We start from the raw sequence: 115,343 nt of genomic DNA on the forward strand, positions 1-115,343 counted from the left end.
AAGCCGGTCCGGTTGTGGGACGTCCGCAGCCCCAACCGTCCCCAGCAGCTCGCCACGTTCAAGGGCCATAGAGCCTGGGTCTGGGGCGCGGCCTTCAGCCCTGACGGAACCACCCTCGCCACACCGGCGGCGATAACATCGTCCGGCTATGGCGCGCCACCGAAGGTGGGTAACGGTGGTCGCGGATTGGCGGTTCTGGTCATAGCGGCCATGCAGCCAAGTTGGGAGCTTGAGGCACATGAGTGACTGGTCGTTGGCGATTGACTTCGGTACGTGTTATACCTGCGCGACAATCATGGTTGATGACCAGGCCGAGGTTCTTGAGGTCGACGGCAGTAGATGCCTGCCGTCCTTGGTGTACCGCGATGAGAACGGCGACCTGCTGACCGGGCGGCTTGCCACCAGCGAAGCAGCCGTCTCAGCGGCGAACGTCGCCCGGACCCCCAAACGCGCCCTCGCCCAGGGGGCGCCGATGCTGCTCGGCGGTACGCCGGTGGAGGCGGAAGACTTGGTCGCCGCCGTCCTGTCCAGGATGGCCGTCGAGGCATCCCGGAGGGCAGGTGACGCGCCGCCCGAACAGGTCGTACTCACCCACCCCGCCGCCTGGGACGGCCAGCAAATCGCCACCCTCGGCGAAGCCGCCAAACGGGCGAAACTGGCTCCGGTGCAATTCGTTCCCGAACCGGTCGCCGCCGCCGCCTTCTACGCCCAGAGTGAGGACATTCCAGCCGGGGCCCCCGTCGCCGTCTACGACCTCGGCGGCGGAACCTTCGACGTCGCCGTGCTCCGCCGTACGGCCACCGGCTTCGACGTCGTCGCCCAAGGCGGCGGCGACCACATCGGCGGCGAAGACTTCGACGAGGCCCTCTACGAACTGATCGCCGACCACGCCATGACGCGCGACCCCAGCACGTGGGAGGAACTCGCCCTCGGCACCACCGAACGAGCCACCCGCGACCGGGCGATCCTGCACCGGGACATCATTGAGGCCAAGGAACTGCTATCCGAAACCACCATCTGCAAGGTCATGGCCGGAAACCTGCCGATCAGCATCACACGTGCGGAGTTCGAAACCGCCATCAGCGACGACCTGCGCGCGACCATCACCACCTTCCAGGACGTGGTGACCGGTGCAGGCCTGGCCATCGACGAACTCGCAGCGGTCTACCTCACCGGCGGCTCCAGCCGCATCCCCCTCGTCAGCGACCTGCTCAGCCAACTCCTCAACCGCGCACCCGACCTGGCCGGCGACCCCAAAGCCGTCGTCGCCCACGGCGCCCTTATGCAACCGCGGATGGAATCCCTGATAGGGCGTCTGGTCCGAACGCTGTTCGGGTAGACGGGAAAGATCTCTCGCCAAAGTCCCACACTTGCACGGGTCGGCTTGGTAGGCGTCGGCGGCATCCCACCGTCGCCCGTATCGCACCGACCTGTCTGACGCCCGCTGGGCGCTGATCGAACCGATCACTACCGCCTGGCGGACCGCCCATACCGACCTGGGCATCAGCCCACCCATCCATGCGCTGCACGAAATCGTCAACGCAATCTTGTACGTGAACCGAACCGGAATCGCCTGGGAGTGCCTGCCCACGACTTCCCGCACTACAAGACGGTCTACGACTACTTCGCCAAATGGCAAAAAGACGGCACAACCGAGCGCGGCTGAACGCCGGGAAGTCCACTCCGGTCAACGTGGTACTCGACCGGTTGGTACGCCGGCACGGCGGCGGGTACCCGACATTCGGGCCGATCCCGGCCCCGACGCTGTCGTAGTGATAGTCGTCCGACAAATAGTCCACCGCGAGCCTCTTGATGGACGGCAGCCGATGAGTTCACATATTGGACGGCCCCCGAGCCCGGAATGTTTCACCGTGCCCACCGACCGGGCCCAACCGGTGAAGGAGGTGCCGAAGTCGATGGCGGCGGTCTAAGCGCTCATCGCGTCACACCCCGTCCGTGCTGAGCCGGCGAAGAAGGTCGCCGAGCTCAGTGCGACGACGGGCGAGGCGTTCCCGCTGTGCGATGACCTCTGCACGCGGTGCCTCGCGTTCGATTTCAGCGATCTCGCGGTCGCGCTCGGATCTCGCCAGCGCTTCCTCCAACTCGGCCTGCCGGACGGAGATCCGTTCCATGATGGCCGCCTCCACCTCCGCAACAACCTCTCGCAATATCTCCTGGAGCGCGGGAGGCAGCGCCTCACGGGCCCGGCGCAGCTTGTCGTCGGTCAGCCGGCGCAGTTCCTCTTTCGTCTTGGCGTCCCGGCCGAAGGCCCACACCGCGGCCCCCGCGCCGACGGCGACGACGACGCTCAGTCCGACGCTGAGCTTGCCGTACTTGGACAGCTTCAGAAACCCGTCGCCAGCGCGTTTGAGGAGGCCGACGGCGACGCTGCTGACATCACCGACGGCGGAGCCGATTTCGATGAGCTTCTCCCTGATCTGTTCCACCGACAGAATTCCTCGGGCGGCTCCGTCGACCGGCCCAGGCCAGTCGATGGGCTCGCCGAGACCTGCCTCCTGGCGCACTGCCTTATTCCACTGGTCAAGCAAGATCCCCACCCGCGGGACGTGGACACCGTGGACGCCAAAGCCGTCTCCGAGCTTTCCGACGAGCTCCTCGATACCCGAGTGGACGGTGTTCTGCAGGTCGAGGACGAGGCCGCGGATCCCGTCTTCCAGGCTGCGCGGCACCTCTTTGAATGCTTCCCGGCCACCTGAGTCGATCGCCTGCCGGGCCTGGTCGCCGAGCCGCCGAAGCCCCTCGTCCAGTTCGCGCCGGAGCGTCGACTCCAGCCGGCGGAAACCGGCGCTCAGTTCTGTTCGCCACTTGGCGCCTTTGCCCCGTAGCTCGGCTAGCTCGGCCTGGCGTGCACGCACCGAGGCGGCCAACCCGGAGTCGAGCTCCAGCGAGCGCAGGCGCATCTCCAGTTGCTGGTCGAGCGTGGTGATGACGGTGTCGGCGGTGCCGAGCACCGCCTTCAGCCGATCCGACGTGATGCGCAGCACCACGTTGTCACGCAGCTCGGCCAGCAGCGGCGCGAACCCGCTGCGCTCCATCAGGTCCGCCGCACGTGCCTCCCGGCCCTGCTCTGCGGCTCGGTCGGCCTCCTGCTTGTAGCGGCTGCTCACCGCGTACCACGGCGCCGTCGCAAACCGCGACCCGCGCACGCGCAGCAGGCGGTGGTTCTCCTCGAGCGCGGCACGCCACCCGTCGTGAGCTTTGTCGATCCCGGTCAGAACGAACAGGACCGTCTGAATGCGCTCGGTCGCGCGGTCCAGGAACGCGAGTTCCGATGCGTGCAGCTCGCCGGCGCCGTTCACCACGAAGAGCAGCGCGTCGGCACGGTTGAGTGTGGCAAGCGTGATGTCGCTGTGCCCGGCGATGAGCCCGCCCACGCCGGGCGTGTCAACCAGCACCAGCCCTTCAGACAGCAGCGACGACGCTACGCCCAGCTCGACCCGCTCCACGTCCGGATGCCGGTCCACCCCCGTCTTCGGGTCAACCGCGGCGGTCTCGTCGACGTACTCCGGTAGCTCGGCCGACTTGATCTCTTTCTTGCCGTCCTCAAAGGCGCTGCCGTACACAACGGCCTGGTCCTCGTCGGCATAGGACACCGCGACGTGTACCCGAGTGGAGACGTCCGTATCGATGGGCAGGAGCTGTCGGCGCCCCACCAGGGCGTTGATCAGCGAACTCTTCCCTCGGTTCTTCTCGCCGACCACCACGACCGTTGAACCTGGCATCAGCGCCAGGCTGCATTCCTGAGCGAGAATCGTCGCGCTGTCGGTGTCTCCCACTTGCCGGGCCGTGTCGGCGACAGCCGCCACCGCCAAGATGACCTCGTCTGCGAGTGGATGCCGAGACATCTGAACTATTTCTCCTTCTGCCGCTGATCAGCCCTTAGAGGACGCGCCGGGGAGGGATGTTCCTTACAAGAGGGAGAAGTAAAGTGCCTCGAACATCTCGCGTACCACTGTGGCGTGCAGCCTGGCCCTTCGCGGAAGCGAAGCCTCCAGCATCTTCCATTCGTCGACGAGTTCGCCGATCCTCCTCCGCAGTTCCTCCGGCGAAGCGTCCTCAGGCAGCCCGACGCGCTGGGCGTCCGTCACACCGGCCATCAGCATGTGCAGCTGACCGGAGTTCTGGTCGGGCAGCGGTAACATTCCGGCCGCCTGCGCCTGGGCGGCCTCCGCCAGCTCCACCCGGCGCATGGCGGGGTGCCGCCCGAGCTCCCGCAACAGGCCACGCAGGCGACCCGCGACCTCTTGCTCCGCCGCACCGGCGAGCTCAGCCGCCGTCCGAAGCGCGGCCATGGCGGCGTCGGCGCGCAGCGCGTCAGCGCCCGTGACGAGCCGTTGCTGAACACGCTCCAGCAACCGGTTGATGCCCGATCTCTCACACAGCGCGTCGCGGAGCGCCGACAGGTCCCGCGCGCCACCGTCGATGGCGTCGACCGCCTGGCGGATTCCGTAGATGGCGAGCAGATCGAGCAGTTCCTTCCGCATACCGGGGTCGACCGGGACGGTGTCCGGGGCCACCGACAGGAAATCCTCGTGATCGAAGAGCATGTCCTCGAGCGTGTCGCGGTCTGCGGCGGCGAGGATGCCCAGCGCGTAAAGGTGCTGCTCGGTCAGCCGCTCACAGCGGGCGGTCTCCGCCAGCTTCGTGGCGACTGGGATCACCTCGGCCACCAGACCGGTCATCCGGTCGGCGGAACGGCCCGCGACCTTGTCCGCCTCTCTCCGCACCTCCTCCAGGTCGGTGTCCTCGGAAATCTGGTCGATCCTGGTGAGCACGCCCAGCACGTTCGCCGCCGACAGGCGCGACCCGCGCATCGTCTCCTGGAACTCCCTGAGCGCAGCTGCGTCGCCCTCGCCCGGCTGGGGCATGGCGAGGATGAGCGCGTCGGCCTTGCGGATTGATGCCATCGAGTAGTCGTCAAGTGCGCTCACGGCATCCCTGCCTGGCGTATCCATCAGGGCGAAGGCTCGGTCGATCGATTTGTTGGCCGCTTCGACGACGAGGTGGCTGACCTCGGAGTGGTCGTACTGCAGCGACTGCGGAACGCCGCCACCCACGCGAGACGGGATCGATGCGGGAGAGCGGCCATCGTTGAAATGCACCCATACGCGGTTCATGTGGTAGCTCCTGAACCACGCGGAGACCAAGGTCGTCTCAGTTCCGCCGGTGGGCGCGAGGCGCTGACCGAGCAGGGCGTTCACCAGCGTCGACTTTCCGGCATTCAGCCGTCCCCCGACGGCGACCACGAGGGTGTCGCCGGCGAGCCGTTCTGCCACAGCACCGACCGCATCCGCGAACGGGCCCGGCCGGAGTGCCGTCAACGCCTCCGCGCACATGCTGCGGACACGATGGCACAAGCCATATGTCACTTCCTCCACACCAGCCTCCTCGGGCCGCTCGTCTCAGGGGGACGGCTCGCCCGGCACGGATTGTTCCTTCCATCGCCTAGGTCTTCAAGGTCGTCTCGCGGGTCGTCGCGCACCGACCGCAGGGAACATTCGCGACCCTCGTCCACCGTGTAGGTCAATCACTGTCGCGGCCGATCAGCCCATTTGCCGCCGCCACCCGGGAGCGCGGCTCACATGGAATACGCCTGTCATGAGTGAGACATGGTCACGATCCGGCATAACCCCTTGGCAGCGGGTCCTGCCGAGTTCGGTGGGCGGCCAGGGCTACGACCCTGAGGGACGCCTCGTGCGATTCGCCACCGACGCTGTCACATCCCCACTCTGGCCGTGGGCATGGCCGCGCCTGCCGCGTCAGTCCGACCCCGCCCCATGCAACGTAGATTCGGGCTCTTCCTTTCAACGCGGCCTGCCGGCGATATCGGAATGCATGCCAGCACCACAGATCACCGCGCTAGCTAAGGACCATTCAAGAGACCCTCAACACTGCCAGGTTGAAGCTCTGACGGCCGCAAGATCCCCAACCACCCGGCCTGATCCCTGTGCCGGAGCCAGCGCCTTTACGTTGTAGATTCCTAACGAGCCCAATTCATTTGAACACTCGCGGCGAGAGCCTCGGCGCCTGGCCGGAGCACACGACAACCTGCGGCAACGTCGGGCAGGCAACTGTCGGCAACTGACGTCTCGTCCGAGCAACAAATAAGCAACGAGAAGCGGAAAAGCCGTGATCGCTTACTCGCGATCACGGCTCCGACCTGCCGAAACAGAGTCGGGACGACAGGATTTGAACCTGCGACCCCTTGACCCCCAGTCAAGTGCGCTACCAAGCTGCGCTACGTCCCGCTTGCCCGTTCGGGCTTCACCAACCTTAGCGCAGTTTGAGGGCACGTGCGTACAGGCTTACCCCGCCACACCTAGGCTTTGGATCATGGGTAGGAAACCTCGCATCGATCAAGACGAGCTCCGCCGCCTGGCCGCGGAGGGCTGGTCGAATGCTCAGCTCGCCGCGCACTTCGGGGTGACCGATTCCGGCATTTTGCAGGCGAAGCGTGCCGCGGGCCTGTCCAAGCCGATGACCGACCACAGCCGGGCGCTGCCCTGGAAACTGAGCCGTGAGCACAGCCAGAGCGGACCGGCCACCAACCTTCGCAACCTGTCCGCCGTCATCCAGGGCCGGACGATCCCCAAGGAGAAGCTCAACACCGCCCTCCGCTGGGCCACGCGCCTGGTCGACAACGATCTCGACATCGCCTACGACCCCGACCAGGGCTTCCTGGAGGTCCCCGTCCACGGGTCCTCGCACATCGCCGCAGTCCTCTCGGAAGCGCGGCAGGCCGTCCACCCTGCCGCCGAGGGCCTCCCCCGCGAAAACCGCGCCGAATGAGCCCATCCCACGACAAGCCCCCTTACAAGATCGGCCAAGACGACGAGCCGTCGCGTAACCTTTCCGCCGCCCGACGCCACTACTGAGATGTGAACCCATCCGACGGCGAGCTCGTCGCCCGCGCCGCGACCGGCGACGCCGAGGCCTTCCACGAGTTGGTCCGCCGCCACCGGCCGATGGCCCGCGGCCTCGCCGGGCACCTCGCCCGCGGTCCGGACGCCGCCGACGACCTCGTCCAGGAGGGCTTCCTCCAGGCCTGGACGTCGCTCCCCAGCCTCAACGACGGCGACCGATTCGGCAGCTGGCTCCACGGGATCCTGCTCAACCTCAGCCGCCGGTGGAGCCTGCCGCGCGAATCCCCGCTCGACCCGTACGCCGACGGCGACGCGGTCGATCCGTTCGAGGCGATCGAGGCCCGCTGGCTGGTCCGCGACGCCGTCCGCGATCTCCCTGCGGGGAGCCGTGAGGTCGTCCTGCTCTTCTACTACGACGATCTCAGCGTGGACCAGGTGGCCCGGGCCCTCGACCTCTCGCCCTCTGCCGTCAAGGTGCGCCTGTATCGCGGCCGCCGTCGGCTCCGGGAAACGCTTGCCGGTGAATTCCCCCGATCTCCGAGGAGGACGTCCATGATTCCCGTCCGCATCGCCATGATCGTCCCTGCCGCTCCGCGGCTGCTGCTGATGCTCCACGACGAACCGGGCGAACGCGTCCTGCCGCTCTGGCTGGAGGCCCCGGAGATGCTCGGCAGATCCACCCGGCTGGCGGGCCACATCCTCACCAGCACGGGCGCCGCCCTCGAGGCGGTCGAGCTGACGTCCGGCGGCGAAGCCCGCCTGCGCCTGCGGGTCCCGTCGGGCGACCAGGTCCTCGACGTACGGGCGGCGGAAGGGCTGGCTCTCGCCCACCGCCAGAGATGCCCGATCCTCGTGCCCGACGACGGTCTCGTCCCGCTCACCGGGTCCATGACCGTCGAGCAGGCCGCGGAGGAGGCCGTCCGCCACGCGGGGGTGCCTGCCGCGTCGGCCGCCCTCCGCCGCGGGGAACGTGTCGAGGAGCCGCGCAACCTCGACTTCTCCGACGGCCTGCGCTTCTGGGACCTGCGGGGAGGCTTCCTCCACGACCCGAGCGGCGCCCACTGGCGCGACTACACGTGCGGCGCGCGCGACGGCGTGGCGTGGCTGGCGTCGGCGGTCGACCGCCCGCTCGGCTTCGCGGATCTGCGCCAGGCCGTGGTCGCCGGGTCCCGTCAGGGCTCCCGCGTACGGCTGACCGCCGAGGTCCGATACACACGGCACACCAGCCACGACGCCGGCAGCGAGGCCGCGCTCTACCTGCGGGTCGTCGACCCAGACCGGTCACGAGGAGCCGAGGACCATCAGCACATGGCCGTCATCGCGCCCGGCGACGAATGGCGGCCGCTCAACGTGAAGGCCCGAATACCCGACGACGCCGTTTTGCTTTTGTTCGGAGTGACGCTCTCCGGACCCGGCACCATCGAAATGCGCCGGGTCGGCCTCACTGCGGATTAAACGCCCTCGCGCTTGATGGGGGTCGTCGACTGCTCCTCGACGTACACGTGTCGCTCGCTCGGCCGCACCGTCGGCTCGACCTGGGTCTCGCGCACCGGCTCCGGTACGACATGCGGCTGGGCCGGCGGGTCCACGGTGTACATCACGTCGGGTTCGATGGTCTCGACGGTGTCCTCCGCGTGGGGACGGCGCGTGTAGAGGCCGGTGAGCAGCGCGCCGACCGCGCCGACGGCCATGAGAATCCAGCCGATCATCTGCAGGTCGATTCCAGGGACGTCCCATTTCACGGCGAAGGCCAGCACCGCGCCGATCGCGAGGAAAGCGAGACTGGCTCCGAAGCCCATGATTACCTCCTCAGACGGTAATCGGTGCCTCTACCCCCCAAATCCCGCATTACGCAATGCGTGAAGGCGACTTTCCAGGGCAGTGCGAACGAACAACGCACAATCACCCTGGAGGCAGATATGTCCGCCATTGCATGGGTGGCCGTCGTCGTAGTCGCGGTGGTCGTGATCCTGGTGGCCGGCTACCTCGTTTCCGGCCAGAGCCGCCGTCGCCACCTGCGGAACCGATTCGGACCGGAATATGACAGGACTCTCGAGGAGAGCGAGAGCCGCAAGGACGCCGAGCAGGACCTGATCGCCCGCGAGGAGCGCCACGCCACGCTCGACATCAGGCCGCTCGACCCCGCGACCCGGCAGTCCTACGACGAGAAGTGGACAGAGGTCCAGGAGCGCTTCGTCGACGCGCCCGGCTTCGCCGTCACCGAGGCGGACGCCCTGGTCACCTCCGTCATGGCCGACCGCGGATATCCGACCGACGAGTTCGAGCAGCGGCTGAGCGACCTGTCGGTCCAGCACGCGTCCACGCTCGACCACTACCGATCGGCGCACGACATCAGCAGCCGCGCCGCCCGGCAGGAAGCCTCAACCGAGGAGCTCCGCCAGGCGATGGTCCACTACCGCGCGCTCTTCCAGGAGCTGCTCGCGGACTCCGCCGATATCCCCACGAACGGCCGTCACGCCGCACGCTCCAACGCCGAGGAGGCTGACCTGTGATGCAGAGCAACCCTTACGAAAGCCGGTACGGCACGCCGGAGCGGCCGGTTCCCGAGCCTTCCGACCCCCTCGAGGAGGAGGCACGGAAGGAGGCGGCGCTCGCGGACGAGCGGCGTGACGAGCACGACGGCCCCGGCCCCGTGTACTCCCCCGAAGGGGCGGATGACCCGACGGCGGACGAGACCCGGCGGGTCCACGTGCTCGGCTCCGGTGCCACCGACACAGGCACCGGCACCGGCGACGTTCCCCCGGACTCCGGTGAGACCCGCGACACCGTGTACGGCGACACCGTGTACGGCGACGCCGTACCGGTCGCCGCGGACACCGGCCGAGCGGACACCGGCCGAGCGGACACCGGCCTGACGGACACCGGCCATGCCGGCACCGCGGACCCGGACGATGACGACCCACTGGACCGGCACGGCTCAGAGAACGCGGACTCCCGGGAGACCTCGGAGACCGACGACGTCCTGGCGCCCGAGCCCGTCCGGTCCGGCGACGGGGGCACGCCCCCCGTGGCCGACGACTCCGACGTCCTCGTGGCGGGTCCCGCTGCCAGGGAACGCGGCGCCGGCGACGAGACCGAGCCGGTGGACGACGTCGACTTCGAGCGCAGCTGGCGCGAGATCAAGGCCGGCTTCGTCGACGACCCCCGCGGCTCGGTGGAACAGGCCGATGGGCTGGTCGAGGCGGCCGTGGCCGTGTTCACCGGCCGCCGTCAGTCGTTGCTCGACAAGTGGAAGAACAGCGATCAGGCCGACACGGAGGCGCTGCGTCTGGCCCTGCGCGAATATCACGCCCTCCTCGCCCAACTGACCGGAAAGTGAGACAACCATGCTGGCCATCGTCGCGGCGATCGTCTTCGCCATCGCCTTCCTCCTCGACCTCCTCAACGCCAACATCGGCATCGGCCTCACCGCGCTGATCGCCCTTGGACTGTGCCTGCTGGCCCTGCACCAGGCCGGCATCGGAACGGCCAGCGTGGGCTCCTACCGCGGCAACTGGCGCCGCGCCCGCCGCTGAGCCGCACGACGCTGACGCACCCCCACGGGAACCGAATGTGCCGCGTGACCCCGGGTCACGCGGCACATTCGGTTCCCGGCGACAGGCCTCAGGTCCGGGCCGCGAACTTGAACTCCTCGTGCGGCCGCTGGAGCGCGCCGAGCGAGACGATCTCCCGGGGGAAGAGCAGCCCGAGGGTCCAGTCCATCAGGATGCGCGACTTCTTGTTGAAGGTGGGCATTCTCATCAGGTGGTACGTCCGGTGCATGGCCCACGCGGGGAACCCGCGCATCTGCCGGCCGTAGACCTGCGCCACGCCCTGGTAGAGCCCGAGGCTCGCCACCGAGCCCGCGTTCTTGTGCCGGTACGGCGTGCAGGTCTGGCCTCTGATGGTCGCCAGCAGGTTGTCGGCGAGCCGGCGCCCCTGCCGTACGGCGTGCTGGGCGTTGGGCGGGCAGAACATGCCCGGCCTGGTGAGGTCGGGCACGGCGGCGGCGTCGCCGGCGGTGAAGGCGAAGTCGGTGCCCTTGATCCGCAGGTAGGCGGTGGCCTTGACCCGGCCCTTCTCGTCGAGGGGCAGGTCTCCGGCCGCGACGACCGGGTTCGGCTTGACCCCGGCCGTCCAGACGAGGGTCTCGGCGTCGAACTCCTGACCGTCGTCCAGCACGATGTGGCCGTTCTCCGCGGACGTGAGCAGGGTCCGCGTCCGGACCTCGATGCCGCGCCTGCGCAGTTCCTGCACCGTCCAGCGGGCCATGTCCTCGCCGACCTCGGGCAGGATCCGGTCGGTGGCCTCGACGAGGATCCAGCGCATGTCCCCTCTGCTGATCCCCTCGAAGTACCGCGAGGCGTCCGCGGCCATGTCCTCCAGCTCGCCGAGCGCCTCGACCCCGGCGTAGCCGCCGCCGACGAAGACGAAGGTGAGCGCGCGCCGCCGTACCCGCTCGTCCGGCGTCGACGCCGCGAGATCGAGCTTGCCGAGGACGTGGTTGCGCAGGTGGATGGCCTCTTCGACGGTCTTGAAGCCGATGCCGTGGTCGGCGAGCCCGGGGATGGGCAGCAGCCGGGCGATCGAGCCGGGGGCGACGACCACGTAGTCGTATCCGAGCGTGACGGGCGGGCCCTCGTGCGGCTGGAACCGCGCCGTGCGGTCCGCCAGGCTGATCGACTCGATGCTCCCGCTGAGGATCTCGCACGAGCGCAGGACCCGCCGGAGCGGGACGACGACGTGCCGGGGCTCGATGTTCCCCGCGGCCGCCTCGGGCAGGAAGGGCTGGTAGGTCATGTAGGAGTCGAGGTCCGCCACCGTGACGTGGGCCTCGCCGTGCCTGAGCCTGCGTTGAAGGCGCAACGCCGTGTACATGCCGACGTATCCGCCGCCGACGATCAGAATCCTCGGGACAGCCATGCGGGTCCCGTACCCGCTACGCAGCCGCTAGACCAGGAAACGCATCGAAACGGTCGTCCCGTTTACCCCGGTACGGACAACAATTTCATGGCTCAGCATCCGAGCGACCCAGAGCCCCATCCCGCTGGTCGCGTTCTCTGGGGGCGCCGTGAGACCGGGCCGGCCCTCCGGATGCCACAGACGGCCGTCGTCGTGGACGTCGACCATGAGCGACGAGCCGTCCGTCCACAGCCGCAGCCGCGCCTTGGACGAGCCGTGGGTCACCGCGTTGGTGGCCACTTCGTTGAGGGCCACGAGGAAGTCGCCGACGGCGTCCGGGGCCATTCCGCGGTCCTGCGCCTGGGCAGCGGCGAACTCCCGGACGTCGGGCAGGTCGGCCAAGGAGAACGTGAGCTCTTTGGCCGTCTGCGCGACGGACGGAGGAACGCCGTCTTCGTTCACCCGGTACCGCCTCCCACCGGACCTGACTCGACCGTACGACCTGGTGAGCCCTGGCATACGGACGAAGATACCCCGGGATATCGCCGCGTCGGCGACGATATCCCGGGTCCGCCCGTTCCTCGCGGGGTCACAGTCAGCCCGCGACGAGCTCGGAACGCAGCTGGTCGAGCGTCTTGCGGAGGATCCGCGAGACGTGCATCTGGGATATGTCGAACTCCGCCGCGATCTCGGCCTGGGTCATGTTGCCGTAGAAGCGCAGCAGGAGGATGTTCTTGTCACGCTCGGGGAGGTGGTCGATGAGGGGCATGACGGCCTCTCTGTCCACGAACGCGGACAGGGCGTCGTCCTGCTCGGGGATGACGTCGCCCAGCGCGGCGGAGTCGCCGTCCCCGCCCATCGGCGCGTCGAGGGAGAGGGTGCTGTAGGCCGCGGAAGCGTCCATGGTCAGCAGCATGTCCTCCTCGGAGATGCCCATCTTCTCGGCGAGCTCGGCGACCGTGGGGAACCGCCCGAGCTGCTGGGTCATGTCGGCGACGTGCCGGTTCAGCTCCGAGCGCCGCTCCTGGTAGAGGCGGGGGACCCGGACGGCCCAGGTGCGGTCGCGGAAGTGCCGCTTGACCTCACCCGTCATGGTCACCATGGCGTAGCCCCGGAAGCTGTGCCCGAGGTCGGGGTCGAAGCCGTTGATCGCCTTCATGAGCCCCACGTACGCGGCCTGGAGGAGGTCCTCCAGCGGCTCGCCGCGGTTCAGGTATCTGCGGGCGATGTCCCTCGCCATCGGGCGGTGCATCTCGACGATGATCTCTCGGAGGCGCTCCCGCCGCTGCTCGGACACGTCGTCGCGAGTCAGCTCTATGAGGAGCTCCTCAGCGGTCGGTTCGCTGATGGTCGCTACTCGGATATCGGCAGCCATCTGCGTATATCCCCTCGTATGTCTTGCGAGGGCTACGCCGGCGCGGAAGTCATCCGTGCAGAAGGCGCGCCTCGCTACAGTTTCGAGACGAGGCCCTCTGCTGGACCTCTGACGCAGTATATTGCCCGAAATTCGGGAGTTTCACCACCCCTTCGGCACCAGTAATGTTGCGCTCGAGGAGGTGTGACGTGTCCAACAACGGTCTGTTGTCCCTGCGATCCACCATGGCCGGCACGATCGTGGTGGTCCACGTCGACGGCATTCTCGATGCCACGACACGCGACCAGTTCGCCGACCGCCTGGACACCGAGGCCGAGGACCACGGCCCGGACCTGATCCTCGACCTGGGCGGCGTCACCTTCATGGACTCCCGGGCGCTCGGCCTCATCGTCCACCACTGGCAGCGGTCGACGGCCGCCGGCGGCAACTTCGCCCTCGTGGCGGTGCAGTATCCGAGCTCCAAGGTCATGTGGGTGACGGGGCTGTCCCAGCGGCTGCCCCTCTTCGACACCCTCGACGAGGCCCTCGCGGCCTTCGCCGCCGAGCCCCGCCCCTGACTCCGCGCCGCCGGCCTCCGCGCCCCTGACCCCGTCGCGCGGGGTCTCGGGTGCATGGTCCCGGCGGCGGTCAGGGCGTGGCTCCCCCGTGCTTTTGCTGGTGCTCGGTGACCAGCAGCCTCGCCAGGTCGGCGACCTTGACCTGGTGGTGCTGGGACACCCTTCTGAGCTCGTCGAACGCCGCCTCCGCCGAGCAGCCGCTCTTCGACATGATGATGCCCTTGGCCTGGTCGATGACCGAGCGTCCCGCGAGCGCCTCCTGCATCTGGGCGGCTCCGGTGAGGACGTCGTCGAACTCCCACACGTTGGCGAGCGCCACCGTCACCTGCTCCTTGAGCAGGGACATCAGCGCCTCCTCGTCGGCGTGCGCGCCGGTCCGGACGCCGTACAGGCCGATGATGACGACGGCGTTCTCGACCTCGATCGGCAGGATCAGCACCGACCGGATGCCGTGCCGTACGGCCGTCGCCGCGTAGCGGGGCCAGCGGGGGTCGCGCATGACGTCCGCGACGATGACCGGCCGTCCCGAGGTCAGCGCCTCTCTCGACGGGCCCTCCCGCAGCTCGCTCTCCCGGTCCGTCAAGGTGATCAGCTCGCTGTGCGAGGCGGCGAGCATGACCCGCCCCTCCATCCACAGCTCGGCCGTTCCGCCGGCGCATCCGGGCACCCCACGGGCGATGGCCTCGGTGATTCCGCGAAGGACGCTCTCCGCCGACGCGCCCTCCGTCACGCGGCCGAGAGCGGCGAGATCACGGGCGAGGATGGACGATGTCTCCATGGTAGAAAGACCATTCCCATAGTTCCGGTGTTAATCCAGGCTGCATCGATTAGATCGGCTGTCTGGCGTAGCGTCTAATCTCTAGAGAGGGGGCAGCGTTGGCCGACATCGCCGAGCTCGAGCGCTCGCTCAGCGGGCTCGCCGACCGCATCGCCACGCTCCGGGACGACCCCGGGTCCGGCGCGGCGCTGCGCGAGCTGGAGAACGCCGAGGAACTGCTCAGGGACGCGCTGGGCGAGCTGGCCAGGAGCCGCAGGCGCAAGGACGGCGGCAACCAGCGCGAGCAGAAGCTGCTCCGCCAGATCTTCCGGGCACTGCCCGTACCTGTGATCATCATGGACACGGGCGCGACGGTGCGCCGCATCAACAACGAGACCACCCGGCTGCTCGGCAGCCCCGCCGGCTACCTCATCGGCCGGGCCTTCCCGCTGCTCATCGACGTCTCAGGCCGCGCGGCCTTCCGCTCCCGCCTGACCTCCGTACTGCGCGGCGAGGAGAGCGCCGCCTTCCAGACCCGCCTGGCCCACCAGGGCCGGACGCACACGGTCAGGCTGGTCCTCAGCGCGCTCCGCATGCCCGGCGAGCCGCAGGAGATGATCGCCGCGGTCGTCCTGCCCACCGAGGTCCAGCTACCCGAGACCCCGGATTCGACCGCCGAGCCGAGCGACCCGGTGATCATGGCCGCCGCTCGCCGTCACGAACTGCTGTCCCACCTGACCCGGCTGCTGCTCGACGAGGAGAGCCTGCGCGAGCCGGTCGCGCTCATCCGGGCCGCCCGCCTGTTCGCGGCCGAGACGGCCGACTGGGTGATCGCCGACGTCATCAGGGACGGCCGCCTGCACCGGGCCGCCGTCGTCGGCCCCGCCGACCAGCCGCCCGGCCGGCTCCAGCGGGATCTCGAGGGGATGGATCCGGCCGCCGTGCCGATCGTCACCCAGGTCCTGACCACCCAGAGCGGGATCGTGAACGAGATGCTGGCCGACGACACGCTGCTCGGCGACGGCGTGCTCGAGGCGATGGAGGCCGGCTCCCTGCTGAGCGTGCCGATCACGACCGAGGACCAGGTCGGCGGCGTACTCACGCTCGTGCGCCTGCGCGACCGGCCCCCGTTCGGACTGGCCGACCTCGGGCTGCTGGAGGAGATCGGCCTCCACCTCGGCCTCGCCATGCGGGCCCAGCGCAGCTTCCAGCGCAGGTCGCTCGCCGCGGACACCCTGCAGACGGGCGTGCTCCCGCGGAATCTGCCGGACCTGCCCGGCTTCGAGACGGCCGCTGTCTACCACCCGGGGTCGGGCCTGCACGCGATCGGCGGCGAGTTCTACGACGTGTTCCCCGTCAAGAACGGCTGGGGCTTCGTCATCGGCAGCGCGGTCGGCAAGGGTGAGGAGGCGGCCGCCGTCACCGCGATGGTCCGCAACGGCATGCGCGTGCTCAGCGTGTGGGAGGACGACCCCGCCCACGCCCTGCGCAAGGTCAACGACGCGCTCGTCCAGCAGAACACCGGCCTGTTCGTCATGGCCGCCGCCGGGTTCGTACGCGGCCGCAAGGTACGGCTGGCCTCGGCCGGGCACCACCCCGCGGCTTTGCTCCAGACCGACGGCCAGGTCAGGTTCTCCGAGGGCGGCGGGGTCCCGCTCGGCTTCGAGGAGGGCGCAGAGGCCGCCACGGAGCAGCTGACCCTGTCGGCCGGCGAGACCCTGGTGCTCTACTCGGACGGCCTGGTGGGCTCTCAGAGCGACGAGGGCGCCGTCTACGGGGAGGGGCGCCTCACCGAGGTCCTCGCCCGCTGCGTGGGCCAGCCGCCCGGCACGGTGGTCAAGGCCCTCGAAGATGATCACCAGGCGTTCTGCGGAAGCCACGTCATCGACGAGATCACCTTGCTCGTGCTCAGGAAGTCACGGTGATCCACCGAGCCGGCCGGGACTGAGGAGGTCCGACGTGCGCATGGGACCAGGAGAGCACCGGTCGGTGGCCTTCTCCGACGAGGCCGAACTCGAGCCAGTGCTGGCGCCGTTCATCTCCGATGGGCTCGCCGGCCGGGACAAGGTGCTGTACGTCACCGACGTCACGCATCCCGCCGTGGCCGTCGGCCTGCTGCGCGGCTGGGGAATCGACCCCGACGGGCACGGCGGGCGGCTGGAGGTGCGCGAGCTGGGCACACCCGACCCCGACGTGATGGTCGCCGAACTCACCGAGGCCGCGCACCGGGCCCGCGCCGAGGGTTACCGCGCTCTGCGCTTCACCGGCGAGATGAGCTGGGCCGTACGCGAGGGAACCGACAGCCTCACGGCCTTCGAGACCAAGGTCCAGGCCGTGTTCGACTCCGGTCTCGCGATGGGGATCTGCCAATATGACCGGAGGGTGTTCCCGCCCGTCACCCTGTCGGAACTGCAACGCCTGCACAGTGGAGCAGACGTGGATCTGGAGTTCGACGGCGCCCTGCTGCGGATCCGCCGCAGCGCCCGGCCGCCGGGGCTCGAACTGGACGGCGAGATCGACGCCAACGGAGTCGACGAGCTGGCCAGAGCGTTGTCGGCGGCCGTTCTGCGGGAGAGCGGCGACGTGCACGTGGACATGGGCCGGATCTCGTTCATCGACCTGTCCGGCCTCAGAGTCCTGGTGGACACGGCGACGGCCCTGACCGGGGGCAGGTCCCTCGTGCTGAACCATGTCCCGGAGCACGTCGTGCAGCTGATCGGCCTGATCGGCTGGGACCGGGCGCCCGGGCTGCGCGTGCGAGGAGGGGACGCCTGATGGAGCCCATGATTCATCAGGCGTGCCTGTACGGCTCGGACCAGGAGTTCCTCGAGATGGCCGTGCCGTTCGTGCGGGACGGCCTGGCCGACGGCGAGCCCGTCCTGGTGACCACGACGTCGGGCAACCTCGAACTGCTCGGCGAGGCCCTGGGCGGCGACGCCGCGCAGGTCGACCACGCGGAGACCGCCTACTACGGCCGCAGGACGGCCCAGCGCGCCACGGCGTTCACGCGGTACTGGCGGCGCAACAGCCGTCACCGGCGGGTCCGGATCCTCGCCGAGCCCGTCTGGCAGGGCAGATCGGCGCGCGACGTGCTGGCCTGGAAGCGGATGGAGTCGGGTCTCAACCTCCTGCTCGACGACACGGGGATCTGGATGATCTGCCCCTATGACCTGCGGTCGGTCGGCGCGGGCATCGCGGAGGACGCGCTGCGCACCCACCCGTCGGTGTGCGCCGACGGCAGGACGGGACGGCCTTCCGGCTCCTACGCCGACCCCCTCGACTTCATCGGCGGGTGCGACGCCGCGCCGCTGCCCGCGCCGCCGCCGGACGCGACGAGCGCCCCCATCGACGAGATCAACGACGTGCGCCGGTTCGTGACCGATGAGGCGTATCGCCGGGGCCTCGCCGGAGAACACGCCTCGATGCTGGCCGTCGCGGCCCACGAGGCCGCCCGCTATCTCGGCATGCCGCTGACGGCCGGCGTGTGGGCGGGCTTCGGGGCGCTGATCTGCGACCTGCGCCGGCCCGGCAAGGCGGTCTCCGACCCGCTCGCCGGATTCCGGCCGCCCGGTCCCATCGAACGGTCCGAGGACGGGCTCTGGCTGGCCAGGCAGATCTGTGACCACGTGGACGTCCGGGCCGACGCCGCGGGCTCCACGATCAGGCTCCAGGCGGCGGGGCCCCGGCTGCAGACGGGATGATTTTCCCGATTAGGCGTTTAGCTCGATCCGGGCTATGGTAAACACGCTTACATAGATCGTGCCTAAGACGCAGGCACACCTTTTCAAGCGCCTTTCTGCCTTGAGGTGTGCCATGGATATCGCGATCGTTTCCGCTCACGAGCTCACTCTCGACACCCCCGCCATCGCCCGCGAACTGGCACGCGGCCACCGGGTCACGGTCTACACGCGGTCCAGGGCGAAGGGCGCCGGGGTGGAGCACGTACCGGCCGGGCCCGATGTGGAGCTCTCCGAGAGCGACCTGCTTCCCTACATCTCCGATTTCAGCAACGGGCTGCGGCGGCGGTGGAGCAAGAGCCGCCCCGACATCATCCACGCCCACTCCTGGTCCAGCGGGCTCGCCGCCATCGCGGGCTCAGAAGGGCTCGGCGTTCCTGTCACCCAGACGTTCCACGGCCCCGGCGGCAGCGGGACGCCCGCGACCGTGCGCCGGCTGGAGTGCGCGATCGGCCGGCGTGCTCGCGCCGTCATCGCCGCGTGCGCGGACGAGGAGTCGGAGCTCATCCGGATGGGTGTCCCCCGGCGCAACATCTCCGTCGTGCCCCACGGGGTCGACACGCAGCGATTCCGCCGCCAGGGCCCGGCGTTCCCGCGCGGGAACAGGCCGCGCCTGCTCCACGTCGGGCACTGCGGGGCCGACAGCGCGGTCCACGCGCTGGCCGCCGTCCCGGACGCCGAGCTTGTGATCGCGGGGGGCGACGACCCCAGCGTCGAAAGCCTGCGCGTCCTCGCCCGCGAGTCCGGCGTGGCCGACCGGGTGGAGTTGCTGGGCGTGGTTCCGCACACCGCGATGCCGAAGCTCATGCGCAGCGCCGACCTGATCCTCTCGCTGCCGTCGACCGTGCCCACGGGCACGGCTGCCCTCGAGGCCATGGCCTGCGGGATTCCGGTGATCGCCTCCGCCGCCGGCGCCCACCTCGACTCGGTCGTCGACGGCGTGACCGGCTTCCTGATCCGCCCGGACCACCCGGCCGAGGTGGCGGGCCGGATCCGCCAGCTGCTGGGCGACCCGACCCTGCGGACGGCGATCGGCTACGCGGCCTCCGACCGGGCGCGCTCGCGGTACTCGGTCGAGCGGATCAGCATGGAGCTGCTGCGGGTCTACGAACGGACCTGCGCCTAGCTCCGGCCCGGCACCCGGCCTCCCCCGGCCGGCCGTACGAAGGACAGCCGTACGAAAAGGGGGCCCGCCACATGGCCACCACGCACATGGACACCCGCACGGCGGGGCCCGCCCGCGGTGCGCAACGGGTCATCGAGACGGTCCAGGCCCACGGCGTGCCGTACATCTTCGGCGTGCCGGGGGCGAAGGTCGACCAGGTCTACGACGTCCTGGTCGACGGGGGCCCGGAGCTGGTGGTCTGCCGGCACGAGCAGAACGCGGCGTTCATGGCCGCCGCGGTGGGCCGGTTGACCGGCAGGCCGGGCACCGTCCTGGTCACCTCGGGCCCGGGGACGAGCAATCTGGTGACCGGCCTGCTCACGGCCAACACCGAAGGCGACCCGGTGGTCGCCCTGTGCGGCGCGGCGCCGAGGGAGCAGCGGCTCAAGCGCACCCACCAGTCCATGGACGCGGCGGCGCTGCTCGGCGTCGTCACCAAGTCGGCCGGCGAGGTCAACGATCCGGACAACGTGCCCGAGGCGGTGGCCAACGCGTTCAGGATCGCCGCCACCGAACCGCGGGGCGCGGCCGGCGTGATCCTCCCCGCCGACGTGATGGCCGCCCCGACCCTCGCGAGCATCACCGAGCCGCTGCCGGTGCCGCGGCTCGGCCCCGCCCCGGCGGAGGAGATCGCACGGGCGGCCGGCCTCATCCGTGCGGCACGGCGCCCGGTGCTGCTGGTGGGCGTCCGGGGAGCCGACGTGGAGGCCTGCGCGGCCGTCAGGGCCCTGCTGGCGGAGACCGGCCTTCCCGTCGTCGAGACCTTCCAGGCCGCCAGTGTCGTCTCCCGGGCCCTGGAGGACCACTATCTGGGCCGGGTGGGGTTGTTCCGCAACCAGCCCGGCGACGTGGCGATCGCGCACGCCGACGTGGTGGTCACGATCGGTTACGACCCGGTGGAATACGACCCCGGGCTCTGGAACCCGGCCCCGGGCACGGAAGAGTCCGAGGCGGCGGGCGCGGGGGCCTCGCACACGATCGTGCACATCGACTCGGTCCCCGCGCAGATCGACAATCACTACAGGCCCGCTCTGGAGTTGCGCGGAGACGTGGCCGCGACCGTCTTCGCGCTCGTGCGGCCCCTGGCCGGGCCGGCCCCGGACGCCGAGGCCGCCGCCGAGGCCGGCAGGCTGCGCCGTACGCTCGCCGAGATCGACGAGACCGCCCGGGCCGCCCCGCACGGCCGGCAGGGGCTCAACCCCGTCCGCGTCATTCTGACGCTGCGCGAGCACCTGGCCGACGACGCGACGATCGCCTGCGACGGCGGCTCGCACTACATCTACGTGGCCCGTCATCTGCGCGTGTACGAGCCGCGGCATCTGCTGTTCTCCAACGGCCAGCAGACCCTGGGCGTGGCGCTGCCCTGGGCGATCGCGGCGAGCCTGCTGCGGCCCCGGACGCACGTCGTGTCGATCTCCGGCGACGGCGGGTTCCTCTTCTCCTCCATGGAGCTGGAGACGGCGGTCCGCGTCGGCGCGACGTTCACCCACGTCATCATGCGTGACAACAGCTACAACATGGTCGCCTTCCAACAGATGCTGAAATATGGCCGTACGTCCGGAGTCGACCTGGGCGACTACGACATCGTGCGCTACGCCGCGTCGTTCGGCGCGCACGGTCACCGGGCCGACTCCGAGCCGTCGCTGGCCGCGGCGCTGCGACGGTCCCTCGCCGAGCCGGGGCCGTCCATCATCGATGTCCCGGTGGACTCCAGCCACAACACCGACCTGTTCGCCCAGCTGCCCGGCGACCTGTTCGAGTGAGGGAGGAGCCGTGACGGGCGACCAGGCGGACCGTCGGCCGCCGGAACCCCGGGACCGGCCGCGCGGCCGGGCGGCCGATCCGGCGCGGGACCGTTTCCTGCGCTGGGCGAGGACCCTGCTGTCCCACCACCACGGCGAACACGGCGTGCACCAGGACGCCGATCTCGCGCGCACGGTCTACCAGACCTCGACGATGAGCGCGCTGCTCGACGGCGTCTACGACGGCGACGTCACCATCGCCGACCTGCTGACCCACGGCGACTTCGGCCTGGGGACGTTCAACCACCTCGACGGCGAGATGGTCATCCTCGACGGCGTCTGCTACCACCTGCGCGCCGACGGCACCGCCGGGGTCGCGGCCCCGGCGGACCGCACGCCGTTCGCCGTGGTCACCCGGTTCGTCCCGGACGTCATCGTGCGCGTCGGCGCGCCGGCCACGAGAGGAGACCTCGTCGCGCTGATCGACGAATCCGTCACGAGCACGAACCTGATCCACGCCATCCGGATCAGCGGCGTCTTCGCCAAGGTGCGCACGCGCACCGTGATGGCACAGAAGCCGCCCTATCCACCGCTGACGGAGGCCACCGCGCACGAGCCCGTGACCGAATCCACCGGCCTCACGGGCACCCTGGCCGGATTCCGCACGCCGGACTACGAGCAGGGGATCTCCGTGGCCGGCCATCACCTGCACTTCATCGACGACGAGCACGCCCACGGCGGCCATCTGCTCGACTGCGAGCTGGCGCACGGGACGATCGAGGTCAGCAGCTCGGCCGACCTGCACCTGAGCCTGCCGACGACGGACGCGTTCCTCGCCGCGAACCTGTCCCCCACGGACGTGGCCGCCCAGATCCGCCGTTCCGAGGGGGGCTGACCACACCCGCCGCCCCAGGGCTGCTTGTTCGGGCGCGCCCATGAGAGCCACGGGGTCCACGAGGACTACGGGGTTCTGGGGGCTCCGGGGTTCTGGGGGCTACGGAGTTCGGGGGGCGCCCACGAGGGCCGCCGCCTTGAGGGACAGATGGAGGAGCAGTCGGTCCTCACCGTCGTCGAGTGCCAGGCCCGTGAGCCGCTCGGCCTTGCGGAGCCGGTAGTAGAGCGTCTGGCGGTGCACGCCGAGCCGCTCGGCGGTCTCCGCCGCGTGGCCGGACCTGTCCAGGTACTCCTCGACCGTCCCTGCCAGCTGCCCCCCTGCCGTCGCCAGAGCCGCGGACTCGGTCGCCAGCTCGGCGAGCTCCCGGTGGGCGAGCCTCGCCAGCAGGCGGTAGACCCCCAGATCGTCCCAGGTCGCGACGGGTGAGTGCCGCTCCACATGCTCGGCCACCCGCAGCGCGACGACGGCCTCCCGCCAGCTCTCCCACGCCTCCTCCGCGTCGTCCCGGACGCCACCGACCCCGGCGGCGGTGCCGTACATCTCCTGGAGCCGCCGGGCGACCTCGCCGGCCTGCGACGCCGGCGCGAGCACCGCGAGGAGCGCCTCGTCCGGAGCCGCCTCGGTGAGCACGCCGCGCGGGAGGGTCCACAGCGCCGCCGTCCGGTCGGGCGAGGTCCGTACGGCTATCGCCGCCACCGGCCCCTCCGTCTCCACTCCCGCGGCGGCCCGGGTGGCGGAGTCGGCGGAGAAGAAGTCCCTGAGCCTGGCCCGCCTGCCCCGGGCCTCGTGGGCGAGGAGCGCGGCGGCGCGGTCCACGAGCGGCGCGACCGAGGCCAGCCGCTCGTCGGTCAGGGCTCCCGAGTCGAGCAGCCACAGGTATCCGTAGTTCACCCCGCCGTGCCGCAGCGGCACACAGACCCGGCCGAGCATGCCGGGAAGGCCGGGGATCCGGACCGGCCCCGCCGCGGTGGCGATGCCGTACGCCTCGAAGTGCGCGCGGACCTGGTCGGTGGCGCGCCGGCGCAGGATCGACTCCTGGCGGACCGTGTCGATGTCCCCGCTCTGCGCGCCGTAGGCCAGAAGGTTGAACGAGCGGTCCTCCAGGGTCACCGACGCGTCGAGGATCCGGGCGATCTCATCGGCGATGTCTTGCATGGGTCCATTGTTGTCCATCTGTATGAAAACGCTGTGGCGGATGTCCGTGGACCACCCGTGAACTGCGGATTTACGCTGCTGCCATGTTCGGTTCGCTGCTTCTGGCAGGCTCACGCAGCCCGCTCGCCCGGCGGGCGGTGTCGAGCCTCCCGCTGACCCGCAAGGTCGTCGACCGTTTCGTCGCCGGCGTGTCCGCCGACGACGCCGTCGCCGCCACCCGGCGCCTCACGGAGGCCGGGCTCTCGGTGACGATCGACCACCTCGGCGAGGAGGTCCGCGACACGGGCGCGGCGATCGACGCGGTGAAGGCCTACGTGACCCTGCTCGGCGCGCTCCGGCCGCTGGATCTCGGCCGCCGGGCCGAGGTCTCGGTGAAGCTTTCGGCGCTCGGGCAGGCGCTCGACACGTCGATGGCGCTCGATCACGCCCGCCAGATCTGCGCGGCCGCCAGTGACTGCGGCTCCACGGTGACGCTCGACATGGAGGATCACACCACCGTCGACTCGACGCTGGACATCCTGCGCACCCTGCGCGAGGACTTCCCCGACACCGGCGTCGCCATCCAGGCCTACCTGTTCCGCAGCGAGGCCGACTGCCGTGATCTGGCCGGGTCGCGGGTACGCCTGGTCAAGGGCGCCTATCGTGAGCCCGCCTCGGTCGCGTACCAGAAGAAGAACGAGGTGGACCTGGCCTACGTGCGCTGCCTGCGGATCCTCATGGCGGGCACGGGTTATCCGATGGTGGCCACGCACGACGACCGGCTCATCGCCATCACCGAGTTGCTGGCCGACCAGAACGACCGGACCCGCGATAGCTTCGAATATCAGATGCTCTACGGCATCCGGACCGACAAGCAGCAGGCGCTCGTCGGCGCTGGGTCGCAGACCCGGGTCTACGTTCCCTACGGCGACGACTGGTACGGCTATTTCATGCGCCGTCTCGCCGAGCGTCCGGCCAACGTCGCCTTCTTCCTCCGCTCCCTGAGCGGCAAGTAGTTCTCTGATCGGCGAAATAGAGGGGTCAGCCATGGATGCGATCACCAGCGTTCCGGTACCGGCCAACGAGCCGGTGCGCGGTTACGCGCCCGGCAGCGCGGGGCGCGGCGAACTGGAGAACCGGATCAAGGAGCTCGCGGGTGCGCGGCTCGACCTCACGATGACGATCGGCGGCGAGCGGCGTCTCGCCGGGGGCGCTCCGATCGACGCGGTCCAGCCGCACAACCACGCCTCGGTCCTCGGCACCATGGCCGACGCGACGGCCGCCGACGTCCGGGCGGCGATCGAGGCCGCGGCCCAGGCGGCGCCCGCGTGGCGGGCCATGCCGTTCGAGGAGCGGGCCGCGATCTTCCTGAAGGCCGCCGACCTGCTCAGCGGGCCGTGGCGCGCGACGCTGAACGCCGCGACGATGCTCGGGCAGTCGAAGTCGGCCCACCAGGCGGAGATCGACGCGGCCTGCGAGCTGATCGACTTCTTCCGGTTCAACGTGTCGTACGCCCGGCAACTGCTGACCGAGCAGCCGCTGTCGTCGCCCGGCGTGTGGAACAGGATGGAGTACCGCCCGCTCGAGGGCTTCGTTCTCGCGATCACTCCGTTCAACTTCACCTCCATCGCCGCGAATCTGCCTGCTTCTGCGGCTTTGATGGGAAATGTCGTCGTATGGAAGCCGTCGCCGACGCAGCAGTTCTCCGCGCACTTCCTGATGCGGCTGTTCGAGGCCGCGGGCCTGCCCCCCGGCGTGATCAACATGGTGACCGGCAACGGCGCCGCGGTCTCCGAGGTCGCGCTGTCGCACCCCGACCTGGCCGGCATCCACTTCACCGGCTCCACCGCGACCTTCCAGCACCTGTGGCGCACGGTCGGTGAGGGCATCACGGGTTACCGCAGCTACCCCCGGCTCGTCGGCGAGACCGGCGGCAAGGACTTCGTCGTGGCCCACCCGTCCGCGTCGGCCGACGTGCTGTCGACCGCGCTGATCCGGGGCGCGTTCGAGTACCAGGGCCAGAAGTGCTCGGCGGCCTCCCGGGCGTACGTGCCGCGGTCGGTCTGGTCGCGCATGCGCGACGACCTGGTCTCCGCGGCCGAGTCGCTCACGATCGGCGACGTGGCCGGCGACCTGTCGACGTTCATGGGCGCGGTCATCGACGGGCGGGCGTTCGCCAAGCACAAGGACGCCATCGACCGGGCGCGCGCGACCGGCTCGATCGACGTGCTCACCGGGTCGTACGACGACTCCACGGGCTACTTCGTGAAGCCCACCATCCTGGAGTGCTCCGACCCCACGGACGAGATCTTCGTCAAGGAGTACTTCGGCCCGATCCTGGCGGTCCACGTCTACGACGACTCGTCGTACGACACCGTGGTCGACCAGATGGAGAGCGCGGCGCCGTACGCGCTGACCGGGTCGATCATCGCGCAGGACCGGCAGGCGATCACCGACGCCACGGAGCGGCTGCGCTTCGCCGCGGGCAACTTCTACATCAACGACAAGCCGACGGGCGCGGTCGTCGGCCAGCAGCCGTTCGGCGGCGCGCGGGCCTCCGGCACCAACGACAAGGCCGGCTCGATCTTCAACCTGATCAGGTGGGTCAACGCCCGCACGATCAAGGAGGCGTTCGTGCCTCCGGTCGTCGAGGGGCCGTTCCGGGGCGACGTGCCGCAGGGCGGCTCGCCGCAGCCCGACCTCGGTACCCTCGGCTACCCGAACGGCGCCACCGGATGACGGCCGAATGATGGCCGGACGGCACTGCGGGACACCGGCCGGTTGACGGCCACCGGAAAGGGCCGTCCTTTCACTCGCGAGCCGCCCGGTCAACGGAGCCCGGGCGGCTCGCGCTGTTGTGGGGCCGCTTTTCGGCCCGTCTCCATCGATCGATACCTCCGGACCTTCTTCTCGGCCTGCGTATTCTCGACTTGCGTACGGCGTGTCGCTCATGGGCGCGCCCTGTCCGCGCCGGAGCCGAGAGGAGACCGACCGTGGACGACCTGGCGGCGGTCGCCGAACTCGCCGAAGCCGAGTCGCTGTTCGCGCTCATCGCCCAGGCGCCCGAACCCGCGCGGTCCGTCCTGGGGATCGCGTCCGCCCGCATCGGCGGGGGCGTCGTGGTGTCGATGCGGCACGACTCCACCGGCTACTGGAGCAAGGCGCTCGGATTCGGGTTCGAGGAGCCGGTCAGCCACAAGCTGATCGCCGAAGTCTGCGACTTCTACCGGGACCAGGCCAGCCCGGGCGCCGTTCTGCAGATCGCCCCGATGTGCCTGCCGCCCGAGTGGCCCGGCATCTGCGCCGCGCAGAACATCTCCGCCGGATCGACCTGGGTCAAACTCGTCCGTGCGGCGGACACCGCGGCGTTCCCTCCGATCCGGACGGACCTGCGGGTGGCCGCCGTGGACGGGGACGCGGTCGCGGAATGGGCCTCGGTACTGCTGCGCGGCTTCGGCATGCCCGTGGAGGCGATGGGGCCGGTGCTGGTCCACGGCGTGGCCCGCGGCGGATTCCGCCCCTACGCCGCCTGGCGCGGTGACTCCATGGTCGGCGCCGCCAATCTGCGCATCCACGGGGACACCGCCTCGTTCTCCGGCGCGTCCACGTTGCCGGGGCATCGTCTCAGCGGCGCGCAATCGGCCCTGCTGGCCGTACGGGCCCGCGACGCGGCCGCGGCAGGTTGCCGGTGGCTTGTCGCGGAGACGTGGAAACCAGCCCCCAACAGGCGGAACTCGTCACTGAACAACATGCTGAGGGCCGGCTTCTCCGTCATCCATCCCCGGCGGAACTGGCTCTGGAAACCGGACGGCCTCCCGTCCTGACCCCGGAGGCCGGCGGCTCATCCGGGCGCCGATCGAAGGGGTCGATCGGGGGTTTCATCCGTGGGGTTTCATCCGTGGGGGTTCATCCGTGGAGACCCATCCGTGGGCTCATTCGCGGCTCATCGTGGGGCTCAGAGGCCGGAGACCGCCGGGATGACCCGGGCTCCGATCGTCTCGAGCGGCTCGAGGAGGTGGACCTCCTTGACGCGGCCGATCGCGTGGCTGAAGCCCATTTCCGCGAACCCGCCGAGGTCGTCGATGATCCGCTGGACGTTCTCACCGCCGTCTCCAACGTCGTAGCCGTAGTAGACGGTCTTCTCGATCTCGTCGTAGTCGCGGCCCTCGGACTCGCAGTGAGCCCGCAGCACGTCCAGTTTCCGCGCCAGGTCGGGCCCGGGGAACAGATTGCAGGCCTGGGCGTACCTGGCCACCAGGCGGAGGGTCTTCTTCTCCCCTCCTCCGCCGATGAGGATGGGCGGGTGCGGCCGGGTCAGCGCCTGCGGCGAGTTGAGCGGCCGTTCCAGCTGGTAGTGCCTGCCGTGGTAGGGCTTCTCGTCACCCGTCCACATCTGCAGGCAGATCTGGATCGCCTCTTCCAGCCGCTCGAACCGCTCACGCGTCTCGGGGAAGGAGAAGCCCAGGCCGCGGGACTCCTCGTCGTTCCACGCCGCGCCGATTCCCAGCCAGGCACGGCCGCCGGACAACACGTCGAGGGTTGTGACGATCTTGGCCAGGAGACCGGGCTCGCGATAGATGGTGCCGGTGACGAGGGTGAACAGCTCGGCCCTGGACGTGTGGGCGGCCAGGTAGCCGAGGGTGGTGTAGGCCTCCAGCATCTCGTTCTCGCTGGGACCGACGCTGCGGATCTGGAAGAAGTGGTCCATCACGGCGATGGAGGCGAACCCGGCGTCGTCCGCGGTCTTCGCGATCGCCGCCAAATCCGCACCAAGGGTGGTGGGGCCTCCGGGGTAGGTGAAGTCGGGGATCTGCAAGCCAATCTTCATTTGTTCCTCCTATTACTTGCTTACACCTCCTCCCTGGGGCACAGGAAGCCCCATCTTTCGCCAGATTCCCGGCGCCCAGCCACCGCCACGGCGACGCGGGATCAGAGACCGCCGCCGCGAATCAGTCGGCCATGTCCCGGATCGCGATGACGCGGCCGATCCGCAGCCGCACGAGCAACTCGCCCGGCACGCCGTTGCGCTCGCCGAACTCCTTCGCCCGGTCCTCGCCCATGTAGCGGCCGCCGATCACGGACGCCCATTTGATCAGGTCGTCGAGGTCGGACTCGATCGTCGCCTCGCCTTCGATCATGACGAACGCGTACGGGGCCCGGTCGTCGTCGACGCACAGGGTCGCCCGGGGGTCACGCCGGAGCGCCTTGCCCTTCACGCCGGTCTCACTGGTGTTGAACACCACGTCGTCACCGTCGAGGACGAACCAGACCGGGGTCACGTGGGGCCGTCCGTCCGCACGGGTGACGGCCAGTTTCCCGGTCCGCGTACCCGTCATCACGAACTCACGCCATTCGGCATCCGCCATGACTTCCATACCCCCCAAGCTACCCCCACCCCCCTTCCGCGTGATCATGCACAGGTTCGACCCCCTTGGCGTGATCATGCCCAGGTTCGACCCCCTTGGCGTGATCATGCACAGGTTCGGTGCTCAGCCCACCGACCAGCGCCGACCCAAGCCGTGATCATGCAGGACTTCGCTGCGACGGCGCCTGACGTGCGGAAATCCAAACCGTGATCATGCACGGATTCGAGGAAACGTAGCCCGACAAGCATGGATTCCGTTCGTGATCATGCATGAGTGGAGGCGGGAGTAGCCCAACAAGTCACCTGCGTGATCACGAATGCCATCACGCCAGGTCAGCACCTTAGACACGGAACCTGTGCATGATCACGGAAGGCATGGCCCCTGCTCAGCGGCATGATCGGCGAATCCGTGCATGATCACGGCTTGGGTCGGCGCAGGTGGGCGGGCTGAGCACCGAACCTGTGCATGATCACGGGCCCGGGCGGGGTCAGTGGCCGCGGAAGGCTTCTTCCAGCCACCACGCGGGCTTGCCGGCCGCCACCTTGGCGTGGACCACCAGAGGCTTGTCCCTCGGTCCCTTGAGCCACTCGGCGACGTCCCCCAGATCGGCCCTGTCCTGTACGGTCACCGCCTCGCAGCCGAATCCCCTCGCGATTTCCGCGATGTCCACCGCCGGGAACGTGACCGTGTCGAGCGGGAACCCGTCCGGCCCGAAATGGTGCACCTCGGCCCCATAGCCCTGGTCGTCGTAGACCACGACCACCATGGGGATGCCCAGCCGTACGACCGTCTCGAGCTCTGCCACGCTCATCAGTAGACCCCCGTCGCCCAGCGCGGCGACGGGCAGACGGTCGGGCCGGGCGAGCGCGGCGCCGATGGCGGTCGCCAGGCCGAGCCCGATCGACTGGAACGCCTGGGTGAAGCAGAAACCGCTGCCGTCGGGCACCGACATGAACATCGTCGGGTACCCCATGAAGTTGCCCGAGTCGATGGACACGACCCTTTCCTCGGGCAGGAGGTCGTCAAGCTCGATCGACAACGTCCGGGGGTCGATCCGGCCGTCCCCGCTCAAATCCTCGTACGGAACGTCCCGCCAGCGGACCTCACGGGAGATGCGCCCGGCGAGCTCGGGGCTGCGATACCCGGCCCCCCGTCCCACGGCCGCGGGGCGCTCCGCCAGCAGAGCTCCCACCGTGCGCGCGGTCTCCCGTACGTCTCCGACGATGCCCAGGTCGACCGGGCGATTCACGCCGATGGCGTCGGGGTTGATGTCGACCTGAACGACCTTGGCGTCCGGGCCGATGAGCGTGCCGTGCCGCGTGGTCCACATCGTGAACGAGCAGCCCCATCCGACGACGAGGTCCGCCGCGCCGATGAGCTCGGCCGTCAGCGGGGAGGAGAACCCGCCGCTCACGTCGAGATCCCACGGGCTGCCGTGGAAATGTCCCTTCGCGACCGCCGAGGTCGCGAACAGCGCGCCGACCCGCTCTCCCAGCGCCTCGAGTTCCATGCGGGAGCCGCGCGCGCCGCGTCCCGCCACGAACACGGGACGCTTCGCGGCCGCCAGCAGGCCCGCCAGTTGGGCCAGGACTCCGGACGTTCCGGTCTCCTCGGCCGGTGCCGGGGACCCGATCGACTCCTCGGCGTCGGACTCCCCCATGGTCGGGAAGGTCAGGCCCCACGGCGGGGGCACGAGGCCCGCCGCGTCCTGACGCCTGCTCCCCCGTCCCGCGCGCAGTTCCTGTACGGCGTGGACGGCTTCGTCGGGCAACTCCTCGGCCTGGACGTCGAGGGGCAGGTTGAGCAGCACCGTGCGGCGGCCGAGCAGAGCGGCGAGATAGGCCATGACCGTGTCGTCGACCACGGTCTCCGCCGATCCGATCCTGGCCCCGTGCGCGCCGACGGCGGCGGCGAGCGCGGCCTGGTCGATCCGGAAGTTCGAGCGCGGCGAGGTGGCCTCCGCGGCCAGGACCAGCAGGGGCGTACGGCTCTTGGCCGCCTCGGTTATGCCGGTCAGGGCGTTGGTGAGCCCGGGCCCCTGGTGAACGGTGAGCACGGCGACCGTGCCGCTCATCCGCGAGTAGGCGTCGGCCATGGTGGCGGCGCCGCCCTCGTGCCGGGCCGCGACGTAGCGGACGCCCTGCTCCGTCAGGGCGTTGGTCACGTGGAAGTTGCCGCTTCCGACGACGCCGAAGGCCGCGCGGACGCCCAAGGAGGCGAGCACCGCGCCGACGGCCTCCGCGACGTTCATCTCTCCACCAGGGCGAGGACGCGCGTCGGGCTGCCCGAACCCCCGACGATCGGAAGCGGTCCCGCGATCACGACCGCGCCGGTGGTGGGCAGCCGGTCGAGGTTGCGCAACTGGGTAAGGCCGTACTTGCCGGCTCCGAGCAGGAACGAGTGGCAGGGGAAGGCGGGGTCGAACGAGTGCGCGGCTCCGGCGTCGGTGCCGACGGTCTCCACGCCGAGTCCCGCGATCGGGGTCTCCTCGGCGAGGTAGCGCGCGCACTCGACCGAGATGCCCGGTGTATGGGGCCCGGTCTCGTTGGCGTTCAGGAACTCGGCCTGGTCGTGCGCGCGGGTGTCCCAGCCCGTCCGGTAGAGGAGCCAGCCACCGTCGGGCAGCGGGCCGTGCTCCTCCTCCCATTGTTTGACGTGGTCGATCTCGAGGAGGAAGTCGGGATCGCGCTGCGCCTGGGCGACGAAGTCGAGCACCACGGCGGGGGCGATGAGCTTGGAGACGGCGACCTGAGAGATGTCCTCTCCGTCCCTGGCCGTCACCCAGTGATTCGGGGCGTCGAAGTGCGTCCCGACGTGTTCGCCGGTCGTGAAGTTGTTCCAGTACCAGGCCGGGCCTCGGTCGTCGTACCGGCTGATCTCATGGAGCGTGAAGGGCACCGTCTGCCCGAACGGCTCCGGCAGCAGGAGGATCGGCGTCGTCCCGCTCAGCGGCGCTGTCAGGTCGAGCACCTCGATCCCACCGGTCCGAATGCTCTCCACCAGTTCGCGCAGCACCGACATGCCGACTCCCATCTGTCAGGATGGGAAGATCCTCCTACACCGCACTCCCGAGCGCCAGATCAGAAATCGGCCGCCTCTCCGCCCGATGTCCGTCGCTCTGAATCGGCTTCCATATGTGGCGAACTTACGTCCACATCACACAGCAAGCATCAATAATTCGGACTTATTGGCATAAATAGACATTGGGCATAGCATCGGAAAACCTGGTCCACCCAGACGACGGCACCGGCGTTCCGAGCCCGCAGAGGGCCCGGACAGGGTTTCGTCCGGGCTCGGCACACCTCACGCCGCGGGACGCCCGCGGCGGGCACGCTTGCCGTCGCCGCGGACGGGGCACTGGTTGGCCTTGAGAACGGACAAGGACGGCGTGGTCATGAAGAAGCTCATCAACAGCGTCGACGCGATCGTCACCGACACCCTCCGCGGCGTCGCGGCAGCGCACCCCTCACTCCGCGTGGACTTCGAGAACCGGGTGATCTACCGCAGGAACGCCCCCCACCAGGGCAAGGTCGGGCTGGTCTCCGGCGGCGGAGCCGGCCACGAGCCGCTCCACGGGGGTTTCGTCGGGTATGGCATGCTCGACGCGGCCTGCCCCGGCGAGGTCTTCACCTCCCCCGTCCCCGACCAGATGATCGAGGCCTCCAAGGGCGTCGACGGCGGTGCCGGCGTGCTCCACATCGTCAAGAACTACACAGGCGACGTGCTCAACTTCGAGATGGCGGCCGAGTTGTGCGCCGACGAGGGCATCGAGGTCGCCAGCGTCCTGGTCAACGACGACGTCGCCGTACAGGACTCCCTCTACACCGCCGGCCGCCGCGGCACCGGGGCGACGCTGTTCGTGGAGAAGATCGCCGGCGCCCTGGCCGAGACCGGCGCCCCGCTCGCGGAGGTCGCCCGCCTCGCCCAGGAGGTCAACGAGCGCAGCCGGTCGTTCGGGGTCGCCCTGTCAGCGGGCACGGTTCCCGCCGCCGGCAAGCCGACGTTCGACCTGTCCGACACCGAGATCGAACTCGGCATCGGCATCCACGGCGAGCCCGGCCGCACCCGCACCACCCACCGGGAGGCCCGCGAGATCGCGCGGCTGGCCATGGACGCCGTCAACGACGACGTCCCCCTGTCCGGCGACACGCTCGTCCTGCTCAACGGCATGGGCGGGACACCGCTTCTGGAGCTCTACATCATGTACGGCGAGGTCGCCGCCTATCTCGAGGAGAAGGGCGCGCGAGCCGTACGCTGCCTGGTGGGCAACTACGTCACCAGCCTCGACATGCAGGGCTTCTCGGTCAGCGTCTGCCGGCTGACCGACGAGCTCACCCGGCTCTGGGACGCCCCGGTGGAGACGCCGGGGCTCCGGTGGGCCGCTGATCGCCCCCACGGGTGACTCCGCCCGGAGGACACCGAAGGAACGCCGTGCAGCAAGGAGTCACTCTTGGACACATCCTTCTTCCTGGCCTGGATCAAGGAGGCCGCGTCAGCCGTACAGGCCGAGCGTGATCACCTGACCCAGCTCGACGCCGCGATCGGCGACGCCGACCACGGCGCCAACCTGGATCGGGGCTTCGCGGCCGTACGCCAGACCCTGGCCGACACGCCTCCGCAGACGCCTGGCGGCGTCCTGGTCCAGGCGGGCTCGGCGCTGATCCGCAAGGTGGGGGGCGCGTCCGGCCCGCTGTACGGCACGGCCTTCCGGCAGATGGGCCGGGCGCTCGGCGACGCTCCGGAGATCACACCGGCCGACCTGGTCACCGCGCTGGAGGCGGCCCAGGAGGGCGTACAGAAGCTCGGCGGGGCGGCGGAGGGCGACAAGACCCTGGTGGACGCGTTCGCTCCCGCCGTCAGGGCCCTGGCGCAGGCCGTACGGGACGGGGCGAAGCTGGAGGACGCCCTGGAGACGGCGACCGCGGCCGCTCAGGAGGGCGCACAGGCGACCGTCCCGCTGCAGGCGCGCAAGGGCCGGGCCAGCTACCTCGGCCCGCGCAGCGTGGGGCACGAGGATCCCGGCGCGGCGTCCACGGCGCTGATCTTCGCCGCCCTGCGGCGGGCGGCCGGGCAGGCGTGATGGACGGCCAGGCCCGGCCGATGGTCGGGATCGTCATCGTCTCCCACAGTTCGAGGCTGGCCGAGGAGGTGGCGGCGCTCGTCCGGGAGTTCGGCGGCGAGAACGTCCCGGTGGCGGCGGCCGGGGGCACCGACGACGGGCGTCTCGGCACGAGTCTGGGCAAGGTGATCGCGGCCGTCGAGAGCGTCGACCGGGGGGCGGGGGTCGTGCTGATCCCCGACCTCGGCAGTTCGGTGCTGACGGCCAAGCTGGTGGAAGAACCGGGATCCGTGGTGATCGCCGATGTGCCGTTGGTGGAGGGCGCGATCGCGGCCGCCGTAACGGTGGGAGGAGGGGGCTCCCTGCCGGATGTCCTGTCCTCCGCCGAAGAAGCCAGAACCTTCCGCAAACTCTGACCCCCACCTTTTGTGGTGATCATGCACAGGCTCGCGCGGATGCCTCCCGACGTGCACAAACCCTCGGCGTGATCATGCACAAGTTCGCCTGAATGCTGTCCGACGTGCGCAAACCTCCCGCGTGATCATGCACACATTCGGGCCTACACCGCCCCACCTGCGGATTCACCATGCGTGATCATGCACAGATTCAGCGAAGTGCCCACTGATCTGCAGCCTCGCCGATGACGATCATGCAGCAGCCTGAGCATGCCCCTCGACCACAACCACAGGTACGGCCGGCACCCGCGCATGATCACGATCATCGTCGCCCCAGGTCGAGACCGCCTTCGCCGAACTCACGCATGATCACGACCTGAGATTACGCAGGTCAGACGGCGCCCCACCGAGCCCGTGCATGATCACAAACAAGGAACGCGCCGCTCAGACCGGCAGCACACGAACCTGTGCATGATCACGGCCAGGGGGTCGGCTGGTCAGACGGCATCTCACCGAACCTGTGCATGATCACGCGGGGGTAACGGGAGGGGTCACCAGCGGAAGTAGACGAACAGGCGGCCGTGGTTTTTGGCGTCCTTGTCGATCCGGTGATAAAGCGCCTTGATCTCCTTCTGCTCCAGGAATCGCAGCACTTTCTTCTTCAGCTGTCCCGAGCCCTTGCCCGGAATGATCTCCACTTGGGTGGCCTTCTTCTGGACCGCCTCCTGGATGATGCCGCGCAGCGCACGGTCGATCTCGCCGCCCTTGTTGTAGATGTCATGGAGATCCAGCTTGAGCTTCACGGTTCGAGTTTAAAGGGCCATCACCCACCCGACAGGTCGCCGAAAGCACCCCTAAAATTCCCGTAAATAATGATCTAGCCGCATAAATGATCGTTAGTTAGACTCCCTGTCAGGGTCGGCCACCCATCCGGGTGGCCGTTCGCTCGTCGCCCACCGGGGAGGGGCTCGTACCTTCCCCTGCCATCAGGGCGGCGCGACGCCTCCATGCTCCGTGCGCCTCGAGCGCCTGCAGCACTACAGGGAGGTGTCGTGTCAAGGAAGCCCCCGCCTACCTTCTTACGCGCCGGCGCGGTCGTCGCAGGGCTCGGACTCATCACGGCCATGGTCCCCGCAGGGGCGGCCGCCGCGGATCCCAGCCCATCACCAAGCAGGACATGGAGCGTTACACCCGTCACCGTCACCGATCAGGTCCAGGGCGCGACCTCGGACAGCGGCCGACTGGCGGAAAGCGATCAGGCGCTGCTCAAGTCGGTCTCCCCCGCACCTGTCAGCGTCGTGGTCAAGCTCGACTACGACGCGATCGCGGCCTACAAGGGCGGTCTGCCCGGGCTTCCCGCCACGAGCCCGTCGGCGACGGGCAAGGCACTCGACCTCAAGAGCGCCGACGCCGCCAAGTACACCAAGCACATCGAGAACGTCGAGAACACCTTCCTCACCGAGCTGGCCGAGAAGGTCCCCGGCGCGAGGGTCGGCCAGCGCCTCCGCACGGTCTACGGCGGCGTCGCCCTCACGCTCCCTGCGGACAAGGCGGCGGGCCTGCTGAAACTCCCCGGCGTCGCGGCCGTCCAGGAGGACAGGCTCGAGCACCTGCTGACCGACTCCAGCGCCTCGTTCATCGGCGCGGACACCGTCTACAAGCAGCTCGGGGGCTCGAAGTCCTCCGGCAAGGGCGTCATCGTGGGCGTCCTCGACTCCGGCGCGTGGCCCGAGCACCCCTCGTTCGCCGACCCGGGAACGCTCCCGGCGCCACCGCCCAAGGCGGACGGCACGCCGCGCACCTGCAACTTCGGCGACAACCCGCTCACCCCGGCCACCGACGTCTTCGTCTGCAACCGCAAGCTGATCTCCGGCCAGGCGTTCCTCGAGACGTACAAGGCGAACGCGGAGACCCCCGAGGTCTACCCGGACACCGCGCGCGACTCCAACGGGCACGGGACGCACACCGCGAGCACCTCGGCGGGCGGCCCGGTCGCGCACGCCGACCCCCTCGGCATCGACCGGGGCGCGATCCACGGCATCGCCCCCGCGGCGCACGTGGCCGTCTACAAGATCTGCGGCGCGGAGGGCTGCTACCAGACCGACACCGCCGCCGCGGTCGCGCAGGCCATCTCCGACGGCGTACGGGTGATCAACTTCTCCATCTCCGGCGGAGCCGACCCCTACAGCGATCCGGTCGAACTGGCCTTCCTCGACGCGTACGCCGCGGGCGTGTTCGTCTCGGCCTCGGCGGGCAACTCCGGCCCGGGCGCGGGGACGACCGACCACCGCAGCCCGTGGGTCACGACCGTGGCCGCCTCGACGCAGTCGCGGACGTTCCAGTCGACGGTCACCTTCACCGGCGGGCCGGCGATCAAGGGCGCCTCGATCACCTCGGGCGTCACGGCCCCGCTGCCCGTGGTGCTCGCGTCGGCGCCGCCGTACCGCGACCCGCAGTGCCTCAACCCGGCGCCGCCCGGACTGTTCACCGGCAAGATCGTCGCCTGTGAACGCGGGACCAACCGCGTCCTGAAGGGCTTCCAGGTCAGGCAGGGCGGCGCGGCCGGAATGATCCTCTACAACACGACGCCGCTCGACGTCATGACCGACAACCACTGGCTGCCGACCGTCCACATCGACAAGCCGGAGACCGACGTCCTGCTGTCGTGGCTGGCCTCCCACCCGAACGCGACGGCGTCGTTCACCCAGGGTCAGAAGGCCACCTGGCAGGGGGACGCGATGACCTCGTTCTCCTCCCGCGGACCGGGCGGCGACTTCCTCAAGCCGGACGTGACCGCGCCCGGCCTCCACATCCTCGCCGGCCAGACCCCGACGCCCGAGTCCGCCCTGGAAGGCCCCCCGGGCAACCTGTACCAGGTCATCGCGGGCACGTCGATGTCGTCGCCGCACGTCGCGGGCGCGGGCGCGCTCCTGTTCGCCCTGCACCCGAAGTGGACTCCCGGCCAGGTCAAGTCCGCGCTTGAGACCACCGCCACCACCAAGGTCACCAAGCAGGACCGCACCACCCCGGCCGATCCCTTCGACTACGGCGGCGGCCGCATCGACCTGTCGAAGGCGGGGGACGCGGCTCTGACGCTCGACGAGAGCGCGGCCGACTACCGCGCCTCCGCGGACGACCCGCTGAACCGGATCGACCTGAACCTGCCCTCGGTGAACGCCCCGGTGATGCCGGGCGTCATCAGCGCCAAGCGGACGCTGGTCAACACCACGAACAAAACGCTGGTCTACACCGCGACGGGCACCACAGTCAGCGGCGCGAACATCACGGTGCTGCCTCCGCTGTTCTCCGTGAAGCCGGGCAAGAGCGTCGGCATCACCGTCGTCATCACCGCACCCGACCTGCCCACCGGGCAGTACTTCGGCCAGGTGAACCTCAAGCAGGTCGGCGGCAGCCGGGCGCAGCACCTGCCGGTGGCGTTCTTCCGCCAGGAGGGCGCGGTGCCGGTCGACCAGACCTGCTCGCCGTCGGCCATCGCGAAGAACTCGGGGACCTCGACCTGCACGGTCACGGTGCAGAACGACACCTTCGAGGACACCGAGGTCACCGCGCTGACCACCCTGGACGGCAGGCTGCGTCTCACCGGGGCCACCGGTGCGACCAAGGTCGGCAGCCAGATCGTGACGGCCAAGGCCCCGCTCGCAGGCAAGCAGCCTGACAGGCCGGTCATCGCCCCCGGCGAGAACCCGGCCGGTGGCTGGTTGTCCCTCACGAACTTCGGCATCGCGCCGATCCCCGTCGGCAACGAGTCGGCGGTGAACCTCACCGTTCCTCCGTTCACCTTCGCCGGGCGGACCTACACGAGGATCGGCGTCGTCTCCAACGGCTACGCGGTGGCGGGCGGGGTCACCGACGCGGCACAGATCCAGGCCACGCCGCAGACGCTTCCCGACGCCACCCCGCCCAACGGCGTGCTCGCGCCGTACTGGACCAACCTGGACGGCACAGGCACGCCGGGCGTCTACGCCGGCTTCCTCACCGACCAGGTGAACCGCTGGCTGGTGCTCGAGTGGCACGTCAACCTCGCCGGCACGACGAACACGAAGGTCTTCCAGCAGTGGATCGGGCTCAACGGCGCCGAGGACATCACCTACGCCTACGATCCCGCCAACCTGCCGGGTGACCCCGGTGCGGCGGGCCTGACGGTCGGCGCGGAGAACGCCGACGGCACAGGGGGCAGCCAGATCAGCGGGCCGCCCACGCAGGACTACCGGATCTCCAGCACGCCGGGGGCTCCCGGAGGGACGTTCACCTACTCCTTCACCCTGAAGGGCGTCTCCTCGGGCACCGGCACGGTCACGACGGCCACCTCCACCCCGCAGGTGAAGGGCATCACCGTCGAAGTCGACAAGATCACCGTCCAGTAATCACACACGACAGGGGCCCGGCGGTCCGGCCGCCGGGCCCCTGTCATGCCGTCTCACCGGTTGATGTAGCCGACGAGGGCGTCCTTCTCCGTCTCCAGTTCCTCGATGGTGCTCTTGACGACATCGCCGATGCTGACGATGCCCGCGAGCCGGCCATTCCGGACGACCGGTACGTGCCGGATGCGATGGTTGGTCATCGTGCGGCGAAGCTCGTCGACGTTGGCGTCGGGAGCTGAGGTGCGGACGTCGGACGTCATGATCGACGACACCGGATGGCTGAGGATGCCTGCGCCCCGCTCGTGCAACTGCCGCACGATGTCCCGTTCGGAGACGATTCCCGCGATGGTCTCGCCGTCGGCCGAGACCACGACCGCACCGATGTTGAGCTCGGCGAGCATCGCCAGGAGCTCGTTCACCGTGGCCTGCGGGCGAACCGTCGCCACGCTGGTCCCCTTACTCTGCAAGATCGAACCGATGAGCAACCGGCACCGCCTTTCCGGGGTCCCAAGGGAAGATCCCCGACTCCCGCCCCGACCGGCCGGTGGGAGCGGATCAGCCTGTTTCCCCAGGCAACAGCGGCTACGGTGACCCGTCAAGTATCCTGACTCACAACAGGTGAAGTATCACCTTTCGCTTGAATATGTACCAGGCCGATACTCTTCAGATGGGTATCGGCGTCACTTCTCACGCCATCAGTTCACTTGATCGTCACACGGCTCCCCTAGGGTGAGCGCGTGCGCCCTCCACTGGCCGTGGCCGGCTACACCGACGAGGTGCTCGAGTTCGCCGGCGGCACGCTGACCGAGGCGGAGCGCACCCGCGCCGACAGGTTCACCCGCGAGCAGGACCGTCTGGACTTCGTCGCCGCCCACCTCCTCGTACGGCAGTGCGCGGCGGAGCTTCTCGGCACTCGGGCCTGCATGCTGACCGTGGTGCAACGGTGCGACCGGTGCGGCCAGGCACACGGACGCCCCCGGCTCGCCGAGGCCCCCGAACTTTCGATCACCCTGGCCCACACGTCGGGATACGTCTGCGCGGCCGCGGGCTACGGCCGGGTGGGGATCGACGCCGAGCACGCGACGTCCGGACCGGCCGACGAGAGCCTCGCGGCCCTCGCGCTGACCCCGGCAGAGGCCGCCGTGGTCGGCCGGGACAACGCCCGGCTCATCCGGCAGTGGGTCCGGAAGGAGGCCCTGGTCAAGCGGGGTGAGCTGACCCTCGACCGGCTGCGCGAGGTCGACCTGTCCGCGCTGCCCTTCGACGACGGCCTGTCCGGCGACCTCGAATGGCAGGGACGGCACCTGCTCGAATGGAGGGCGGGCACCGTGATCGCCACCGCGATCACCGACGAGCCAGGGAAACTACGCCTCCTTGGCGGGTGACCTGCCGGGGGTCGGGTCGAGGAAGACCTGCTTGATCGCGGGGAACCGGTCGGTGAGGCAGCGCTCCACCCGGTCGGAGGCCAGTTCCAGCCGTTCGCCCGTCGTCTCGTCGAGGAAGTCGACCTTCGCGGCGACCATGATCTGGTTGGGTCCCATCACCACGGTGACGAGGTCGACCACGCCTTCCACCTCGGGCTGGGCCACGAGCACGGCGCGGATCTCCTCCTCCAGCCCGCTCGAGGCGGCCTGGCCGATGAGCAGCGAGGCGTTGGTCCTGATCAGGGTGAGCGCCACGCCGAGCAGGAGCAGGCCGATGGCGATCGAACCCACGCCGTCCCACGTCGCGGATCCGGTGACCTGGGACAACGCCAGGCCGACGCCGGCGATGACGATCCCGGCCAGCGCGGCGATGTCCTCGAGCACGACGGCCTTGAGCATGGTGTCCGCGGTGCGGGACAGCAGCCGCCTGGCGGAGATCCGCTGACGGCCGGCCTCCGCCCTGAGCTGCGACAGTCCCCGCCACAGGGACACGGACTCGATCGCGAACGAGACCACGAGCACGATGTAGGAGACGGTGAGGTTCCCCAGCTCCTCGCCGTGGGTGATCGTGTGCCAGCCGTGGGTGAGTGAGAAGCCGGCGCCGACGACCAGCGTGAAGCAGGCCGCGATGATCGCCCATAAGTAGCTGGCCCGGCCGTGGCCCAGCGGATGCCGCCGGTCGGCGGGCCGCTCTCCGTGCCGGATGGCGGTGAACAGGAGCACCTCGGTCACGGTGTCGGCCGCGGAGTGCGCCGCCTCCGACAACATCGACGCCGACGAGCTGATGAGGCCGGCCACCAGCTTCGCGAGCGCGATCGCGAGATTGGCCGCCCCGGCGACCACGACCGTGCCGAGACTCTCGCTGCTCTCGCCGGTCTCGTGCTCGTCCATCGCCACTCCGTCCACCCTGCTGAATCAGTGCGATCTTATGCTGTAAGCCATGGAAGACCCCGGCTGGCTCAGCCCGCGAGAGCAGGGCGCCTGGCGCGCCCACCTCGCCGCGCACCGTCTGCTGTCGTACCAGCTCGACCGTGAGCTGCAGGCGTTCGGACTGTCGCTCAACGACTACGAGATCCTCGTGAACCTCTCGGAGAGTCCCGGGCATCGTATGCGCATGAGCGAACTCGCCGACGCGACCATCCAGTCCCGCAGCCGGCTCTCCCACCAGATCTCGCGCATGGAGGCCGCGGGGCTGGTCGCGCGGGAGGACTGCGAGGACGACCGGCGCGGCACCTACGCGGTGCTGACGGACCTCGGCTGGGACACCACCCAGCGGGTCGCCCCCGACCACGTGGCCAGCGTGCGTGAACACTTCATCGACCTGCTCACGCCCGAGCAGGTGGCGACGGTCGAGGAGATCTACACCCAGGTCGTCGATCACCTCCACTCGATCCGTTCGGTCAAATAGGCAGGAAAGCTCACGGAGCGCCCCCGGAGACGGGCGGCCCGGCCCCGCGCGGCGAGGGAGGTGCCGAACCGATATGCCGTGATCGCCCGTTGTTCAGGCCGCGATCGCTACGATCCGCGTGTGAGAAGAATCGTCTGGCTGGCCGCGGCCGCAGCCTTCCTCCTCGTGACGTCATGCAGCTCCGGCAGCGAGGCGGCGGTCCCGAGCGGGCCCGATCTGCTCGCGAAGTCCGCCGAGGCGATGAAGACGGTCAAGACGGTGGCCTTCACCATCGACACCAAGGACCGCCCCTCCGTGCCGGTCAGGCACGCGGAGGGTGTTCTCACCAGCGCGGGCGACGCCAAGGGCTCGCTGCAGATCGACTTCGGCGGCCTGCAGGAGTTCGAGTTCATCGTGTCCGGCGACACGGTGCACTTCAAGGGCGCGACCGGCGGCTACCAGACGATGACCCGTGAGCAGCTCGCGGCGATCTACGACCCCTCGGCCGTGCTCACCGGGGTCCCCCAGCTGCTCGCCGCGGCGCAGGACGTCCGGTCGGAGGCAGCCGAGAAGGTCGGCGGATCCGACGCCTACCGGGTGGCCGTGACCCTTCCGCAGCAGGCTCTGGTCAAGCTCGTCCCCGGCGTCCAGCAGGGCGTCAACGGGACGGTGTGGATCGCCAAGTCCTCCAGCAGGCTGATGAAGATCGACCTGCCGATGACGGGCGGCAGCGTGACCGTGGGTCTCGACGACTACGACGCTCCCGTGACGATCACTCCCCCGGCCTCGTGACCGCGTCATGACCACAGGGGACAACCGCCGCGTCGTCCTGGGCGTGGGCGGCGCCGCGGTGCTGCTCGCCGCGCTCGACGCGTACGTCGTGGTGACCGTGCTCACCGAGATCGCCGGGGACGCCGGCGTCCCGCTGAACCACCTGGAACGCGCGACGCCCATCGTGACCGGCTTCCTGCTCGGCTACATCGCGGCGATGCCGCTGCTCGGCCAGCTGTCCGACCGGTACGGCAGGCGTGTGCTCATCCACGCCTGCCTGGCCGGTTTCGCCGCCGGTTCGGTGATCACCGCGCTGTCCACGGGCGTGCCCGGCCTGGTGGCGGGCCGTACGCTGCAGGGCGTCGCCGGCGGGGCGCTGCTCCCGATCACCATGGCCCTCATCGGCGACCTGTGGGACGAGCGCGGCCGGCCGGTGGCCCTGGGCGCCGTCGGCGCCGCGCAGGAACTCGGCAGCGTCCTCGGCCCGCTGTACGGCGCGGGCGTTGCGGCGCTGGCGGGCTGGCGCGGAATCTTCTGGATCAACGTTCCCCTGGCCCTGCTGGCCGCGATCGCCGTCAACCGGGCGGTGCCGGCCGGGCCCCGCGGGACCGGCAGGATCTCGGTGCGCGTCGACGTGGTGGGCGGCGGCCTGCTGGCGCTCGCGCTCGGGCTGCTCGTCGCGGGCCTCTACAACCCGTCGCCGGACGCGTCCGTGCTGCCGCCCTGGGGGCTGCCGTGTGTGGCCGCCGGCCTCGTCGCCGCGGCGCTGTTCGTGGCCTGGGAGATCAGGTCGCCGGTCCGCCTGCTCGACCTCACCGGGATCCCCCGGCGCCCGTTGCTCGCGACGCTGGGGGTGAGCTTCCTCGCCGGTGCGGCGCTGATGGTCACGCTGGTCGACGTCCAACTGGCCGCGCAGACGCTCATGGGCAAGGACACGGTGCCCGCCGCGCTCGTGCTCACCCGCTTCCTGGCCGCGCTGGCGGTCGCCGCGTTCCTCGGCGGCATGCTGACCCGCCGCTTCGGCGAGCGCGCCGTCGCCACGGCGGGGATGGCGGTCGCCGCCGCCGGCTACGTGCTCATCTCCCGCTGGCCCGCCGACCTCGCCGCGGCCGGCCTGCGGGTGGACGTCGACCTCGTCATCGCCGGTCTCGGCCTGGGCGCCGTCATCGCGCCCGTCTCGTCGGCGGCGCTGCGGGTCGTGCCCGCCGTACAGCACGGCGTGGCCTCGGCCGCGGTCGTGGTGGCGCGGATGATGGGGATGCTGCTCGGGGTGGCGGCGCTGTCGGCCTGGGGCTTCCACCGGTTCCAGTCGCTCACGGCCGATCTCGACACCCCGCTTCCGATGGGGGTGGACGCCGCCGAGTTCACCAGGAGGCTCGCCGAGTACACCACCAAGGTCAAGGCCGCGCTGCACGTCGAGTATTCGGAGATCTTCCTGATCACCGCGGTGCTGTGCGCGGCCGGCGTGCTGACGGCGCTCGCCCTGCCCCGGCGCGCGCCTCAGGCCTGAGGGCGGCTCACCCGCGCAGGCCGGCTCACGAGCGCAAACGGTCTCACGAGCGCAGGCGATCTCACGAGCGGAGGTAAGCGAGCACGGCCAGGACCCGCCGGTGCTGGTCGCCGTCTTCCGCGTGCAGCCCGAGCTTGGTGAAGATGCCGCGGATGTGCTTTTCCACCGCGCCGTCGGTGACGACGAGCCGGCGGCCGATGGCCGGGTTCGACCGGCCCTCCGCCATCAGTTCGAGGACCTCACGCTCGCGCGGGGTCAGCGACGCGAGCGGGTCGTTGCGGCGGCGCCGGACCATGAGCTGCGCCACGACCTGGGGGTCGAAGACCGTGCCCCCGCCCGCGACCCTGCGCAGGCCCTCCATGAACTCCTCCACGTCGACGACGCGGTCCTTCAGCAGATAGCCGACCGCGCCCCTGGCGTCGGCCAGCAGGTCGTCCGCGTAGGACACCTCGACGTACTGGGACAGGATCAGCACCGGAGCCCCGGGAATCCTGCGCCGGGCCTCGACGGCCGCTCTCAGCCCCTCGTCGGTGAACGACGGCGGCATCCGCACGTCGACCACGGAAACGTCGGGACGGTGCTCGACGACCGCTTCGACGAGGTCGTCGCCCGAGCCCACGACCGCCACGACCTCGCAGCCGAACTCCTCGAGCAGACGAACCAGGCCCTCCCTGATGAGGACGGCGTCGTCGGCGACAACTACCCGCACGGAACCTCCGCCGTGATCGAAGTGGGCCCTCCGGCCGGGGACAGGACGGTCAGCTCGCCGTCGACCCCGCGCAGCCGCTCGGCCAGGCCGGACAGGCCGTGTCCCTTGGCGACGTGCGCGCCGCCGACGCCATCATCGCCGATCATGAGCATCAGCGTGTCGCCGATCCTCGTCAGCGTGACCGAGCACATCTCCGCCCGGCTGTGCTTGGCGACGTTGGTGAGCGCCTCGGCCGTCACGAAGTAGACGGTGTTCTCGATCAGCGCGGGGAACCGCTCCTCCGTCTGGACGTCGAGCTCCACCGGGACCGTGCAGCGGCTCGCCAGGGCGGCCAGCGCGGGTGCGAGGCCGCGGTCGGCCAGGATGGGCGGCGCGATGCCGCGCGAGAGCGCGCGCAGCTCGTCCAGCGTCTCCCTGGTGGCGGTGATCGCCTTGCTGATGGTCGACTGGGCGGCTGCCGCGTCCTTCTCCAGCTCGCGCTGCGCCCGGGACAGCTCCATGGCCAGGTGGACGAGGCGTTGCTGCGGCCCGTCGTGGATGTCCCGCTCCAGCCTGCGCAGGGCGTTCGCCTCGGCGTAGGCGGCGGCGTTGCGCCCCTCGGTCAGGTCCTCGATGCGCTCCTGCAGCTGGGCGACGCCGGTCAGCAGCGACCTGCCGAGCAATGCCTGGAGCAGCGCGCACCCGCGGACGACCGGGTACAGCGTCAGCGCCGCGACGACGCCGAGGAACACGTTCATCAGGCTCTCGGGCACGTACCCGTGCCCGAACCCGAGCAGCTCGGCGAGTCCCTGGTTGTCCGGGATGTTCGCGAACAGCCATCCGTAGAGCGGATAGGTCACTCCGGCGATCGCCGCCGACCACCACGCGACGATCACGCAGAAGGTCGCGGTGGCGACGGGGAACACCACCAGGGCGTGCAGGATGTCGAGCCACGGCTGGGCGCCGGCGAGCGGCGTCAGCGTCCTGCGGATCCAGTTCGCACCGGGCGGGGACTGGGGGTAGCGGGGCCTGGGCACCTCCGCGCCCAGGACGCCGCGGATCCGGATCCGCTCGATTTCGCCCATCCCCCGCGCCGCGAGAGCGGTCAGCACGAGGACGGGCACGCCGATCCAGACGACCAGCAGGCTGGAGCCCACGGACAGACCCGTCACGACCAGGAGGAACGCGAGGACCGCGAGGGGGAACCCCACGAGGAGGTAGGCGGTGTCCCCGGCGAGCCGGGAGAGAAGTCTTCGCATGTCCCCAACGCTAGGCAGCCGGCGATCTCTGATCGATCCCGCGCCCGGGAGTGTTCCGGGTAGGGAATACCCTACTTCCCCCGCTTCTCCCTGATCCTCATCGTGACCTCGATGGGCGGACCGGAGAGGTTCCGCAATGACAGTGATGAGGCGCTGGTCGGCTGTGAGCCGTCCTCGAATGTGCTCCCGCATAGGAGCGGCGCCGGTTCACACGGTGAACCGGCGCCCTCCCGAGGGTCCGCACAGGAATCTCCGGCGGCGACCTACTTCTTCTTGCGCCTTTCCCTGATCTTCATCGTGACCTCGATGGGCGAACCGGCGAAGCCGAACTCCTCGCGGAGCTTCCGCTCGAGGAAGCGGCGGTAGGTCTCCTCGAGGAACCCCGAGGTGAACAGCACGAACTTCGGCGGCTCGGTGGACGCCTGGGTGGCGAACAGGATCTTGGGCTGCTTGCCCGAGCGCACCGGCGGCGGCGTGGCCCGCAGCAGGTCGGTGAAGAACTGGTTGAGCCTGCCGGTCGGAACGCGCGTGCCCCACGAGTCCAGGGCCCGTTCGATGGCCGGCACCAGCTTCTCGACGTTGCGGCCGGTCTTGGCGGAGATGTTGACCCGCAGCGCCCACGGTGTGCGGACGAGCTGGCGGTCGATCTCCTTCTCCAGGTAGTACCGCCGGTCCTCGTCGACGAGGTCCCACTTGTTGAAGGCCACGACCATCGCCCGGCCTGACTCGATGACGAGGCCGATGATGCGCAGGTCCTGCTCGGTCAGCACCTCGGAGGCGTCGATGAGGACCACGGCCACCTCCGCCCGCTCCAGGGCGGCGCGGGTGCGCATGGCCGCGTAGAAGTCGGCGCCCTTCAGCTCCCGGTCACGGCGGCGGATTCCCGCGGTGTCGATGAAGCGGTAGGTCCTGCCGCCCAGCTCGACCAGCTCGTCGACCGGGTCACGCGTGGTCCCCGCCACCGGGTCGACCAGCACGCGCTCCTCGCCCGCCACCCTGTTCAGCAGGGACGACTTGCCGACGTTGGGCTTGCCGAGGAGCGCGATCCTGCGCGGGCCCCTGTGCTCGCCGAAGGTCTGCGGCGGCGTCTCGGGCAGCGCGTCGAGCACCACGTCGAGCAGGTCGCCGCTGGACCTGCCGTGGAGGGCGGAGACCGGCTGCGGCTCTCCGAGGCCCAGCGACCACAGCCCGGTCGCCTCCAGCTCCATCAGCTGGTTGTCGACCTTGTTGGCCGCGAGCACCACGGGCTTGCCGGAACGGCGGAGCACCGCACCCACGGCCTCATCCGAGTCGGTCACGCCCACGCTGGCGTCCACCACGAACAGCACGACGTCGGCCAGTTCGGCGGCGATCTGGGCCTGTTCCGCGATGCGCAGAGCCATGCCGGTGGCGTCCGGGTCCCACCCGCCGGTGTCGACCAGGGTGAAGCGGCGGCCCCGCCACGTCGCCTCGTAGGTCACCCGGTCTCTGGTCACACCCGGCACGTCTTCCACGACCGCCTCGCGGCGGCCGATGATCCGGTTGACCAGCGTGGACTTGCCCACGTTGGGCCGGCCGACCACCGCGACCACGGGGAGCGGGCCCGCGTCCGGCCCTGCCGCCTCGCCGTCGGCGTACTCGGACTCGCCCTCGGAGAACTCGCTCTCGTCGTAGAACTCGTCGAAGTCGCCGTCCTCGACCCAGCCGCTCTCGTCGCGGTACTCCCCCGTCACGTCCCTGCTCATCGCTTCCTCTCCCGATCCGGAGAGGATCAGGCTCTCTCCTTGACGAGCCGCAGGACCTCGGCGATCACATCGTCCAAGGTCAGCGGCGTGGTGTCCAGCTCGATCGCGTCCGCCGCCATCGCCAGCGGGTCGGCCTTCCTCGTGGAGTCCAACGTGTCCCGACGCGCCATCTCGGCCTTCTGCGTCTCCACGGTGGTCCCGGTCAGCTCGGCCGTACGGCGCCGCGCACGGGCTTCGGCGTCCGCGGTGAGGTAGACCTTGACGGGCGCGTCCGGCGCCACGACGGTGCCGATGTCGCGTCCCTCGACCACGATGCCCCCACCGGGCAGCGACTCGGCGATGATCTCCTGCTGAAGGGCGACCAGCCGGCGGCGGACCTCGGGCACCGCGCTCACCGCGGAGACGGCTCCCGTGACCTCGGGCCCGCGGATCGGGCCGTTCACGTCGACGCCGTCGACGGACACGCCAGGCGTGTCCGGGTCCGTGTTCATGATCAGGGTCGGCTCGCCCGAGCGCCCTGTGATCGCCTCCGGATCGGTGAGATCGACCTCCTGCTGGAGCATCCACCAGGTGATCGCGCGGTACATCGCACCCGTGTCCAGGTAGCGCAGGCCCAGCGCGCGCGCGACCCCGCGGGAGGCGCTCGACTTGCCGGACCCCGAAGGGCCATCCATGGCGACGACCAGACCCGACACGGTCTCTCCTTTGCGTTTCGCGCCCCTTCGAGCTGTCGACCCTGAGGCTACCGGGATTCGGCACCCAACCACGCATCGGAGTGTGGCCGCTCCCTACGGGAACCGGGCGGCGACGGGGCTCGCGCGGCCGTTCAGGGATTCCCGAGCAGCCGGGTCGACCTGTCCTCCTGAGCGAGCCTGCGCAGGGAGGCGACGACGGTGTCGCCGACCGCCGTCCACACCACCACGGCCTCCGCGACGCTGTCGAGGTCTCCCCTGCGGGCGACCGTCTCGATCTCGGTGTCCGCGAGCCGCTCGGCGGTCTCCGCGTAGGAGTCCAGCAGCTCGAAGTAGTCGTCCTGGTCGAGTCTCCGCAGCGTGGCGAGCGCGTCGGCCAGCGTCCGGCGGGCCGGGTTGGTCGCTTTGACCCGCCAGCCGCGCTTGGCGATCAGCTCGTCCACCTCGGTCACGGCCTCGTCCCACGCCTCGTCCTCCACGTACTCCCGCGCGGGGGTCATGGCGTACTGCGCCTTGCCGATGGTGTCGAGCTCGGAGAGCCCCGCCGAGAACATCAGGCGGAGCGCCTCCCGCGCGGAGGCGATCGACAGGCCGCCGACCTCGACGAGGGCGCGGGCCAGCTTCAGCCTCTTGACGTGCGCCTCGCCGTACTGGGCCTGGTTGGGGCCCGTGCGCTCCCCGGCGGGGACCAGCCCCTCCCGCAGGTAGTACTTGATCGTCGGGATCGGAACGCCGGTGCGCCTGCTCAGCTCAGCGATCCTCATCGTCCCTCTCCCTCACCGCAGTGCTCCCAGGATAGGACCGGCCGCCGTACGGACGGGCGTGCGCGGCGCCCGGCGGCTTGACGCACGAAGCGGATAGCGCCACTATCCATAATATGGATAGCAATACTTTCCACTATCTATAATGAGGGAGGCTTTCATGTTCGGCGATCTGGGCAGGTTCGCCGGCAGGCGCCGCCGGTGGATCATGGTGGGAACTCTGCTGATCATCGCGTTCGCGGCGGTCTGGGGAACCGGGGTCTTCGGCCGCCTCGGCGGCGGCGCGGGCTTCGACGATCCGGGCAGCCCGTCGGCCCACGCGGACAGGGTCCTGGCCGGCCCGCTCGGCCGCCACGCCAACGATGTGGTCGTCCTCTACGAGAGCGACCGGCTCACGGTGGACGACCCGGCCTTCGCCGGTCCCGTGCAGAAGGCCCTTGCCGGCGTGCCCCGCGGCGACGTCACCCGGCTCGACTCCTACTGGTCCACGGGCTCTTCGTCGTACGTGTCAGGAGACAGGCACGCGACGTACGCCGCGGTGCAACTGCGGTCGGCCGACGACCAGGAGCGGGTCCTGCAGCTGAGGAAGATCCAGGACAGTTTCCGCGCCGACGGCCTCACCGTGCGGTTCGGGGGCACCACGTCGATGACCGACCAGGTGAACAGGCAGACCCTGCGCGATCTGGCGATCGCGGAGGCGATCTCGATACCCGTCCTGCTGATCCTGCTGATCGTGATCTTCCGAAGTCTCCTGGCCGCCACGCTTCCGCTGGTCATCGGCCTCACGGCTGCTCTCGGTTCGCTGGCGCTGCTCCGGTTCGTCACGTTCTTCACCGACATCTCGACCTTCGCCATCCAGGTCATCACGATCCTCGGGCTGGGCCTGGCCATCGACTACGCGCTGCTGGCCGTCACCCGGTTCCGTGAGGAGTTGTCGGCGGGTGCCACGGTGGAGGCGGCGGTCGAGCGGACCATGGCGACCGCGGGCCGCACCATCGCGTTCTCCGGCGCCGTGGTGGCCGTGTCCTTCGCGGGGCTCACCCTGTTCCCGTCGCGGTTCCTGCTGTCGATGGGCTACGCGGGGGCGGGCACCGTCGTCGTGGCCGTCCTCGCCTCACTGACGGTGCTGCCCGCGCTGCTCACCGCCATGGGACGGCGGCTCAACCCGGCCAGGGCGAGGACGGGCGACCCCGCGGCCGGACGGTGGTACCGGACCGCCCACGCCGTCATGCGCCGCCCATGGCGCAACACCGTCGTCATCGTCGTCGTGCTCGGCGCCCTCGGCCTGCCGTTCCTGGGCGTGAACTGGGCGCGGCCCGGCGACTGGGTCCTGCCGTCGAACGCCGACGCCCGCGTCGTCACCCAGGTGATGTCGGAACGGTTCGCCGCCGACCCGGGCAAGCTGGTCACGGCCGTGGTCGAATCGCCCCGCCCCGCCGGCCGGGCCGCCCTCGAGGCCTACGCCGCCCGTCTGGACGGCGTGCCGGGGATCGAGGGGGCGGCCGTCACGGGGACCGACGGCGGCCGGGCGAGGATCACGCTCGGCTACTCGATGGACCCGATGTCCCGCGACGCCCGGCGCATGGTCGCGGATCTGCGCGCGGTCGCCCCGCCCGAGGGCGCCACGACGTCGTTCACCGGCATGCCCGCCTCCCGGGCGGACATCGTGGACATGGTCACCTCGAGGCTGCCGTGGATGGCCCTGTTCGCGACCGCGGTGTCGTTCGTGGTGCTGTTCCTGGCGCTCGGATCCGTGGTGTTGCCGATCAAGTCGGTCCTGCTCAACCTGCTCTCGCTGGGAGCGGCCTTCGGGGCGATCAAGCTCGTCTTCCAGGACGGCCTGCTGAACGGCCTGCTCGGGCTAGAAGCGGTCGGCGCCGTGGACGTCAACTTCCCCGTGCTGATCGTCGCGATCGCCTTCGGCCTCGCCGTGGACTACGAGGTGTTCCTGCTGTCACGCGTCCGGGAAGAGTACGACCGGACGGGCGACGTGGCCGAATCGACGGCGCTCGGGCTGCAACGGACCGGGCGGGTCATCACGAGCGCGGCCCTGCTGGTGGCCGTGGTGGTGGGCGGGTTCGCCCTGTCCGGCATCGTGTTCATGAAGATGGCGGGAGTGGGGCTGGTGATCGCCGTGGTGGTGGACGCCTTCGTCGTGCGGGCCCTGCTCGTTCCCGCCACGATGCGGCTGCTCGGCCGGTGGGCGTGGTGGGCGCCCGCGCCGCTCGCCCGCTGGTGGCGGCGCCGTGGCGCGGCGGTGCACGGTCACGCGGTCCCGCCCTCCGCCAGGCCCGCCGAGGTCGCGCATCCGACGTGACCGCACGCTCAGAGGCCGCACGCTCAGAGGCCGCCGAGATCGCGACATCACCGGGCGGAGGACCGGTGAACGCCGAGATCACGACGTGGACGAGCGGGCGGCCGGGAGCGCGGACGTCAGGCGGGCAGGTGCCAGCCGCGCTCGCGCAGGCCGTCCGCGAGCGCGGCCGCCGCCTCCGGCTGGACGTAGAGCTCGGCCGCGCCGAGGGGCAGGCCGGGGGCGTGCTCCAGCCGGATGTCCTCGATGTTGACGCCGGTCTCGCCCGCCGCCTGCACGAGCCTGGCCAGCTCGCCGGGGCGGTCGCCGATGACGACCTGGACGACCGTGTAGGTGCGGGCCGGGCCGCCGTGCTTGCCGGGGATCCTGCCGGTCCCGCGGACGCCGCGTTCGAGGAGATCCGTCACCCCCGCGACGGCGGTGCCCTCGCCCGCGAACGCCCGCAACGACCGGGCCACGGCGGACAGGTCCTCAACCAGGGCCTCGAGGACCTCGGCGACCGGGCCGGCGTTGCCCGCCAGGATCCCGGTCCACAACGACGGGTCCCCCGCCGCGATGCGGGTGACGTCCCGCACGCCCTGCCCCGACAGGCCGAGCGCGGTCTCCGACGCCTCCGACAACTGGGCGGCCACCGCCGCCGCGGTGACGTGCGGTGCGTGGGAGATGACGGCCACGGCGCGGTCGTGTTCCTCCGCGCCGATCCGCACGGAGTTGCCTCCGCACAGTTCGACCAGCTCGAGGGCCGTCTCCAGCGCCTGCTCCGTGGTCTCCGCCGAGGGGCACAGGGCCCAGGGGCGGCCGAGGAACAGGTCGGCGCGGGCGGCCGCGGGCCCCGACCGCTCCCGGCCGGCGAGCGGATGCCCGGCCACGTAGACCGACAGGTCGCATCCCAGCTGCGCGGCCTGCTCCAGCGGGAGGACCTTGACGCTGGCGACGTCGGTGTAGACCCGCGCGGCGTCGTTCTTCTGCAGGTCGAGCAGTTGCTGTGCCACGAACCGCGGCGGCACGGCGATGATCGCCAGGTCCACGGTCCGGTCGGACGGCCACTCCTCCCCCGCACCGAGCTCCCGGGCGAGCCGTACGGCCGCGGCGTCGCGGTCGGCGAGGAAGACCCGCACCCCCCGCTGACGCAGCGCGAGGGCGATCGACGTGCCGATCAGCCCGGTTCCGACGACGACGGCGCTGCCGATCGTCGCACCCTCGATGGGAGTCATGGTTCTTGTCGTCCTAGCGTGCCTTCTCGTCCGGGCGGGCGACCGCGCCGGTCACTGGGCGATGTCCACCCGCAGGGCGACCGCGCCCCGCAGGTACACGTGCTGGATGTCCTGGCGGGGCCGGTCGGTCTCCACGTGAGCCATCAGGCGCACCACCCGCGGCAGTGCGCCCGGCACGGCGATCTCCGAGGCGCACAGCAGGGGGACATCGTGGAATCCCAACTTGCGGGCCGCGAGGGCGGGGAACTCCGCGGTCAGGTCGGGCGTGGCCGTGAAGATCACACTGATGACGTCATCAGTCGTGAGCCTGTTGCGCTCCATCACCGCGGTCACCAGTTCGGTCGTGCCCGCGATGATCGAGTTCCGATCGTCGCCGTCGACCTGGATGGCTCCCCGGATGGCCCGGACCATGTCGTTCCCCTCCCACCAGACTGCAGTGACGGGCGCGCTCGCCGCGGCCCATCACTGTGACCTCCCAGGACATTGTGCCCGACTCGCGAAGTTCGCCGCCGGACGGGCCGGATTAGAGGCCGACCGCCGCGTAGAGTTCCCCGACCTCCTGGACGGTCAATGTCCGGATCGTGCCCGGCTTGAGCCGGCCCAGCTTGACCGGGCCGAACTCGATGCGGGCGAGATCGATCACCCGGTGCCCGGACGCCTCGAGCAGCCGCCTGACGATGTGCTTGCGCCCCTCGTGCAGGATGATCTCGACCAGCGCCTGCTGCCCGTGCTCCTGGACGACGTGGAACTCGTCCACCTTGGCCAGGCCGTCCTCGAGCTCGATTCCCTTGCGCAGCACCCGGTGCAGGTCGCGGGGAACGGGACCGGGCACCTTGGCCCAGTACTTCTTCTGCACGCCGTAACTCGGGTGGGTCAGCCGGTGGGCGAGCTCTCCGTCGTTGGTGAACAGGAGCAGGCCCTCGGTCTCGGTGTCCAGACGTCCCACGTGGAACAGCCGCGTGTTGAGGTCCTGGACGTAGTCCTGGAGGCACGGACGGCCGTCCGGGTCCTCCATGGTGCTCACGACGCCGATCGGCTTGTTCAGCGCGTAGTAGACGAGCTCGGGCGAGGTCGGGATGCGCTTGCCGTCGACGTGGATGACCTGCTTGACCGGGTCGACCCTGGCCCCGAACCTGCGGACCACCTGGCCGTCGACCGTGACCCGGCCGTCCCCGATCATCTCCTCGCTGGCCCGGCGGCTGGCGATGCCGGCCTGCGCGAGGACCTTCTGCAGCCGCTCGCCGCCCGGCACCTCCGTGGTGTCGCGCTCGTCGACGTAGTCCGCGTCGTAGAAGTCCGGGTCGCGCAGCGGCTGCCGGGAGGTCTTGAACGGGTTCTCGCCGGCCTTCCCCGCCCCGCCGCGCGCGCCCGCCGGGGCGCCGCCGCGCGTTCCGTACGGCTTGGCCTCCGGCCTGCCCCCACGGGACGCGCCGCGGCGCAGGTCGCGGCGCGAGCTGTCCTTGCCGAAGCGGGCCCGCGTGCCGCCGCCGCGCTCGCCCGTGCCGCTCCGTCCGGCGCCGTCGCGGCGGGAGCCGCCGCGGGTGCTTTCGCCGAGCGTCTGGACCTCGTCCGACCGGTCGCTCCTGCGGGAGTAGCCGGTGCGGGCGCCACCACGGTCGGCCCGCAGTCCCGGCCTGTCCTGCCCGGACGGACGGCCGCCGCCGCGCCGGTCGTCAGGCCGATCCCGGCTCTCGCCCTGGCCACGCCGGTCACGACCGCCGTCCCGGCCGGAGGCGCGCACGTCGTCGCGCGGCGCGTACCCGCGATCGTCACGGCCACGGTCGTCACGGGCACGGTCGTCACGGCCACGGTCGTCACGGCCGAAGCCGCGATCGGATGAGCCGGAGCCACGCCCGAAGCCGGGACCACGGCTGAAGCCGCGATCATCACGACCCCGATCGTCACGGCCCCGATCGTCACGGCCGAAGCCACGATCGTCACGCCCGAAGTCACGGCCTCCACGAGTCCGATCATCACGGGCACGGTCGTCGCGGCCGAAGCCGCGGTCGGATGAGCCGGGGCCGCGCTCGAAGCCGCGATCATCACGGGCACGGTCGTCTCGACTGAAGGCGCGGTCGTCGCCGCGGCCGCCGCGGTCGTCCTGGCGGCGGTCGGCGCGGGCGCCGTCCGGCCTGCCGTACCTGCCGCGTGAGCCGCCGCGATCGGCGCGGAAGGAGTCGCGGTCGCCGCTCCTGAAGCGGTCCCGGTCGCCGTCAGGCCTGCCGTAGGAGCCGCCTCTGTCGCCTGAATCGCTGTACCGGGAGCCGCCCTCGTAGCGGGATCCGCCGTCCCTGCGGGATCCGGCGCTGTCCGGCCGGTAGCCGGAGCCCGTGTCCGAGCCGCGGGAACCGCCGCGCCTGTCGTCCTGGGGGCGTCCCTGGGATCCACGGGATCCGCCCCGGAAACCGCCGCCCGATCCGCTTCTCGGCGAGTCTCCCGAGCGGCCGCCCGACCCTCTTCTGGCGTCTCCGGCGCCGCGTCCGAACCCTCCGGTTCCTCCGCGCTGGCCGGCGTTCCGGCTTCGACCGCGTCCATCACCGGACGGGGTAGGCCTGCTGTTCACTTCTGCTCCTCTAGGGTGTCCACGTTGTCCGGGAGGAAGGGTGCGAGCTCAGGAAGTTCCCCGAGCTCCTTCAACCCCAGCCTCTCCAGGAAGTAGCTGGTCGTCCGGTAGAGCACGGCCTGGCTCTCCGGATCGACCCCGGCCTCTTCTACGAGGCCTCGCGCGAGCAGCGTCCGCATGACGCCGTCGCTGTTCACACCACGCACGGCCGCCACTCTGGCCCGGCTCACCGGCTGCCGGTAGGCCACCACGGCGAGCGTCTCCAGCGCGGCCTGGGTCAACCGGGCCTGCTGGCCGTCACGGACGAACCGCTCCACCAGCGGGGCGCACTCCGCCCGCGTGTAGAAGCGCCAGCCGCCCGCCACCTCCCGCAGGTCGAAACCCCTCCCCGCGGCGGTGTATTCCGCGGACAGGGCGCGCAGGGCCGTGGTGACCTCGATCGTGGGACGCTCCAGAACCTGGGCGAGGATGACCTCGGCCACGGGTTCGTCGACCACCATCAGGATCGACTCGAGCGCCGCGCCGAGGCTGGGCCCCACTCCCGTGGCGTCCGGTTCGCCCTCACCGGCGGCTTCGTCCACCTCGTCGAGCCCGGCGGCCTGGTCCAGCGCATCCGCCCCGGCAGCCTCGCCGGGATCGTCCGGCCCGTCCGGCCCGTCCTCGCCGGCCCCGGCGACCACATCTGGCTCGTCTGGCTCGTCCGGGATGTCCTCCAGCCTGCTCGGCACCTGGCTTGGAACCGAGGCCGGAATCGTGGCCGGAACGCCGGCGTCCGCGCCTGGAGCGCCGTCGGGCTCGTCCGGCACGTTCGCCTCATGCCCTACGGGGCCGGGGGCGTCGCTGCGGTCCATAACTCCTCGTTCGTCGTCGTCCGGCTGGTCGCCGTGTTCGCCGTACCACGGCGCGTCCTGATCATCGCGCTGGCTGCTCATGGTGCCGGAACACCGCCGCGATCGTCACGGCCGTCTCTGCGGAGACCAGGTGCGGAGCTCGCGGAGGTCCGATCCGTCCAGCTCACTCGTCCGGCCCCTCGGCGGTCCCGCCGTCCCCGCGCTCGTCGGCGCCGGCCGCCTTGCCGTCGTCGTAGTCGTCGCCGACGGTGACGTCACCGTCGGCGGCGCCCGTCCACGTCACGTGGAGGTCGCCCAGAGCCTCGACCTGCTCGAAGGAGACCGCGGCCTCGCGGAAGAGCTCCAGGACGGCCAGGAAACGGGCGACGATCTCCCACGTCCCCGCGCAGTCGGCCGTCAGCGACCGGAAAGTGGCCGTCTTCACCCGCCTCAGCCGTTCGACGAGGATAGCCGCCTGCTCGCGCACGCTGGCGAGCGGTTGGTACATGTGGCTCACAGAAACCGACGGCGGCGCCTTGGGCGTGAAGGCCCGCGCCGCGATCTTCGCCAGCTGCTCGGGCCCGATGCCGAGCACGAGCTCCGGCAGCAGGTCGGCGAACCGCTTCTCCATGGGCACGGCCCGCGGGAAACGCAGGGCCTCCTCCGCCATCCGGCCGGAGAAGATCTTGGCGACCTCCTTGTACGCCCGGTACTGGAGGAGGCGGGCGAACAGCAGGTCGCGGGCTTCGAGGAGGGCGAGGTCCTCCTCGTCCTCGACCTCACCGGTGGGCAGGAGCCTGGCCGCCTTCAGATCCAGCAGCGTCGCCGCGACGAGAAGGAAGTGGCTGGTCTGGTCGAGGTCCCATTCCGGGCCCCGCGACCGGATGTACGCGATGAACTCGTCGGTGACCTGGTGCAGGGACACCTCGGTGATGTCGAGCTTGTGCTTGGAGATCAGCCCGAGCAGCAGGTCGAACGGGCCCTCGAAGACGTCCAGATGCACCTGGAAGCCGTCCGGCGCCGGGCTCTCCCGCTCGGTCTCCTGCTCGATCACGCCTCTCATTGTCCCTCACACAGGGGACCACTGCCGAAGCCCTGGGGGAATCCATTTCAACGGCCCGCGCCGGCCGAACATCTCGCTTTTTCGATGACCAAGAACTCGATACGGGTCAATCGGACATGTTGTCGCCGGACGAACCGGCGACTACTCGCCGAATCCGGCAGATTCGACCGGCTCCGAGGAGCCCGAAATCGGTGGCACAGCGCCCTGAATCGACAAACCGGGAGCGAGATCGCCTTAAAGCGAATTAAGACTCGTGACTCACGTATAGAAATCAAGGGCACCATTCTCCACGGAAGCCTTTGAGTAAAACCGAATAATTTGGACAATTTCTCATCGTCGACGAACCCATTCATGCCCTGTTAGCGAAGAGACCGCATTGTCGCGACCATGGCCGCGAATCCCTTGTTCGCAGCCGCTTTAGCGGTTCACGAAACTTGATTGTCTCGAATCACAGACGACATGGAATGCAATGACTTCTAGTAGTTACCGGCGCACTTCCACTCCTGGTTCCGGCAAGAACATCCGGGCATTGGGGGTCGCGACTACGGCGATCGGCGCCATAATGACTATTTCGCGCCAGACCCCGGCGAGTACCATCGTCGGCGCGAAAAGGGACAGCCTCCCTCGAAGCACGAGGCGACGACTTCGACAACCCTCGCGCGATTCGCAATGTCATTCGTATTGCCGAAAGCTCGCGGCAGGTGAGCAGAATGCTCGATGACGACGGGTGCGGCAGCTCCGGGACCCGCGCACGAATCCGCCCTGGCATGACCTCTCGACCTTGGCCGGGTATCCGGCAGGTGTCGTCTCGGTCTCCTCGTCGATCATCTTCAATGGCGCCTTTCCGTTCATGCGCGTGATGGCGGAGACCTCGACCGGCCAGATCGCGCAAACGGTGTGTGCGATCGGCATCCCGATCCCGATTCTCGGTGGCTTCTTCGCCCCCGGGGTGCCCGGCGGGCCTCCGCCCTACCCGGCGAACTGCACGGCATGGGTGGATCACACGCCGCCGAACCGAGTTCGCGGAAGCACCGAGTTCGCGAAGGACGACGAGTGCCGTGCCGGGCGACAGCCCAAACAGCGAGTCAGCCCGCGGAGGGCATCCCGGAGGCGGAACGTCCGCGCTAATCGCTCTCGACTGGAAGGTGCTCGCGCGCCCAGCGGGAGATCTGGTCCAGCGCGGGCATGAGCGCATCGCCCCGCTCGGTCAGCTGGTAGGACACCGTGACCGGCGGCCCCTCACAGACGGTGCGGACGACAAGCCCGGCCTCGGTCAGCTCGGACAGACGGTCGGAGAGCACCGAGTCGCTCACTCCCCCGATGGCGCGCGACAGCTCGCGGAATCCGGCGGGGGCCGGACGGAGGCAGCCAAGCACCACAGCGCTCCAGCGTTTCCCCAGAACCAAGAAGGCCCTCGTCAGCGCTTCGTCACCGCGCTTACACAGCTCCACTTCCGCGGGCGAGGGGGGCTTGGGCGTCACGGAGGCCATCCTAGCCGCTCCCTCGTTACTTCGACTTTCCTAGCTGCTAGTCTTCGCCTCGTCACCACTAAATGACAAGTGAGAGGACGAGCCTCATCATGACCGACAATCCCGGTGGGCGCCCGAACGTAGTGATCGTGGGCGGTGGCTACGGCGGCATCAACGCCGCCAAGGGCCTCGACGACGTGGCCGATGTCACCCTCGTGGACGCCAGCGAGATCTTCGTGCACAACGTCGCGGCGTGGCGGGCCCTGGTCGAGCCCGTGTGGCTGGAGAAGATCTTCATGCCCTACGACCGCCTGCTGAAGCACGGGCGGTTCCTTCGCGACCGTGCCGTGGCGGTCGAGGGCCGTCGAGTCACTCTCGAATCGGGTAAGGAGCTCGAGCCCGACTACCTGGTCCTGGCGACCGGGTCCACGTACCCGTTCCCCGCCAAGACCGACGCACCGGACGCCGAGACGGCGCGGGCCAGGCACGAGGCCGCACACGACGAACTCCTGCGTGCCACCCGGGTGCTGCTGGTCGGCGCCGGCCCCACCGGTCTGGAGCTCGCGGGCGAGATCAAGGCGTTCTTCCCCGACAAGCAGGTGACGATCGTCGACGTCGGCGCCGACGTCCTCCCCGGCCCGTTCGACCAGTCACTCCGTGACGACCTCCGGCGCCAGTTGGACGAGATCGGTGTCGAGCTGAAGCTGGGCAGCCCCCTGAGGGACCTGCCGGACACCGCCCCCGCCACGTTCGGCGAGGTCACGGTCGTCACCGAGACGGGCGAGAAGCTGACGGCCGACATCTGGTTCCGCTGCTTCGGGCTCACGCCGCAGTCCGGCTATCTGAAGGGATCCCTCGCGACCACCCGCGACGCGAACGGCTACCTCCGCGTCGACGAGCATCTCCAGGTGATCGGGCACGACCGCGTGTACGCACTCGGCGACATCACCGACGCCGACCGCAACACGGCCGGTGGCGCGACCTACCAGGGTCAGCTGCTCGCGGCGAACCTCCGGACGCTGATCACCGGCGAGGGTGAGCTCGGCACGTGGCAGCCGCTGCCGCCCATCATCGTCGTGCCGCTCGGCCCGGAGAAGGGCGCCGCCTGGCTCCCGGGCGAAGACGGCGTCGGCGCGCTGGCCGGACCTGAGGTGACCTCGGCGGTCAAGGGCAGCGCCATGCTGGTCGACAACTACAGCGCGATGTTCGACGGCCCGGGCACCCGGTCCTGATCACACCCCTCGGGCGGCCGGGGCCGCATCCCGGCGAGCGGCCCCGAACGATCCGGCCCGTACGGCCACGCGCCGCATGGCGACGTGGCCTGCGGGCACCGGACAGGGGCTCTCAAGGGCATCTCAACCTGGGCGGAGCGGACGCGAAGGCACGGTCCCGATGCGGGGACTCGGAACCGCGCGTGCCGTCAGACCCGGGAGGGCCACCTGACGAGCAGCTCACGAGCCAGCTCACGATAGGCGGTGGCTCCCATCGAACCCGGGTCGAACTGGGTGATGGGCTCGCCGGCCAGGGTGGCGTCGGGGAACCGCACGGTCCGGTTGATGACGGTGTGGAAGACCTTGTCGCCGAAGCCCTGCATGATCGTCTGCAGCACCTCGCGCGCGTGCAGGGTGCGCGGGTCGTACATCGTGGCCAGCAGGCCGTCGATCTCGAGGTCCTTGTTCAGGCGCTCCTGCACCTTGCCGATCGACTCCATCAGCAGCGCGACGCCGCGCAGGGCGAAGAACTCGCACTCCAGCGGGATCATCACGCTGTCCGCGCAGGTCAGCGCGTTGACCGTGAGCAGGCCGAGGGACGGCTGGCAGTCGATGAGCACGATGTCGTAGTGCGGCAGGAGCGGCTCGAGTGACCGCTGCAGCGCGTATTCGCGCGCCACCTCGTTCACGAGCCTGATCTCCGCGCCGGACAGGAAGATGTTGCTCGGCAGCAGGTCCATGCCCTCGACGGAGGTGTTGAGCAGCACGTCGTCGACCGTGACGTCCGGCTCCTCCATGATGAGGTCGTACATGGTCGACTCGAGCGGCCGGGGATCGATGCCGAGCCCCACGGAAAGCGCGCCCTGGGGGTCGAAGTCCACGAGCAGGACCCGCTGACCCACCTCGGCCAGCGCGGCTCCGAGGTTGATCGTGGTGGTCGTCTTGCCGACGCCGCCCTTCTGGTTCACCATGGCGACGATCCGCGCGGGACCGTGCGTCTCCGGCGGCAGCGGCTCCGGGAATACGGGACGAGGGCGACCGGTCGGCCCGATCTCACCGCCGGGAGTCCCCGCGGTCCACGTCGCATCTGTGGTCGCAGTCAACTGACGAACCTCCCTGATGGACCGAACCTGATCGAATTTAGAGCGTAGGCCCCCATGCGGCAAGGCGGCGCGCCAGGGCCTGCGATATTCAACGCCATATTCCGCATGGAGCCAAATACGTTCAGCGCCGCGCCCGGGGATGGGCCGCGGCGTAGACCTCGCGGAGCCTGTCGACGGTCACGAGCGTGTAAACCTGTGTCGTGGTGACCGAGGCGTGACCCAGCAACTCCTGGACAACCCTAACGTCGGCGCCTCCGTCAAGGAGGTGGGTTGCGAATGAATGCCGCAACATATGCGGGGAAACACCGGAAAGGCCCGCCCGCTCCGCCGCCGCCTGGAGGACCTCCCAGGCGCCCTGGCGGGTCAGCCTGCCGCCCCGCGCGTTGAGGAACAGCGCGGGCGTCCCGCGGCCGTGAGCGGCGATCTGGGGCCTCGCCCGGACCATGTAGGCGTCCAGGGCCCCGCGGGCGAACCGGCCGAGCGGGACGATCCTGGACCTGCCGCCCTTGCCCCGCAGCCGCACCTGGTCGTGATCGGGCTCCTCACGGTGGGAGACGTCGTCGACGGCCAGCCCCACCGCTTCGGAGATCCGCGCGCCCGTGCCGTAAAGGACCTCGAGGAGCGCACGGTTGCGCAGGGTCAGCGGCGCGTCCTCCGGGCCGGCGCCGGCGATGAGGAGCTCCACCTCGGCCACCGTGATCGCCTTCGGCAGCCTGCGGAGCTGGCGCGGCGGCCGGACCTCGTGCGCGGGGTCGTGTCCCGTCACGCCTTCGCGGACCGCGAACCGGTGCAGCCCGCGCACCGCGGAGACCGCCCGGGCCGCCGAACTGGCGACCAGGGCGGGGTGCTCCTCGTCGCCCTCCCGCAGTGAGGCCAGGAAGGCGACCACGTCGGACTCGGTGATCCGCGCGAAGGACCCGATCCCCCGCGCCGCGAGATGGTCGAGGTAACGCCGCAGGTCACGGCGGTAGGAGGCGAGCGTGTTGGCAGCCAGACCCCGCTCCACCGCCAGGTGGGCGAGGTAGCTGGACAGCACCGCCTCCGGCTCGCTCAGGACGTCCCCCTACGGACTCATGCCTCCGGAGCGTCGGCGGGACGAAGACCCTTGAAACCGTCGGCGGAAGCGGCGTACGCGGCGAGAATACCGGCGACGGCCGGAGAATTGTGGATCATTCCTTTCAGGGCTCTGTCCACCGCGTCGGCCAAGGGGATCCAGATCGCCGGCATGTCGATCTCCTCGTCCTTCCGGACGAACGCGTTCTCCTCGTCCGGCACGGGGCTCACGTCGCGGGCGAGGAAGACCCGGATCCGTTCGTCGCTCATGCCGGGCGAGGTGTGGAGGTCGACCAGCGTGTGCCAGGTGGCGGCCCGGTAGGCCGCCTCCTCGGCCAGCTCGCGGGCGGCGCAGTCCACGAGCGGCTCCCCCGGCACGTCGCGGATGCCCGCGGGGAGCTCCCACAGCAGACGGCGCATCGGGTGGCGGTACTGGCGGATCAGCAGCACGCGGTCCTCGTCGTCGAGGGCGAGCACCGCGACCGCGCCCGGATGGACGACGTAGTCACGCTTGGCGACCGAACCGTCGGACATCCGCACCGCGTCGGTGCGCACGGAGATGACCCGCCCGGAGAAGTGCTCCTGCGAGCCGGTGATCTCCCAGGACTCCTCGGAGTCTTCCACGTTCACTTGCTACGGCCCGCCTTCGCAACGGTCTCACGGACGTCGGCGTACACCCGGGCGGCCTGGACCAGCCCCTTGAACAGCGGATGGGCCCGAGTCGGCCGCGAGCGGAACTCGGGGTGCGCCTGGGTGCCGATGAAGAAGGGATGCTGGTCGGCCGCCAGCTCGGCGTACTCCACCAACCGGCCGTCGGGCGACAGCCCGGAGAACACCATACCGATCTTCTCCAGCCGCTCCCGGAAGGAGTTGTTCACCTCGTAGCGGTGGCGGTGCCGCTCCTCCACGCGGGCCTTGCCGTACAGCTGCCGGGCGAGGGAGCCGTCGGCGAGCGCGGCCGGGTAGAGGCCGAGCCGCATGGTGCCGCCCATGTCGCGGTCGCCCGCGACGACGTCCTCCTGGTCGGCCATCGTCGAGATCACCGCGTCGGCCGTGTCCGGGTCGAACTCGGTGCTCCCCGCGTCCCCGATTCCCGCGAGGTTGCGCGCCGCCTCGATGACCATGCACTGCATGCCGAGGCAGATGCCGAGCAGCGGGACCTTCTGCTCGCGCGCGTGGCGCACCGCGCCGACCTTGCCCTCGATGCCGCGCACGCCGAAGCCGCCGGGGATGAGCACGCCGTCGACGCCGTCGAGCTCGCGCGCGGCCCCTTCCGGCGTCTCGCAGTCGTCGCTCTTGACCCAGCGGATGTTGACCCGGGCGTCGTTGGCGAAGCCGCCCGCGCGCAGCGCCTCGGTGACGGACAGGTATGCGTCGGGAAGGTCGATGTACTTGCCGACCAGCGCGATCGTGACCTCCGTCGCCGGGCGGTGCACCCGGTTCAGCAGCTGGTCCCACTCCTTCCAGTCCACGTCGCGGAAGGGCAGGCCGAGCCGCCTGACGACGTACGCGTCGAGACCTTCGGTGTGCAGGACCTTCGGGATGTCGTAGATCGAAGCCGCGTCCACGGCCGAGACCACGGCGTCCTCGTCCACGTCGCACATCAGGCTGATCTTGCGCTTGAGCGAGGTCGTGATGGGCCGGTCGGACCGGCACACGATGGCGTCGGGCTGGATGCCGATGCTGCGGAGCGCGGCCACGGAGTGCTGCGTCGGCTTGGTCTTCAGCTCGCCGCTCGGGCCGATGTACGGCAGGAGCGACACGTGGAGGAAGAAGACGTTGTCCCGGCCGACCTCGTGGCGCACCTGGCGGACGGCCTCGAGGAACGGCAGCGACTCGATGTCGCCGACGGTGCCGCCGACCTCGGTGATGACCACGTCGACGTCCGGCCCGGCCATGCCCCGGATGCGGTCCTTGATCTCGTTGGTAATGTGCGGGATGACCTGCACGGTGTCCCCGAGGTACTCGCCGCGGCGCTCCTTGGCGATCACGTTCGAGTAGACCTGGCCGGTGGTCACGTTGGCCGAGCCGTGCAGCTCGGTGTCGAGGAAACGCTCGTAGTGACCCACGTCGAGGTCGGTCTCGGCCCCGTCGTCGGTGACGAAGACCTCGCCGTGCTGGAAGGGGTTCATCGTCCCCGGATCCACGTTGAGGTAGGGGTCGAGCTTCTGCATGGTGACCCTCAGGCCCCGCAGTTTGAGTAGGCGGCCAAGGCTGGAGGCCGTTAGCCCCTTGCCGAGGCTGGAGGCGACGCCGCCGGTGACGAACAGATGCTTGGTCAGTGCTGGCCTGGAGTGGGCGTCGCTGCGCAAGAAGGGCTCCCGTGGTCGTTTACTGTGCTCGGCCGCCAAATCGGCGACCGCCATGCCACGGGCTCTCAGAATATCAAACGCTTTGCATGATTGGTGCCCCTACGTGCGCGAACCCACCATGGCCAAGGGCCGGACCAGCGGGTACCTTGTCCCGTTATGTCGATCGTGAAGCGTGTCGTGGGCCGGATCGCCCACCGGGGGTGGGCCTACCTGCGCGAGGCCGCCGCGCTCAGCCCCGGCTCCACGGGCGGTTACCGGTTCCGCCACCTCGGCGATGGGGCGTGCGTCTCCTTCCCGCTCGGCGCGATCTTCGGCGAGGCGTGGATCGAGATCGGCGACCACACGCTGATCGGGGAACGGGTCTCGATCTCGGCGGGGATGGGTCCCGGCGTGGACCTCGGGCCCGACTCGATCGTGCGGATCGGCCGCGCCTGCTCCATCGGCAGGGGCAGCCACATCGTCGGGCATCAGTCGATCGACATCGGCGACGACGTGTTCACCGGCCCGTACGTGTACATCACCGACCAGAACCACGTCTACGACGACCCGGAGACGCCCATCGGGCGGCAGTGGCCGCGCAACAATCCCGTCTCGATCGGTGCGGGCTCGTGGCTGGGCACCGGGGCGATCATCCTCCCGGGCACGCGCATCGGCCGGCAGTCGGTCGTCGCGGCCGGGGCGGTCGTCCGCGGCGAGTTCCCCGACCACTCGGTCATCGCGGGCGTCCCCGCCAAGATCGTCCGGCGGCACTCCCCCGAGCGGGGATGGCACAGCCCCCTCCTGCCGGTCCCCCCGGCCGAGCCGGTCGCCCTCCCCGATCCCCGTACGGCTCCCGAGCTGCCAGGCGTGCCCGCCACCGGCACCGGCCCCGCCTGACCCGCTCACCCGGAGCCGCGACCCCGCCGACTCGGGCGCTCCGGCGGATCAGGAGGCGGTCGGTTCATCGAAAACGAACCGGCATGATCGGACATGTCGGGGCTTCCCTTTTTCTGGGGATTGGAGCCTCTGATCGGGGACACAGGGCCAGAATCGTCCGTTGATGTCTGCGCGAGATCGTCTCGCACAGCGAGGAGGTGCTGATTGTTCGCGGCGCTGACCGGGCTCGGCCTGTCGACCGCGGCGGGGCTCAACGCCTACATCCCGCTGATGGTCGTCGGCCTGCTCGCCAACTTCACCGACGCCGTACGGCTGCCGCAGGGCTACGAATGGCTGTCCAACGGCTGGGTGCTGACGATCATCGGGGTGCTGCTGGTCGCCGAGTTCGTGCTCGACAAGGTGCCCGTGGTCGACCACGTGAACGACATCGTGCAGACGGCCGTACGGCCCGCCTCGGGCGGCGTGGTGTTCAGCGCCACCGCGGCCGCGGCCGAGCTCGACAACTCCACCTGGATGGCCGAGCATCCGGCGGTCGGCTGGATCCTCGGGATCGTGGTCGCCCTGGCCGTTCACCTCGTCAAATCGAGCGCCAGGCCGGTCGTCAACGCGACCACGGCCGGCTTCGGCGCCCCCGTCGTCAGCACGGTGGAGGACGCGAGTTCGCTGGGCATGAGCCTCATCGCGATCTTCCTGCCGCTGCTGGTCGTCGTGGCCGTGGCGCTGCTCGCGCTGGGCGGGTGGCTGCTCCTGCGCCGGGTGCGGCGCTATCGGGAGTCCCGCAGAGCTCGCACCGTGCCGCCCCCGGGAGGTGTCACCGGCTGAACTCCGCCGACATGACGTCGACGAGCGCCGCGGCCTCCTCCCTGGTGACCGCGCCCCTCAGGAGAGCGGCGGTCCGCTGCGCCTGCCGCGTCGTGGGAAGCGCCCCGGCCAGCAGGAACGGCAGGAACAGGCTCCTGCCGAGCAATTCGGGAGCCGAGACGCCGTGCGGGCGGCGCACCACGGAGACGTTCACCCGGATCGCGTGCTCGTTCCCCGGAGGGACGCCCGGCCGGTCGGTCTCGATCGCCGCGTAACGGAAGCCGTTGGCCAGGTCGCACCCCGGGCAGCCCGCCAGGCCCCTGCCCAGCCGGTCGCCGCAGTCACCGCAGGTCAGCCTGTCGAGCGCGGCGTCGAACACCCGCCAGTCATGCCGGTCGGGCTCCTCGGCGACCATCTGGGCGACCGCTCGCTCGTCCCCGGCGGCCCCCGCGCCTTCCGCGCCGGGCGCCCGGCCTCCCGTGCCCCGGGTCTCGGGCTCCCCCGCTCCGGCGCCCCGAGCGCCCGCCGTCGGGGTCGGCGGCGGGGTCGGCGGCGGGGTCGGCGTCGCGGTCGGGGTCGGGGTCGGCGTCGCGGTCGGCAGCGGCGGTGTCGGTGTGCCGAGCATCGGCGTGAGGAACTCCCGCCAGGCGTCCTCGACGATGTCGTCGACGAGCGCGGCACAGCGCCGGCAGCCGGGTGCTCCGCCGTACTCCCAGCCGCCGCAGGCCGTGCACCGCCGCAGCGGCTCGCCCACCGCCGGTCTCACGCGTCACCCCCGGTCGCCCGCGGTGCGTCGTGCGGTGCCGCTTCCGGTCCTCCCGGTGCCGCCCGGGGCGGTCGCCGCAACGGGCGCCTCCTCCTGCACAGGCCCGCGTGAGGCGCCGGCGGCCAGGATCGGCGCCACGTCGGGCGCCGGGACTGCCGCCGGGTCGGGTCCGGCGCCGAGGACGGCGGTCAGCAATCCGGGGAAACGCCCGTCCAGGTCGTCACTGCGCAGGCTGACGTAACGCCGGCGGCCGTGGGGGACGTTGCGGACCACCCCGGCCTCGCGCAACGTCTTGAGGTGATGGGAGAGCGTGGACTTGGGAATCTCCGCGCCGACCGGCTGGCAGGCCGCCACCTCGATCGGCCCCTCGACGAGGGACCGCACGATCGCCAGCCGTGACGGATCGCTCAGGGCGAAAAGCACGTCGGTCAGGGTCAGGTCCGCCGCGTCCGGATGCGCGAGCTCCCGTGAGCTTCCACTCATGGTTCGAGAATAGTTGAACCGTCGCCCGCCGGAGCGTAGTCTCCAACAGTTCGAAAATTTTGGAACTTTAAGGAGCACGCGCATGATTGGCGCTCCACCGTCAACCGGCCGCGCCGGGTGGCGGATTCCCCGGCGGGCCGGATTCTGGCTGGTCGGCGGAACCCTGCTGGCCTTCATGGCGGCCTCGAGCACGCCCTCCCCTCTCTACGTCGTCTACCAGCAGCGATGGCACTTCTCCGCCGCCGTACTCACCGCCGTGTTCGCCGTTTACGTCCTGGCCCTGCTGATCGCGTTGCTGACCGTCGGAGGGATCTCCGACCATGTCGGCCGGCGGCCCGTCCTGGCCACCGCTCTCCTGGCCGAGGCGGCCGCCATGGTCGTGTTCATGGCCGCGGACGGCGTCGGGCTGCTGTTGCTTGCGCGGATCCTGCAGGGCCTCGCGACGGGGGCCGCGGCCGGTGCCATCAGCGCCGCGGTGGTGGACCTCCAGCCGGGGCCGCGCCAGGGCGCGCTGACGAACAGCGTGGCGCCCACCGTGGGCCTGGCCGTGGGAGCGCTGGGGGCCGGACTGCTGCTGCAGTACGCTCCCGCCCCGACCACCTTGCCGTTCGCCCTGCTCGCTGTGGTCTTCGTGATCCTGGCGGCCGCTGTGGCGTTCCTGCCGGAGACGGTCTCGCGGCGCCCCGGAGCCCTGTCGTCGCTACGCCCGCGCGCGTCCGTACCGCCCCAGGCCCGGCGGGCGTTTCTCACCGCCGTCCCCTGCCTCGTGGCGACGTGGGCGATGGGCGGCCTCTACCTGTCCCTCGGCGGATCGGTGACGGCGAGCGTTCTGCACGTCTCCAATCACCTGGTGGGCGGCCTCGTGGTCACCACCCTGACAGGGGCCGGCGCCGTCGCCTCAGTGGTGGTCCGCGACATGGATCCGCGGCGCGTGATGACCGCCGGATCGGCCTCGCTGGCGATCGGCACGGCGCTGACCATGACCGCGATCGCCCTGGAGTCGGCGCCGCTGTTCTTCGTCGGCACCGCGGTCGCGGGCAGCGGCTTCGGCGCCGCCTTCCTCGGCGCGTTCCGCTCGCTCGCGCAACTCGCCGAACCCGCGGAGCGGGCGGAACTGTTCGCCTCCATCTATGTGGTGAGCTACCTGGCGTTCAGCGTGCCCGCCGTCCTGGCCGGACTGGCCGTCCCCTCCGCCGGCCTACACGACACGGCAACCGCCTACGGCGCCCTGGTCCTGGTTCTGGCGCTGCTCGCCGTGGTCGCCGGAGCGGTCGCGCGGCGTCCCCGCCAGGACGCCGCCGACGGCCCGGCGAAGGCCCAGCACGCCCCGGCGGAGACTGGGCGCACGCCTGAGGCCGTCCGGGACCCGGAGGCGGTCCGCACGCCCTGACCTGCTCACGGACCCTGCTCACGACCCGCCGGGCGGCCCCGAGCCGTCGGTGGGGCTGTCTCCTCCGGTCTCGCCGGAGGAGACGGCCGGGCAGGCGGAACGGGACGGGCGATGCCCGCCTGGGACGGCCCGTCACGCGGGGCGCGTCAGGCGGGGCGCGGGGTCACTTGACGCCGGCCTCGCGCATGTCGCGGACCTCGCGCTTCAGCTCCTTGATCTCGTCGCGGAGCCGGGCCGCCACCTCGAACTGGAGGTCGGTGGCGGCCGCGTGCATCTGCTCGGTGAGCGACTCCACCAGCGACTCCAACTGAGCCCGGGGCATCTCTCCCGCGATGGCCTTCGCGTGCTGGCCGGCCCCACGCGAGGCCAGGCCGGGAACCGGGGCCTTGCCGCGCGACTGCTGCCTGCCGCCGCCTCCGAGCAGCTGGGCGGTGTCCTCGTCCTCCCGGGCCAGGCTGTCGAGGATGTCAGCGATCTTCTTGCGGAGCGGCTGGGGGTCGATGCCGTTCGCCTCGTTGTAGGCGATCTGCTTGGCCCGGCGCCTGTTGGTCTCGTCGATAGCCCGTTCCATGCTCGGCGTGATCTTGTCCGCGTACATGTGCACCTGGCCGGAGACGTTTCGCGCGGCACGGCCGATGGTCTGGATCAGCGACGTCTCCGACCGCAGGAAGCCCTCCTTGTCGGCGTCGAGGATCGCGACCAGCGACACCTCGGGCAGGTCGAGACCCTCACGGAGAAGGTTGATGCCGACCAGCACGTCGAACTCGCCCATCCGCAGCTCGCGCAGCAGCTCGATTCGGCGCAGGGTGTCGACCTCGCTGTGCAGGTAACGGACGCGGATGCCGTTCTCGAGGAGGTAGTCGGTGAGATCCTCCGACATCTTCTTGGTCAGCGTCGTGACGAGGACCCGCTCGTCACGCTCCGCCCGGGCCCTGATCTCCTCCATGAGGTCGTCGATCTGGCCCTTGGTCGGCTTGACCACGACCTCCGGGTCGACCAGGCCGGTCGGGCGGATGACCTGCTCGACGACGTCGCCCTTGCTCCGCCCCAGCTCGTACGGCCCGGGCGTGGCCGACAGGTAGACGGTCTGGCCGATGCGCTCCAGGAACTCCTCCCACTTCAGCGGGCGGTTGTCCATGGCGGACGGCAGGCGGAAGCCGTGCTCGACCAGGGTGCGCTTGCGCGAGGCGTCGCCCTCGTACATCGCGCCGATCTGCGGGACGGTCTGGTGCGACTCGTCGAGCACCAGCAGGAAGTCCTCGGGGAAGAAATCGAGCAGCGTGTGCGGCGCGGTGCCCGCCTCGCGGCCGTCGATGTGCCGCGAGTAGTTCTCGATGCCCGCGCACGTGCCGATCTGCCGCATCATCTCGATGTCGTAGGTCGTCCGCATGCGCAGCCGCTGCGCCTCGAGCAGCTTGCCCTGCCGTTCGAGCTCGGCGAGCCGCTCCACCAGCTCGGCCTCGATGCCCCCGATGGCCCGCTCCATGCGCTCGGGCCCCGCGACGTAGTGGGTCGCCGGGAAGATGTGCAGCTCGGTGTCCTCGCTGACGATCTCTCCGGTCAGGGGATGCAGGGTCGACAGCTTCTCGATCTCGTCGCCGAACATCTCGATCCGTACGGCCAGCTCCTGGTAGACCGGGATGACCTCGATCGTGTCGCCGCGCACGCGGAAGGTGCCGCGGGTGAAGGCCACGTCGTTGCGCGCGTACTGCATGTCCACGAGCCTGCGCAGCAGCCGGTCGCGCTCGATCTCCTGGCCCACCTTCAGGCCGACCATGCGGTCGACGTACTCCTGCGGGGTGCCCAGGCCGTAGATGCAGGACACGGATGCGACCACGACGACGTCGCGGCGGGACACGAGCGACCAGGTGGCCGAGTGGCGCAGCCGCTCGACCTCCTCGTTGATCGAGGAGTCCTTCTCGATGTAGGTGTCGCTCTGCGGGACGTAGGCCTCGGGCTGGTAGTAGTCGTAGTAGGACACGAAATACTCCACCGCGTTGTTGGGGAGCATCTCGCGCAACTCGTTGGCGAACTGGGCGGCCAGGGTCTTGTTCGGCTGCATGACCAGGGTCGGCCGCTGGACCCGCTCGATCAGCCAGGCCACCGACGCCGTCTTGCCGGTGCCCGTGGCGCCCAGCAGGACGGTGTCCTTGTCTCCGCCGTTGACCCGGCGCTCCATCTGGGCGATCGCGGTGGGCTGGTCTCCCGAGGGGGTCATGCCGGTGACGACTTCGAAGGGCGCCACGCTCCGCTGCAGGTCCGTGACAGGTCTCATCGGCCGATCTCCACTCCTCGCTTGCCGTGGGGCGAATCCTTCAACGGCGGCGACTCCGCTCGCCGCGCCGGGCCCACACCTTCATAACCTACGCGCGGGCACCGACATTTCCCGGCGCGGATCCCGGCAGGGCCCGCTCAGGCCATGAGCAGCAACGCGATCACCGCGGCGGCGACGCCGACGACCGCGAGGCCCACGCCGGTGAGGATGAACTTGGCGACGGGGACGCGCACCTCCCAGCGGCGGCACCACTCGAACCACAACAGTGTCGCCAAGGATCCCCACGGCGTCGCCACCGCTCCCACGTTGACGCCGATCAGCAGCGACAACAACGGCACGTGGTTGGCCTCCGGGATGACCTGCTCCCCCGCGACGTAGGCGGGGAGGTTGTTCACCACGTTGGACAACCCCGCGCCGGCGGCGGCCGCGCGGAAGTCGCCGTCACCCGCGCCGTCCGGCCCGATGATCACGCTCATCACGGATTCGAGGCCGAACCTGCCGAGCGTGGGCACGACGAGGAACAACCCGGTTACGAACACGAGCAGCCGCCAGGGAACGAGGCTCCAGCCGAGCCTTTTTCTGTCCCGCCGGGCGAAGGCGACGACGACGGCGACCGCGGCGACCGGCGCGGCCGCCTCGATCGGCGCTCCGGCCAGGATCGCGCCGACGAACACTACACATGCCGCGGCGGCGACGGAGAACAGCGTGCGGTCGGCGATCACCGGAGCCGGGGGCGGAACGTAGCGGTCGGCCCCGCGTTCCCCTCGCCGCCAGTAGAAGATCCACAGGAACGCCATCGTGACCGACACGGCCGCCAGGGCCGGCGCCCACATGCGGGCGGCGAACTCCCGCGTGCTGAGCGCCACCCGGCTCATCGCGAGGAGGTTGGTGAGGTTGGAGACCGGCAACAGCAGGCTCGCGGTGTTGGAGAGCCAGACTGTCGTCATCGCGAGCGGCATCGGCGCGATCTCGGCTCGTGGCGCGAGTGCCAGCATGACCGGGGTGAGCAGCACGGCCGTAGTGTCAAGATTGAGAAATATCGTCACCAAAGATGCGAAAGCCGTACAAAGGATGAAAAGAGCGGCATAGTTGCCGCGGCCGACGATGGCGAGCCGGGTGGCGACGACGTCGAAGACCTGGGCCTCCTTCGTCAGCTCCGCGAGCACGACGACCGCGCACAGGAAGAGCAGCAGCGGCGCGATCCTGTCGACGCTCTCCCTGGCCGCCGCGGCCGGAAGCAGGCCTGTGACCACGAACGACACACCCAGCGCGAGCAGCCCCACGCTGATCCAGTCGAGTACGCCCAGCCGCCGTGACCTCACCGGCGCCATCTTCCCCAGGGGCGGGCGATGACACTGTGGCCCGCGTCACCCGACCGCTATCTGGCCCGCAGACCGGCCCACACCTCGGCGACGCGGCCGTCGAGGTCGTCCAGAGTGCCCTCGTTGCCGATCACGATGTCCGCGATCTTCAGACGGTCTTCGCGTGCGGCCTGAGCGGCGAGCCGCGCCCGCGCCTCGGATTCGTTCATGTCACGGAACTTGCGCAGCCGCTCGAGACGGATCTCGTCGGAGGCGTCCACGACGATCACCACGTCGTAGAGTCCCGCGAGATTGTTCTCGGCCAGCAACGGGACGTCGTAGACCACGATCGCGTCGGCGGGCGCCGTCTGCTGGAGCTCCTGCATCCGGGCTCCCACCTTGGGGTGGACGATCCCGTTGAGGATCTTCAACTTCGCCGCGTCCCCGAAGACGATCGAACCGAGCCTCTCCCGGTCGAGCGTGCCGTCCGGGCGCAGGATGTCCTCGCCGAAGGCCTCGACGATCTCGGTGAGGCCGGGGGTTCCCGGCTCGACCACCTCACGTGCGATCTTGTCGGCGTCGATGACCACCGCGCCCACGGCCGCGAGCCTCTTGGAGACCTCGCTCTTGCCCGAACCTATGCCGCCCGTCAGGCCAACCTTCAGCACGCCCGAAGCCTACCGACAGGGATCTCAGACGTCGCGCCGGAGGTGCACCAGCGTCAGGTGGTCCTGGACGCGTTCCCTGTGCGTCTCGCGGTAGCCGAGACGGCGATACAGCTGCAGGTTCCCGCCCGACAGATGACCGGTGAACAGGTCGAAGGCGGTGGCCTCCGGCACGGCGTCGTGAAGCGCGGACAGCAGGCCGCCCCCGATTCCCTCACCCTGGCGGTCGGGGACGACGACGAGGCGCCCCACGAGGCAGGTGGTGCCGTTGAGCCGGGCCCGGACGGACCCGACGATCCGCCCGCTCGCCGTCGCCTTCAGCACGACCCCGGTCCCGATGAACTCGCGGACCTGCTCGGCGGACTCGACCAGAGGCCCGATGAACGGGTCTCCGTACAGCTGGGCCTCGGTCACGTAGGCGGCCCGCTGGACGGTGAGGATCTCCCCCGCGTCTTCGGGGAGGGCGCGCGTGATGTCCACCACGCCGCACACCCTATCGGCGTGGCGGGGACCCGGCCGCGCCGTCGCCCCGCCGGCGACCAGGACGCCCGGGCAGCGCCGGGCATGAGGGCCGGGCATGAGGGCCGGGCATGAGGGCCGGGCTGGCCGGCGTCAGGCGTGAGCGCCGGGCAGAAGCCCGTGAAATGAGGCCGGACACGAGGAAGGCCCCGCCGAAGCGGGGCCTTGCCTGCGTTCACTTCACTTCAGGTGCGGTCAGCTCTGGCCGCCGGCCAGCTTCTCGCGAAGGGCGGCGAGCGCCTCGTCGGACGCGAGCGCGCCACCAGTGGACGGAGCCTGGGTGGCGGTCTCACCGGTGTAGGACGACGGAGCGGCCTCGCTGGCCTCCGCCTCCTCGGCGCGAGCCTTCTCGACCTGCGTCTTGTGCGCCTCGAAGCGGGCCTGAGCCTCGGCGTACTGCCGCTCCCACTCCTCGCGCTGCTTGTCGAAGCCCTCGAGCCACTCGCCGGTCTCGGCGTCGAAGCCCTCGGGGTAGATGTAGTTGCCCTGGTCGTCGTAGGTCGCCGCCATGCCGTACAGCGTGGGGTCGAACTCGACGTCGGCGCCGATCGCGCCCTCGTTCGCCTGCTTCAGCGACAGGGAGATGCGGCGGCGGTCCAGGTCGATGTCGATGATCTTGACGAAGATCTCGTCGCCGACCTGCACGACCTGCTCGGGGATCTCCACGTGACGCTCGGCCAGCTCGGAGATGTGCACCAGACCCTCGATGCCCTCCTCGACCCGGACTAACGCGCCGAACGGCACCAGCTTGGTGACCCGGCCGGGAACGACCTGGCCGATCTGGTGGGTGCGGGCGAACTGCTGCCAGGGGTCCTCCTGCGTCGCCTTGAGCGACAGCGAGACCCGCTCGCGCTCCATGTCGACGTCGAGGACCTCGACCGTGACCTCCTGGCCGACTTCGACGACCTCGGAGGGGTGGTCGATGTGCTTCCAGGACAGCTCGGAGACGTGGACCAGACCGTCGACTCCGCCGAGGTCCACGAAGGCGCCGAAGTTGACGATCGAGGACACGACGCCCTTGCGGACCTGACCCTTCTGCAGGGTGTTGAGGAACGTCTGGCGCACCTCGGACTGGGTCTGCTCGAGCCAGGCGCGGCGGGACAGGACCACGTTGTTGCGGTTCTTGTCCAGCTCGATGATCTTCGCCTCGAGCTCACGGCCGACGTACGGCTGCAGGTCGCGGACGCGGCGCATCTCGACCAGGGAGGCCGGCAGGAAGCCGCGGAGGCCGATGTCGAGGATGAGACCACCCTTGACGACCTCGATGACCGTGCCGGTGACGATGCCGTCCTCGTCCTTGATCTTCTCGATCGTGCCCCAGGCCCGCTCGTACTGAGCGCGCTTCTTGGACAGGATCAGACGGCCTTCCTTGTCCTCCTTCTGGAGGACCAGGGCCTCGACGTGCTCCCCGACTTCGACGACCTCAGCGGGGTCGACGTCGTGCTTGATGGAGAGCTCTCGAGAGGGGATGACACCCTCGGTCTTGTAGCCGATGTCGAGCAAGACCTCGTCTCGATCGACCTTGACGACGGTGCCTTCAACGATGTCTCCGTCGTTGAAGTACTTGATGGTCTCGTCGATCGCGGCGAGGAAGGCCTCCTCGGAACCGATGTCGTTGACCGCTACCTGCGGGGTGTTCGAGGTGGCCTCAGTGCTGCTCGTCATGTGTGGAGTTGCTCCGAACCGGACAGATGTCGTTGTGACGGAAGCGCGGCGGGCCTGTTTTCGGTCATCGGAGGCACCTGGCGAAGCATCGGATGATCGAGCGCGAGCCGCTCCGTACGAGACGCGCGCGAGCCCACAACGCAGCGATCAGCATATGAGACGTGGCGGGCTGGGTCAATCCGATACAAGCCTGAACACGCTAGTACGCGATGACGCTTTTAGCCCTGCTTGGAGTGATTTTACCTCGGAGTTTCTTCGGGACCGAGATGTGGGCCGGATCACCGTCCGACGTGTACCGCTCCCCGGGCCGCTTGTTCAGCCAGTCGAGCCAGTACTGGGTGCAGTAGACAGGGCAGCCGGTCTTCTTCTCGTTCGACTGGACCCTCGGAATCGCGGTGCGATCGAACCCTTTCGCGTAGGGCGAAACCGACGGCCGGGCAGACGCTAGGAAAACTCCATCAAAATGATATTTTGTCCCGTCCCAGGCCCCCTCGCGGGCCGCGGTCCGCTTCTTCGGAGCCGAGCCGTACGGCAGGGCGAACGTCGTCGACGACGGGACGCCGATCCCCTTGAGCAGCCGCTCCTGCTTGACGATCTGCTCCGACACCTTCTTGGTCTTCAGCCGGTGCAGGTCGGGGTGGGTGTAGGTGTGGTTGGCGACCTCGAACCCGTGCCCGACGAGCCAGCCGACCGCCCGCTTCTCCTCGGCCTTGTCCCTGATCCCGAACGGGTTCCTGTTGACCCAGAAGGTGGCGACGGGCCGGAACCCGGGATGCTTCTTGGCGACCTCGTAGATGATCTCGACCGCCGTATTCTTCTTGGGATTCCCGTGGGCGTCGAGGGCGAAGTGACTGGGGCTCCCGTCGTCGAACGTGAGCACGACGGGATGCATCCCGGCCGGGACGTTGAACTTGCCGGAAACGAACTCGGCGGCCGTGATCGGCGCGTACTTCTCCCTGACCAGCCGCTCCAGCTCGGCCCGCAGCTGCTTGGGGGTCCGGTCGATGGACGCCCGCCGCTTGGTCATCAGCCGGTGGTACATGATCACCGGGATCAGGCCCGCCTCGTTGGCCTTCACCTTCCGGGCGGACTCGACGGCCGACGGCTGTGCGGCCGCACGGCTCGCGGACGGCGCCGGGACGGGAGTGATCCTGGTCCTTCCCTCCGGCGCGCCCTGGTCGGACGAGGGCAGGAGCGCCACGACGACCAGTCCGACGGCGACCACGGCCGCGTTGGCGAGGGCACCTGCCCGGGCAAGACTCCGCACAGTCATTTGACCTTAGTGCCGCCCTCCGCCCGAGATTGCCTGTGTTGCAATTTTTGTGTGGATTGGAGCCTGCGAGCGTGCGGCCGGCACGGTCACGTCACGTACGCGCCCGATGACCCGGCGCTGCGCGGCCGCCTCCGCGCTGACACCGCCATGGGCGAGGCCTGGCGGTGCCTCCGGTGCGGCGACTTCGTCGTCGGCGAGGTCCACGGCTCCGGGCCTGCCGGAGCCGCGCCGATCGTACTGCGCGGCAGGGCCCTGCGTGACGCGACGATCCTCCGGCTGATCGCCGTGTTCCGGTGGGTGAAAGGCGTGCTCGTCCTCGCCGCGGCGTACGGGGTGTGGCGGTTCCGGGCCGACCACGACGCCGTCAACCGGGCCTTCAAGGAGAATCTGCCGCTGCTCCAGCCACTCGCCGACCGACTGGGGTGGCATCTCGACCAGTCCGGCGTGGTCCACACGGTCAGGACCGTCCTGGCGGCCACGACGACGACGCTGACCTGGATCATGCTCGCCCTGATCGCTCTCGGCACGTTGTGGATGATCGAGGGTCTCGGCCTGTGGCTGCTGAAGCGCTGGGGCGAGTACTTCTCCGTGATCGCGACGTCGTCGTTCATCCCCGTGGAGGTTCACGAACTGGTCGAGAAGATCACTCCGACCCGGGTGATCATTCTGTTGATCAACATCGCCGTCGTCCTCTACATCGCGTTGAGCAAGCGATTGTTCGGACTGCGCGGTGGACGGGCCGCGCACGAGGAGGAGCGGCGTGAGGCGAGCATCCTCGAGGTCGAGGCCGCAACCGTCGCGCGGGACACCGGCGGCGGCTCCCCCGGCACGCGGCCCGCCGCGCGCCGGACGGACGACGGCCCGCCGAACGGGGACGGCCGGGCACACGCCCGGCCGCGGAACCCGGCCGGCGACCCGCAGTCGAACAGCTCCGGCGAGAAGCGCGCGAACAGGTCCGGCGAGCGGCGCTCGGACGACTCCGGCGAGCGGCGTGCGGACCGGTCAGGCGACCGGCACTCGAACGGGGACGGCGGCCCGCACTCGAACGGCGGCCCGCCTGCCCGCGGCCCGGGACGTCCGCCGCCCGAGCGGCCGGCTCAGTGACCGGCGTCCTCCCAGGTCGAGCCGACGCCGACGGAGACGCTGAGCGGCACCCGGAGGGAGTAGGCGGCGGACATCTGCTCCCGCACCATGGCGGTGAGCTCGTCGAGCTCTCCCGGAGCCACCTCGAACACCAGCTCGTCGTGGACCTGCAGGAGCATCCGCGAGCGCATGCCCGCGATCGCCCGCTGCACGTTGAGCATCGCGACCTTGATGATGTCGGCGGCTGAACCCTGGATGGGCGCGTTGAGCGCCATCCGCTCGGCCATCTCCCGGCGCTGCCTGTTGTCGCTGGTCAGGTCGGGCAGGTAGCGGCGGCGGCCGAGGATCGTCTCGGTGTACCCGTCCGTGCGCGCCTGGGCGACGATCGCCTCGAGATAGTCGCGGACGCCGCCGAACTCCTCGAAGTACTCGTCCTTGAGCGCCCGCGCCTCGGAGACGGGGATGTTGAGCTGCCCCGACAACCCGAAGTCGGACAGACCGTACGCCAGGCCGTAGTTCATCGCCTTGATCCGCGCCCGCAGCTCGCCGTCCACCTGCTCGGGCGGGATGTCGAAGACCCGGGCGGCGGTCGCCTGGTGGAAGTCGTGCCCCGACTCGAAGGCGGCGATCAGTGAGGCGTCCTCCGACAGGTGCGCCATGATCCGCAGCTCGATCTGGCTGTAGTCGGCCGTCAGCAGCGTCTCGTAGCCCTCCCCCACGACGAAGCCCTTGCGGATGCGCCGCCCCTCGGCCGTGCGGATGGGGATGTTCTGCAGGTTGGGCTTCTCGCTGGACAGGCGTCCCGTCGCGGCGACGATCTGGTTGAACGTGGTGTGGATCCGGCCGTCGTCGGAGATCTCCTTGATCAGGCCCTCGACGGTGGTCCGGAGCTTGGTCTGGTCGCGGTGCCTCAGCAGGATCGTCGGCAGCTCGTGCTCGGTCTGCGCGGCGAGCCAGGCCAGCGCGTCGGCGTCGGTCGTGTAGCCGGTCTTGATCCGCTTGGTCTTGGGCAGGCCGAGCCGTACGAAGAGGATCTCCTGGAGCTGCTTGGGCGAGCCGAGGTTGAACTGCTCCCCCACCGCGTCGTGGGCGGCCTCGACGGCCTGCTTCACCGCGGCGCCGAACTCGGCCTCCAGCGCGGCGAAGTACTGCCGGTCGGCGGCGATGCCGGCCCGCTCCACCTCGGCGAGGACGCGGACGAGCGGCAGCTCGACCTCGGTGACCAGGCGCGTGCCGCCCCGCTTGGACAGGTGGTCCTCCAGCGACTCGGCCAGGTCGCGGACGGCCCTGGCGCGCAGCGCCAGATCCTTGGCCGCCCCCGCGTCGGCGTCGTCGAACAGGGAGCCCTGGCCGTCGGGCGCGGACTCGGCCCGCAACTCCCGGTGCAGGTAGCGCAGGACGAGGTCGTCGAGCGGGAACGAGCGCTGCCCCGGCATCGCGAGGTAGGCGGCGAGGGCGGTGTCGCAGGTGAGCCCCCGCAGGTCGAACCCGAGCTCCCACAGGGCGAGCAGCGGGCCCTTCGCGTCGTGCACGGCCTTCGGCTTCGACTCGTCGGCCAGCCAGGCGCCGAGCGCCGCCTCGTCCTCGGGGGTCAGCCTCGTGGGGTCGACGTAGGCCGCGCTCGTCTCGGCGGCGATCGCGACACCGTTCAGGCGCCCGGTGCCGCTGCCGTACACACCGTCGAAGGCGAGGCCGGCCCTGCCCTCGGCGAGCGCGCCGAGCCATCCGGCGACCTGGCCGGGGTCGAGCACCGTGACCTCGAGCTCGAAGCCCTCCTCCACCTCGGGCTCGGACGAGCCGAGGGTCTTGAAGAGCCGCTCGCGCAGCTCCCCGCGGATCTGCAGCGAGTCGAGCAGCTTGTTGATCTCCTCGCGGTCCCACTGGCCCATGCGGAGGTCGCCCGCCTCGACGCCGATCTCCACGTCGCGCCTGAGCTCGGTCAGCATCCGGTTGTGTATGACCTGGCCGAGGTGCTCGCGGAGCTTGTCGCCGACCTTGCCCTTGACCTCGTCGGCCCGCCTGACCAGCTCGTCCAGCGAGCCGTACTCCGAGATCCACTTGGTGGCGGTCTTCTCGCCCACGCTGGGGATGCTCGGCAGGTTGTCGCTCGGGTCGCCGCGCAGCGCGGCGAAGTCGGGATACTGCGCCGGCGTCAGGCCGTACTTCTCCATGACGGCGTCGGGCGTGAACCGGGTCATGTCGCTGATGCCGCGGCGCGTCATCAGCACCGTGACGTCGCCGTTGACGAGCTGGAGCGCGTCACGGTCGCCCGTGACGATCAGGACCTCCATCCCCTGGCCGGCCGCCTGCGTGGCGAGGGTGGCGATCAGGTCGTCGGCCTCGAACCCGGCCTGCCACAGCCGGGGGATCCGCAGCGTGTCGAGGAGCTCGAAGATCAGCTGAACCTGGCCGCGGAAGTCCTCCGGGGTCTCGCTCCTGTTCGCCTTGTAGCCCTCGAACGCCTCGTGCCGGAAGGTGGGCTCACTGCGGTCGAAGCAGACGACGAGGTGACTCGGCTGCTCGTCGCGGAGGATGTTGGCCAGCATCGAGGTGAAGCCGTAGACCGCCTCCGTGTGCTGCCCGTCGGTCGTCATCAAATTGGCGTCCTTGAGGGCGTAGAACGCACGGTACGCAAGAGAATGGCCGTCCAGCAGCAGCAGGCGGGGACGGCTGGGGGTCGCTTCACTCTTCGGCACACCCGCAGCCTAGTCTCCGTCTACGACACGAATCCCGGGCTCTTCCCACAGGAGGGATCCCTTTGACCTTGACCAACCCCGACGAGTTCATCGCGGCCGTGAATGAGGCCGGCAAAAGCCACCTGCCGGCTCGGATGGGCATCGAGATCCTGGAGGCGAGCCCGGAGCGGGTCGTCGGCCGCATGCCCGTCGAGGGCAACACCCAGCCGTACGGCCTGCTGCACGGCGGGGCCTCGGTCGTGCTCGCCGAGACGCTGGGGTCCACAGGCGCCGCCCTGCACGCCGGGGAGGGCAGGATCGCGGTCGGCATCGAGATCAACGCCACGCATCACCGCTCCGCCACCTCCGGCCACGTGACCGGCGTCGCCACCCGGACGCACGGCGGGCGCACCCTCGCGACGTACGAGATCGAGATCACCGACGATGAGGGCCGGCGGATCTGCACCTCACGCCTCACCTGCATGCTGCGCGACGCCTGAGCGCCGGACGGGGCCGGCGACACGCCGAGTGCACACTGACATATCGCCGCAAAACGGATGAGCTTACGACTCTCTTTGCACGCGGCCCTCTCCGGTCGCTACCGTTGTGGCCCCAGAGCCCGTGGAAGACCGAGTAGACAACGTGCAGAGCCGGGGAAGCTCTGCACGGTCCCAAAGGTCAGCCACGGGCTCACTGTTATTTACGCAGCTGCCCAATAGCGGATCTCTCCGGCAAATCGGTTCTGACCTGGGAAGCCATTCTCACGCGAGTGACACACCATGGTCACCGATTGGTGACGAACAACCCCGAAACGGGCGACTCGGGCTTATGCTCCGCCACAACGTCGCCGACCCGAGGCGATTGTCGTGTGTCGGAATGGAGGGGCGACCCACCCCGCCATGACCCAATTAGAGGGAGCACCATTGCGCAGAGCCGTGATCGCGTTCACGGCCTTCCTGGGCGGACTCGTTCTTCTCCTCGCCTCCCCCGCATGGGCGGAAGGGGAGGCTCTGAAGGGCACACTCCAAAACCAAGGCCAGCCGGTGAACGGCGTCAAGATCAGCGTGGTGGCCGAGGACGGAAACCCCGTCGCCGCGGTCACCACCGGTGCCGACGGCACTTGGGAGGTCCCCGTCCCGAAGGCCGGCAAGTTCAAGGTCACCCTCGACCAGACGACTCTTCCCTCGGGGGTCGCCCTCAAGTTCAAGGACAAGGGCACACTCGACGTCCAGGTGTACGAGGGCAACCAGCGCAACGTGCTGTTCGCCCTGGTGCCCGCCGGGCAGCAAGGCAGTGGGAACACCTCCGGCGAGTCGGCCTCCTCCTTCTGGGACCGGGTCGCCCAACTGACCTTCGAGGGCTTCAACCTCGGCCTCATCATCGCGCTCGCGGCGATGGGCCTGTCCCTCGTCTTCGGCACCACCGGCCTGACGAACTTCGCCCATGGTGAGCTGCTCACCCTGGGGGCCATGGCGGCCTATCTGTTCAACGCCGTCATGGGCGTCCCGCTCATCCTGGCCGCGGTGATCGCGGTCGTCATCGGCGGCGGCCTCGGCTATCTGCAGGACCGCTTCTTCTGGGGACAGTTGCGCAAGCGCGGCAGCAGCCTCGTCGCGATGATGATCATCTCGATCGGCCTCGCACTGTTCCTGCGCTACGTCTTCCTGTTCCTCTTCGGCGGTGAGAGCAGGCCCTTCGCCGACTACAACGCCCAGCCGGGCGTCCAGGTCGGCCCGATCTCCGCGGCCCCCAAGAACTTCATCGCGATGGCCATCGAACTCGCCGTCCTGGTGATCGTCGGCCTGGCCCTGCTGAAGACCCGCACCGGCAAGGCGGCCCGCGCGGTCGCCGACAACCCGGCGCTCGCCGCGTCCTCCGGCATCAACGTCGAGCGCGTCATCCGGATCATCTGGACCGTCGGCGGCGCCATCGCCGCGCTCGCGGGCATCATGCTTGGCCTCGCCCAGAACATCAACTACCAGATGGGCTTCCAGATCCTGCTGCTCGTCTTCGCGGGCGTCACCCTCGGCGGCCTCGGCACCGCGTTCGGCGCACTGGTCGGCTCGCTCGTCGTCGGCCTGTTCATCCAGCTGTCCACCCTCGTGGTGCCGACCGAACTGAAGACCGTCGGCGCGCTGCTGGTGCTCATCCTCGTCATGCTCTTCCGGCCGCAGGGCATCCTCGGCCGCCGCGAGCGCATCGGCTGATCGGAGACCACACGTGGACTGGAACACCATCTTCATCACCACGGTCGAGGCCTCGATCGGCTGGCAGACCGTCGCCTACGCGCTCGCCGCGATCGGCATCAACATCCAGTTCGGCTACGCCGGACTGCTCAACTTCGGCCAGGCGGCCTTCCTCGGCGTCGCCGCGTACGGCCTGGCGGTCACCGTCTCGACCTTCCATCTGTCGTTCTGGCTCGGCATCGCGATCGGCCTGGTCGCCACGGTCATCCTGGCCTTCCTCCTGGGCATCCCCACCCTCCGGTTGCGCGCCGACTACCTCGCCATCGTGACCATCGCGGCGGCGGAGATCGTCCGGCTCGTCTTCCGGTCGGTCGCGTTCAAGGACGTCTTCGGCGGCTCAGACGGGCGGCAGAACTTCTCCGGCGACTTCTTCGCGATCAATCCCTATTCTCCAGGCACATACGGCATCGGCCCGATCAGCTTCGACGAGCGGACCACCTGGGTCCTGACGGTCGGTTGGATCCTGATCGCGCTCTCCTGCGCCCTGGTCTACCTGCTGATGAAGAGCCCGTGGGGCCGCGTCATGAAGGCCATCAGGGAGGACGAGGACGCCGTGCGCAGCCTCGGCAAGAACGTCTTCTCCTACAAGATGCAGGCGCTCGTCCTCGGCGGCGTCATCGGCTGCCTCGGTGGCTTCATCTTCGCCCTCAGCCAGGCGTCGGTTCAGCCGGACCTGTTCGGCACCGAGTTCACGTTCTACGCGTACACGATCGTGATCCTCGGCGGCGCGGCCCGCGTCTTCAGCCCCGTCGTCGGCGCCGCGATCTTCTGGGTGCTGCTGGTCTTCATCGGAAACACCCTGGACGAGGCGGCCAGGGCCGGAGCCTTCGGCTCATGGGTCACTGTGAGCCAGGTCGGCTCCGTGCGCTTCATGCTGGTCGGCCTCGGCCTGATGCTCCTGCTCATCTTCCGGCCCCAGGGCATCTTCGGCGACAAGAGGGAGATCGCGCTCGATGCACGCTGACACCACCGTGACCAGCAAGAAGGCCGCGGCGGTCGCGGCCTTCGCGGGACTCGACTCCGAGCCGGGCGTGGCCAAGCCCGACCCCATCCTGGTCATCGAGAAGGTCGTGCGCAGGTTCGGCGGCCTGACCGCGGTCGACGTCGACCACGTCGAGGTCCAGCGCGGCTCGATCACCGCGCTCATCGGGCCCAACGGAGCGGGGAAGACCACGTTCTTCAACCAGCTCACCGGGTTCGACACCGCGGACGAGGGCTCCTGGTCCTTCAACGGCAAGCAACTGAAGGGCGTCCCCGCCCACCGGGTGGCGCGCAGCGGCATGGTGCGCACCTTCCAGCTCACCAAGGCGCTGTCCAAGCTGACCGTCATGGAGAACATGCGGCTGGGGGCGCAGAACCAGCGCGGCGAGAACTTCTTCCGCGCCCTGATCCCCGGCAGCTGGCGCGGCCAGGAAGACGAGATCACCGAGCGCGCCGAGGAGCTCCTCGAGCGGTTCAAGCTCGCGGCCAAGCGGGACGACTTCGCCGGCTCCCTGTCGGGCGGCCAGCGCAAGCTCCTCGAGATGGCCCGGGCGCTCATGGTCGGTCCCGAACTCGTCATGCTCGACGAGCCCATGGCGGGCGTGAACCCGGCGCTGACCCAGTCCCTCCTCGGCCACGTCAAGGACCTGCGCGAGCAGGGCATGACCGTGCTCTTCGTCGAGCACGACATGGACATGGTGCGCGACATCAGCGACTGGGTCATCGTCATGGCGCAGGGCACGGTCATCGCCGAGGGCCCGCCGGACACGATCATGTCGGATAACCGGGTCATCGACGCCTACCTCGGCGCCCACCACGACGCGCCGATGTCGGTCGAGGAGGCCGAGGAGCAGCTGCAGGAGGCCGAGGCCGAGCTCGAGGCCGAGATCGAGGAGAAGGCATGAGCGAGCCAGAGCCGAACGCGGAGCGCGCGGAAGCCGGCGACGAGGCGGTGGCCGTACCGGCCCAGAGCGCCGCGGCGCAGGACGCCCCGGAGCCGGAGGAGGCGGCGGAGACCGCCGGTTCCTCGGCCGTCACCGACCGCTCCGACCACCTCGCCGGGGCGCAGGACGCCGTCCTGCGCGCCGACGAGCTGTACGCGGGCTACATCCCCGGCGTCAACATCCTCAACGGCGCCGACCTGTACGTGAAGAAGGGCGAGCTCATCGGCATCATCGGCCCCAACGGAGCCGGGAAGTCGACACTGCTCAAGTCCCTGTTCGGGCTGGTGAACGTCCGCACGGGCACGGTCACGCTGAACGGCGAGGACATCACCAACCTCAAGGCCCACTCGCTGGTTTCCCGGGGCGTCGGATACGTCCCGCAGACCAACAACGTGTTCCCCAGCCTCACCATCGAGGAGAACCTGGAGATGGGCGCCTTCCAGGTGCCCGGCAAGTTCAAGGAACGCTTCGAGTTCGTCTGCGAGATCTTCCCGGCCCTCAGGGAGCGGCGTAAGCAGCGGGCGGGGTCTCTGTCCGGCGGCGAGCGCCAGATGGTCGCCATGGGCCGGGCGCTCATGACCGAGCCGTCGGTGCTGCTGCTCGACGAGCCGTCGGCCGGCCTGTCGCCCAAGCTGCAGGACCTGGTCTTCATCCAGGCCCAGCAGATCAACAAGGCCGGTGTGACGATCATCATGGTGGAGCAGAACGCGCGCCGCTGTCTGCAGATCTGCCACCGGGGTTACGTCCTGGACCAGGGACGCAACGCCTACATGGCCACCGGTCGCGAACTGATCAACGACCCCAAGGTCATCCAGCTCTACCTCGGCACGCTGGCCCGCGCCTAGCATCGCCGTCACGAGGGGCCCCGGGCGGTTCGCCGCCCGGGGCCCTTCGCGCTCTCCGGGTACGGCACGGCCTCCGGCCACCGCCTTGTGACCTTTTGCCCGCGTGGCCGTGAAACACGGCGAGCACAATGGGCGGCATGACCCGATTCACATTGGGGTCGGCGCTGGCGGTCACGGCGCTCACGATCGCCCTGACCGCCTGCCAGAGCACCCCCCACGACGGTCAGGCGGCGAGATCCGCACCCCCTGCGGGCGGGGCCTCAACGGACGAGGCCGTCTACGTGACCGGCGCCCGGCCAGGCGACGACGCCTGCGCCCGGGTGGTCTCCGCCATCGGCTACCTCGAACTGTCCCTGCTTCCCGCGGGCCAGGAGGACGCCCAGCGTTACGACGGCGACGTGCGCGGCCGATTCGGCTACGTCCGCGGCACCCTCGCGATGTACGGCCCGCATCTCCCCGCTTCCCTGGCCGGGCCCGCCGCGACCATCGAGGAGGTCGGCACGCCGCTGTCCACGGCTGACACCGACCCCGCCAGGCGGCCCGCGCTGCTTCGCGAATACCGCGACGCCTCCCAGGTCATCACCTCGACCTGCCCGAAGCCCTGACCCGCCTGCCGTACGAACCGGGGCGGGACGGGCTCCGAGCGGAGCCGGGGCTCTGTGAGGCGCGGAGGCAGCCGTGAGAGGCGGAAGGGACCGCGGACACGCGAAAGGGCCCGGTCCTCGCGGACCGGGCCCCTCAGCGGCCTACAGCGGTGCGGTCGCCGGCGTCAGCCGTCGATCTTGCCGGTGTTGAAGGCGATGTTCTTGTTGGTGTTGTCGGCACCGTACTGGTAGATGCCGATGGTGGCCTCGGCCGGGTCACCCGCGGTGTTGAACTCGATCGGGCCGGAGACACCGTCGTAGTCGATGTCCTTGCCCGCCGCGAGCAGGTCGGCGCAGGACTTGAAGTCCTTGCACTTCTCGCCACCGGAGGAGACCTCGGTCAGCTTCGCCGCGATGTCCGCACCCGCGTCGCTCTTGGCCGCGGCCGCCGCGAGAGCGGTCAGGATCGTGGCGTCGTAGGACTCGGGACCGTAGTTGAAGTCCTTCAGGCTCGGGTCGGCCGTCATGAGCTTCGCCTTGAAGTCGTCGGAGACCTCGGCGCCGGGCTGGGTGCCCTTCGCGCCGTCCAGCGTGCCCTTGGGGAAGCCGTCCTTGCCCGTGCCGTAGTTGGACAGGTTGCCGTCGACGAAGTACCACTTCACCTTGTCGGCGGTCAGGCCCTGCTTGACGAGCTCAGGAACGATCTTCTTCGTCTCGTCGAAGCCGATCAGCGCGATGGCCTTGGGGTTGGCTTCCTTGATCTTCGCGACGTCAGCGGAGTAGTCGGCCGCCTTGGGGTCGTAGATGACCTTGGAGACGACCTGGCCGCCACCGCCCTCGACGGCCTTCTGGACGTTGTCCGCAAGGCCGGTGCCGTACGCGTCCTGGAGGGCGAGGATGCCCACGCTGTCGCTGCCGTCGGCGAGGATGAGGTCACCGAGCACGCGGCCCTGGAGCACGTCCGGCGGAGCCGTACGGAAGTACAGGCCCTTGTCGTTGTACGTCGTGAACTGGTCAGAGGTGTTGGCGGGCGAGATCTGCACCACACCGGCACCGGTGATCTTGTCGATGACCGACAGCGAAACCGAGGACGACGCCGCACCGACCACGACATCGGCGTTCTGCTGGAGCAGCTTGTCAACCGACTGCGAAGCGATGTTGGTCGACGTGTCACCCGAGTCGGTGTCGATCTCGACGGCCGGCTTGCCGAGGACGCCGCCGGCGGCGTTGATCTCCTGAACCGCCAGCTTGACACCCGCGAACTCCGGCGGACCGAGGAAGGCGAGCGAACCGGTCTGCGGCAGCAGCGTGCCGACGGTGAGAACGCCGTCTCCCTTGGCAGCGGCAGGCGCTGAGGAGGCGGGCGCCGAAGAGGTCGGCGCGGCGGTCTCCTCGCCACCGCCACAGGCCGTCAGGGCAAGGCTGGCGGCCGCGGCGACGGCCAGCACACGCCCAAGGGGGGCAATGCGGATCATGAAGCATCTCCTTCATCCAGGCCGGGAAACGGCAGCAACGCCCCGTCCCGATCGAATGGTGGAAACGTACATACCGCAAGGGGCCCCCGACCAGGCATGCGTCAGAACTGTCCACACTTGGTTGCGGAGTCGTAATAACTCCTCAACTTAGGAGGGGAACCTTTCTGACCAGGAGCCTGGTGCGCACTCTCTCCGCACATTTCGTCACATGCGTCTCAACAGGCACTGGAATCCCATTGAGCACCCGAATTAACTCGTGAGAAACGCGTTACGCGGGCGAATCGGACTCGCCTGCGCCGTCGTCGACCACCGCCTGGGCCACCTGGCGCATGCTCAGCCGGCGGTCCATGGACGCCTTCTGAATCCACCGGAACGCCTGCGGCTCGGTCCATCCGTGCCGGGTCATGAGCAGGCCCTTCGCCCGCTCGACCAATTTCCTGGTCTCCAATCGCTCGGAAAGCGTGGAGACCTCCTTCTCCAGCGCCGAGATCTCCTCGTGGCGGCTGACCGCCATCTCGATGGCCGGAACCAGGTCGCCCTTGGTGAACGGCTTGACGAGATAGGCCATGGCCCCCGCGTCCCTCGCCCGCTCGACGAGGTCGCGCTGCGAGAACGCGGTGAGGATGAGGCAGGGCGCGATCCGCTCGGAGACGATCCGCTCGGCGGCGGAGATCCCGTCGAGCACGGGCATCTTCACGTCGAGGATCACGAGGTCGGGCCGCAACTCCACGGCCAGCTTCACCGCGCTCTCCCCGTCGCCCGCCTCTCCGACGACGGCGTAGCCGTCCTCTTCGAGCATCTCCTTGAGGTCGAGACGGATCAGTGCCTCGTCTTCCGCGATCACCACTCGCCGCTGCGTACTCACGCACAAGAGGTTACCGATGTCCGCTACATTAGGACCACGCCAGGGGCCACGCGGCCGATCATCTCTCCGCTAAGCTCTATGACGACGGGTCCGGACAAGTCAGCACATGTCCGGATTGAAGCCCCGGTACCCCAATTGGCATGAGGGAGCGGATTCAAAACCCGTACAGTGTGGGTTCGAGTCCCACCCGGGGCACTTTCATTCACCGGCCGCGAGCAGCCGAACCGCGCACCGGCCGCGCACTCTCCGTCCGGCGGTCATCCCCTGCACGTTCAGGCGTACGGTCACCGTCCATCCACGTGATCAGGTGTCCGGCAGCAGCCGTACGGCGTCGAGGGCGAGGGACAACTCCACCGCGTCACGGGGGCGCGACGGCGAACGGCCGGTCATCTGCTCGATCCTGCGCACCCGGTTGAAGACCGTGTTCCGGTGGCAGTACAGCTCGCTCGCCACCCGGACCGCCGAGCCCTCGCACCGCAGCCAGGCCTCGAGGGTCGCGAGCAGCACCGCCCGCTCAGGTGAGGACAACACCGGCCCGAGCACGCCGCTCGCCAGCTGCCTGGCCAGCTCGGGCTGGCACACCACCAGCGCGGCGGGCAGCCGCCGGTCGAGCCTGGCGATCTCCGGCCGGGTGCCCGAGCAGGTCCGCATGGCGAGCTCGGCCATCCGCCGGGCGTTGCCGAGCTCCGCGAGTCCCTCGACGACGGGACTGATGCCGGCGATCCCGCACACGATGGGCCTGATGGCCTCGACGAGGTCGTCCAGCGACCTGTCCCCCATGAACACCACGGCCATCTCGTAGTCGGTGCGCATGCGCCACAGGAAGAGCAGACCGCCGATGATCTCGGGACGGTGGGACCGTTCGGGCAGCCGCGTTGTGACGACCGCATAGCGGCCGAACTCCGGGAGCTCCAGGGCGGCCGCCGCGACCTGCCCGACGGCCGTGTCCGCCCGGCCTTCCAGCAGGGCGTCCAGCATCGCGTGCACCCGTTCGTTCCCACGCCCGAGCAGCTCGTTCTCCCGCCGGCGGTAGGCGTCGGCGGCGGCCACGGCCTGCCGGTCGATGGCGTGCCACACGTGGGTGGCGCAGCGCAGCAGCGCGGGCAGCTTCTCGGGGTACTGGTCGCCCACGATGTCGATGAAGCCGTTCCAGGTGACCTGGGCGGCCAGCCGGTAGCTGCGCATGAGCGAGTCGAGCGGCAACCCGTGCTCCGCCCTCCTGCGGCCCACCGTCTGCGCGTACGCGACGTCGCGTCGTTCGTGCCTCGGCTGGAGGATCGCGGTGATGCCGACGCGCAGCCCCTCGTACGTGCTCTTCCAGTGGTCCTCGACGGGCACGTTGATCCGGTAGGCCTCGTCGTTCTCCCTGCCGCGCTTCACCAGCTCGTCGGTGAGCTCGGGGATGCGTTCAAGCAGGCAGGCGGCGGAGGTCCTCAGCAGTTCCCGGATCTCGGATTCCGTCCTGGACCTCATGGTTCCGAATGTGCCAGGACTTCGGGTCCGGAACAAGATTCGGTTCCCGATTCGTGACCGTGGATTGTGCTGTCGCACAAGTGCCGTGTCAAAGGCATGGGCTGAGGACCCGACTTGCCGGGCAGATCTGGACGCGGCTCGACGCGATGGGTTGTCTGTGCCTTCATCGGAGTCACAGGAGGGGTTGATGGCTGGTGAGGCAGGCCTGGAGATCACGGATCTGGCGGTGCACTACGGCCCCGTACGCGCGCTGAGAGGAGTTCGCGTCACAGTACCCCGCGGCGCGGTGGTGGCGGTGCTCGGCGCGAACGGCGCGGGCAAGTCCACGCTCCTTCGCGCCGTGTCGGGCACGCTCAGGTTCCACCGGGGCGGGGTGACCTCCGGCACGGTGTCCTTCGGCGGCTCGCGGCTGAACGGGTCGCCGGCGGCCGCGGTCGCACGCGGCGTCGTCCAGGTGCCGGAGGGCCGCCGGGTCTTCGCCCGGATGACGGTGGCCGAGAATCTGCGGGCCGGTGCGCTGGGCGTCCGCGATCGCGGGAAGGTCGCCGAGGCGCGCGACCGGGTCCACGCGCTGTTCCCGATCCTCGCCGAACGGCCGCACCAGAGAGCGGGCCTGCTGTCCGGCGGCGAGCAGCAGATGTTGTCGATCGGGCGGGCACTGATGGCGAACCCGTCGATGTTGCTGCTGGACGAGCCCACTCTCGGGCTGGCTCCGATGATGGCGGCCAGGATCGCGGCGACGATCAGGGAGATCAACGAACAGGGAACGTCCGTGCTGCTGGTGGAGCAGAACGCGGCGATGGCGCTGGGGCTGGCGTCACACGCGTACGTGCTGGAGGTGGGCGAGGTCGCCCTGTCCGGGCCGGCGGCGGAGCTGGCCGCCAGCGACGAGGTGCGCCGCCGGTATCTGGGTGTCGGCACGCCCGAGACAGACCGACCGGTTGGTATCGATGCGGAGGACGCCCCACCGGAGCTCACGCCCCGCCCGGTCCGGACGTTGCCGAGGTGGACGGCATGATCCCGGAGCTGGTTGTCAGCGACGTCACCGTCAGGTTCGCCGGGCTCGTCGCGCTCGACTCCGTGAGTTTCACGGTCAGGCCGGGCAGCACGCACGCGCTCATCGGGCCGAACGGCGCCGGCAAGTCGACGTGCTTCAACGTGCTGTCCGGCGTGTACCGGGCGACGTCGGGAAGCGTGCGGTTCGGCGACGCCGAGCTGACGGCGTCCCGGCCGCACCAGGTGGCGGCGCTCGGCGTTGCGCGCACGTTCCAGAACATCGCGTTGTTGCCGCGGCTCACCGTGCGGGACAACCTCATGCTCGGCCGTCACCGGCTGACCAGGAGCGGCTTCGTCTCGGCCGGGCTGCGGCTGCCGTCGGCGGGGCGCGAGGCCGCGCGGCACGGCGCGCGGGTGGAGGAGATCGCCGCGTTCGTCGGCATCGCAGAGGTGCTGCCCACCCCGGTTGGGCTCCTGCCGTACGGCACGCAGAAACGCGTCGAGCTCGCCCGGGCGCTGTGCATGGAGCCGCGGTTGCTGCTCCTCGACGAACCGGTCGCCGGCATGAACAGCGAGGAGCGCCGGGAGATGGCCGACCTGATCGTCTCCGTACGGGAGAGCCTCGGCATCTCGATCCTGCTCGTCGAACACGACATGGGGATGGTCATGCGGATCGCGGACTCGGTGACCGTCCTCGACTTCGGCAGGCGCATCGCGGACGGCGTGCCCGACGAGATCCAACGCGATCCCGAGGTGATCCGCGCCTACCTCGGCGACATCGAGGAGAGCGCCTCATGACCACCTTCCTGGAACTCCTCGCCAACGGGATCTCCGTCGGAGCCGTGTACGCGCTCATCGCGCTCGGGTTCGTCGTCATCTTCAAGGCGACCGAGGTGGTGAACTTCACGCACGCCTCGCTGCTGCTCGCCGGTGGCTTCCTCGTCGCGAAGCTGCATCCCGCGCTCGGCTTCTGGCTCGCGCTGGCGGCCGGGGTCGCGGGCGCCGCGCTGGTCGGCGCGCTGATCGAGTTCCTGATCATCAGGCGGGCGCGGGTCGGTTCGCACGGCGTCCTGGCGATCGTGACGATCGGCGTGGACATCCTGCTGACGACCGAGCTCACCCGGCAGATCGGAACCGACGTACTCGCGCTGGGGGATCCATGGCGGGACCAGGTCCTGCACCTGGGCCCCATCACGATCGCCGAGACGCGCGTGGTCGCCCTGGGGGTCGCCGCCGCCCTCATCACGGCGTTCCTCCTGGCGTTCAAGTTCACGGGGTGGGGCGTGGCCATGCGGGCCACCGCGGAGGACGCGGAGACCGCCGCCCTGATGGGCGTACGGCTCGGCCGGGTCTCACTCAGCGCCTGGGCCGTGGCGGGCGCCCTCGCCGCGATCGCCGCGCTGTTCCTGTGCGTCTTCCCCACTCCGGGCCTGGACCGCAGCACGACGGCAGCCGCGATGAAGGCGTTCCCCGCAGCGATCCTCGGCGGGCTGGACTCGACGACCGGCGCGCTGGCCGGCGGCCTGATCGTGGGCGTCACCGAGGCGCTGATGAGCGGATACCAGAGTCAGCTGGCCTTCCTCGGGCGGGGCATCGGCGACGCGGCCCCGTTCCTGGTGATGATCGCGATCCTGCTGTTCCGGCCCGCCGGGATCTTCGGCACGAAGGAGCTGGCCCGTGTCTAGGAGATCGAGGTGGATCACCCTCGGCGCCGTCTGGGGGGCGGTCGTGGTCGCGGCGGTCGTCGCGCCGTTCTACCTGGAGGGCTTCTGGCTCCAGACGGGCCTGTTCGCGATGTCCGCCGCGGTCGGTGCGATCGGCATCAACCTGCTGACCGGCGCGACCGGGCAGCTGTCGCTCGGCCACGCGTTCTTCCTCGCTGTCGGCGCGTACGCCTACGTGTACCTGTCGACGGACGTGGGGCTGCCGACGCCCCTGGCGGCCGTCGTCGCGGTGCTCCTCGCGGGCGCGGCGGGCGGGGCGTTCAGCCCGATCGCCGGGCGGCTGAAGGGCGCCTACCTGGGCATCGCCACCCTCGCACTGATCTTCGGCGGCCAGCATGTGCTCTTCAACGCCGAGCCGCTGACAGGCGGCTACAACGGCCGGCCGGTGCCGCCGATGGAGCTGTTCGGCTTCGTGTTCGCCGACACCCCCGACCTCGTCCTGCTCAACGTGCCCTTCGGGGCGCTGGAGCGTCTGTGGTTCCTCGGCCTGCTGGTGCTCGCCGCAGCGGCGGCGTTCGCCCGTGGCGTGCTGCGCGGCCGTCCCGGCCTGGCCATGAACACCATCAGGGACCACGAGATCGCGGCGGGGGTGATGGGCGTCCCGGTCGCGCGTTACCGCGCGGGCGTGTTCGTCCTGTCGTCCATGTACGGCGGGCTGGCCGGCGTGCTCGTCGCCCTGGTCTTCCAGCGGGCGGTGCCGGACTACTTCGGCTTCCTGCTGTCGCTCGACTATCTCGCCATGATCGTGATCGGGGGTCTCGGTTCGGTCGCGGGAGCCGTGATCGGCGCGGTGTTCGTCTCCCTGCTCCCCCAGCTGCTGACGCGCTACAGCGACTCTCTGCCGCTGGTGGCCGAGCCCGGTTCCGGCGGGGTCTCCCCCGCGGAGGCCGCGCGCATCCTCTACGGCGCCGCCGTCGTGACGGTGGTGCTGTTCCTGCCCGGCGGTCTGCTCGGGCTCGCCACGCGGCTCCGCCGCGTCATCCCTCGAATCAAGGAGCTCAGATGGCCGAATTCGGCAACCGCGCCCGCATCGCGACGCTAGCCCTCCTAGCCCTGGCTGCGGCCTCCTGCGCCAGCGACAAGGCGGTGGGCGGCGCGCCCGTCACCGGCGGCGACGGCGTGAAGACCGGCCCGGGCGTGACCGCCACCACCATCACCGTCGGCGTGGTCACGGACCTCACCGGGCCGTACGCCTCGCTGGGAAAGAGCCTCACCCAGGCGCAGCAGCTCTACTTCGAGCAGGCCAACGCCGCGGGCGGGGCCTGCGGCCGCAAGTACGAGGTGGTCGTCCGCGACCACGGTTACGACACGCAGAAGGCGGTCGCCGCCTACACGGAGATCGGGCCGAAGTCGGCGGCGATCCCGCAGTTCATCGGCTCGCCGATGGTCACGGCGCTCAAGCAGCGCATCGACACGGACAAGCTCCTGACCATCCCGATGGCCTGGGCGACGTCCCTGCTGGGCAGCCGGGCGATCCAGGTGACCGGCACGACGTACGACATCGACATGATCAACGGGGTGGACTTCCTGACGACGGAGAAGGGCATCAAGTCCGGCGACAAGATCGGGCACCTGTACTTCGAGGGCGACTACGGCGAGAGCGCGCTCAACGGCTCGAAGTACGCCGCGGACAAGCTCGGCCTGGAGGTCGTGGAGCAGAAGATCAAGGCCACCGACCAGGACATGAGCGCCCAGGTGGCGGCGTTCAAGGCGGCGGGGGTCAAGGCGGTGCTCGTGTCCGTCGGACCGCGGCAGGCCGCCTCGCTCGTCGGCGTCGCGCTCGCGGGCGGCATGGACGTGCCGTTCGTCGGGAGCAACTCCGCCTACGCGCCGCAGCTGCTCGACACCCCGGCGGCCCCGGCCCTGCTCAAGGACTTCTACGTCATGACGGCCGGAGCCCCGGTCAGCGCGCCCATGCCCGCCATGCAGAAGCTGGTCGCCGACTATCAGGCGAAGTACCCCGGGCAGGTCCTGGACAACGCGGTCCCCACCGGGTGGAGCGCCGCGATGATCGTGGACGAGGCGATCAAGAAGGCCTGCACCGCAAAGGACCTCAGCCACGAGGGCATCCTCACCGCACACCGCTCGCAGGCGACCTTCGAGGGCGGCTTCGGCACCCCGATGGACTTCACGTTCTTCGACAAGCCGTCGTCCCGGGCGTCCTACATCCTCAAGCCCGACAAGGAGGCGATCGGCGGCTCGGTCGTCTTCAAGGAGGCCGCGGTCTCCGACCTCGCCAAGGACTACCCGGTCCCGGTCGGCTGATCGCGGGAACCGGCGAACCCGTCGCCTGTACGGCTCGCGCTCGGGGGCGCGGGCCATACAGGCGGGCGGGTCAGGCCGGTCAGGCCGGTCAGGCCGGTCAGGCGAGGCTGTCGACCCAGGCCTGATGCAGCCGGGCGAAGCGGCCGGATCTCTCGATGAGCCGCTCCGGCGGGCCGTCCTCGACGACGCGCCCGCCCTCGATGACGAGCACCCGGTCGGCGATCTCCACCGTGGACAGGCGGTGGGCGATGATCAGCGCGGTCCTGTCGGCGAGGATGGTCCGCAGCGCGCGCTGGACCATCCGCTCGCTCGGCACGTCGAGGCTCGAGGTCGCCTCGTCGAGGATCAGCACGGCGGGGTCGGCGAGGAACGCCCGCGCGAACGCGACGAGCTGGCGCTGCCCGGCCGATATCCGGCCGCCCCGCTTGCCGACCTGGGTGTGGTAACCGTCGGGGAGGGCCGCGATGAACTCGTGGGCGCCGATCGCCTCGGCGGCCTCGACGATCGCCTCCATGGGCGCGCCGGGACGGCCGAACCCGATGTTGTCCGCGATCGTGCCGGTGAACAGGAAGTTCTCCTGGGTCACCATGACCACGAACCTGCGCAGGGTGAGCTCTTCCAGGTCGCGCAGGTCCACGCCGTCGAGCATGACCCGGCCGGACACGGGGTCGTAGAAGCGCGAGATGAGCTTGGCCAGCGTCGTCTTGCCCGCGCCCGTCGTCCCCACGACCGCGACGGTCTGGCCGGCGGGGATCTCCAGGTCCATCCTGGGCAGGACCCGCGGGCCCTCGCCGTAGGCGAACTCGACCGCGTCGAACCGCAGCGCACCGCTCGCCCGGGCCAGCTCACGCGGCCGCCGCGGCTCCGCCACGTCCGGCTCCTCCTCGAGCACCCCGGACAGCTTCTCGAGGGCGGCCCCGGCCGACTGGAGCGCGTTGTAGAACTGGCTGATCTCCTGCATCGGCTCGTAGAACTGCCGGAGGTAGAGCAGGAACGCCGCCAGCACCCCCACCGTGACCGTGCCGTGCAACGCGAGCCATCCGCCGTACAGCAGGACGAGGGCGACGGTGACGTTGCCGATGAGCTTGATGCCGGGCATGAAGATCGCCACGAGGCGCGACCCGCGCGTGTTCGCCTTGCGGTAGTCGGCGTTCAGCCTCTCGAAGATCTCCTGGTTGCGCGGCTCCCTGCGGAAGGCCTGTACGGCGCGGACCCCCGTCATCGACTCCACGAAGTGCACGATGACCAGTGCGACGGTCTCGCGGGTACGGCGGTAGGCGGCGCTGGACTCCCGGCGGAACCAGCGGGTGAACAGCAGCAGCACGGGCAGCGGCAGCAGCGCGACGAGGCCGAGGTGGACGTCGAGCACGAGCAGCATGGCCGCCGTGCCGAACAACGTGAGCACCGCCGTGACCAGGCCGTCGAAGCCGGAGTCCAGCAGTTCGGCGATGGCCTCGACGTCGGAGGTGAGCCGTGAGATCACCCGGCCGGACGTGTACCCCTCGTGGAACGACAACGACAGCTTCTGGAAGTGCGTGAAGACCCGGCGGCGCAGTTCGAGCAGGATGTCCTGCCCGATCCGCCCGGCGAGCTGCAGGAACGCCTGGCGGGTGACGGCCTGGACCAGCGCGGCCCCCACGATCGCCGCCACGATCGTCAGCAACGTGCCCGAGCCGCGCCCGTCGGCCATCGGCGGGATCCCGCTGTCGATCCCGGTCTTCACCAGGTACGGCAGGGCGAGCCCGGCGCCGTTGGACACGACGATGACGGCGGTCAGCAGTGCGATGGCCCGCTTGTGCGGGCGCAGCAGGTCGCCGAGCAGCCTCCGGGAGCGCGTCCGCAGCAGGAGGGAGACGGTCTCGGGGATGTGGTCCTTGTCCTCCGCGGCGACCCCGCGCCAGGCGTCGCTCACCGCAGTGCCCGATCGGGGTCGAGGTCGGCGTCCTGGGCGAGCAGGGCCCGGTACTCGGGCACCGTGGCGAGCAGGTCCTGGTGCCGGCCGACGTGCTGGACGGTGCCGTCCCTGATCAGGGCCACCCGGTCGGCCAGCAGCACCGTCGAGGCCCGGTGGGCGACGACCAGTCCGGTCGCGTCGGCGAGCACCCGGCGCAGCGCCTCCTCCACCAGCGCCTCGGTCTCGACGTCGAGCGCGGACAGCGTGTCGTCCAGGACGAGGATCCGCGGCTTTCCCAGGACCGCGCGCGCGAGCGCGAGGCGCTGCCGCTGACCGCCGGACAGCGACATCCCCTGTTCGCCGATCCGGGTGTCCAGCCCCCACGGCAGGTCGTACGCGAAGGTGGCCTGGGCGATCTCCAGCGCCTCCCTGATCTCGTCCTCGCCGGCGTCGCCGTGCCCCAGCGTGACGTTCTCCCGCACGCTCATCGAGAACAGCGTCGCCTCCTCGAACGCGGTCGCGACCACCGACCGCAGCGAGGGCAGGGTCAGGTCGCGGACGTCGTGCCCGTCGACGGTGACGCGGCCGGCCGTCACGTCGATCAGCCGCGGGACGAGCGCGGTGAGGGTGGTCTTCCCCGAGCCCGTAGCGCCGACGACGGCGATGGTCTCCCCCGGCCGCACGTCCAGCCAGACATCGCGCAGCACCGGACGCGCGGCGCCGGGATGGCGGAACTCCACGCCCTCGAACCGGAGGTGCCCGCGCGGGCGCTCGACGACCTCCGCGCCGCCGACGATCTCCGGGACGGTGTCGAGCACCTCGGTGACGCGGTCGGCCGAGGTCATGGCCTCCTGCCCCATCGCGAGGATGTAGCCGAGGGAGGCGACCGGCCAGACGAGCTGCAGCACGAGCGTCGTGAACGCGACCAGGGTGCCGAGCGTGAGCGCGTCGCGCGCGACGGCGAGCGCGCCGATCAGCACGACGACGGCCAGGGTGACGTTCGGGACCACCTCGAGGAAGGTGAAGAACCTCGAGGCCAGCCGTACCTTGGCGAGGGAGGTCCGGTGGATCCCGCGGGCGGTCTCGTCGAACCCCTCGTAGAGGTGCCTGCTGCGGCCGAACGCCTTGATCGTCCGGATGCCGACGGCCGCCTCCTCAACGAGGGTGGCCAGGTCGCCCTGCAGGTCCTGGACCCGTCGGGAGATGCCGATGTACCGCTTCTCGAACCGGAGCGACAGCACGACGATCGGCACGGCCGAGACCGCGACCAGCAGCCCGAGCGGCCAGTACATGTTGAGCAGGACGACGGTGACGGCGATGAGCTGGAGCACGTTCATGACGAGGAAGAGCGCGCCGAACCCGAGGAACCTGCGGATCGTCGACAGGTCGGTCGTCGCCCTCGACAACAACTGGCCCGACTGCCAGTCGCCGTGGAAGCTCATCGGCAGGCTCTGCAACCGGCGGTAGAGGTCATCGCGGATCGCCGTCTCCAGGCCGAGGACCGGGCCGGCCTGCGACCATCGCCGGATGAAGATGAGGACCGCCTCCGCGATCCCGAGCACGAGGGCGAGCATGCCGAGCGGCAGGAGGCCCCCGAGGTCGCCGTGTGCGACGGGGCCGTCGATGATCTGTTTGCCCACGAGCGGGACGGCGGTGCCCGCGGCGATGCCGAGGAAGGCGGCCACCCACGACACGATCAGCACCCGGTTGTACGGCCGCAGGTAGGACTTCAGCCGCCACAGCGAGCGCCACGAGAGTCGTCTGGCGCCCGGGGCCACACCTGGATCGTCGTCGTCTGAAAGCATCGTCGGGCGCAGCACTCCTCACCGGCGCATGGGAACGGGATCGGGCGACCAAGCACCTGCCATGGTTCAACAGGCGAATGCCGCGATCAACCGGTTTTCCCGGGCCACCGGGGATCACACGCGCGACGGCCACCTGGCGTCACCTGTGTCGAGGTCGGCCTGGAGCCGTACGCGGGCGGCGGGCCTGGGGCCGTACGCGAAACGGCCACCGCCGAAGCGGTGGCCGTTCACGGGCGCGGGAGGTCAGCGGCTGTGGGAGACCGCGGAGCCGATCGTGTGCACCCGCAGCGCGTTGGTCGACCCGGGGTTCCCGGGCGGGGAACCGGCGACGATGACGATCTTGTCGCCCTTCTCGCAGTGGCCGAGGGACAGCAGCGACGCCTCGACCTGGCGGACCATGTCGTCGGTGTGGTGCACGAACGGGACCTCGAAGGTCTCCACGCCCCACGTCAGCGCGAGCTGGCCGCGGACCTGCGGGTTGGAGGTGAACGCCAGCAGCGGGATCGGCGAGCGGTAGCGCGCCAGGCGGCGGGCGGTCTCGCCGGACATCGTGAAGGCCACGAGCGCCTTGGCTCCCACGATCGCGCCGACCTCGGCCGCGGCGCGCGCGATGGCGCCGCCGGTGGTCTCGGGCAGGCGGTCGAGGTGGTGGGTGGCGTGCAGCGTGGTGCCCTCGGCCGCGGTGGCGATGCGGGCCATGGTGGCGACCGACTCGATCGGGTAGGTGCCGACCGAGGTCTCGCCGGAGAGCATGACCGCGTCGGCGCCGTCCATCACGGCGTAGGCGACGTCGGAGGCCTCCGCGCGGGTCGGGCGCGGAGCGTTCATCATCGAGTCGAGCATCTGGGTCGCCACGATGACCGGGTGCGCCTTCTCGCGGCACAGCTCGATGAGGCGGCGCTGGACGATCGGCACCTGCTCCAGCGGAAGCTCGACGCCGAGGTCGCCGCGGGCGACCATGATGCCGTCGAACGCGTCGACGATCTCCTCGAGCGCCTCTACCGCCTGCGGCTTCTCGATCTTGGCGAGAAGCGGCAGGTGCACGCTCTCCTCGTCCATGATGTCGCGGACCACCTGGGCGTCCTCAGCCGTCCGCACGAACGACAGGGCGATCATGTCGAAGCCCGTGCGGAGCGCCCAGCGCAGGTCCGCCTCGTCCTTCGTGGTGAGCGTGGGCGCGCTGACGGCGACGCCCGGGAGGTTGAGCCCCTTGTTGTCGGAGATCATCCCGCCGATGACGACGCGCGTGACGACGCGCGGGCCCTCCACCGCGGTCACCTCGAGGTTGAGGCGGCCGTCGTCCACGAGGATCGTGTCACCCGGCTTCACGTCGCCGGGGAGTCCCTCGTAGGTGGTGGAGACGATGTCGCGGTCCCCCGGGACGTCCTCGGTGGTGACGGTGAACACGTCGCCGAAGCCGAGCCGTACGGGACCGGAGGCGAACCGGCCGACGCGGATCTTGGGACCCTGCAGGTCGGCGAGTACGCCTACGGCCTGACCCAGCTCCTCGGCGGCGGCCCTGACCCGGTCCAACACCTCCTTGTGCAGCTCATGGCTGCCGTGCGAGAGGTTGAAACGGGCCACGTTCATACCTGCCGCGATGAGCTCGCGCAAACGCTCCGGAGAGGAGGTGGCGGGCCCAAGCGTGCAGACGATCTTTGCTCGACGACTCACGTATCCCACCCTAATTGGTACAGACCACTTGCTAGTGACGACCCACGTACCTGTCGCCAAATGTTCAGAGACTTCACGTGATCACCCGCGTGCCCTAACGTGACCATCCATGGGACGTATCCGGACAACGGGTGCCGTCGCGGCGCTCCTCATGGCGACCGCATGCGCAGCTCAGAGTACCGAATCGGCCGCGCCTCCGGCCGGAGTTTCCGTGTCGCTGAACCAGTGGCGCAGCGACGAGACCGCGCACGTGCTCGAGGTGTCCGTGCGCAACGACACCACGACGCCTGTGCGGTTCCAGGACGTGCAGCTCGTCACCGCGTCGTTCGCGAAGCTCCCGCCCGAGCGGGTGGACACGACGCTCGCCCGCACACCCCGCACCGACATCCGGATCCCGTACGGCGAGGCCCGCTGTGATCCGGCCCGGATCCCCGCGGTCAGGCCGGCCACCGTGGTCGCCCACCTCCAGGTGGGGAACGGGCCGCTGCAGAAGGTCATCTTCTCCGTGCCGCATCCGGACGCGACGCTGACCGGGCTGTTGAACGCCGAGTGCGGCGCCTTCATCCTCCGCGAGTCCGCCGACGTGACGTTCGGCGACACCTGGACGCGCAAGGGCAAGGTGCTGAGCGGGGTGCTCACGGTCACACGCAAGCACGGCGACGAGCCGGTCGCCATCGACGACCTCGGCGGCACCACCCACTTCAACATCAGGCCGGTGTCGGGCGAACGCCACCCGGTCGTGGTGCTGGAACCGGGGACGCGGAGCCTCGAGATCCCGGTGGAGGTCACCCCCGCGCGCTGCGATCCGCACGCGTTCGCCGAGGCCAAGAAGGCCTACCTGTTCCCCGTATGGGGCACCGTGGGCTCCGGGGAGACCTACTGGCTGATCTCCACCCCGTCGACCCAGACGCAGGCCACCATGTTGTCCTACGCCCAAGAAACCTGCGGCCTCCCGAACCCCGCGTGATCATGCACAGGTTCGTCGGCGGCCCCGCCGACGTGCCCAAACCCATGTGGTGATCATGCACAGGTTCGAGGAGACACGTGCCCACCTGCGCAAACCCCGGGGGTGATCATGCACGCGTTCGCAAAAAGGGTCACCGACCTGCGAATTCAAGTTTCGCGATCATGCACAGGTTCGGGGAGTTACTCGTTGAGCAGGTGCGATCCGGTTCGTGATCATGCACAGGTGCACCCAGTGGGGTGCACAGGCGCACCCCACTGCATGATCACGAACAACAAAGACCGAGGTCGGCGGCCCGATCTCCGAAAGTGTGCATGATCACCCCCGGGGTTCGACCAGGCCGCACGGCGAGATCCCGAACCCGTGCATGATCACCACATGGGTTTGGGCACGTCGGCGGCCCCTGCGCCGAGCCTGTGCATGATCACCACATGGGCTGTTGCGCATGTGCATGATCACCACATGGGTTGCGCATGTGCGTGATCATCCCGATTACGGGGTGACGGTGGCGGCTCGGGCGGCGTTGGCGATGCCGTGGCCGAAGAAGCCGTTCTTCTCCCCGGTCCCCTCACACGTCTGGGTGGCCGTGCCGTACTTGTAGGCCCGCGGCGTCGGGCAGGACGTCGGGGTCGCCGACGCATACAGGAGCTTCTCCACCTGGCCGGGGTCCATGGACAGCCCGCCCTTGCCGGGCACGCCGAACCGGCTGATGATGATCGCCGCGATGCCCGTCACGTGCGGGGCGGCCATCGAGGTCCCCTCGAGGTACTGGTAGTAGGAGCACGAGCCCCCCTGGCAGTCGCGCACGACGGAGGCGTCGGCCGGGTTGCCCGCGGCGTCGATCTGGTGCCCGGCCCGCAGCACGGCCTCGGGGGCCGCGGCGAGGATCTCCCTGCGCTCCCCGATCACGGAGGTCCCGCTGTCGAAGACGTCGCCGCCGGGCGCCGCGATGTCGGTCTGCTCGATCCCGTAGTCGGAGTAGGCCGCCTTCTGGCCGCTCGGGCCCACCGACGAGACCGCGATGACGCCGGGAAGCTCGGTCGGCACGTTGAGGCAGGTGTTGTCGACCGTGCGCTCCTTCTCCGCGCCGAGCGGATAGTCGGGGCTCGCCGTGTCCTTGACCGGCTTGCCGAGGTCGGAGCCGCTGTTGCCGATCGCGGTGATCATGGTGACGCCGCGCTGGTGCGCGTAGGCGGCGGCCCTGCGCATGCCGACGAGGATGCCGCGCTGGGCAAGCTGGTCGGCCCGCGAGTCCTGGGGGTTGGCCGTGCAGTTGAACGTCCACGGGTCGACGTAGAAGCTCATGTTGACCACGTCGACGCCCACGTCCGCCGCGTACGCCAGGGCGTCCATGGTCGGCTTGAGGAAGAAGTATCCGGAGTCGGTGCCGGCGCGCAGGTTGACCAGGGACACGTCCGGCGCGACCCCGGCGATGCCGATGCCGTTGATCGGGGAGCCGATGGTGCTGGCCACGTGTGTGCCGTGCCCGTCGTCGTCGGCGTCGGCGGGGTCCTTGCAGCCCGCCACCTCGCAGGTGCCGTCGAACTTCTTGCCGTTGACGTCGTACGGCTGGTCGGTGACGAAGTTGCGGCTGAGCTGCCGGTTGAAGTTGGGCGCGATGTCGGGGTGCTTGCCGTCGATCCCGGTGTCGATGACGCCCACCAGCACCTGATGGCTGCCCCGGGCCTTGGCGTACGACCCGGTGGGCGTGGCGCCGATCATCCTCATGTCCCACTGGCGGTCGGAGAGCGGTTCGCCGGCGACGGCCTTCGCTCCGCCGGACATCCTCGGCAGGCGGGCGGGCAGGGGCGCGTCGGCGACGGAGCCGATGGGGAGGTCGGGTGTGACCCCGACGACGGACGAGATCGCTCCCAGCGGTTCGGGAGCGTCCGCGCGCACGACGAGGTAGCCGAGCCTGTCGTCGCGCGATTCGATCACGCCTCCCGCGGCGGTGACGGCGCGTGCGGCCGCGTCTCGGGCACCGTCGGCGTAGAAGACCAGGTAGTCGCCGCCCGTGGCGGACGGGGCCGACGTGACCTCCGGCATCGAGACACCGGCGGTGGCCGCGCTCGCGACACCTACCAACGCGATCGAAAACAGTGCCCTCGCGACACGCCCCCGTGATTTCAACGATCCTCCTCGATCCGGGTACGGCATCCCTCAGCCGGCGGCGGCATCACGCCCTTCAGCGCGCGATTCAACCACCATGCAGGGATACTTCCCGTTTTGAACGGCCGTCGCCCCCGCCACCGTCACCTGGCACAGGCTCCGGGACCCTACCCCTCCCCGTCGCAAGGTCCAGCCGTGATCATGCAAAGACTCACCCTGACCGCCGGAATCACGGCGGAACCGGCCGTCACCGGGAGGGTCGCCCGTACGTGATCGCCCCCACGATCACGCACGGGCCGCCCCGGTGTCAGACGAGTGGGCGGGCCGTCGGCGGGATGGCGACAGGAAGCGCCGTCCGGCCGCTGAGGTACCGGTCCACCGCCGCGGCCGCGGAACGGCCCTCGGCGATGGCCCACACGATCAGCGACTGTCCCCGGCCCATGTCGCCCGCGGCGAACACGCCGTCCACGGCCGTCTCGTACGACTTGCCCCGGGCGACGTTGCCCCGGCCGTCGAAGAACGAGCCGGGGTCGTCGGCGAGCTCCGACAGCCCGGTGAGCAGCGCGCCCTTCTCCGGTCCGACGAATCCCATGGCGAGGGTGACCATGCCCGCGGGGAGCTCCCGCTCGGTGCCGGGGATGGGCCTGAACCCGGCGCCCGGCCCCTCGACGTCGACGACGCGCAGCGCCCTGAGGTTGCCCTCGTCGTCGCCGATGAACTCCTGGGTGGACACCGCGTAGACCCGGTCTCCCGCCCCGGCCTCGAGCTCCTCGTGGGCGCTCTCCATCTTGAACAACATCGGGTAGGTCGGCCACGGCTGCGTACCCGGGCGGGCCGCCGGCGGCCTCGGCATGATCTCCAGCTGGGTGACCGACGCGGCCCCCTGCCGGATCGCCGTGCCGATGCAGTCGGCGCCGGTGTCGCCGCCGCCGATCACGACGACGTGCTTGCCCTCCGCCGAGTGCGGAGACTCCGCGATGTCGCCCTCCTGCACCCGGTTGGCCTGCGGGAGGTACTCCATGGCCTGGAGGACGCCGCCCAGCTCACGGCCGGGCATCGGCAGGTCGCGCCACGCGGTGGCGCCACCGGCCAGCACGATCGCGTCGAACTCGGACCTGAGCTCGGCCACGGTGACGTCAACGCCCACGTTCACCGAGGTGCGGAACAGGGTGCCCTCGGCCTCCATCTGCTCGACGCGGCGGTCGATGTGCCGCTTCTCCATCTTGAACTCGGGGATCCCGTACCGGAGCAGGCCGCCGATCCGGTCGGCCCGCTCGAAGACGGTCACGTCGTGCCCGGCGCGGGTGAGCTGCTGCGCCGCGGCCAGCCCGGCCGGGCCGGAGCCGACGACCGCGACCCGCCGCCCGGTCCGCTCCAGCGGCGGCTGCGGGGTCACCCAGCCCTCGGCGAAGGCCCGGTCGATGATCTCCACCTCGACCCGCTTGATCGCGACGGGGTCGGAGTTGATGCCGAGGACGCACGCCGCCTCACACGGAGCCGGGCACAGCCGGCCGGTGAACTCGGGGAAGTTGTTGGTGGCGTGCAGCCGCTCGATCGCCTCACGCCAGTCGTCGCGGAAGACGAGGTCGTTCCACTCGGGGATGAGGTTCCCGAGCGGGCAGCCGTTGTGGCAGAACGGGATGCCGCAGTCCATGCAGCGCGCCGCCTGCTTGGTGATTGCCGGACGGGAGAAGTCCTCGTAGACCTCACGCCAGTCGCGGATGCGCACGTCGACGGGACGGCGCGCCGGCAGCTCACGCCCGTGCCTCAAGAAACCCTTCGGGTCGGCCATCTGGTGTGCCCCTTATCCGTGCGCGGCGGCCATGACGGCCTCGTCGATGTCCCGGCCTTCGGCTTCTGCGGCGGCCCGCGCCCGCAGGACCCGCTTGTAGTCCGTCGGCATGACCTTCACGAACCTGCCCAGAGCCGCGTCCCAGTCGGCGAGCAGGCTCTTGGCGACCGTGGATCCGGTCTCGGCGAAATGCCTTTCGACGGTCTCCCTCAGGAACTCGGCGTCATCGTCATCGAGCGCTTCGACCTCGACCATCTCCCGGTTGACGCGCTCCGGCCTGAGGTCGAGGACGTAGGCGATGCCGCCCGACATCCCGGCCGCGAAGTTGCGCCCGGTGGAGCCGAGGACGACCGCCTTGCCGCCGGTCATGTACTCGCAGGCGTGGTCGCCGACGCCCTCGACGACCGCGGTCGCGCCCGAGTTCCGCACGCAGAACCGCTCGCCGACGACGCCCCGGACGAACACCTCGCCGGACGTCGCGCCGTACAGGCCCACGTTGCCGGAGATGACCTGCGTCTCGGCCGCGAACGGCGCGTCCGGGTGCGGCCGGACGACGATGCGCCCGCCCGACAGGCCCTTGCCGAGGTAGTCGTTGGCGTCGCCGATGAGCCGCAGCGTGACCCCGTGCGGCACGAACGCGCCGAACGAGTTGCCGGCCGAGCCGGTGAACGACACGTCGACGGTGTCGTCCGGCAGGCCCGCGCCGCCGTACCGCCTGGTCACCTCGTGGCCGAGCATGGTGCCGACCGTACGGTTGACGTTGCGGATGGGCAGGTCGAGCGTCACCCGGTGGCCCAGTTCCAGCGCGCCCTCTGCGAGCTGGATGAGGGTGTTGTCCAGCGCCTTGTCGAGCCCGTGGTCCTGTGCGACGACCCGGTGCAGCGGGGTGCCCTGGGGCAGCTCCGGCTGGTAGAGGATCGGCGACAGGTCGAGCCCCGCGGCCTTCCAGTGCTCGACCGCCTGGGCGGTGTCGAGCATCTCGGCGTGGCCCACGGCCTCCTCGATCGAGCGGAAGCCGAGCTCCGCGAGGTATTCGCGGACCTCCTGAGCGATGAACTCGAAGAAGTTGACCACGAACTCGGGCTTGCCGGTGAAGCGCTTGCGCAGCTCGGGGTTCTGCGTGGCGACGCCCACCGGGCAGGTGTCCAGGTGGCAGACGCGCATCATGACGCAGCCGGAGACGACCAGCGGCGCCGTGGCGAAGCCGAACTCCTCCGCACCGAGCAGGGCCGCGATGACGACGTCCCTGCCGGTCTTGAGCTGGCCGTCGGCCTGGACGACGATGCGGTCGCGCAGGCCGTTGAGCAGCAGCGTCTGCTGGGTCTCGGCCAGGCCGAGCTCCCAGGGCGCGCCGGCGTGCTTGAGCGAGGTCAGCGGCGAGGCGCCGGTGCCGCCGTCGTGGCCGGAGATCAGCACGACGTCGGCGTGCGCCTTGCTCACGCCGGCGGCCACGGTCCCGACCCCGACCTCGGCGACCAGCTTCACGTGGACGCGGGCCCGCGGGTTGGAGTTCTTGAGGTCGTGGATGAGCTGGGCCAGGTCCTCGATCGAGTAGATGTCGTGGTGCGGCGGCGGCGAGATGAGGCCGACGCCGGGCGTCGAGTGCCGGGTCCTGGCGATCCACGGGTAGACCTTGTGGCCGGGCAGCTGGCCGCCCTCGCCGGGCTTGGCGCCCTGCGCCATCTTGATCTGCAGGTCGTCGGCGTTGACCAGGTACTCGCTGGTCACGCCGAACCGCCCGGAGGCCACCTGCTTGATCGCCGACCGGCGCACGGGGTCGTGCAGCCGCTCGGGGTCCTCGCCGCCCTCGCCGGTGTTCGACTTGGCGCCGAGCCGGTTCATCGCGACGGCCAGCGTCTCGTGCGCCTCCTGCGAGATGGAGCCGTAGGACATGGCGCCGGTGGAGAACCGCTTGACGATCGACTCGACCGGCTCGACCTCCTCGATCGGCACGGGCGTGCCCGGGCGCAGCCTGAACAACCCACGCAGGGTCATGAGCTGCTCGGACTGCCCGTCGACGAGCGAGGTGTACTCCTTGAAGATGTCGTACTGCCTGGTCCGGGTGGAGTGCTGCAGCTTGAAGACCGTCGTCGGGTTGAACAGGTGCGGCTCGCCCTCGCGCCGCCACTGGTACTCGCCGCCGACCTCCAGGCGCCGGTGCGCGTTCTCCACGCGCGGGTAGGCGCGGGCGTGCCGCTCCAGCGCCTCGCGGGCGAGCACGTCGAAGCCGACGCCGCCCAGCCGGGACGTGGTCCCGGTGAAGCACTGGTCGATGACCTCGGACCCCAGGCCGAGCGCCTCGAAGATCTGGGCGCCGGTGTAGGAGGCGACCGTGGACACGCCCATCTTGGACATGACCTTCAGCACGCCCTTGCCGTACGCCTTGATCAGGTTGCGGACGGCCTTGCGCGGCTCGAGGTCGAGATAGCCGGTCGCGATCAGGTCCTCGGCCGTCTCCAGGGCGAGGTACGGGTTGATCGCGCTGGCGCCGTACCCGACGAGCAGGGCCATGTGGTGGCACTCGCGGGCCTCGCCGGTCTCGAGCACGAGGGCGGCCCGGGTGCGGGTCTTCTCCCGGATGAGGTGGTGGTGCACCGCACCGGTGAGCAGCAGCGACGGGATCGGCGCCCTGTCGCGGGAGGAGCCGCGGTCGGACAGCACGATGACCCGCGCGCCGTCGCGGATCGCCGCGGAGACCTCCTGGCGGATCTCCTCCAGCCTCCGCGTCAGGGCCTCGCCGCCGCCGGCGACGTCGAACAGGCCGGAGACGACGTGCGGGTGGAAGCCGGGCAGCGCGCCCTCGTCGTTGATGTGGACGATCTTGGCCAGCTCGTCGTTGTCGATCACCGGGTAGGGCAGCACGAGACGGCGGCAGGAGGCCGCTCCCGGGTCGAGCAGGTTGCCCTCCGGGCCGATCGTCGACTGCAGCGACGTGACGAGCTCCTCGCGGATGGCGTCCAGCGGAGGATTCGTGACCTGGGCGAACAGCTGGCTGAAGTAGTCGAACAGCAGCCTCGGCCGGTCGCTCAGCACGGCCACCGGGCTGTCGGTGCCCATGGAGCCGATCGGCTCGGCCCCCGTCCTGGCCATCGGCGCCAGGATGATCCGCAGTTCCTCCTCGGTGTAGCCGAAGGTCTGCTGCCGCCGCACCAGCGCCTCGTGCGTGGGGTGCTCGTGCTCACGCTCGGGCAGCTCCTCGAACCGCACCAGGCCCGCGTGGAGCCACTCCTCGTACGGCTCGGCCGCGGCGAGCTCGGCCTTGATCTCGTCATCCTCGATGATCTTGCCGCGAGCGGTGTCGATCAGGAACATCCGGCCCGGCTGGAGGCGGCCCTTGCGGACGACCCGTTCCGGGGCGATGTCCGCGAGCACTCCCGCCTCGGACGCGAGGACGACCAGGCCGTCGTCGGTCACCCAGAAGCGCCCGGGGCGAAGGCCGTTGCGGTCGAGCACGGCGCCGACGAGCGTGCCGTCGGAGAAGGTGATCGACGCGGGGCCGTCCCACGCCTCCATCAGCGTCGAGTGGAACTCGTAGAACGCCCGCCGCGCCGGGTCCATCTCGGTGTGGTTCTCCCACGCCTCGGGGATCATCATCAGCACGGCGTGGGGCAGCGACCGCCCGCCCAGGTGAAGCAACTCCAGCGTCTCGTCGAACGAGGCGGTGTCGGAGCCGTCCGGGTCGCAGATCGGGAACAGGCGTTCCATGTCGCCGGGGATCAGGCCGGTGGCCAGCATGGCCTCGCGCGCCCGCATCCAGTTCCTGTTGCCCTTGACGGTGTTGATCTCGCCGTTGTGCGCGATGAACCGGTACGGGTGGGCCAGCGGCCACGAGGGGAACGTGTTGGTGGAGAAACGCGAGTGCACCAGCGCGATGGCCGAGACGTAGCGCTCGTCGGCCAGGTCGGGGAAGAACGGCTCGACCTGCAGCGAGGTCAGCATCCCCTTGTAGACGATCGTCCGGCTGGACAGCGAGGCGAAGTAGACGTCCGCCTCGTGCTCGGCGCGCTTGCGGAAGGCGAAGACGAGCCGGTCGAGGTCGATGCCGGTCTCGCCGCCGGGCGAGCCGACGAACAACTGCTTGAAGTACGGCATGACCGCGCGGGCGCTGGCTCCAGGGAGCGCCCGGTCGACGGGCAGGTCCCGCCAGCCGAGGACGGTGACGCCCTCTTCCGCGGCGATCTCCTCGATGAGGCCGATCGCGATGTTCCTGGCCTCCTCGTCGAGAGGCAGGAAGGCGGTGCCCGCGGCGTACGCGCCCGCCTGCGGCAGCGGGAAGCCCGCGACCTCGCGGAAGAACGCGTCGGGGATCTGCGTGAGGATGCCCGCGCCGTCACCGGTGTCGGGCTCGCTGCCGCTCGCCCCGCGGTGATCGAGGTTGCGGAGCGCCGTCAGCGCCTTGGAGACGATGTCATAGCTGCGCCTGCCGGCGACGTCGGCCACCATGGCCACGCCGCAGGCGTCGTGCTCGTTTGAGGGGTCATACAGGCCCTGAGGCTCCGGAAGGCCTCTGGGTGAGCCAAGGCGGGCAGCAGGCACTAGTCACTCCCGTCGTCATCGTCTGCTCGAAACAGAGGGACGACGTTGGCCCTGCTGCGGTTATGGTACGTAGAGATTACCGCACCCTGCCGGAATAGTCCCCGTGGGTCCTCTTCGCGAATCTTCATTGGTCAACGCGATGGATACAGTTGCCGCATGGCGGCTCATGAGGCGATCGATCAGTTACTGACCTCAACAGGCGTGGACAGTCTCCGCCTGCGCAGAGCCCTCACCCTTCTCAGCGGCGGAGACTGGTGGACCCTGGCCGATCTCGTCCGGCAGACCGCCACATCGCGGCGTTCCATCGAGTCGCTGCTGCGTGAGCTCCCCGTTGAGCGCAGCGGCGACCGGTTCCGGCTGCCGCCGGATCTGGCCTCACGTTACAACGGCGCCTTCGGCTCCGATATTTCGGATCTGTCCGATCCGGTCGCCGGCCTGGCCGGCGCCCACGCCGAGACCCTCGACCGGCTGGCGGAACTGATCGCCAAGGCCCCCCGGGGGCGGCACGCCCTCGACCATGTCGCCGCCACCGCCGACACGGTCCTGCGCCGGGCCCTGCTGCTCGGGGCCAGGTTCTGGCTGCCGGGGGCCAGGCTCCTCTGCGTGGGCGACCACGACCTGACCTCCCTCGCCGTACGGATGGTCCATCCGGACGTGGAGGTGACGGTCGTCGACATCGACGAGCGGATCCTCGGCTACATCGACGCCCAGGGGCTCGGCGTCCGGACCCGCTGGGCGGACCTGCGCCTGGGCCTGGCCCCGTCCGCGCGCGGGCAGGCCGACCTGGCGATCACCGATCCGCCGTACACGCCCGACGGGATCGGCCTGTTCGTGGCCCGCGCGGCCGAGGGGCTGCGGGACCGCGACCACGGTCGCATCCTGCTCGCCTACGGCGCGTCCGAGCGCACCCCCATGCTCGCCCTGAAGGTGCAGAACACCCTGTCCGACCTCAATCTTCTCAACGAGGCGATATTTCCTGACTTCAATAGATACGACGGTGCGGAGGCCATCGGCAGCGCCGCCGATCTCTACATCCTGCGGCCGACGACCAAGACGTGGCCCGCCGTCGCGGCCCGCGTCGACAGGCTGGCGACCGCGATCTACACCCAGGGCCCCCAGTCCGTCGAGGCCGCGTCTCCGGAGGGAGCGCCGGTCGCCGAGGACGCCGTGACGGAGTTCGCCCCCGCGCTGCTGGCCGGCGACTGGCCGCGCGGCCTGCTCCCGAAGGTGCCGCGGACGAGGTTGTCCACCCTGCTCGCCAAGCCGTACGCCGCCGCGCCCGAGCGCGTCGCCGTGGCCGTGCCTGCCGGGCTGGAGGCGGCCCTCCCCCGGCTGCTGCTCGCGACCCGGGCCGGGCACGTGCGGGTCCTGCTCGCGGACCGGCCGGACGACCTGCCCGCGCTGGCCGAGGCGGTCCGGCCCGTGTACGACGTCACGAGCCGGGCCACCGGCGCCGGAATCGTCATCGACGCCGTACGGCTGCCGCCTCCGGACGGCGCCGTGGCGCGGATCGTCCGGCGGATCCTCGACAGCGCCCATGGCAAGGTCGCCAACACCTGGCGTGAGGCGCTGACCGAGACGGCCGGGCTGACCAAGAAGGAGGCCAGGGCCGCGATCGAGGAGGCCGCACCGTGGGCGGGCGACCTCTCGGCTCTGGAACTACCCCTTCACCGCCTCGGCGGGCTCGCCGCCGCGGTGTCGAGGACGCTGCCCGAGGCCCGCTGACCCACACCGGGTTCCGGTAAACCCCGCCGCAGGCCCGCCGACCCGGGCCGGTGCCGGGAACGCCCGCCCGAGGCCCGCTGACCCACACCGGGTTCCGGGAAACCCCGCCTCAGGCCCGCCGACCGCTCAGGCGGCGGGCGGAGGGGGTTCCGTGGCTCCCGGATCTCCGGGCACGGGCTCGCTGGGCGGCGGTTCCGACGGTTGGGCCGTGTCGTCCGCCTCGTCCCCTCCGGCGGGCGCGGCGGGCAGCCCGGCGACCGCGACCACGCGGCGGTAGAGCGCCTTCTCCGACTCCCGGACCGCCAGCCCGAGGTTGACGAAGTCGTCCTTGGCTCCGGGCTCCGCGCCGTCGGCACGGCCGATCCAGGCGAGGCCGACGAAGTGCCCCATCGCCTGGCCGCTGGCCTCGGTGTACCCCTGGAACCCGGCCTTGTCCGACTCCAGCGGGACCACCCATCCGTCGTGGTGGAGGGTCTTCAGGCCGTCGACGAGCTCGTTGGCCGCCTCCACGTCGGCGAGGTTGAACATCGTGTACTGCGCGACGTACGAGCCGTCGGCGGTCGCGTAGAGCCCGCGGACGGCCTGCTCGCAGCCCGCGTCGGCCAGTTCTCCCGCCAGGCCGCCCCACACGGTGTCACCGCAGTTGCCGTCGAGGCGGCTGCCGATCCTCTTCAGGGTGATCCGGCCCGACGTGAGGGTCTTGGCGCCGAAGACCTCCTTGGCCGTGAGCGGCGCCGCGTCGGCCTTCCGGTCAGCGATCGGCTCGAACTGCTTGGGGGACGGCCATGCCTGATAGAGGTCGGGCCGGGCCTTCCCGAACGGATCAGAACCCTGCTCGTCCGGCGCGGCCGCGCCTCCCGTGATCGAGTTGGCCAGCAGGACCAGCCCCAGCGCCGTCGCGAGGCCGGCGGCGATCGACCCGGTCCAGACCAGGACCCGTCGCTGACCGTCGGTCATCCCCGACTCGGCCGGCGGCGGCGAGTCGGCCAATCGGTCCCGTTCTCGCTCACGGGACCGTGCCGGCCGGCGCTTTCTCGTCGTGGGCCTGGTCATGAACCGCCTGCTCCGATGAGCGTGCCCAGCCCCCATGTCAGGCTCGCCGCGAGGCCGCCGACGATCAGCTGGCGCAGGCCGCTGAACCACCACGTGCGCGCGGTCACCCTGGAGACCAGCGCGCCCGCGGCGAACAGCGCGACCATCGAGGCGACAGCGGGAACCCACAGGACGGTCAGCCCCAGGAGGTACGGCACGAGCGGGATGACCGCCCCCACGCCGAACGACACGAATGACGAGACCGCCGCCAGGACCGGCGAGGGCAGGTCCCCCGGGTCGACGCCGATCTCCGCCCGCGCGTGGACCACGAGCGCCTGCTCCGGATTGCGGGAGATCTGCCTGGCGACCTCTCTCGCGGTGTCCGGGTCCACGCCACGCTGCACGTACAGCTGCGCCAGCTCGTCCTCCTCAGACTGAGGATGCCGCTCCAGCTCCCGGCGCTCGATGTCGATCTCCGCCTGGGCCAGTTCCCGCTGGCTCGCGACCGACACGTACTCGCCGCCGGCCATGGAGAACGCGCCGGCCGCGAGGCCGGCGATGCCCGCCAAGGAGATGATCTTCGTGTCGGCGGTACCTCCCGCGACACCGGCGATCAGGGCGAAGTTGGACACCAATCCGTCCATCGCGCCGAACACGGCCGGCCTGAGCCATCCACCGGTGACGTCCCGGTGCTCGTGATGGATCTCGGCCCGCGCCCCGGAGCCGCCTTCGGTCATCTCTGGCCGGCCTCCCGGTCGGGTACGGCCTGCGCCTCGCCTGCCCGCTCCTCGTCCTGGCCGTCCTGACCGTCACCGTCCTGGCCGTCACCGTCCTGGCCGTCCAGGCCGTCCAGGCCGTCCTCGACCGCCGGGGTGGAGCCGGGAACCGTCGCGGGGGGCACGGTGTCGGACTCGTCCGCCTGATCCCGCTGGTGCGCCGGGTCGACCCCGTCCGCCTCGGCCGCAGCGGCGGCATCGGCGTCGGCGTCGATGTCGGTGTCGGCCACGTCCGCCGTCCCGGCCACGGGTGCGCTCGTGAAGGCGGCGACCTTCGCCTGCTCCGCCTCTAACTCGGACCCGTCTCCCCGCTCCGCGGCGGAGCCGTCCTCACCGGCGGCGCCGGAGGCGTCCGGGCTCCCGTCGGCCGCAGTCCCGTCGGCCGCGGGCCCGTCGCCGTCCGCGAGCTCACCGGGAGCGACGACGGTCTCCTCGCCGGTCCTGTTCCGTGCGAACCAGAAGTACGCCACGGCCAGGAGGAAGATGACGACCGACGTCCACTGGTTGAGCCTGAGCCCGAGGATGTGGTGCGCGGGGTCGACGCGCAGCCCCTCGATCCAGAACCGGCCCAGCGTGTAACCCGCGACGTAGAGCGCCAGCAGCCTGCCGTGACGCAGGGTGAAGCGCCTGGACAGCAGGATCAGCACGCCGGCGAGGGCGAGGTCCCACAACGACTCGTAGAGGAACGTCGGGTGGTAGGTCTCCACGCCGGGGATCGCGCCCGGCCGGCCCGGGTCGATCTCCAGGCCCCACGGCAGGGTGGTCGGGCTGCCGAACAGCTCCTGGTTGAAGTAGTTGCCCCACCGGCCGATGGCCTGGGCGACCGCGACCGCGGGGGCCAGCGTGTCGGCCACGGCGGTGAAGGAGATCCCGCGTCTCCGGCAGCCGATGTAGACGCCGAGGGCGCCGAGGGCGATCGCGCCCCAGATGCCGAGGCCGCCCTTCCAGATGAAGAGCGTGTCGATCGGCCGGTTGGGCGCGTCGGACCCGAAGTACAGCTGCCAGTCGGTGATGACGTGATACAGGCGCCCGCCGACCAGGCCGAACGGCACGGCCCACACGGCGAGGTCGGTGATGGTCCCAGCCGCGCCGCCGCGGGCGCGCCAGCGGCGCTCGCCGATCCAGACGGCGACGATGACGCCGAGCACGATGCACAGCGCGTAGGCCCGGATCGGGATCGGGCCGAGATCCCAGACACCCTGTGACGGACTGGGAATCGAGGCGAGGGGTGGCATGTCAGGTGACGTTACCGTAAGTCCGCCCGCCCTCGGTGCACACCCGGGAGTACAGGTACCGAAGCTCACCTGGCCGCATCGAGAACGGCCTCCCGCAGAGCGCTCGGCACGAACGCGGTGGTGCCCAGGCTCTGGCCGTTCAGCATGACGGTCGGCGTGCCCGCGAGCTTCCGCGTGGCGATGACCTGGGTCGAGTACTGCTGATGCGCGGCGACGTTCTTCTGGCCGCGCACGCAGGTCTCGAAGTCCGGGGCCGTGACGCCGGCGTCACGGCCCCACCGGATCAGGTCGTCGACGGCGTAGCCGGCCGAGGTCTCGGTCGGCTGCTCCTGGTACAGCCGGTCGTGGAACGCGAGCCATTGGGCGCCGTCGGTCACGCAGCGGGCCGCCGAGGACGCCCGCAGCGAGTTCGACATCGTGGGCTCCTGCTTGAAGATCGTGAGCAGGTGGTAGACGACCTTGGCCTTGCCTTCCGCGGCCAGGTTCTTCAGCGTCGACCCGCTGGTCAGCTCGAGCTGCTTGCAGGCCGGGCACTGGTAGTCCTCGTAGACGTCGACCACGGGCGAGGTGACGCCCGGCTTCGCCATGACGATCGTGCCGTCGGGCTGCATCGCGATCGGCGCGAGCGGGCCCGTGATCTGCTCCGACGCGCTCTGCCGCACCGACCACCACGTGACCGCGCCGGCGATCAGGACGATCACGCCGACCGTGGTCAGCATGGTCGTCCGCTTGCGCTGCTCCTGCCGGCGGATCGCCTCACGCTGCGCCGCGGCGCGCGCCCTGGCCGAGGCCTCCCTTGCCCTCTTGCTCACGCAAGCCCCCCGTGGCTGCTCCGCCGGCATCCCGCACCGGCCTCGAAGAGGTCGCGGCGGGCCCGCGACCTCGTTAATCCGTGTCGCTGCCGTCCTCGTCGTCCTCGTCGCCCGCCGTGTCCGGGTCACGTGACCCGGACAGACCGAGCGCCGAGTCCATCGCGAACCGGCCGGGGGGCCTGTAGATGATCCATGCGGCGCAGAGAAGATATCCGGCGTCGCGCAGAAGCTCCCAGATGTATCCGGGGTCCTGATCCGCGCCCACCGTGCCGCCGCCGCCGAAGCAGCCGCAGTCTATCCGCAGGCCACGCGCCCAGGCCGAAGAAATGCCGACGATGAAGGCCACCATCAGCACACCGCCCACGACGGCCGACGGCCGGGTGAGCAGGCCCAGGACGAGCAGGATGCCGACGATGATCTCCACGATCGGCAGGCCGTGCCCGACCACCGTGGCCATGGTGTCCGGCAGCAGCTGATACGCCTTTACCGCCTGCACCGAAACGGCGGGCGCGCCGATCTTGATCGCGCCTGCCACGAAGAGCGAGACTCCGAGCACGAGCCTCGCGACGGTGGTCACCCAGGACAGCGCCTTGACTACGGACTGTAACGGATGCGACACCGGCCTGCCGGATGCCAACTGAACCATCGTCTCCTCGTCCCGCTCGGCAACCCCGGGTGAACAATATCGGGACCAGCACAGCATGTAACGGATAAGAGCGCGGTAAGCAGGGGTTTTACCCGCCTTACTCGGGGAGGGGCCGGACATGACCCCTTATGTCGCTCAGCGCCGGACGCCCCGCGCCAGTTCGTCGGCGAGCTCGCGGACCGCGGCGAGCCCCGTCTTCTCGTCCGGCGCGTCGAGAAGACGCCGGATGAAGGCCGAGCCGACGATGACGCCGTCCGCGTAGGCCGCCACCTCGGCCGCCTGCCGCCCGTTGCCGACGCCGAGACCGACGCAGACCGGGAGCGAGGTGTGGGACCTGGTCCGCTTCACCACCCCCTCGGCGGCCGCGCCCACGGACTCCCGCGCACCGGTCACGCCCATCAGCGAGGCCGCGTAGACGAATCCCGTGCAGCAGGAGACGACCCTGCTGATCCGCGCGTCCGGCGAGCTGGGCGCG

98 protein-coding genes, 2 tRNA genes and 1 pseudogene (1 of these 101 running past the window's edge) are annotated in these 115,343 nt (G+C 70.1%); 46 read left to right on the forward strand and 55 right to left on the reverse strand.

The features are described from left to right. The 3 genes and pseudogenes from Pka01_RS00005 to Pka01_RS41475 form a co-directional block, all read left to right on the forward strand. Positions 1-246 (forward strand): annotated as a pseudogene (locus Pka01_RS00005) (hypothetical protein); the annotation flags it as partial. Next, complete coding sequence (locus tag Pka01_RS00010) at positions 239-1,339, forward strand: Hsp70 family protein (RefSeq protein WP_203880425.1); 1,101 nt, start codon at positions 239-241, stop codon at positions 1,337-1,339. The pseudogene Pka01_RS00005 and the gene Pka01_RS00010, both read left to right, overlap by 8 nt. Before the next feature lie 91 nt (positions 1,340-1,430). Beyond that, on the forward strand, positions 1,431-1,931 hold the full coding sequence (locus Pka01_RS41475) for a transposase (protein ID WP_203880893.1): 501 nt from the start codon (positions 1,431-1,433) through the stop codon (positions 1,929-1,931). A 12-nt stretch (positions 1,932-1,943) separates the two neighbouring features. Here the strand turns inward: Pka01_RS41475 and Pka01_RS00020 are convergent, their stop codons facing one another. The 3 genes from Pka01_RS00020 to Pka01_RS00030 all read right to left on the reverse strand — a co-directional run bounded on the left by Pka01_RS00020 (position 1,944) and on the right by Pka01_RS00030 (position 6,269). Further along, positions 1,944-3,866 (reverse strand): dynamin family protein, encoded by a 1,923-nt coding sequence (locus tag Pka01_RS00020; protein ID WP_203880426.1) that lies wholly within the window; start codon positions 3,864-3,866, stop codon positions 1,944-1,946. Positions 3,867-3,929: 63 nt separating this feature from the next. After that, positions 3,930-5,297, reverse strand: coding sequence for a dynamin family protein (locus Pka01_RS00025; RefSeq protein WP_203880427.1), 1,368 nt, complete (start codon positions 5,295-5,297; stop codon positions 3,930-3,932). Positions 5,298-6,195: 898 nt separating this feature from the next. Continuing rightward, positions 6,196-6,269: transfer RNA gene (locus Pka01_RS00030), tRNA-Pro, on the reverse strand. Positions 6,270-6,354: 85 nt separating this feature from the next. Here Pka01_RS00030 and Pka01_RS00035 point away from each other — a divergent pair. Continuing rightward, entirely contained in the window at positions 6,355-6,810 is a 456-nt protein-coding gene (locus Pka01_RS00035) for a helix-turn-helix domain-containing protein (protein WP_203880428.1), read from the forward strand. A gap of 89 nt (positions 6,811-6,899) precedes the next feature. Next, on the forward strand, positions 6,900-8,339 hold the full coding sequence (locus tag Pka01_RS00040; RefSeq protein WP_203880429.1) for a sigma-70 family RNA polymerase sigma factor: 1,440 nt from the start codon (positions 6,900-6,902) through the stop codon (positions 8,337-8,339). Here the strand turns inward: Pka01_RS00040 and Pka01_RS00045 are convergent. Beyond that, complete coding sequence (locus Pka01_RS00045) at positions 8,336-8,683, reverse strand: DUF6458 family protein (protein WP_203880430.1); 348 nt, start codon at positions 8,681-8,683, stop codon at positions 8,336-8,338. The two genes, Pka01_RS00040 and Pka01_RS00045, sit on opposite strands and share 4 nt — an antisense overlap. 120 nt (positions 8,684-8,803) lie before the next feature. Between Pka01_RS00045 and Pka01_RS00050 the strand changes: the two genes are divergently transcribed. Genes Pka01_RS00050 through Pka01_RS00060 form a run of 3 tightly spaced genes read left to right on the forward strand, consistent with a single transcriptional unit; the run spans position 8,804 to position 10,420 of the window. Further along, positions 8,804-9,397 (forward strand): hypothetical protein, encoded by a 594-nt coding sequence (locus Pka01_RS00050; RefSeq protein WP_203880431.1) that lies wholly within the window; start codon positions 8,804-8,806, stop codon positions 9,395-9,397. Next, the gene (locus Pka01_RS00055; protein WP_203880432.1) at positions 9,397-10,224 is read left to right on the forward strand and encodes a hypothetical protein; all 828 of its coding nucleotides are present in this window, start codon (positions 9,397-9,399) and stop codon (positions 10,222-10,224) included. The genes Pka01_RS00050 and Pka01_RS00055 overlap by 1 nt, the downstream gene beginning before the upstream one ends. 7 nt (positions 10,225-10,231) lie before the next feature. Then, a complete protein-coding gene (locus tag Pka01_RS00060) occupies positions 10,232-10,420 on the forward strand; it encodes a hypothetical protein (RefSeq protein ID WP_203880433.1) in 189 nt (62 codons plus the stop codon). Between the two features lie 88 nt (positions 10,421-10,508). Here the strand turns inward: Pka01_RS00060 and Pka01_RS00065 are convergent, their stop codons facing one another. The 3 genes from Pka01_RS00065 to Pka01_RS00075 form a co-directional block, all read right to left on the reverse strand. After that, complete coding sequence (locus tag Pka01_RS00065) at positions 10,509-11,807, reverse strand: NAD(P)/FAD-dependent oxidoreductase (protein WP_203880434.1); 1,299 nt, start codon at positions 11,805-11,807, stop codon at positions 10,509-10,511. Positions 11,808-11,834: 27 nt separating this feature from the next. Further along, positions 11,835-12,248, reverse strand: a complete 414-nt coding sequence (locus Pka01_RS00070; protein ID WP_239114588.1) for an ATP-binding protein — start codon at positions 12,246-12,248, stop codon at positions 11,835-11,837. Positions 12,249-12,381: 133 nt separating this feature from the next. Continuing rightward, positions 12,382-13,161: a SigB/SigF/SigG family RNA polymerase sigma factor gene (locus Pka01_RS00075; RefSeq protein WP_203880436.1), complete on the reverse strand. Its 780-nt coding sequence runs from the start codon at positions 13,159-13,161 to the stop codon at positions 12,382-12,384. 188 nt (positions 13,162-13,349) lie between these two features. On the opposite strand from Pka01_RS00075, the gene Pka01_RS00080 reads away from it, so the two are divergent. After that, a complete protein-coding gene (locus Pka01_RS00080) occupies positions 13,350-13,718 on the forward strand; it encodes an STAS domain-containing protein (RefSeq protein WP_239114589.1) in 369 nt (122 codons plus the stop codon). Positions 13,719-13,788: 70 nt separating this feature from the next. On the opposite strand, the gene Pka01_RS00085 is transcribed toward Pka01_RS00080, so the two are convergent. Next, positions 13,789-14,496, reverse strand: coding sequence for a GAF and ANTAR domain-containing protein (locus Pka01_RS00085; protein ID WP_203880438.1), 708 nt, complete (start codon positions 14,494-14,496; stop codon positions 13,789-13,791). Between the two features lie 98 nt (positions 14,497-14,594). Between Pka01_RS00085 and Pka01_RS00090 the strand changes: the two genes are divergently transcribed. The 6 genes from Pka01_RS00090 to budA all read left to right on the forward strand — a co-directional run bounded on the left by Pka01_RS00090 (position 14,595) and on the right by budA (position 22,014). Then, a complete protein-coding gene (locus Pka01_RS00090; RefSeq protein WP_239114590.1) occupies positions 14,595-16,400 on the forward strand; it encodes a SpoIIE family protein phosphatase in 1,806 nt (601 codons plus the stop codon). A 40-nt stretch (positions 16,401-16,440) separates the two neighbouring features. Continuing rightward, on the forward strand, positions 16,441-17,250 hold the full coding sequence (locus tag Pka01_RS00095; protein WP_239114670.1) for an MEDS and STAS domain-containing protein: 810 nt from the start codon (positions 16,441-16,443) through the stop codon (positions 17,248-17,250). Continuing rightward, the gene (locus Pka01_RS00100) at positions 17,250-18,176 is read left to right on the forward strand and encodes an anti-sigma factor RsbA family regulatory protein (protein WP_203880440.1); all 927 of its coding nucleotides are present in this window, start codon (positions 17,250-17,252) and stop codon (positions 18,174-18,176) included. The genes Pka01_RS00095 and Pka01_RS00100 overlap by 1 nt, the downstream gene beginning before the upstream one ends. Before the next feature lie 112 nt (positions 18,177-18,288). Continuing rightward, positions 18,289-19,338 carry a glycosyltransferase gene (locus Pka01_RS00105; protein ID WP_203880441.1) on the forward strand — a complete coding sequence of 350 codons (1,050 nt, stop codon included), beginning with the start codon at positions 18,289-18,291 and terminating at the stop codon, positions 19,336-19,338. A 71-nt stretch (positions 19,339-19,409) separates the two neighbouring features. Then, positions 19,410-21,140, forward strand: coding sequence for an acetolactate synthase AlsS (gene alsS, locus Pka01_RS00110; RefSeq protein WP_203880442.1), 1,731 nt, complete (start codon positions 19,410-19,412; stop codon positions 21,138-21,140). A gap of 10 nt (positions 21,141-21,150) precedes the next feature. Next, a complete protein-coding gene (budA, locus tag Pka01_RS00115; RefSeq protein WP_239114591.1) occupies positions 21,151-22,014 on the forward strand; it encodes an acetolactate decarboxylase in 864 nt (287 codons plus the stop codon). A gap of 99 nt (positions 22,015-22,113) precedes the next feature. Here the strand turns inward: budA and Pka01_RS00120 are convergent, their stop codons facing one another. After that, positions 22,114-23,169: a PucR family transcriptional regulator gene (locus Pka01_RS00120; RefSeq protein WP_239114592.1), complete on the reverse strand. Its 1,056-nt coding sequence runs from the start codon at positions 23,167-23,169 to the stop codon at positions 22,114-22,116. 83 nt (positions 23,170-23,252) lie between these two features. Here Pka01_RS00120 and Pka01_RS00125 point away from each other — a divergent pair, with 83 nt between their 5' ends. The 3 genes from Pka01_RS00125 to Pka01_RS00135 all read left to right on the forward strand — a co-directional run bounded on the left by Pka01_RS00125 (position 23,253) and on the right by Pka01_RS00135 (position 26,972). Then, positions 23,253-24,164 carry a proline dehydrogenase family protein gene (locus Pka01_RS00125; RefSeq protein ID WP_203880445.1) on the forward strand — a complete coding sequence of 304 codons (912 nt, stop codon included), beginning with the start codon at positions 23,253-23,255 and terminating at the stop codon, positions 24,162-24,164. 31 nt (positions 24,165-24,195) lie between these two features. Beyond that, complete coding sequence (gene pruA, locus Pka01_RS00130; protein ID WP_203880446.1) at positions 24,196-25,887, forward strand: L-glutamate gamma-semialdehyde dehydrogenase; 1,692 nt, start codon at positions 24,196-24,198, stop codon at positions 25,885-25,887. Between the two features lie 254 nt (positions 25,888-26,141). After that, complete coding sequence (locus tag Pka01_RS00135) at positions 26,142-26,972, forward strand: hypothetical protein (RefSeq protein ID WP_203880447.1); 831 nt, start codon at positions 26,142-26,144, stop codon at positions 26,970-26,972. 131 nt (positions 26,973-27,103) lie between these two features. Here Pka01_RS00135 and Pka01_RS00140 read toward each other — a convergent pair whose 3' ends face one another. The 4 genes from Pka01_RS00140 to Pka01_RS00155 all read right to left on the reverse strand — a co-directional run bounded on the left by Pka01_RS00140 (position 27,104) and on the right by Pka01_RS00155 (position 31,535). After that, complete coding sequence (locus tag Pka01_RS00140) at positions 27,104-27,976, reverse strand: LLM class F420-dependent oxidoreductase (protein WP_203880448.1); 873 nt, start codon at positions 27,974-27,976, stop codon at positions 27,104-27,106. A 121-nt stretch (positions 27,977-28,097) separates the two neighbouring features. Next, positions 28,098-28,523, reverse strand: a complete 426-nt coding sequence (locus tag Pka01_RS00145) for a PPOX class F420-dependent oxidoreductase (protein WP_203880449.1) — start codon at positions 28,521-28,523, stop codon at positions 28,098-28,100. Positions 28,524-29,001: 478 nt separating this feature from the next. Next, on the reverse strand, positions 29,002-30,765 hold the full coding sequence (locus tag Pka01_RS00150) for a thiamine pyrophosphate-binding protein (protein ID WP_203880450.1): 1,764 nt from the start codon (positions 30,763-30,765) through the stop codon (positions 29,002-29,004). Further along, positions 30,762-31,535: a cyclase family protein gene (locus Pka01_RS00155; RefSeq protein WP_203880451.1), complete on the reverse strand. Its 774-nt coding sequence runs from the start codon at positions 31,533-31,535 to the stop codon at positions 30,762-30,764. The genes Pka01_RS00150 and Pka01_RS00155 overlap by 4 nt, the downstream gene beginning before the upstream one ends. A 373-nt stretch (positions 31,536-31,908) precedes the next feature. Between Pka01_RS00155 and dhaK the strand changes: the two genes are divergently transcribed. From dhaK to dhaM, 3 genes are read left to right on the forward strand one after another with little or no spacing between them, the layout of a single operon-like run. Beyond that, positions 31,909-32,916 carry a dihydroxyacetone kinase subunit DhaK gene (dhaK, locus tag Pka01_RS00160; protein ID WP_203880452.1) on the forward strand — a complete coding sequence of 336 codons (1,008 nt, stop codon included), beginning with the start codon at positions 31,909-31,911 and terminating at the stop codon, positions 32,914-32,916. Between the two features lie 48 nt (positions 32,917-32,964). Next, complete coding sequence (dhaL, locus tag Pka01_RS00165) at positions 32,965-33,594, forward strand: dihydroxyacetone kinase subunit DhaL (protein WP_203880453.1); 630 nt, start codon at positions 32,965-32,967, stop codon at positions 33,592-33,594. Further along, positions 33,594-33,989, forward strand: coding sequence for a dihydroxyacetone kinase phosphoryl donor subunit DhaM (gene dhaM / locus Pka01_RS00170; protein WP_239114593.1), 396 nt, complete (start codon positions 33,594-33,596; stop codon positions 33,987-33,989). The genes dhaL and dhaM overlap by 1 nt, the downstream gene beginning before the upstream one ends. A gap of 530 nt (positions 33,990-34,519) precedes the next feature. Here the strand turns inward: dhaM and Pka01_RS00175 are convergent. Beyond that, positions 34,520-34,771 (reverse strand): Smr/MutS family protein, encoded by a 252-nt coding sequence (locus Pka01_RS00175; protein ID WP_203880454.1) that lies wholly within the window; start codon positions 34,769-34,771, stop codon positions 34,520-34,522. Positions 34,772-35,020: 249 nt separating this feature from the next. On the opposite strand from Pka01_RS00175, the gene Pka01_RS41095 reads away from it, so the two are divergent. Then, positions 35,021-38,353 (forward strand): S8 family serine peptidase, encoded by a 3,333-nt coding sequence (locus Pka01_RS41095; protein WP_275414410.1) that lies wholly within the window; start codon positions 35,021-35,023, stop codon positions 38,351-38,353. Positions 38,354-38,406: 53 nt separating this feature from the next. Here the strand turns inward: Pka01_RS41095 and Pka01_RS00185 are convergent, their stop codons facing one another. Continuing rightward, the gene (locus Pka01_RS00185; protein ID WP_203880455.1) at positions 38,407-38,835 is read right to left on the reverse strand and encodes a CBS domain-containing protein; all 429 of its coding nucleotides are present in this window, start codon (positions 38,833-38,835) and stop codon (positions 38,407-38,409) included. Positions 38,836-39,087: 252 nt separating this feature from the next. Between Pka01_RS00185 and Pka01_RS00190 the strand changes: the two genes are divergently transcribed. Beyond that, positions 39,088-39,735, forward strand: coding sequence for a 4'-phosphopantetheinyl transferase family protein (locus Pka01_RS00190; RefSeq protein WP_203880456.1), 648 nt, complete (start codon positions 39,088-39,090; stop codon positions 39,733-39,735). Here Pka01_RS00190 and Pka01_RS00195 read toward each other — a convergent pair. After that, positions 39,715-40,665 carry a cation diffusion facilitator family transporter gene (locus Pka01_RS00195; RefSeq protein WP_203880457.1) on the reverse strand — a complete coding sequence of 317 codons (951 nt, stop codon included), beginning with the start codon at positions 40,663-40,665 and terminating at the stop codon, positions 39,715-39,717. The two genes, Pka01_RS00190 and Pka01_RS00195, sit on opposite strands and share 21 nt — an antisense overlap. A gap of 49 nt (positions 40,666-40,714) precedes the next feature. Here Pka01_RS00195 and Pka01_RS00200 point away from each other — a divergent pair, with 49 nt between their 5' ends. The 3 genes from Pka01_RS00200 (at position 40,715) to Pka01_RS00210 (ending at position 43,442) form a co-directional block, all read left to right on the forward strand. Further along, positions 40,715-41,182, forward strand: coding sequence for a MarR family winged helix-turn-helix transcriptional regulator (locus Pka01_RS00200; RefSeq protein ID WP_203880458.1), 468 nt, complete (start codon positions 40,715-40,717; stop codon positions 41,180-41,182). Between the two features lie 120 nt (positions 41,183-41,302). Continuing rightward, positions 41,303-41,953 carry an LppX_LprAFG lipoprotein gene (locus tag Pka01_RS00205; RefSeq protein ID WP_203880459.1) on the forward strand — a complete coding sequence of 217 codons (651 nt, stop codon included), beginning with the start codon at positions 41,303-41,305 and terminating at the stop codon, positions 41,951-41,953. A 7-nt stretch (positions 41,954-41,960) separates the two neighbouring features. After that, positions 41,961-43,442 carry an MFS transporter gene (locus Pka01_RS00210; protein ID WP_203880460.1) on the forward strand — a complete coding sequence of 494 codons (1,482 nt, stop codon included), beginning with the start codon at positions 41,961-41,963 and terminating at the stop codon, positions 43,440-43,442. Between the two features lie 61 nt (positions 43,443-43,503). Here the strand turns inward: Pka01_RS00210 and Pka01_RS00215 are convergent, their stop codons facing one another. From Pka01_RS00215 to Pka01_RS00235, 5 genes are all read right to left on the reverse strand, one after another. Continuing rightward, a complete protein-coding gene (locus tag Pka01_RS00215; protein WP_203880461.1) occupies positions 43,504-44,151 on the reverse strand; it encodes a response regulator transcription factor in 648 nt (215 codons plus the stop codon). Then, complete coding sequence (locus tag Pka01_RS00220) at positions 44,142-45,389, reverse strand: sensor histidine kinase (protein WP_203880462.1); 1,248 nt, start codon at positions 45,387-45,389, stop codon at positions 44,142-44,144. The genes Pka01_RS00215 and Pka01_RS00220 overlap by 10 nt, the downstream gene beginning before the upstream one ends. A gap of 263 nt (positions 45,390-45,652) precedes the next feature. After that, positions 45,653-47,113 (reverse strand): ribosome biogenesis GTPase Der, encoded by a 1,461-nt coding sequence (gene der, locus Pka01_RS00225; protein ID WP_203880463.1) that lies wholly within the window; start codon positions 47,111-47,113, stop codon positions 45,653-45,655. Positions 47,114-47,139: 26 nt separating this feature from the next. Then, positions 47,140-47,787 carry a (d)CMP kinase gene (cmk, locus tag Pka01_RS00230; protein ID WP_203880897.1) on the reverse strand — a complete coding sequence of 216 codons (648 nt, stop codon included), beginning with the start codon at positions 47,785-47,787 and terminating at the stop codon, positions 47,140-47,142. Positions 47,788-47,939: 152 nt separating this feature from the next. Then, a complete protein-coding gene (locus tag Pka01_RS00235) occupies positions 47,940-48,569 on the reverse strand; it encodes a MerR family transcriptional regulator (protein WP_203880464.1) in 630 nt (209 codons plus the stop codon). Between the two features lie 157 nt (positions 48,570-48,726). On the opposite strand from Pka01_RS00235, the gene Pka01_RS00240 reads away from it, so the two are divergent. Then, positions 48,727-50,883: an MMPL family transporter gene (locus tag Pka01_RS00240; RefSeq protein ID WP_203880465.1), complete on the forward strand. Its 2,157-nt coding sequence runs from the start codon at positions 48,727-48,729 to the stop codon at positions 50,881-50,883. Positions 50,884-50,999: 116 nt separating this feature from the next. On the opposite strand, the gene Pka01_RS00245 is transcribed toward Pka01_RS00240, so the two are convergent. The 6 genes from Pka01_RS00245 to Pka01_RS00270 all read right to left on the reverse strand — a co-directional run bounded on the left by Pka01_RS00245 (position 51,000) and on the right by Pka01_RS00270 (position 58,031). Then, on the reverse strand, positions 51,000-52,094 hold the full coding sequence (locus Pka01_RS00245; RefSeq protein WP_203880466.1) for a prephenate dehydrogenase: 1,095 nt from the start codon (positions 52,092-52,094) through the stop codon (positions 51,000-51,002). Positions 52,095-52,145: 51 nt separating this feature from the next. Next, positions 52,146-52,505, reverse strand: coding sequence for a chorismate mutase (gene aroH, locus Pka01_RS00250; RefSeq protein WP_203880467.1), 360 nt, complete (start codon positions 52,503-52,505; stop codon positions 52,146-52,148). Between the two features lie 112 nt (positions 52,506-52,617). Further along, complete coding sequence (locus Pka01_RS00255; protein ID WP_203880468.1) at positions 52,618-54,657, reverse strand: pseudouridine synthase; 2,040 nt, start codon at positions 54,655-54,657, stop codon at positions 52,618-52,620. After that, complete coding sequence (gene scpB / locus Pka01_RS00260) at positions 54,654-55,238, reverse strand: SMC-Scp complex subunit ScpB (RefSeq protein ID WP_373318087.1); 585 nt, start codon at positions 55,236-55,238, stop codon at positions 54,654-54,656. The genes Pka01_RS00255 and scpB overlap by 4 nt, the downstream gene beginning before the upstream one ends. 433 nt (positions 55,239-55,671) lie before the next feature. Further along, the gene (locus tag Pka01_RS00265) at positions 55,672-56,550 is read right to left on the reverse strand and encodes a segregation and condensation protein A (RefSeq protein ID WP_203880469.1); all 879 of its coding nucleotides are present in this window, start codon (positions 56,548-56,550) and stop codon (positions 55,672-55,674) included. Positions 56,551-57,674: 1,124 nt separating this feature from the next. Next, positions 57,675-58,031 (reverse strand): winged helix-turn-helix transcriptional regulator, encoded by a 357-nt coding sequence (locus Pka01_RS00270; RefSeq protein ID WP_203880470.1) that lies wholly within the window; start codon positions 58,029-58,031, stop codon positions 57,675-57,677. 98 nt (positions 58,032-58,129) lie between these two features. Between Pka01_RS00270 and Pka01_RS00275 the strand changes: the two genes are divergently transcribed. After that, on the forward strand, positions 58,130-59,251 hold the full coding sequence (locus Pka01_RS00275) for an NAD(P)/FAD-dependent oxidoreductase (RefSeq protein WP_203880471.1): 1,122 nt from the start codon (positions 58,130-58,132) through the stop codon (positions 59,249-59,251). Positions 59,252-59,439: 188 nt separating this feature from the next. On the opposite strand, the gene Pka01_RS00280 is transcribed toward Pka01_RS00275, so the two are convergent. From Pka01_RS00280 to pyrG, 4 genes are all read right to left on the reverse strand, one after another. Next, positions 59,440-60,282 (reverse strand): ParA family protein, encoded by an 843-nt coding sequence (locus Pka01_RS00280; protein ID WP_275414415.1) that lies wholly within the window; start codon positions 60,280-60,282, stop codon positions 59,440-59,442. A gap of 172 nt (positions 60,283-60,454) precedes the next feature. Continuing rightward, a complete protein-coding gene (locus Pka01_RS00285) occupies positions 60,455-61,369 on the reverse strand; it encodes a site-specific tyrosine recombinase XerD (RefSeq protein ID WP_239114595.1) in 915 nt (304 codons plus the stop codon). A gap of 35 nt (positions 61,370-61,404) precedes the next feature. Continuing rightward, positions 61,405-62,010, reverse strand: a complete 606-nt coding sequence (locus Pka01_RS00290; protein WP_239114596.1) for an NUDIX domain-containing protein — start codon at positions 62,008-62,010, stop codon at positions 61,405-61,407. 2 nt (positions 62,011-62,012) lie between these two features. Further along, positions 62,013-63,752 carry a CTP synthase gene (pyrG, locus tag Pka01_RS00295; protein WP_275414411.1) on the reverse strand — a complete coding sequence of 580 codons (1,740 nt, stop codon included), beginning with the start codon at positions 63,750-63,752 and terminating at the stop codon, positions 62,013-62,015. Between the two features lie 102 nt (positions 63,753-63,854). Between pyrG and Pka01_RS00300 the strand changes: the two genes are divergently transcribed. Beyond that, positions 63,855-64,574, forward strand: coding sequence for an acyltransferase (locus tag Pka01_RS00300; protein WP_203880472.1), 720 nt, complete (start codon positions 63,855-63,857; stop codon positions 64,572-64,574). Positions 64,575-64,778: 204 nt separating this feature from the next. After that, the gene (locus tag Pka01_RS00305) at positions 64,779-65,396 is read left to right on the forward strand and encodes a DUF4126 domain-containing protein (RefSeq protein WP_203880473.1); all 618 of its coding nucleotides are present in this window, start codon (positions 64,779-64,781) and stop codon (positions 65,394-65,396) included. Here Pka01_RS00305 and Pka01_RS00310 read toward each other — a convergent pair. Beyond that, complete coding sequence (locus tag Pka01_RS00310; protein ID WP_203880474.1) at positions 65,386-66,141, reverse strand: hypothetical protein; 756 nt, start codon at positions 66,139-66,141, stop codon at positions 65,386-65,388. The genes Pka01_RS00305 and Pka01_RS00310 overlap by 11 nt on opposite strands. A 3-nt stretch (positions 66,142-66,144) precedes the next feature. Further along, positions 66,145-66,624 carry an ArsR/SmtB family transcription factor gene (locus Pka01_RS00315; RefSeq protein WP_203880475.1) on the reverse strand — a complete coding sequence of 160 codons (480 nt, stop codon included), beginning with the start codon at positions 66,622-66,624 and terminating at the stop codon, positions 66,145-66,147. Positions 66,625-66,706: 82 nt separating this feature from the next. Between Pka01_RS00315 and Pka01_RS00320 the strand changes: the two genes are divergently transcribed. Beyond that, positions 66,707-68,014, forward strand: a complete 1,308-nt coding sequence (locus tag Pka01_RS00320; RefSeq protein WP_203880476.1) for an MFS transporter — start codon at positions 66,707-66,709, stop codon at positions 68,012-68,014. 163 nt (positions 68,015-68,177) lie between these two features. Here the strand turns inward: Pka01_RS00320 and uvrB are convergent, their stop codons facing one another. From uvrB to Pka01_RS00350, 6 genes are all read right to left on the reverse strand, one after another. Beyond that, the gene (gene uvrB, locus Pka01_RS00325) at positions 68,178-70,289 is read right to left on the reverse strand and encodes an excinuclease ABC subunit UvrB (protein WP_203880477.1); all 2,112 of its coding nucleotides are present in this window, start codon (positions 70,287-70,289) and stop codon (positions 68,178-68,180) included. A gap of 137 nt (positions 70,290-70,426) precedes the next feature. Beyond that, the gene (locus Pka01_RS00330; RefSeq protein WP_239114597.1) at positions 70,427-71,611 is read right to left on the reverse strand and encodes an ArsB/NhaD family transporter; all 1,185 of its coding nucleotides are present in this window, start codon (positions 71,609-71,611) and stop codon (positions 70,427-70,429) included. A 56-nt stretch (positions 71,612-71,667) separates the two neighbouring features. Next, complete coding sequence (gene coaE, locus Pka01_RS00335; protein WP_203880479.1) at positions 71,668-72,258, reverse strand: dephospho-CoA kinase; 591 nt, start codon at positions 72,256-72,258, stop codon at positions 71,668-71,670. A gap of 24 nt (positions 72,259-72,282) precedes the next feature. Continuing rightward, positions 72,283-72,738 (reverse strand): GNAT family N-acetyltransferase, encoded by a 456-nt coding sequence (locus tag Pka01_RS00340; RefSeq protein ID WP_239114598.1) that lies wholly within the window; start codon positions 72,736-72,738, stop codon positions 72,283-72,285. A 231-nt stretch (positions 72,739-72,969) separates the two neighbouring features. Beyond that, positions 72,970-74,439 (reverse strand): 30S ribosomal protein S1, encoded by a 1,470-nt coding sequence (rpsA, locus tag Pka01_RS00345; protein ID WP_203880481.1) that lies wholly within the window; start codon positions 74,437-74,439, stop codon positions 72,970-72,972. Positions 74,440-74,638: 199 nt separating this feature from the next. After that, positions 74,639-75,712: a polysaccharide deacetylase family protein gene (locus Pka01_RS00350; RefSeq protein ID WP_203880482.1), complete on the reverse strand. Its 1,074-nt coding sequence runs from the start codon at positions 75,710-75,712 to the stop codon at positions 74,639-74,641. 51 nt (positions 75,713-75,763) lie between these two features. Here Pka01_RS00350 and Pka01_RS00355 point away from each other — a divergent pair, with 51 nt between their 5' ends. Further along, on the forward strand, positions 75,764-76,816 hold the full coding sequence (locus Pka01_RS00355; RefSeq protein ID WP_203880483.1) for a DUF2127 domain-containing protein: 1,053 nt from the start codon (positions 75,764-75,766) through the stop codon (positions 76,814-76,816). Here Pka01_RS00355 and polA read toward each other — a convergent pair. After that, positions 76,810-79,491: a DNA polymerase I gene (gene polA, locus Pka01_RS00360; RefSeq protein ID WP_203880484.1), complete on the reverse strand. Its 2,682-nt coding sequence runs from the start codon at positions 79,489-79,491 to the stop codon at positions 76,810-76,812. The genes Pka01_RS00355 and polA overlap by 7 nt on opposite strands. Before the next feature lie 134 nt (positions 79,492-79,625). On the opposite strand from polA, the gene Pka01_RS00365 reads away from it, so the two are divergent. The 6 genes from Pka01_RS00365 to Pka01_RS00390 all read left to right on the forward strand — a co-directional run bounded on the left by Pka01_RS00365 (position 79,626) and on the right by Pka01_RS00390 (position 85,091). Further along, on the forward strand, positions 79,626-79,970 hold the full coding sequence (locus tag Pka01_RS00365) for a PaaI family thioesterase (protein ID WP_203880903.1): 345 nt from the start codon (positions 79,626-79,628) through the stop codon (positions 79,968-79,970). A 423-nt stretch (positions 79,971-80,393) separates the two neighbouring features. After that, complete coding sequence (locus Pka01_RS00370; RefSeq protein WP_239114599.1) at positions 80,394-81,677, forward strand: branched-chain amino acid ABC transporter permease; 1,284 nt, start codon at positions 80,394-80,396, stop codon at positions 81,675-81,677. Positions 81,678-81,690: 13 nt separating this feature from the next. After that, entirely contained in the window at positions 81,691-82,680 is a 990-nt protein-coding gene (locus tag Pka01_RS00375) for a branched-chain amino acid ABC transporter permease (RefSeq protein ID WP_203880485.1), read from the forward strand. Further along, positions 82,670-83,602 (forward strand): ABC transporter ATP-binding protein, encoded by a 933-nt coding sequence (locus Pka01_RS00380; RefSeq protein WP_203880486.1) that lies wholly within the window; start codon positions 82,670-82,672, stop codon positions 83,600-83,602. The genes Pka01_RS00375 and Pka01_RS00380 overlap by 11 nt, the downstream gene beginning before the upstream one ends. Next, positions 83,599-84,486, forward strand: a complete 888-nt coding sequence (locus tag Pka01_RS00385; protein WP_203880487.1) for an ABC transporter ATP-binding protein — start codon at positions 83,599-83,601, stop codon at positions 84,484-84,486. The genes Pka01_RS00380 and Pka01_RS00385 overlap by 4 nt, the downstream gene beginning before the upstream one ends. A 137-nt stretch (positions 84,487-84,623) precedes the next feature. Next, positions 84,624-85,091: a hypothetical protein gene (locus Pka01_RS00390; RefSeq protein ID WP_203880488.1), complete on the forward strand. Its 468-nt coding sequence runs from the start codon at positions 84,624-84,626 to the stop codon at positions 85,089-85,091. A gap of 164 nt (positions 85,092-85,255) precedes the next feature. Here Pka01_RS00390 and Pka01_RS00395 read toward each other — a convergent pair whose 3' ends face one another. Then, entirely contained in the window at positions 85,256-86,545 is a 1,290-nt protein-coding gene (locus Pka01_RS00395) for an ABC transporter substrate-binding protein (RefSeq protein WP_203880489.1), read from the reverse strand. Positions 86,546-86,813: 268 nt separating this feature from the next. Next, positions 86,814-87,410, reverse strand: a complete 597-nt coding sequence (locus Pka01_RS00400; RefSeq protein WP_275414412.1) for an ANTAR domain-containing response regulator — start codon at positions 87,408-87,410, stop codon at positions 86,814-86,816. 120 nt (positions 87,411-87,530) lie between these two features. Here Pka01_RS00400 and Pka01_RS00405 point away from each other — a divergent pair. Then, positions 87,531-87,605 (forward strand) — tRNA-Leu (locus Pka01_RS00405). Between the two features lie 108 nt (positions 87,606-87,713). Here the strand turns inward: Pka01_RS00405 and Pka01_RS00410 are convergent. Further along, positions 87,714-88,883, reverse strand: a complete 1,170-nt coding sequence (locus Pka01_RS00410; protein WP_203880490.1) for a PucR family transcriptional regulator — start codon at positions 88,881-88,883, stop codon at positions 87,714-87,716. 187 nt (positions 88,884-89,070) lie between these two features. Between Pka01_RS00410 and Pka01_RS00415 the strand changes: the two genes are divergently transcribed. The 5 genes from Pka01_RS00415 to Pka01_RS00435 are packed head-to-tail and all read left to right on the forward strand — an operon-like array spanning position 89,071 to position 93,868. After that, positions 89,071-89,901, forward strand: a complete 831-nt coding sequence (locus tag Pka01_RS00415; RefSeq protein WP_203880491.1) for an ABC transporter ATP-binding protein — start codon at positions 89,071-89,073, stop codon at positions 89,899-89,901. Beyond that, positions 89,898-90,677 (forward strand): ABC transporter ATP-binding protein, encoded by a 780-nt coding sequence (locus tag Pka01_RS00420; protein ID WP_203880492.1) that lies wholly within the window; start codon positions 89,898-89,900, stop codon positions 90,675-90,677. Before Pka01_RS00415 ends, Pka01_RS00420 begins: the two co-directional genes overlap by 4 nt. Continuing rightward, the gene (locus Pka01_RS00425; RefSeq protein WP_203880493.1) at positions 90,674-91,564 is read left to right on the forward strand and encodes a branched-chain amino acid ABC transporter permease; all 891 of its coding nucleotides are present in this window, start codon (positions 90,674-90,676) and stop codon (positions 91,562-91,564) included. Before Pka01_RS00420 ends, Pka01_RS00425 begins: the two co-directional genes overlap by 4 nt. A gap of 13 nt (positions 91,565-91,577) precedes the next feature. Beyond that, on the forward strand, positions 91,578-92,645 hold the full coding sequence (locus Pka01_RS00430; RefSeq protein ID WP_203880906.1) for a branched-chain amino acid ABC transporter permease: 1,068 nt from the start codon (positions 91,578-91,580) through the stop codon (positions 92,643-92,645). Continuing rightward, complete coding sequence (locus tag Pka01_RS00435; protein ID WP_203880494.1) at positions 92,606-93,868, forward strand: ABC transporter substrate-binding protein; 1,263 nt, start codon at positions 92,606-92,608, stop codon at positions 93,866-93,868. Before Pka01_RS00430 ends, Pka01_RS00435 begins: the two co-directional genes overlap by 40 nt. A 97-nt stretch (positions 93,869-93,965) precedes the next feature. Here Pka01_RS00435 and Pka01_RS00440 read toward each other — a convergent pair whose 3' ends face one another. The 3 genes from Pka01_RS00440 to pyk all read right to left on the reverse strand — a co-directional run bounded on the left by Pka01_RS00440 (position 93,966) and on the right by pyk (position 99,241). Beyond that, entirely contained in the window at positions 93,966-95,780 is a 1,815-nt protein-coding gene (locus Pka01_RS00440) for an ABC transporter ATP-binding protein (RefSeq protein ID WP_203880495.1), read from the reverse strand. After that, positions 95,777-97,567: an ABC transporter ATP-binding protein gene (locus tag Pka01_RS00445; protein ID WP_203880496.1), complete on the reverse strand. Its 1,791-nt coding sequence runs from the start codon at positions 97,565-97,567 to the stop codon at positions 95,777-95,779. Before Pka01_RS00445 ends, Pka01_RS00440 begins: the two co-directional genes overlap by 4 nt. A 243-nt stretch (positions 97,568-97,810) precedes the next feature. Continuing rightward, positions 97,811-99,241: a pyruvate kinase gene (gene pyk, locus Pka01_RS00450; protein ID WP_203880497.1), complete on the reverse strand. Its 1,431-nt coding sequence runs from the start codon at positions 99,239-99,241 to the stop codon at positions 97,811-97,813. Positions 99,242-99,452: 211 nt separating this feature from the next. On the opposite strand from pyk, the gene Pka01_RS00455 reads away from it, so the two are divergent. After that, positions 99,453-100,208, forward strand: a complete 756-nt coding sequence (locus Pka01_RS00455; RefSeq protein ID WP_203880498.1) for a hypothetical protein — start codon at positions 99,453-99,455, stop codon at positions 100,206-100,208. Between the two features lie 489 nt (positions 100,209-100,697). Here the strand turns inward: Pka01_RS00455 and Pka01_RS00460 are convergent, their stop codons facing one another. The 3 genes from Pka01_RS00460 to gltB all read right to left on the reverse strand — a co-directional run bounded on the left by Pka01_RS00460 (position 100,698) and on the right by gltB (position 108,642). Beyond that, positions 100,698-102,251, reverse strand: coding sequence for a S8 family peptidase (locus Pka01_RS00460; protein WP_239114600.1), 1,554 nt, complete (start codon positions 102,249-102,251; stop codon positions 100,698-100,700). Between the two features lie 370 nt (positions 102,252-102,621). Further along, positions 102,622-104,106, reverse strand: coding sequence for a glutamate synthase subunit beta (locus Pka01_RS00465; RefSeq protein WP_203880500.1), 1,485 nt, complete (start codon positions 104,104-104,106; stop codon positions 102,622-102,624). 12 nt (positions 104,107-104,118) lie between these two features. Further along, positions 104,119-108,642 carry a glutamate synthase large subunit gene (gene gltB, locus Pka01_RS00470; RefSeq protein WP_203880501.1) on the reverse strand — a complete coding sequence of 1,508 codons (4,524 nt, stop codon included), beginning with the start codon at positions 108,640-108,642 and terminating at the stop codon, positions 104,119-104,121. A gap of 156 nt (positions 108,643-108,798) precedes the next feature. On the opposite strand from gltB, the gene Pka01_RS00475 reads away from it, so the two are divergent. After that, positions 108,799-110,367, forward strand: coding sequence for a bis-aminopropyl spermidine synthase family protein (locus tag Pka01_RS00475; RefSeq protein WP_203880502.1), 1,569 nt, complete (start codon positions 108,799-108,801; stop codon positions 110,365-110,367). A gap of 126 nt (positions 110,368-110,493) precedes the next feature. Here Pka01_RS00475 and Pka01_RS00480 read toward each other — a convergent pair whose 3' ends face one another. The 6 genes from Pka01_RS00480 to trpA all read right to left on the reverse strand — a co-directional run. Continuing rightward, positions 110,494-111,420 carry a hypothetical protein gene (locus Pka01_RS00480; RefSeq protein WP_203880503.1) on the reverse strand — a complete coding sequence of 309 codons (927 nt, stop codon included), beginning with the start codon at positions 111,418-111,420 and terminating at the stop codon, positions 110,494-110,496. Then, positions 111,417-112,136 carry a VIT1/CCC1 transporter family protein gene (locus Pka01_RS00485; RefSeq protein ID WP_203880504.1) on the reverse strand — a complete coding sequence of 240 codons (720 nt, stop codon included), beginning with the start codon at positions 112,134-112,136 and terminating at the stop codon, positions 111,417-111,419. The genes Pka01_RS00480 and Pka01_RS00485 overlap by 4 nt, the downstream gene beginning before the upstream one ends. Then, complete coding sequence (lgt, locus tag Pka01_RS00490) at positions 112,133-113,410, reverse strand: prolipoprotein diacylglyceryl transferase (protein WP_203880505.1); 1,278 nt, start codon at positions 113,408-113,410, stop codon at positions 112,133-112,135. The genes Pka01_RS00485 and lgt overlap by 4 nt, the downstream gene beginning before the upstream one ends. A 65-nt stretch (positions 113,411-113,475) precedes the next feature. After that, positions 113,476-114,222, reverse strand: coding sequence for a DsbA family protein (locus Pka01_RS00495; protein WP_203880506.1), 747 nt, complete (start codon positions 114,220-114,222; stop codon positions 113,476-113,478). Positions 114,223-114,295: 73 nt separating this feature from the next. Further along, a complete protein-coding gene (locus Pka01_RS00500) occupies positions 114,296-114,799 on the reverse strand; it encodes a MauE/DoxX family redox-associated membrane protein (protein ID WP_203880507.1) in 504 nt (167 codons plus the stop codon). 204 nt (positions 114,800-115,003) lie between these two features. After that, positions 115,004-115,343: the end of a tryptophan synthase subunit alpha gene (gene trpA / locus Pka01_RS00505; protein ID WP_203880508.1), read on the reverse strand. The gene runs 455 nt beyond the window's last position; 340 of the gene's 795 nt are visible here — the last part of the coding sequence; its start codon lies beyond the right edge, outside the window; the stop codon is at positions 115,004-115,006.

The sequence above is a fragment of the Planotetraspora kaengkrachanensis genome (genome assembly GCF_016862895.1).
In the GTDB taxonomy this organism is placed as follows: Bacteria; Actinomycetota; Actinomycetes; order Streptosporangiales; family Streptosporangiaceae; genus Planotetraspora; species Planotetraspora kaengkrachanensis.

Bases quoted from the DNA above. Each gene is read 5' to 3' on its own strand.
- Pka01_RS00010 (WP_203880425.1), top strand. From the start codon at position 239: ATGAGTGACTGGTCGTTGGCGATTGACTTCGGTACGTGTTATACCTGC.
- Pka01_RS00020 (WP_203880426.1), bottom strand. From the start codon at position 3,866: ATGTCTCGGCATCCACTCGCAGACGAGGTCATCTTGGCGGTGGCGGCT.
- Pka01_RS00035 (WP_203880428.1), top strand. From the start codon at position 6,355: ATGGGTAGGAAACCTCGCATCGATCAAGACGAGCTCCGCCGCCTGGCC.
- Pka01_RS00045 (WP_203880430.1), bottom strand. From the start codon at position 8,683: ATGGGCTTCGGAGCCAGTCTCGCTTTCCTCGCGATCGGCGCGGTGCTG.
- Pka01_RS00050 (WP_203880431.1), top strand. From the start codon at position 8,804: ATGTCCGCCATTGCATGGGTGGCCGTCGTCGTAGTCGCGGTGGTCGTG.
- Pka01_RS00055 (WP_203880432.1), top strand. From the start codon at position 9,397: ATGCAGAGCAACCCTTACGAAAGCCGGTACGGCACGCCGGAGCGGCCG.
- Pka01_RS00060 (WP_203880433.1), top strand. From the start codon at position 10,232: ATGCTGGCCATCGTCGCGGCGATCGTCTTCGCCATCGCCTTCCTCCTC.
- Pka01_RS00065 (WP_203880434.1), bottom strand. From the start codon at position 11,807: ATGGCTGTCCCGAGGATTCTGATCGTCGGCGGCGGATACGTCGGCATG.
- Pka01_RS00075 (WP_203880436.1), bottom strand. From the start codon at position 13,161: ATGGCTGCCGATATCCGAGTAGCGACCATCAGCGAACCGACCGCTGAG.
- Pka01_RS00085 (WP_203880438.1), bottom strand. From the start codon at position 14,496: ATGGAGACATCGTCCATCCTCGCCCGTGATCTCGCCGCTCTCGGCCGC.
- Pka01_RS00095 (WP_239114670.1), top strand. From the start codon at position 16,441: ATGGGACCAGGAGAGCACCGGTCGGTGGCCTTCTCCGACGAGGCCGAA.
- Pka01_RS00100 (WP_203880440.1), top strand. From the start codon at position 17,250: ATGGAGCCCATGATTCATCAGGCGTGCCTGTACGGCTCGGACCAGGAG.
- Pka01_RS00105 (WP_203880441.1), top strand. From the start codon at position 18,289: ATGGATATCGCGATCGTTTCCGCTCACGAGCTCACTCTCGACACCCCC.
- alsS (WP_203880442.1), top strand. From the start codon at position 19,410: ATGGCCACCACGCACATGGACACCCGCACGGCGGGGCCCGCCCGCGGT.
- Pka01_RS00120 (WP_239114592.1), bottom strand. From the start codon at position 23,169: ATGCAAGACATCGCCGATGAGATCGCCCGGATCCTCGACGCGTCGGTG.
- Pka01_RS00125 (WP_203880445.1), top strand. From the start codon at position 23,253: ATGTTCGGTTCGCTGCTTCTGGCAGGCTCACGCAGCCCGCTCGCCCGG.
- pruA (WP_203880446.1), top strand. From the start codon at position 24,196: ATGGATGCGATCACCAGCGTTCCGGTACCGGCCAACGAGCCGGTGCGC.
- Pka01_RS00140 (WP_203880448.1), bottom strand. From the start codon at position 27,976: ATGAAGATTGGCTTGCAGATCCCCGACTTCACCTACCCCGGAGGCCCC.
- Pka01_RS00145 (WP_203880449.1), bottom strand. From the start codon at position 28,523: ATGGAAGTCATGGCGGATGCCGAATGGCGTGAGTTCGTGATGACGGGT.
- Pka01_RS00150 (WP_203880450.1), bottom strand. From the start codon at position 30,765: ATGAACGTCGCGGAGGCCGTCGGCGCGGTGCTCGCCTCCTTGGGCGTC.
- Pka01_RS00155 (WP_203880451.1), bottom strand. From the start codon at position 31,535: ATGTCGGTGCTGCGCGAACTGGTGGAGAGCATTCGGACCGGTGGGATC.
- dhaK (WP_203880452.1), top strand. From the start codon at position 31,909: ATGAAGAAGCTCATCAACAGCGTCGACGCGATCGTCACCGACACCCTC.
- dhaM (WP_239114593.1), top strand. From the start codon at position 33,594: ATGGACGGCCAGGCCCGGCCGATGGTCGGGATCGTCATCGTCTCCCAC.
- Pka01_RS00195 (WP_203880457.1), bottom strand. From the start codon at position 40,665: ATGGACGAGCACGAGACCGGCGAGAGCAGCGAGAGTCTCGGCACGGTC.
- Pka01_RS00200 (WP_203880458.1), top strand. From the start codon at position 40,715: ATGGAAGACCCCGGCTGGCTCAGCCCGCGAGAGCAGGGCGCCTGGCGC.
- Pka01_RS00210 (WP_203880460.1), top strand. From the start codon at position 41,961: ATGACCACAGGGGACAACCGCCGCGTCGTCCTGGGCGTGGGCGGCGCC.
- Pka01_RS00220 (WP_203880462.1), bottom strand. From the start codon at position 45,389: ATGCGAAGACTTCTCTCCCGGCTCGCCGGGGACACCGCCTACCTCCTC.
- der (WP_203880463.1), bottom strand. From the start codon at position 47,113: ATGAGCAGGGACGTGACGGGGGAGTACCGCGACGAGAGCGGCTGGGTC.
- cmk (WP_203880897.1), bottom strand. From the start codon at position 47,787: ATGGATGGCCCTTCGGGGTCCGGCAAGTCGAGCGCCTCCCGCGGGGTC.
- Pka01_RS00235 (WP_203880464.1), bottom strand. From the start codon at position 48,569: ATGAGGATCGCTGAGCTGAGCAGGCGCACCGGCGTTCCGATCCCGACG.
- Pka01_RS00240 (WP_203880465.1), top strand. From the start codon at position 48,727: ATGTTCGGCGATCTGGGCAGGTTCGCCGGCAGGCGCCGCCGGTGGATC.
- Pka01_RS00245 (WP_203880466.1), bottom strand. From the start codon at position 52,094: ATGACTCCCATCGAGGGTGCGACGATCGGCAGCGCCGTCGTCGTCGGA.
- aroH (WP_203880467.1), bottom strand. From the start codon at position 52,505: ATGGTCCGGGCCATCCGGGGAGCCATCCAGGTCGACGGCGACGATCGG.
- Pka01_RS00265 (WP_203880469.1), bottom strand. From the start codon at position 56,550: ATGAGAGGCGTGATCGAGCAGGAGACCGAGCGGGAGAGCCCGGCGCCG.
- Pka01_RS00275 (WP_203880471.1), top strand. From the start codon at position 58,130: ATGACCGACAATCCCGGTGGGCGCCCGAACGTAGTGATCGTGGGCGGT.
- pyrG (WP_275414411.1), bottom strand. From the start codon at position 63,752: ATGGCGGTCGCCGATTTGGCGGCCGAGCACAGTAAACGACCACGGGAG.
- Pka01_RS00300 (WP_203880472.1), top strand. From the start codon at position 63,855: ATGTCGATCGTGAAGCGTGTCGTGGGCCGGATCGCCCACCGGGGGTGG.
- Pka01_RS00315 (WP_203880475.1), bottom strand. From the start codon at position 66,624: ATGAGTGGAAGCTCACGGGAGCTCGCGCATCCGGACGCGGCGGACCTG.
- Pka01_RS00320 (WP_203880476.1), top strand. From the start codon at position 66,707: ATGATTGGCGCTCCACCGTCAACCGGCCGCGCCGGGTGGCGGATTCCC.
- uvrB (WP_203880477.1), bottom strand. From the start codon at position 70,289: ATGAGACCTGTCACGGACCTGCAGCGGAGCGTGGCGCCCTTCGAAGTC.
- rpsA (WP_203880481.1), bottom strand. From the start codon at position 74,439: ATGACGAGCAGCACTGAGGCCACCTCGAACACCCCGCAGGTAGCGGTC.
- Pka01_RS00350 (WP_203880482.1), bottom strand. From the start codon at position 75,712: ATGACTGTGCGGAGTCTTGCCCGGGCAGGTGCCCTCGCCAACGCGGCC.
- Pka01_RS00365 (WP_203880903.1), top strand. From the start codon at position 79,626: ATGGGCATCGAGATCCTGGAGGCGAGCCCGGAGCGGGTCGTCGGCCGC.
- Pka01_RS00380 (WP_203880486.1), top strand. From the start codon at position 82,670: ATGCACGCTGACACCACCGTGACCAGCAAGAAGGCCGCGGCGGTCGCG.
- Pka01_RS00385 (WP_203880487.1), top strand. From the start codon at position 83,599: ATGAGCGAGCCAGAGCCGAACGCGGAGCGCGCGGAAGCCGGCGACGAG.
- Pka01_RS00390 (WP_203880488.1), top strand. From the start codon at position 84,624: ATGACCCGATTCACATTGGGGTCGGCGCTGGCGGTCACGGCGCTCACG.
- Pka01_RS00395 (WP_203880489.1), bottom strand. From the start codon at position 86,545: ATGATCCGCATTGCCCCCCTTGGGCGTGTGCTGGCCGTCGCCGCGGCC.
- Pka01_RS00410 (WP_203880490.1), bottom strand. From the start codon at position 88,883: ATGAGGTCCAGGACGGAATCCGAGATCCGGGAACTGCTGAGGACCTCC.
- Pka01_RS00415 (WP_203880491.1), top strand. From the start codon at position 89,071: ATGGCTGGTGAGGCAGGCCTGGAGATCACGGATCTGGCGGTGCACTAC.
- Pka01_RS00420 (WP_203880492.1), top strand. From the start codon at position 89,898: ATGATCCCGGAGCTGGTTGTCAGCGACGTCACCGTCAGGTTCGCCGGG.
- Pka01_RS00425 (WP_203880493.1), top strand. From the start codon at position 90,674: ATGACCACCTTCCTGGAACTCCTCGCCAACGGGATCTCCGTCGGAGCC.
- Pka01_RS00435 (WP_203880494.1), top strand. From the start codon at position 92,606: ATGGCCGAATTCGGCAACCGCGCCCGCATCGCGACGCTAGCCCTCCTA.
- Pka01_RS00445 (WP_203880496.1), bottom strand. From the start codon at position 97,567: ATGCTTTCAGACGACGACGATCCAGGTGTGGCCCCGGGCGCCAGACGA.
- Pka01_RS00460 (WP_239114600.1), bottom strand. From the start codon at position 102,251: ATGCCGGAGGTCACGTCGGCCCCGTCCGCCACGGGCGGCGACTACCTG.
- Pka01_RS00465 (WP_203880500.1), bottom strand. From the start codon at position 104,106: ATGGCCGACCCGAAGGGTTTCTTGAGGCACGGGCGTGAGCTGCCGGCG.
- Pka01_RS00475 (WP_203880502.1), top strand. From the start codon at position 108,799: ATGGCGGCTCATGAGGCGATCGATCAGTTACTGACCTCAACAGGCGTG.
- Pka01_RS00480 (WP_203880503.1), bottom strand. From the start codon at position 111,420: ATGACCAGGCCCACGACGAGAAAGCGCCGGCCGGCACGGTCCCGTGAG.
- Pka01_RS00485 (WP_203880504.1), bottom strand. From the start codon at position 112,136: ATGACCGAAGGCGGCTCCGGGGCGCGGGCCGAGATCCATCACGAGCAC.
- lgt (WP_203880505.1), bottom strand. From the start codon at position 113,410: ATGCCACCCCTCGCCTCGATTCCCAGTCCGTCACAGGGTGTCTGGGAT.